At 70.4% G+C, this 114749-nt stretch carries 105 protein-coding genes (1 of these 105 cut by a window edge); 54 read left to right on the forward strand and 51 right to left on the reverse strand.

Features of this window, described 5'->3' with window-relative positions; translation table 11 throughout:
• The 9 genes in view from OC490_RS17385 to OC490_RS17425 are tightly spaced (at most 52 nt apart) and all read left to right on the forward strand, a layout consistent with a single transcriptional unit that may run on beyond the window.
• Positions 1 to 737, forward strand: partial view of a CaiB/BaiF CoA transferase family protein gene (locus tag OC490_RS17385; RefSeq protein WP_262058855.1) — the 3' portion only. The gene continues 496 nt to the left of window position 1, outside the view; only the last 737 of its 1233 coding nucleotides appear in the window; the start codon falls outside the window, past its left edge; it ends in the stop codon at positions 735 to 737.
• Between the two features lie 40 nt (positions 738 to 777).
• A complete protein-coding gene (locus OC490_RS17390) occupies positions 778 to 1977 on the forward strand; it encodes a cytochrome P450 (RefSeq protein WP_262058856.1) in 1200 nt (399 codons plus the stop codon).
• A gap of 8 nt (positions 1978 to 1985) precedes the next feature.
• A complete protein-coding gene (locus OC490_RS17395; RefSeq protein ID WP_262058857.1) occupies positions 1986 to 2459 on the forward strand; it encodes a VOC family protein in 474 nt (157 codons plus the stop codon).
• Positions 2450 to 3589 carry an acyl-CoA dehydrogenase family protein gene (locus OC490_RS17400; protein ID WP_262058858.1) on the forward strand — a complete coding sequence of 380 codons (1140 nt, stop codon included), beginning with the start codon at positions 2450 to 2452 and terminating at the stop codon, positions 3587 to 3589. The genes OC490_RS17395 and OC490_RS17400 overlap by 10 nt, the downstream gene beginning before the upstream one ends.
• Before the next feature lie 29 nt (positions 3590 to 3618).
• A complete protein-coding gene (locus OC490_RS17405; RefSeq protein ID WP_262058859.1) occupies positions 3619 to 5163 on the forward strand; it encodes a class I adenylate-forming enzyme family protein in 1545 nt (514 codons plus the stop codon).
• Positions 5160 to 6410, forward strand: a complete 1251-nt coding sequence (locus tag OC490_RS17410) for a MaoC family dehydratase N-terminal domain-containing protein (protein WP_262058860.1) — start codon at positions 5160 to 5162, stop codon at positions 6408 to 6410. Before OC490_RS17405 ends, OC490_RS17410 begins: the two co-directional genes overlap by 4 nt.
• Before the next feature lie 33 nt (positions 6411 to 6443).
• Positions 6444 to 7208: a crotonase/enoyl-CoA hydratase family protein gene (locus tag OC490_RS17415; protein ID WP_262058861.1), complete on the forward strand. Its 765-nt coding sequence runs from the start codon at positions 6444 to 6446 to the stop codon at positions 7206 to 7208.
• Positions 7209 to 7260: 52 nt separating this feature from the next.
• Positions 7261 to 8409 carry a CaiB/BaiF CoA transferase family protein gene (locus tag OC490_RS17420; RefSeq protein WP_262058862.1) on the forward strand — a complete coding sequence of 383 codons (1149 nt, stop codon included), beginning with the start codon at positions 7261 to 7263 and terminating at the stop codon, positions 8407 to 8409.
• A 47-nt stretch (positions 8410 to 8456) separates the two neighbouring features.
• Positions 8457 to 9602 (forward strand): thiolase family protein, encoded by a 1146-nt coding sequence (locus OC490_RS17425; protein WP_262058863.1) that lies wholly within the window; start codon positions 8457 to 8459, stop codon positions 9600 to 9602.
• A 58-nt stretch (positions 9603 to 9660) separates the two neighbouring features.
• Here OC490_RS17425 and OC490_RS17430 read toward each other — a convergent pair whose 3' ends face one another.
• A complete protein-coding gene (locus tag OC490_RS17430; protein ID WP_262058864.1) occupies positions 9661 to 12762 on the reverse strand; it encodes a helix-turn-helix transcriptional regulator in 3102 nt (1033 codons plus the stop codon).
• A gap of 372 nt (positions 12763 to 13134) precedes the next feature.
• On the opposite strand from OC490_RS17430, the gene OC490_RS17435 reads away from it, so the two are divergent.
• The 3 genes from OC490_RS17435 (at position 13135) to OC490_RS17445 (ending at position 17613) form a co-directional block, all read left to right on the forward strand.
• On the forward strand, positions 13135 to 13245 hold the full coding sequence (locus tag OC490_RS17435; RefSeq protein ID WP_200709269.1) for a class III lanthipeptide: 111 nt from the start codon (positions 13135 to 13137) through the stop codon (positions 13243 to 13245).
• 169 nt (positions 13246 to 13414) lie between these two features.
• A complete protein-coding gene (gene lanKC / locus OC490_RS17440) occupies positions 13415 to 16096 on the forward strand; it encodes a class III lanthionine synthetase LanKC (protein WP_262058865.1) in 2682 nt (893 codons plus the stop codon).
• Entirely contained in the window at positions 16093 to 17613 is a 1521-nt protein-coding gene (locus tag OC490_RS17445) for an ATP-binding cassette domain-containing protein (protein ID WP_262058866.1), read from the forward strand. Before lanKC ends, OC490_RS17445 begins: the two co-directional genes overlap by 4 nt.
• 21 nt (positions 17614 to 17634) lie before the next feature.
• On the opposite strand, the gene OC490_RS17450 is transcribed toward OC490_RS17445, so the two are convergent.
• Together OC490_RS17450 and OC490_RS17455 are read right to left on the reverse strand one after the other, a co-directional pair.
• A complete protein-coding gene (locus OC490_RS17450; protein WP_262058867.1) occupies positions 17635 to 18876 on the reverse strand; it encodes a cytochrome P450 in 1242 nt (413 codons plus the stop codon).
• A 149-nt stretch (positions 18877 to 19025) separates the two neighbouring features.
• Entirely contained in the window at positions 19026 to 20225 is a 1200-nt protein-coding gene (locus OC490_RS17455; RefSeq protein ID WP_262058868.1) for an acyl-CoA dehydrogenase family protein, read from the reverse strand.
• A 192-nt stretch (positions 20226 to 20417) separates the two neighbouring features.
• On the opposite strand from OC490_RS17455, the gene OC490_RS17460 reads away from it, so the two are divergent.
• The 5 genes from OC490_RS17460 to OC490_RS17480 all read left to right on the forward strand — a co-directional run bounded on the left by OC490_RS17460 (position 20418) and on the right by OC490_RS17480 (position 26150).
• Entirely contained in the window at positions 20418 to 21890 is a 1473-nt protein-coding gene (locus OC490_RS17460; RefSeq protein ID WP_262058869.1) for a FadR/GntR family transcriptional regulator, read from the forward strand.
• Positions 21891 to 22016: 126 nt separating this feature from the next.
• A complete protein-coding gene (locus tag OC490_RS17465; RefSeq protein ID WP_262058870.1) occupies positions 22017 to 23165 on the forward strand; it encodes an acyl-CoA dehydrogenase family protein in 1149 nt (382 codons plus the stop codon).
• Between the two features lie 50 nt (positions 23166 to 23215).
• Positions 23216 to 23983 carry an SDR family NAD(P)-dependent oxidoreductase gene (locus OC490_RS17470; RefSeq protein WP_262058871.1) on the forward strand — a complete coding sequence of 256 codons (768 nt, stop codon included), beginning with the start codon at positions 23216 to 23218 and terminating at the stop codon, positions 23981 to 23983.
• Complete coding sequence (locus OC490_RS17475) at positions 23980 to 25176, forward strand: acyl-CoA dehydrogenase family protein (RefSeq protein WP_262058872.1); 1197 nt, start codon at positions 23980 to 23982, stop codon at positions 25174 to 25176. Before OC490_RS17470 ends, OC490_RS17475 begins: the two co-directional genes overlap by 4 nt.
• Positions 25173 to 26150, forward strand: coding sequence for an NADPH:quinone oxidoreductase family protein (locus OC490_RS17480; protein ID WP_262058873.1), 978 nt, complete (start codon positions 25173 to 25175; stop codon positions 26148 to 26150). Before OC490_RS17475 ends, OC490_RS17480 begins: the two co-directional genes overlap by 4 nt.
• Before the next feature lie 9 nt (positions 26151 to 26159).
• Here the strand turns inward: OC490_RS17480 and OC490_RS17485 are convergent, their stop codons facing one another.
• Positions 26160 to 27023 (reverse strand): mycofactocin-coupled SDR family oxidoreductase, encoded by an 864-nt coding sequence (locus tag OC490_RS17485; protein ID WP_262058874.1) that lies wholly within the window; start codon positions 27021 to 27023, stop codon positions 26160 to 26162.
• 181 nt (positions 27024 to 27204) lie between these two features.
• On the opposite strand from OC490_RS17485, the gene OC490_RS17490 reads away from it, so the two are divergent.
• From OC490_RS17490 to OC490_RS17505, 4 genes are read left to right on the forward strand one after another with little or no spacing between them, the layout of a single operon-like run.
• Positions 27205 to 28350: an amidohydrolase family protein gene (locus OC490_RS17490; protein WP_262058875.1), complete on the forward strand. Its 1146-nt coding sequence runs from the start codon at positions 27205 to 27207 to the stop codon at positions 28348 to 28350.
• Positions 28347 to 28556: a hypothetical protein gene (locus OC490_RS17495; protein ID WP_262058876.1), complete on the forward strand. Its 210-nt coding sequence runs from the start codon at positions 28347 to 28349 to the stop codon at positions 28554 to 28556. The genes OC490_RS17490 and OC490_RS17495 overlap by 4 nt, the downstream gene beginning before the upstream one ends.
• A 16-nt stretch (positions 28557 to 28572) precedes the next feature.
• Complete coding sequence (locus OC490_RS17500) at positions 28573 to 29385, forward strand: mycofactocin-coupled SDR family oxidoreductase (protein WP_262058877.1); 813 nt, start codon at positions 28573 to 28575, stop codon at positions 29383 to 29385.
• Positions 29386 to 29402: 17 nt separating this feature from the next.
• Entirely contained in the window at positions 29403 to 29594 is a 192-nt protein-coding gene (locus OC490_RS17505) for a ferredoxin (protein WP_262058878.1), read from the forward strand.
• Between the two features lie 53 nt (positions 29595 to 29647).
• On the opposite strand, the gene OC490_RS17510 is transcribed toward OC490_RS17505, so the two are convergent.
• The gene (locus OC490_RS17510) at positions 29648 to 30520 is read right to left on the reverse strand and encodes a VOC family protein (RefSeq protein WP_262058879.1); all 873 of its coding nucleotides are present in this window, start codon (positions 30518 to 30520) and stop codon (positions 29648 to 29650) included.
• A 169-nt stretch (positions 30521 to 30689) separates the two neighbouring features.
• Here OC490_RS17510 and OC490_RS17515 point away from each other — a divergent pair, with 169 nt between their 5' ends.
• A complete protein-coding gene (locus OC490_RS17515) occupies positions 30690 to 31550 on the forward strand; it encodes an alpha/beta fold hydrolase (protein WP_262058880.1) in 861 nt (286 codons plus the stop codon).
• 37 nt (positions 31551 to 31587) lie between these two features.
• Positions 31588 to 32202: a TetR/AcrR family transcriptional regulator gene (locus OC490_RS17520; RefSeq protein ID WP_262058881.1), complete on the forward strand. Its 615-nt coding sequence runs from the start codon at positions 31588 to 31590 to the stop codon at positions 32200 to 32202.
• A gap of 54 nt (positions 32203 to 32256) precedes the next feature.
• Here the strand turns inward: OC490_RS17520 and OC490_RS17525 are convergent, their stop codons facing one another.
• Positions 32257 to 33864 (reverse strand): FAD-binding protein, encoded by a 1608-nt coding sequence (locus OC490_RS17525; RefSeq protein ID WP_262058882.1) that lies wholly within the window; start codon positions 33862 to 33864, stop codon positions 32257 to 32259.
• Between the two features lie 231 nt (positions 33865 to 34095).
• Here OC490_RS17525 and OC490_RS17530 point away from each other — a divergent pair, with 231 nt between their 5' ends.
• From OC490_RS17530 to OC490_RS17545, 4 genes are all read left to right on the forward strand, one after another.
• Entirely contained in the window at positions 34096 to 34953 is an 858-nt protein-coding gene (locus OC490_RS17530) for a 2-keto-4-pentenoate hydratase (RefSeq protein WP_262058883.1), read from the forward strand.
• Positions 34950 to 35900 (forward strand): acetaldehyde dehydrogenase (acetylating), encoded by a 951-nt coding sequence (locus OC490_RS17535; RefSeq protein ID WP_262058884.1) that lies wholly within the window; start codon positions 34950 to 34952, stop codon positions 35898 to 35900. The genes OC490_RS17530 and OC490_RS17535 overlap by 4 nt, the downstream gene beginning before the upstream one ends.
• The gene (dmpG, locus tag OC490_RS17540; RefSeq protein ID WP_262058885.1) at positions 35897 to 36907 is read left to right on the forward strand and encodes a 4-hydroxy-2-oxovalerate aldolase; all 1011 of its coding nucleotides are present in this window, start codon (positions 35897 to 35899) and stop codon (positions 36905 to 36907) included. The genes OC490_RS17535 and dmpG overlap by 4 nt, the downstream gene beginning before the upstream one ends.
• A gap of 245 nt (positions 36908 to 37152) precedes the next feature.
• Positions 37153 to 37914: an IclR family transcriptional regulator gene (locus OC490_RS17545; RefSeq protein WP_262058992.1), complete on the forward strand. Its 762-nt coding sequence runs from the start codon at positions 37153 to 37155 to the stop codon at positions 37912 to 37914.
• An 11-nt stretch (positions 37915 to 37925) separates the two neighbouring features.
• Here OC490_RS17545 and OC490_RS17550 read toward each other — a convergent pair whose 3' ends face one another.
• From OC490_RS17550 to OC490_RS17575, 6 genes are all read right to left on the reverse strand, one after another.
• Complete coding sequence (locus OC490_RS17550) at positions 37926 to 38825, reverse strand: SDR family oxidoreductase (RefSeq protein ID WP_262058886.1); 900 nt, start codon at positions 38823 to 38825, stop codon at positions 37926 to 37928.
• Positions 38826 to 38853: 28 nt separating this feature from the next.
• Positions 38854 to 39597, reverse strand: a complete 744-nt coding sequence (locus tag OC490_RS17555) for an SDR family oxidoreductase (protein ID WP_262058887.1) — start codon at positions 39595 to 39597, stop codon at positions 38854 to 38856.
• Positions 39590 to 40297, reverse strand: a complete 708-nt coding sequence (locus tag OC490_RS17560) for a TetR/AcrR family transcriptional regulator (RefSeq protein ID WP_262058888.1) — start codon at positions 40295 to 40297, stop codon at positions 39590 to 39592. The genes OC490_RS17555 and OC490_RS17560 overlap by 8 nt, the downstream gene beginning before the upstream one ends.
• A gap of 120 nt (positions 40298 to 40417) precedes the next feature.
• Positions 40418 to 41716 (reverse strand): ThuA domain-containing protein, encoded by a 1299-nt coding sequence (locus OC490_RS17565; protein WP_262058889.1) that lies wholly within the window; start codon positions 41714 to 41716, stop codon positions 40418 to 40420.
• A gap of 27 nt (positions 41717 to 41743) precedes the next feature.
• Positions 41744 to 43966, reverse strand: a complete 2223-nt coding sequence (locus OC490_RS17570; protein ID WP_410098656.1) for an RICIN domain-containing protein — start codon at positions 43964 to 43966, stop codon at positions 41744 to 41746.
• Positions 43967 to 44019: 53 nt separating this feature from the next.
• Positions 44020 to 45390: a ricin-type beta-trefoil lectin domain protein gene (locus tag OC490_RS17575; protein WP_262058890.1), complete on the reverse strand. Its 1371-nt coding sequence runs from the start codon at positions 45388 to 45390 to the stop codon at positions 44020 to 44022.
• 307 nt (positions 45391 to 45697) lie between these two features.
• Here OC490_RS17575 and OC490_RS17580 point away from each other — a divergent pair, with 307 nt between their 5' ends.
• The 3 genes from OC490_RS17580 to OC490_RS17590 all read left to right on the forward strand — a co-directional run bounded on the left by OC490_RS17580 (position 45698) and on the right by OC490_RS17590 (position 50398).
• A complete protein-coding gene (locus OC490_RS17580; RefSeq protein ID WP_262058891.1) occupies positions 45698 to 46216 on the forward strand; it encodes a hypothetical protein in 519 nt (172 codons plus the stop codon).
• A gap of 62 nt (positions 46217 to 46278) precedes the next feature.
• Positions 46279 to 48879, forward strand: a complete 2601-nt coding sequence (locus OC490_RS17585) for a helix-turn-helix transcriptional regulator (RefSeq protein WP_262058892.1) — start codon at positions 46279 to 46281, stop codon at positions 48877 to 48879.
• Between the two features lie 103 nt (positions 48880 to 48982).
• Positions 48983 to 50398, forward strand: coding sequence for an FAD-binding oxidoreductase (locus tag OC490_RS17590; protein WP_262058893.1), 1416 nt, complete (start codon positions 48983 to 48985; stop codon positions 50396 to 50398).
• A 25-nt stretch (positions 50399 to 50423) separates the two neighbouring features.
• On the opposite strand, the gene OC490_RS17595 is transcribed toward OC490_RS17590, so the two are convergent.
• On the reverse strand, positions 50424 to 51176 hold the full coding sequence (locus OC490_RS17595) for an NPP1 family protein (RefSeq protein WP_410098682.1): 753 nt from the start codon (positions 51174 to 51176) through the stop codon (positions 50424 to 50426).
• Positions 51177 to 51487: 311 nt separating this feature from the next.
• Here OC490_RS17595 and OC490_RS17600 point away from each other — a divergent pair, with 311 nt between their 5' ends.
• A complete protein-coding gene (locus OC490_RS17600) occupies positions 51488 to 52453 on the forward strand; it encodes a LysR family transcriptional regulator (protein WP_262058894.1) in 966 nt (321 codons plus the stop codon).
• A 96-nt stretch (positions 52454 to 52549) separates the two neighbouring features.
• Here OC490_RS17600 and OC490_RS17605 read toward each other — a convergent pair whose 3' ends face one another.
• The 9 genes from OC490_RS17605 to mgrA all read right to left on the reverse strand — a co-directional run bounded on the left by OC490_RS17605 (position 52550) and on the right by mgrA (position 62157).
• The gene (locus OC490_RS17605) at positions 52550 to 53764 is read right to left on the reverse strand and encodes a vWA domain-containing protein (protein ID WP_262058895.1); all 1215 of its coding nucleotides are present in this window, start codon (positions 53762 to 53764) and stop codon (positions 52550 to 52552) included.
• Positions 53761 to 54387, reverse strand: coding sequence for an SRPBCC family protein (locus OC490_RS17610; protein WP_262058896.1), 627 nt, complete (start codon positions 54385 to 54387; stop codon positions 53761 to 53763). Before OC490_RS17610 ends, OC490_RS17605 begins: the two co-directional genes overlap by 4 nt.
• Positions 54384 to 55277 carry an AAA family ATPase gene (locus tag OC490_RS17615; protein ID WP_262058897.1) on the reverse strand — a complete coding sequence of 298 codons (894 nt, stop codon included), beginning with the start codon at positions 55275 to 55277 and terminating at the stop codon, positions 54384 to 54386. The genes OC490_RS17610 and OC490_RS17615 overlap by 4 nt, the downstream gene beginning before the upstream one ends.
• A complete protein-coding gene (locus tag OC490_RS17620; RefSeq protein ID WP_262058898.1) occupies positions 55274 to 56155 on the reverse strand; it encodes an XdhC family protein in 882 nt (293 codons plus the stop codon). The genes OC490_RS17615 and OC490_RS17620 overlap by 4 nt, the downstream gene beginning before the upstream one ends.
• An 11-nt stretch (positions 56156 to 56166) precedes the next feature.
• Positions 56167 to 58563 (reverse strand): aerobic carbon-monoxide dehydrogenase large subunit, encoded by a 2397-nt coding sequence (locus OC490_RS17625; RefSeq protein WP_262058899.1) that lies wholly within the window; start codon positions 58561 to 58563, stop codon positions 56167 to 56169.
• Complete coding sequence (locus OC490_RS17630; RefSeq protein WP_410098659.1) at positions 58560 to 59075, reverse strand: (2Fe-2S)-binding protein; 516 nt, start codon at positions 59073 to 59075, stop codon at positions 58560 to 58562. The genes OC490_RS17625 and OC490_RS17630 overlap by 4 nt, the downstream gene beginning before the upstream one ends.
• Positions 59072 to 59953: an FAD binding domain-containing protein gene (locus tag OC490_RS17635; protein WP_262058900.1), complete on the reverse strand. Its 882-nt coding sequence runs from the start codon at positions 59951 to 59953 to the stop codon at positions 59072 to 59074. The genes OC490_RS17630 and OC490_RS17635 overlap by 4 nt, the downstream gene beginning before the upstream one ends.
• A 110-nt stretch (positions 59954 to 60063) precedes the next feature.
• A complete protein-coding gene (locus tag OC490_RS17640) occupies positions 60064 to 61062 on the reverse strand; it encodes a Dyp-type peroxidase (RefSeq protein WP_262058901.1) in 999 nt (332 codons plus the stop codon).
• Positions 61063 to 61113: 51 nt separating this feature from the next.
• Positions 61114 to 62157 carry an L-glyceraldehyde 3-phosphate reductase gene (mgrA, locus tag OC490_RS17645; RefSeq protein WP_262058902.1) on the reverse strand — a complete coding sequence of 348 codons (1044 nt, stop codon included), beginning with the start codon at positions 62155 to 62157 and terminating at the stop codon, positions 61114 to 61116.
• 145 nt (positions 62158 to 62302) lie between these two features.
• Here mgrA and OC490_RS17650 point away from each other — a divergent pair, with 145 nt between their 5' ends.
• Positions 62303 to 63373: an LLM class flavin-dependent oxidoreductase gene (locus OC490_RS17650; protein WP_262058903.1), complete on the forward strand. Its 1071-nt coding sequence runs from the start codon at positions 62303 to 62305 to the stop codon at positions 63371 to 63373.
• Between the two features lie 5 nt (positions 63374 to 63378).
• Here OC490_RS17650 and OC490_RS17655 read toward each other — a convergent pair whose 3' ends face one another.
• Positions 63379 to 64659: an amidohydrolase family protein gene (locus OC490_RS17655; protein WP_410098662.1), complete on the reverse strand. Its 1281-nt coding sequence runs from the start codon at positions 64657 to 64659 to the stop codon at positions 63379 to 63381.
• Between the two features lie 83 nt (positions 64660 to 64742).
• Between OC490_RS17655 and OC490_RS17660 the strand changes: the two genes are divergently transcribed.
• Positions 64743 to 65906 carry an Lrp/AsnC family transcriptional regulator gene (locus OC490_RS17660; RefSeq protein WP_262058905.1) on the forward strand — a complete coding sequence of 388 codons (1164 nt, stop codon included), beginning with the start codon at positions 64743 to 64745 and terminating at the stop codon, positions 65904 to 65906.
• Positions 65907 to 65947: 41 nt separating this feature from the next.
• Positions 65948 to 66754, forward strand: coding sequence for an alpha/beta fold hydrolase (locus tag OC490_RS17665; RefSeq protein WP_262058906.1), 807 nt, complete (start codon positions 65948 to 65950; stop codon positions 66752 to 66754).
• On the opposite strand, the gene OC490_RS17670 is transcribed toward OC490_RS17665, so the two are convergent.
• The 17 genes from OC490_RS17670 to OC490_RS17750 form a co-directional block, all read right to left on the reverse strand.
• A complete protein-coding gene (locus tag OC490_RS17670; protein ID WP_262058907.1) occupies positions 66708 to 67496 on the reverse strand; it encodes an IclR family transcriptional regulator in 789 nt (262 codons plus the stop codon). The genes OC490_RS17665 and OC490_RS17670 overlap by 47 nt on opposite strands.
• The gene (locus tag OC490_RS17675) at positions 67493 to 68284 is read right to left on the reverse strand and encodes an alpha/beta fold hydrolase (RefSeq protein WP_262058908.1); all 792 of its coding nucleotides are present in this window, start codon (positions 68282 to 68284) and stop codon (positions 67493 to 67495) included. The genes OC490_RS17670 and OC490_RS17675 overlap by 4 nt, the downstream gene beginning before the upstream one ends.
• Positions 68284 to 69270: an ABC transporter ATP-binding protein gene (locus OC490_RS17680; RefSeq protein ID WP_262058909.1), complete on the reverse strand. Its 987-nt coding sequence runs from the start codon at positions 69268 to 69270 to the stop codon at positions 68284 to 68286. Before OC490_RS17680 ends, OC490_RS17675 begins: the two co-directional genes overlap by 1 nt.
• Positions 69263 to 70300, reverse strand: a complete 1038-nt coding sequence (locus tag OC490_RS17685; RefSeq protein ID WP_262058910.1) for an ABC transporter ATP-binding protein — start codon at positions 70298 to 70300, stop codon at positions 69263 to 69265. Before OC490_RS17685 ends, OC490_RS17680 begins: the two co-directional genes overlap by 8 nt.
• On the reverse strand, positions 70297 to 71880 hold the full coding sequence (locus tag OC490_RS17690; protein ID WP_262058911.1) for an ABC transporter substrate-binding protein: 1584 nt from the start codon (positions 71878 to 71880) through the stop codon (positions 70297 to 70299). The genes OC490_RS17685 and OC490_RS17690 overlap by 4 nt, the downstream gene beginning before the upstream one ends.
• A 54-nt stretch (positions 71881 to 71934) precedes the next feature.
• Entirely contained in the window at positions 71935 to 72813 is an 879-nt protein-coding gene (locus tag OC490_RS17695) for an ABC transporter permease (RefSeq protein ID WP_262058912.1), read from the reverse strand.
• Positions 72803 to 73765: an ABC transporter permease gene (locus OC490_RS17700; RefSeq protein WP_262058913.1), complete on the reverse strand. Its 963-nt coding sequence runs from the start codon at positions 73763 to 73765 to the stop codon at positions 72803 to 72805. The genes OC490_RS17695 and OC490_RS17700 overlap by 11 nt, the downstream gene beginning before the upstream one ends.
• Positions 73766 to 73776: 11 nt before the next feature.
• Positions 73777 to 75117, reverse strand: coding sequence for a metal-dependent hydrolase family protein (locus tag OC490_RS17705; protein WP_262058914.1), 1341 nt, complete (start codon positions 75115 to 75117; stop codon positions 73777 to 73779).
• Positions 75118 to 75273: 156 nt separating this feature from the next.
• Positions 75274 to 75594, reverse strand: a complete 321-nt coding sequence (gene fdxA, locus OC490_RS17710; RefSeq protein ID WP_262058915.1) for a ferredoxin — start codon at positions 75592 to 75594, stop codon at positions 75274 to 75276.
• A gap of 2 nt (positions 75595 to 75596) precedes the next feature.
• Positions 75597 to 76610, reverse strand: a complete 1014-nt coding sequence (locus OC490_RS17715; protein WP_262058916.1) for an NAD(P)/FAD-dependent oxidoreductase — start codon at positions 76608 to 76610, stop codon at positions 75597 to 75599.
• A 68-nt stretch (positions 76611 to 76678) separates the two neighbouring features.
• Positions 76679 to 77071 (reverse strand): MaoC/PaaZ C-terminal domain-containing protein, encoded by a 393-nt coding sequence (locus OC490_RS17720; protein ID WP_262058917.1) that lies wholly within the window; start codon positions 77069 to 77071, stop codon positions 76679 to 76681.
• Complete coding sequence (locus OC490_RS17725; RefSeq protein WP_262058918.1) at positions 77068 to 77589, reverse strand: MaoC family dehydratase N-terminal domain-containing protein; 522 nt, start codon at positions 77587 to 77589, stop codon at positions 77068 to 77070. Before OC490_RS17725 ends, OC490_RS17720 begins: the two co-directional genes overlap by 4 nt.
• Complete coding sequence (locus OC490_RS17730; RefSeq protein ID WP_262058919.1) at positions 77586 to 78401, reverse strand: IclR family transcriptional regulator; 816 nt, start codon at positions 78399 to 78401, stop codon at positions 77586 to 77588. Before OC490_RS17730 ends, OC490_RS17725 begins: the two co-directional genes overlap by 4 nt.
• A 43-nt stretch (positions 78402 to 78444) precedes the next feature.
• On the reverse strand, positions 78445 to 79314 hold the full coding sequence (locus OC490_RS17735) for an alpha/beta fold hydrolase (protein WP_262058920.1): 870 nt from the start codon (positions 79312 to 79314) through the stop codon (positions 78445 to 78447).
• A gap of 7 nt (positions 79315 to 79321) precedes the next feature.
• The gene (locus OC490_RS17740) at positions 79322 to 80278 is read right to left on the reverse strand and encodes a catechol 1,2-dioxygenase (protein WP_262058921.1); all 957 of its coding nucleotides are present in this window, start codon (positions 80276 to 80278) and stop codon (positions 79322 to 79324) included.
• Entirely contained in the window at positions 80275 to 81609 is a 1335-nt protein-coding gene (locus tag OC490_RS17745) for a M20 family metallopeptidase (protein WP_262058922.1), read from the reverse strand. The genes OC490_RS17740 and OC490_RS17745 overlap by 4 nt, the downstream gene beginning before the upstream one ends.
• A gap of 115 nt (positions 81610 to 81724) precedes the next feature.
• Positions 81725 to 82933 (reverse strand): Rieske 2Fe-2S domain-containing protein, encoded by a 1209-nt coding sequence (locus OC490_RS17750; protein WP_262058923.1) that lies wholly within the window; start codon positions 82931 to 82933, stop codon positions 81725 to 81727.
• 223 nt (positions 82934 to 83156) lie between these two features.
• Here OC490_RS17750 and OC490_RS17755 point away from each other — a divergent pair, with 223 nt between their 5' ends.
• Complete coding sequence (locus OC490_RS17755; protein WP_262058924.1) at positions 83157 to 84110, forward strand: zinc-binding alcohol dehydrogenase family protein; 954 nt, start codon at positions 83157 to 83159, stop codon at positions 84108 to 84110.
• 39 nt (positions 84111 to 84149) lie between these two features.
• Here the strand turns inward: OC490_RS17755 and OC490_RS17760 are convergent, their stop codons facing one another.
• A complete protein-coding gene (locus OC490_RS17760) occupies positions 84150 to 84911 on the reverse strand; it encodes a DeoR/GlpR family DNA-binding transcription regulator (RefSeq protein ID WP_262058925.1) in 762 nt (253 codons plus the stop codon).
• 89 nt (positions 84912 to 85000) lie between these two features.
• Here OC490_RS17760 and OC490_RS17765 point away from each other — a divergent pair, with 89 nt between their 5' ends.
• Both OC490_RS17765 and OC490_RS17770 read left to right on the forward strand, forming a co-directional pair.
• A complete protein-coding gene (locus OC490_RS17765; protein ID WP_262058926.1) occupies positions 85001 to 86191 on the forward strand; it encodes an MFS transporter in 1191 nt (396 codons plus the stop codon).
• A 32-nt stretch (positions 86192 to 86223) separates the two neighbouring features.
• A complete protein-coding gene (locus OC490_RS17770) occupies positions 86224 to 86925 on the forward strand; it encodes an HAD family hydrolase (protein ID WP_262058927.1) in 702 nt (233 codons plus the stop codon).
• Here the strand turns inward: OC490_RS17770 and OC490_RS17775 are convergent.
• Positions 86846 to 87253 carry an acyl dehydratase gene (locus OC490_RS17775; protein ID WP_262058928.1) on the reverse strand — a complete coding sequence of 136 codons (408 nt, stop codon included), beginning with the start codon at positions 87251 to 87253 and terminating at the stop codon, positions 86846 to 86848. The two genes, OC490_RS17770 and OC490_RS17775, sit on opposite strands and share 80 nt — an antisense overlap.
• Positions 87250 to 87735 (reverse strand): MaoC family dehydratase N-terminal domain-containing protein, encoded by a 486-nt coding sequence (locus tag OC490_RS17780; protein ID WP_262058929.1) that lies wholly within the window; start codon positions 87733 to 87735, stop codon positions 87250 to 87252. Before OC490_RS17780 ends, OC490_RS17775 begins: the two co-directional genes overlap by 4 nt.
• Positions 87736 to 87861: 126 nt before the next feature.
• Here OC490_RS17780 and OC490_RS17785 point away from each other — a divergent pair, with 126 nt between their 5' ends.
• The 8 genes from OC490_RS17785 to OC490_RS17820 all read left to right on the forward strand — a co-directional run bounded on the left by OC490_RS17785 (position 87862) and on the right by OC490_RS17820 (position 97878).
• Positions 87862 to 88740: an alpha/beta fold hydrolase gene (locus OC490_RS17785; RefSeq protein WP_262058930.1), complete on the forward strand. Its 879-nt coding sequence runs from the start codon at positions 87862 to 87864 to the stop codon at positions 88738 to 88740.
• 31 nt (positions 88741 to 88771) lie between these two features.
• Positions 88772 to 91084, forward strand: a complete 2313-nt coding sequence (locus OC490_RS17790) for a CaiB/BaiF CoA-transferase family protein (protein WP_262058931.1) — start codon at positions 88772 to 88774, stop codon at positions 91082 to 91084.
• Positions 91081 to 92598, forward strand: coding sequence for an AMP-binding protein (locus OC490_RS17795; protein WP_262058932.1), 1518 nt, complete (start codon positions 91081 to 91083; stop codon positions 92596 to 92598). Before OC490_RS17790 ends, OC490_RS17795 begins: the two co-directional genes overlap by 4 nt.
• A 50-nt stretch (positions 92599 to 92648) precedes the next feature.
• Positions 92649 to 93086, forward strand: coding sequence for a Fur family transcriptional regulator (locus tag OC490_RS17800; RefSeq protein ID WP_262058933.1), 438 nt, complete (start codon positions 92649 to 92651; stop codon positions 93084 to 93086).
• A 34-nt stretch (positions 93087 to 93120) separates the two neighbouring features.
• The gene (gene katG / locus OC490_RS17805) at positions 93121 to 95331 is read left to right on the forward strand and encodes a catalase/peroxidase HPI (RefSeq protein WP_262058934.1); all 2211 of its coding nucleotides are present in this window, start codon (positions 93121 to 93123) and stop codon (positions 95329 to 95331) included.
• 110 nt (positions 95332 to 95441) lie between these two features.
• Positions 95442 to 97046, forward strand: coding sequence for a serine/threonine-protein kinase (locus OC490_RS17810; RefSeq protein ID WP_262058935.1), 1605 nt, complete (start codon positions 95442 to 95444; stop codon positions 97044 to 97046).
• Positions 97047 to 97055: 9 nt separating this feature from the next.
• Positions 97056 to 97508 (forward strand): flavodoxin family protein, encoded by a 453-nt coding sequence (locus tag OC490_RS17815; RefSeq protein WP_262058936.1) that lies wholly within the window; start codon positions 97056 to 97058, stop codon positions 97506 to 97508.
• A 139-nt stretch (positions 97509 to 97647) separates the two neighbouring features.
• Positions 97648 to 97878 (forward strand): chaplin, encoded by a 231-nt coding sequence (locus tag OC490_RS17820; protein WP_262058937.1) that lies wholly within the window; start codon positions 97648 to 97650, stop codon positions 97876 to 97878.
• Positions 97879 to 97947: 69 nt separating this feature from the next.
• On the opposite strand, the gene OC490_RS17825 is transcribed toward OC490_RS17820, so the two are convergent.
• Positions 97948 to 98622, reverse strand: coding sequence for a hypothetical protein (locus OC490_RS17825; protein ID WP_262058938.1), 675 nt, complete (start codon positions 98620 to 98622; stop codon positions 97948 to 97950).
• Between the two features lie 263 nt (positions 98623 to 98885).
• On the opposite strand from OC490_RS17825, the gene OC490_RS17830 reads away from it, so the two are divergent.
• The 8 genes from OC490_RS17830 to OC490_RS17865 all read left to right on the forward strand — a co-directional run bounded on the left by OC490_RS17830 (position 98886) and on the right by OC490_RS17865 (position 106235).
• Positions 98886 to 99806, forward strand: a complete 921-nt coding sequence (locus tag OC490_RS17830; protein WP_262058939.1) for an SGNH/GDSL hydrolase family protein — start codon at positions 98886 to 98888, stop codon at positions 99804 to 99806.
• A gap of 129 nt (positions 99807 to 99935) precedes the next feature.
• The gene (pgm, locus tag OC490_RS17835; RefSeq protein WP_262058940.1) at positions 99936 to 101576 is read left to right on the forward strand and encodes a phosphoglucomutase (alpha-D-glucose-1,6-bisphosphate-dependent); all 1641 of its coding nucleotides are present in this window, start codon (positions 99936 to 99938) and stop codon (positions 101574 to 101576) included.
• A gap of 103 nt (positions 101577 to 101679) precedes the next feature.
• A complete protein-coding gene (gene nhaA, locus OC490_RS17840) occupies positions 101680 to 103563 on the forward strand; it encodes a Na+/H+ antiporter NhaA (RefSeq protein ID WP_262058941.1) in 1884 nt (627 codons plus the stop codon).
• 95 nt (positions 103564 to 103658) lie between these two features.
• On the forward strand, positions 103659 to 103823 hold the full coding sequence (gene rpmG / locus OC490_RS17845; RefSeq protein WP_093623241.1) for a 50S ribosomal protein L33: 165 nt from the start codon (positions 103659 to 103661) through the stop codon (positions 103821 to 103823).
• 50 nt (positions 103824 to 103873) lie between these two features.
• Positions 103874 to 104122 carry a type B 50S ribosomal protein L31 gene (locus tag OC490_RS17850; protein WP_262058942.1) on the forward strand — a complete coding sequence of 83 codons (249 nt, stop codon included), beginning with the start codon at positions 103874 to 103876 and terminating at the stop codon, positions 104120 to 104122.
• Entirely contained in the window at positions 104119 to 104241 is a 123-nt protein-coding gene (gene ykgO / locus OC490_RS17855; protein ID WP_014669332.1) for a type B 50S ribosomal protein L36, read from the forward strand. Before OC490_RS17850 ends, ykgO begins: the two co-directional genes overlap by 4 nt.
• 140 nt (positions 104242 to 104381) lie before the next feature.
• A complete protein-coding gene (locus tag OC490_RS17860) occupies positions 104382 to 105212 on the forward strand; it encodes a PP2C family protein-serine/threonine phosphatase (RefSeq protein ID WP_262058943.1) in 831 nt (276 codons plus the stop codon).
• Positions 105213 to 105260: 48 nt separating this feature from the next.
• Positions 105261 to 106235, forward strand: a complete 975-nt coding sequence (locus OC490_RS17865; RefSeq protein WP_262058944.1) for an MASE1 domain-containing protein — start codon at positions 105261 to 105263, stop codon at positions 106233 to 106235.
• A gap of 13 nt (positions 106236 to 106248) precedes the next feature.
• Here the strand turns inward: OC490_RS17865 and OC490_RS17870 are convergent, their stop codons facing one another.
• Positions 106249 to 107385, reverse strand: coding sequence for a PP2C family protein-serine/threonine phosphatase (locus tag OC490_RS17870; RefSeq protein WP_262058945.1), 1137 nt, complete (start codon positions 107383 to 107385; stop codon positions 106249 to 106251).
• Between the two features lie 187 nt (positions 107386 to 107572).
• Between OC490_RS17870 and OC490_RS17875 the strand changes: the two genes are divergently transcribed.
• The gene (locus OC490_RS17875; RefSeq protein ID WP_262058946.1) at positions 107573 to 108301 is read left to right on the forward strand and encodes a hypothetical protein; all 729 of its coding nucleotides are present in this window, start codon (positions 107573 to 107575) and stop codon (positions 108299 to 108301) included.
• Here OC490_RS17875 and OC490_RS17880 read toward each other — a convergent pair.
• The 6 genes from OC490_RS17880 to OC490_RS17905 all read right to left on the reverse strand — a co-directional run bounded on the left by OC490_RS17880 (position 108267) and on the right by OC490_RS17905 (position 114604).
• A complete protein-coding gene (locus OC490_RS17880) occupies positions 108267 to 108800 on the reverse strand; it encodes a TerD family protein (RefSeq protein ID WP_262058947.1) in 534 nt (177 codons plus the stop codon). The two genes, OC490_RS17875 and OC490_RS17880, sit on opposite strands and share 35 nt — an antisense overlap.
• Before the next feature lie 107 nt (positions 108801 to 108907).
• The gene (locus OC490_RS17885; RefSeq protein ID WP_315986683.1) at positions 108908 to 109969 is read right to left on the reverse strand and encodes a M20/M25/M40 family metallo-hydrolase; all 1062 of its coding nucleotides are present in this window, start codon (positions 109967 to 109969) and stop codon (positions 108908 to 108910) included.
• A gap of 145 nt (positions 109970 to 110114) precedes the next feature.
• Positions 110115 to 111560: an argininosuccinate synthase gene (gene argG, locus OC490_RS17890; protein WP_262058949.1), complete on the reverse strand. Its 1446-nt coding sequence runs from the start codon at positions 111558 to 111560 to the stop codon at positions 110115 to 110117.
• A gap of 113 nt (positions 111561 to 111673) precedes the next feature.
• Positions 111674 to 112675 (reverse strand): ABC transporter substrate-binding protein, encoded by a 1002-nt coding sequence (locus OC490_RS17895; RefSeq protein ID WP_262058950.1) that lies wholly within the window; start codon positions 112673 to 112675, stop codon positions 111674 to 111676.
• Positions 112676 to 112727: 52 nt separating this feature from the next.
• Complete coding sequence (locus OC490_RS17900) at positions 112728 to 113789, reverse strand: ABC transporter permease (protein WP_262058951.1); 1062 nt, start codon at positions 113787 to 113789, stop codon at positions 112728 to 112730.
• Positions 113786 to 114604 (reverse strand): ATP-binding cassette domain-containing protein, encoded by an 819-nt coding sequence (locus OC490_RS17905; RefSeq protein WP_262058952.1) that lies wholly within the window; start codon positions 114602 to 114604, stop codon positions 113786 to 113788. Before OC490_RS17905 ends, OC490_RS17900 begins: the two co-directional genes overlap by 4 nt.
• Positions 114605 to 114749 lie beyond the last annotated feature (145 nt).

A 114749-nucleotide genomic window follows, 5' to 3' on the forward strand; every position in this document is an offset into this window, starting at 1 on the left:
CGGACCGGATGATCCGGATGCCCGCGGGCGCCTACGGCGACGCGATGGGCGGCATGACGATCGCCGGCGGCATCGCCGCCGCCCTCTACTCCCGCGCCACGACCGGCGAACCGTCCGTGGTGGACGTGTCGCTGCTGGGCGTCGGTGCCTGGGCGACCCAGTTCACGGTCAACATGGCGCTGATGAACGGCGGCCCGCTGCCGGTGAACGTCCAGCCCCGACACGGATCACGCACCAACCCCCTCATCGGGGCGTACATGACCTCGGACGGACGCTGGATCGAACTGTCGATGCTTCAACCCGGCCGCTACTGGGCCGAGTTCTGCAAGCTCGCCGGACGCGGCGAACTCGGCACCGACGAACGCTTCGACAGCACCGAGAAGTTGATGGCCAACGCGGCTCAGGCGGCCGGCATCGTCGCCGAGCTCATCGCGTCCCGCCCCTTCGAGGAGTGGGTGGAGATCCTCTCCCGTGGCGAGGGCCAGTGGTCGGTGGTGCAGAACGCCTGGGAGGTCGGCCAGGACCCCTCGCTGCGCGCCAACGGACTCATCGCCCCCGTCGTGGACGCGGACGGAGTCGACCGCGAACTCGTCGCCAGCCCCGTCCAGTTCGACGAGACCCCGGTCGACATCACCAGGGCACCGCAGTTCGCGGAACACACCGACGAGGTCCTGCGCTCACTAGGTCTCTCCGACGAGGAACTGATCGCGCTGAAGATCGACGGCGCGGCGACATGACCGCCGTCCACGACGCGAACACCGTACGAAAGGAGCCGTGATGAGCGCGACACTCGAACCCGACGGGACCCACCAGGGCGTCCCCGCCTACCACTTCGACAACCGGCTCGGCGGCCCGGTCCTGAGCCATCAGGAACGCTGGGACGAGATCGCCCGAACCCACTCCGGATTCCGCAGCACCATCGCACGCGGATACTGGGTCGTCACCGAGGGCGAGGCCGTCCAGCAGGCGCTGCAGGACTGGCGGACCTTCTCCAACCAGTCCGTGACAGCGCTCGATCCGGACCCGAGGTTCCTGTGGATCCCGGAGATGCTCGACCCGCCCCAACACACCGCGTGGCGACGCCTGTTGGGCAGTGCCTTCTCGCCCAAGACCGTCGCGGCCCGGGAACCGGAGGTCCGCGAGGTCGCGTCCGGCCTGATCGACGAGGTGAAGGACAGCGGCTCTGCCGACGTCCTCGACTCGTTCGCCCGCCGCTTCCCGACCCTGATCTTCATGCGCCTGATGGGCCTGCCCGAGCAGGACCTCCCGCAGTTCCTCGACTGGATCCACGACCTGCTGCACCTGTCCCATGGCGAAGACCCGCACGGCGAACGGCAGTTGAGCGCCATGAACGCCGTGTCGGAGTACTTCGAGCAGCAGATCGCGATCCGCCGCGAGGCACCCCGCGACGACCTGTTGTCCCGTGCGATGACCTGGACGATCGACGACGAGCCGATCAGCGACCGGGACATGCACGCGTTCTGCATCCTGCTGTTCCAGGCCGGCTTCGACACGGTCCCCATCTCCATCGGCTGGGCCCTCTACCACTTCGCCACGCATCCGGAACAGCGCAGGGCGATCGTCGACGACCCCTCGCTGATCCCGACGGCGGTCGAGGAGATCCTCCGCGTCTACTCGTTCGTCGTGCCCGCCCGCAAGGCGACACGGGACGTGGAGATCGGCGGCTGCCCGGTCGGCGCGGGCGAGATGGTGATGCTCCCGCTCGCGGTCAGCAACCGCGACCCCGAGCGCTTCGACCGGCCCCTCGAAGTGGACCTCCGGCGCAAGACCACCAACCACATAGCGTTCGGCTCGGGACCGCACCGCTGCCTCGGCTCCCACCTCGCCCGCCTCGAACTCAACGTCGCCGTCGAGGAATGGCACCGGCGCATTCCCGACTACGAGATCACCCCCGGCCAGGACCTCGAACAGCACGGCAACATGTACGGCATCAAGCAGCTCCGGCTGGAGTGGTGACCGACGCCATGACCTCACCTCTCAGCCCAACAGACCTGTACCACACGGGAATTGTGGTCCCGGACGTCGAGGCGGGGAAGGCCTGGTTCACCCGGATCGCGGGTCACCGCTGGACCGAGACCCAGGCCTTCGACCTCACCGTGCGCCTGGTCGACGGCGAACGCGTGCTCCCGCTGCGCTTCGCGTACTCGCTGGATGCCCCGCACCTCGAACTCGTGCAGGAGATCCCGGGTACGCCGTGGACCCCGTCCGGGCACCTGGCCACCCATCATCTCGGCTACTTCTGCGACGACCTGCCGACGACCTCCAAACGCCTGGAGGAAGCGGGCTTCCCGCTGGAGGCCTGCGCGATCGTCGACGGCTCCCCGTCGATCTTCGCCTACCACTTCGACCCGCACGGCGTCCGCATCGAGATCGTCGACCGCACCCGCATGCCGGACTTCGACGACTACCTCCGCTCCAAGGCGCCGACGTGGCACTGACGTTCACCGAGGAGCAGGAGGAACTCCGTACGACACTACGGCGCTTCCTCACCGAGAAGGCGCCGAGCGCGGCCGTGCGCCGCGCGATGGACTCCGCCGAAGGGTACGATCCCCGGCTCTGGCGGCAGATGGCCGACCAACTCGGCCTGCACGGGGTCGCGTTGCCCGAGGAGTACGGCGGATCCGGTGGCGGGCCGGTCGAGTTGGGGATCGTGCTGGAGGAGACCGGACGGGTGCTGCTGCCGTCGCCGTACTTCGCGACCGTGGCGCTGGCCGGCCAGGCCCTCACGGCCTCCGGCGACGAGCCGGCGAAGGCGCGCTGGCTGCCCGCGATCGCCGACGGAACGCTGACGGCGACCCTGGCCCTCGCGGAGGAACCCGGCTCCTGGCGGCTGGAGGACATCGAGACCTCGGCCGGGAACGGGACGCTCTCCGGCACCAAGATGTTCGTCGTCGACGGCCACACCGCCGACCTCATCCTCGTAATGGCCCGCACCGGCACGGGACTTGGGCTCTTCGCCGTCGACGGTGACGCACCCGGAGTGACCCGCACCCGGCTGGAGACCCTCGACCCGACCCGGCGGCTGGCCCGCGTCGACCTCGACGGCGCACCCGCGCGGCGGGTCGGACCGAGCGGGGACGCCACGGCGTATCTGCGCACCGTGCTCGACCTCGTGGCGGTGGCGCTCGCCGCCGAACAGGTCGGCGGAGCACAGGCCTGCCTCGACGCGGCCGTGGCATACGCGAAGGTCCGGGTCCAGTTCGGGCGTCCCATCGGCTCGTTCCAGGCAATCAAGCACAAGTGCGCCGACCTGCTGGTCGACGTGGAGGGCGCCCGGTCGGCGGCCTACCACGCGACGGCCGTCGCCGCCGACGCCTCACCCGAACTACCGCCGTCCGCCGCACAGTTGGTGCCCGCCGAACTGCCGGTGTCCGCCGCCCTGGCCGCCGCCTGCTGCGCGCAGGCCTTCACCCACGCGGCCAAGGAGAACATCCAGATCCACGGCGGCATCGGCTACACGTGGGAGCACGACGCACACCTCCATCTGAAGCGGGCCAAGTCGTCGGAGCAGCTGTTCGGAGGCCCGGCGACGCACCGGAGCCGGTTGGCCGACCTGGTCGGAATCTGAGACCGACGTCCTGTCGAAAGGTTCATCACGTGGGAATTCGCGACCGCCTGTCCCGCCTGTTGGCGGAAGCGCCCGCGGCTGCCGAGGCGATCGAGTACGACCGGAACTGGTGGACCTGGGGACAGGTCCAGCGCACCGCGCGGGGCCTCGGCGACGCGCTCGACGCGCTCGGCCTGCCCGCCGGCGCCCGCGTCGGAGTCGTCCTGGAGAACCGGCCCGAGCATGTCGCCGTGGTCGCCGGGGTGATCGCCTCCGGGCGCTGCCTGGTCATGCTCAGCCCGCTCCAGCCCGCCGCCCGGCTCGCCGCCGACATCGCCCGCTGCACCCCACCCGTCGTGGTGTCCGGAGCCGAAGTCCTCGCCCGCGAGGGCGTGTTGGACGCCGTGACCGCACATGGCGCGGCCCTCGAACTGGGCACCGACGGGTCGCTACGGCCGGCGGGCGGCACGGCGCCCGTCGAGGCACCGACCCGCCCGGGCATCGCCGTGGAGATGCTCACCTCCGGTACCACCGGCCCCCCGAAACGCGTCCACCTGCGCATCGGCCAGCTCGACCAGGCCCTCGTCTCTGGCGGCCAGACGCGGAAGGACGACCGGCTCCTGTCGGAGTCGGCGTCCCTCGTGGCCACCCCGCTCGTGCACATCGGCGGACTGTGGCGGGCTCTCGCCTGCCTCGCCACCGGCCGCCGTATGCTCCTGATGCCCAAGTTCGGCGTCGAACCCTGGGTGAGCGCCGTCGAACGCCACCGACTGCGCGCGGCGAGCCTGGTCCCGGCCGCGATTCGCGCCGTACTCGACGCGCGGGTCCCGAAGGAACGCCTCGCCACCCTCCAGGTCGTCACCTCAGGCACGGCCCCCTGCCCGCCGGAACTCGCCGACGCCTTCTTCCGCACGTACGGCATCCCCGTCCTCATGACCTACGGCGCAACGGAGTTCGCCGGAGCCGTCGCCGGCTGGACCCTCCCGCTGCACGAACACTGGTGGCAGCGCAAGGCGGGCAGCGCCGGACGGGCCTTCGCCGGAGTCGAGTTGAGGGTGACCGGCGAGGACGGCACCGAACTGCCGCCCGGCCGGACCGGCCGCCTGGAGGTTCGCACCGAGCAGAGCACCCACGGCGGCCGGACCTGGATGAAGACCAGCGACCTGGCCAGGATCGACGCCGACCGGTTCGTGTGGATCGAAGGCCGCGCCGACGACGCCATCATCCGCGGCGGCTTCAAAGTGCAGCCGGAGACCGTCAAACGCGTCCTGGAGACCCACCCGGCCGTACGCGAGGCGGCCGTCGCCGGACTGCCCGACCCGCGGCTCGGTGAAGTACCGGTCGCGGCGGTCGAGTTGGAGCCTGGGGAGCCCGCACCGGACGCGGCCGAACTCGTCGCACTGTGCCGCACTCACCTCACCCCGTACGAGGTGCCGGCCCACATCGTCGTCCTCGACGAACTGCCCCGCACCCCGTCCAGCAAGGTGAGCCGCGTCGAACTCCTCGACCTCGTAAGGGCCCGGCTCGCCGAGTACACCGGAGCGTCAGCGCCCGAAGGAGTAACTGCGGTGTCCAGCAAGGAGGTTGACCGGTGAGCGAAACCGAGCAGAAGCCCGCCGAGCACTTCGGCATGCTCACGGACGAGGCGGTCGACCGCTCCCGGCTGCGCCTGGGCGTCCCCCAGCCGCAGCGCAACCCGCCGCACAACTACGAGGTGACGTGGGACGGTGCACGCCACTTCGCCTACGGTTACGGCGACGCCAACCCCCTGTACTGCGACCCGGAGTACGCGGCGAAGACCCGCTGGGGCTCGCTCGTGGCACCGCCGACGTTTCTCTACACGATGGGGGAGGACGCGGCCCCGGCACCGGACCCGGAGACCAAGGCGCTGCTCAAGGGCGACCCCTTCGCGGGCCTCGGTTCCTACCAGGCGGTGATGGAGTTCGAGTGGTGGCGGCCCCTCCAACTGGGCGACCGCTGCCGGGTGTTGCAGACCCAGGTCGGCGTCGGGCTCAAGCGCAGCAGCTTCGGCGGACGCACCGCACACGTCGTCCGCGACTACCTCTACGCCAACGGACGCGGCGAGATGCACGCCCTGCGACGCGGCACCTGGATCAACGCCGAGCGGCACACGTCGAAGAAGCGGGCCAAGGAAGCGCTCGAACAACAGCCGTACCCGCCCGAGCAGTTGGCGGAGATCGACGCCGCGTACGCCGCCGAGACCCGGCGTGGCGCCGAACCCCGCTACTGGGAGGACGTCGAGGTCGGCGAGGCACTGCAACCCCGAGTGAAGGGCCCGTTGACCACGACGGACGTGGTCGTCTGGCACCTGGGCTGGGGCATGCAGCTCACCCCGCCCGGCGCCTTCGGTATCGCCGCTGCCGTACGACGCAAGGCCCCCGGTCTCTACCCGCCCAACCGCCTGGGCGTCCCCGACACCGTGCAGCGCCTGCACTGGGAGCCCGAGCGAGCCCGCGAACTCGGCCTCCCCAACCCCTACGACTACGGCGGCATGCGCGAGACCTGGCTCTGCCACCTCCTCACCGACTGGATCGGCGACGACGGCTGGCTGTGGCAACTGCGCTGCGAACACCGCAAGTTCAACTACCTCGGCGACACCACCTGGGTGCACGGCACGGTCGTCGACAAACGGCAGGTGGACGGACGCAGCGAGGTGCACATCGACGTGCGCTGCGAGAACCAGCGCGGCGAAGTCACCACACCCGGCAGGGCAGTTGTGCTGCTGCCGACCAGGGAGCGGGCCGTCGAACTGCCCGAGCCGCCCGCCCGGGACCTGGACGGCATGGTCGCCCACGAACTGGAGCGGTTCGCGGTCAAGTGAACCGCAATCGGGAACGAGAACTCAGGAGGCAAGGTGTCGGACGAGGTGCTGGTGGAGCGCCGGGGCGCGGTCCAGGTCATCACGATCAACCGTCCCAAGGTCAAGAACGCGCTGGACGCCGGGGTTGGCGCCGGAATCGCCGCCGCGGTCGACGAGTTGGACGAGGCGGACGAGCTGCGGGTCGGCGTACTCACGGGAGCGGGGGGCACGTTCTCGGCGGGCATGGACCTCAAGGCGTGGCTGCGCGGTGAGAGCCCCGCGATCGAGGGCCGGGGGCTGTGCGGCATCACCATCACGCCACCGCGCAAGCCGCTGATCGCCGCGGTCGAGGGCTGGGCGCTGGCCGGCGGCTTCGAGCTGCTGCTCGCCTGCGATCTCGTCGTGGCGTCCCGGGCGGCGCGGGTCGGGGTACCGGAGGTGACGCGGTCCCTGGTCGCCCGGGCCGGTGCGGCCCTGCGCCTGCCCGGGCGGGTCCCGTACGCCATCGCGTTGGAGCTGCTGCTGACCGGCGAACCCATCACCGCCGAACGCGCGGCCGAGGTCGGACTGGTCAACCGGCTCACCGACGAGGGCGGTGCGCTCGCGGGCGCGCTGGAACTTGCCGCGACCATCGCGGCGAACGGCCCCCTCGCCGTCGCCGCCACCAAACAGATCGCGCAGTCCGCCGCCGACTGGACGCTGGAGGAGGGCTGGATCCGGCAGGCCGAGATCGCCTCGCCGGTGTTCTCGTCCGAGGACGCTCGGGAAGGGGCCGCGGCCTTCGCCGAGAAACGGCCGCCGGTCTGGAAGGGACGCTGACCGCGTCGTAGAGGCATCGGGATCCCCAAATCAGGCTGCCAGGGAGGGTGTTGTGACCGCAGGACCGTTGTCCGGCTGCCGCGTGGTCGAACTCGGTGGTATCGGGCCGGGCCCGTTCGCCGGCATGCTGCTCGCCGATCTCGGCGCGGAGGTCGTCCGGGTGGACCGGCCCGAGCGGGCGGCCGAACCCGACGCGGGCGGACCCGCGGACGTCCTCAACCGGGGGAAGCGCTCGGTGGTCCTCGACCTGAAACACCCGGCAGGGCCCGCCGCCCTCCTCCAACTCGCCGAGCGCGCCGATGTGTTGATCGAGGGATTCCGCCCCGGCGTCACCGAACGCCTGGGCATCGGCCCCCACGAGTGCCTCGCCCGCAACCCCCGCCTGGTCTACGGCAGGATGACCGGCTGGGGCCAGACAGGACCCCTCGCCGCAGCCGCCGGACACGACCTCACCTACATCGCCCTCACCGGCGCGCTCGGCGCGATCGGCGACGCGGCGGGCCCGCCACAGATACCGCTCAACCTGGTCGGCGACTTCGGAGGCGGCGGCTGCTACCTCGTGATCGGCGTACTCGCCGCGCTGCATGCCGTAGGGCGCACGGGAGTTGGCCAGGTGGTCGACGCGGCCATCGTCGACGGGACGGCCCATCTCCTCGCGAGCACCTTCGGCAAACTCGGGCGCGGGGCCTGGACCGACGAGCGGGGCATCAACCAACTCGACGGCGGCTGGCCGTTCTACGCCGTCTACGAGACCAAGGGTGGCGGACATGTGGCGGTCGGCGCCCTCGAAGCCAAGTTCTACCGGAGCCTGATCGAGCTGCTGAAACTCGACGTCGATCCCGGACTTCAGCACGACCGGTCGACCTGGCCGGAGCTGCGCCGCCGGCTGGCCGAACGCTTCGCCGAGCGCACCCGCGACGAATGGGCGGGCCTGTTCGAGGGCACCGACGCCTGTGTCGCACCTGTCCTCAGTCTCACCGAGGCAGCGGCACACCCCCAACTGGCTGCGCGCGGCAGCCTGTTCGCGCGCGACGGCGTCGTCCAGCCCGCCGCGGCACCCCGCTTCTCGGCGACACCGTCGAGCCCCGGCCCGGCCGCACCACCGGTAGGGGCCGACACCCGCGCCGTCTTCCGGGACTGGGAGATCCCCGACGCCGACGAACTCGTCGACAGCGGGGCCGCCGTCCAGCTGCCCCACTGATACCCACTGATTCCCTCTGACCCCTTTAGTGACCGAGAGGACCTGCCATGCCCGAGGCCGTCATCGTCGACGCCGTACGCACGCCCATCGGCAAGCGCAACGGCTCCCTGGCCGCCGTGCACGCGGCCGACCTGTCGGCACACGTACTGACCGCACTGGTGGAACGAACCGGCGTGGACCCCGGCACCGTGGACGACGTGATGTGGGGCTGCGTCACCCAGATCGGCGACCAGTCGAGCAACATCGCCCGCTTCGCCGCACTGGCCGCCGGCTGGCCCGAGCACGTCCCCGGGGTGACCATCAACCGGGCCTGCGGCTCCAGCCAACAGGCCGTCGACTCCGCCGCGCACGCCGTCATGGCCGGGCAGTACGACCTCGTGGTGGCCGGCGGTGTGGAGACCATGACCAGGGTCCCACTGGGTTCGCACCGGACCGTCGGTCAGCCTTACGGGCCCGCCGTGCTCGCCCGCTACGACGGGTTCCAGTTCAGCCAAGGAGTCGGCGCCGAGCTGATTTCCGAACGGTGGGGCCTCAGCCGCACCCGACTCGACGAGTTCGCCTCCGAGTCGCACGCCAAAGCCGCCGCGGCGATCGACTCGGGTGTGTTCGACGACCACATCGTGCCCATCGAGGTCGACGGCACCAAGTTCACCGTCGACGAGGGCCTGCGACGCGGCACCTCGGTCGAGACCCTCGCCAAACTCAAGCCGTCGTTCAAGGACGACGGTGTGATCCACGCCGGAAACGCCTCCCAGATCTCGGACGGCGCCGCCGCGCTGCTCATCACAACTCCCGAACGGGCAAGGGAGTTGGGCCTCAAGCCGATCGCCCGCTACCACTCCGGCGCGGTCAGCGGCGCCGACCCGATCATGATGCTGACGGGGCCGATCCCGGCGACGGAGAAGGTCCTGCGCAGGTCCGGTCTGTCGATCGAGGAGATCGGTGCTTTCGAGGTCAACGAGGCTTTCGCACCGGTCCCGTTGGCGTGGCTGGCCGAGACGGGGGCCGACCCCGATCGTCTGAACCCGCTGGGCGGAGCGATCGCGGTCGGCCATCCGCTCGGCGGCTCCGGGGCCATCCTGATGACCCGCCTGCTCGCCCGGATGCGGCAACGGAACCTGCGCTACGGCCTCCAGACGATGTGCGAGGGCGGCGGCACCGCCAACGCCACGATCATCGAACTGCTTCCGTGACATCTGTCCTGCGACCGCAGGCTGTCGGTCCTCCGGCTTGACGGAGTCCGGGCCCTCTTCACTCGACCTCGGTACTCCCTTGCCAGTGGCCGAAGACCGGCATCGCCGGATGCGGGCCTGCGACGCGCCGTAGCCCGTACGCGCGCTCGGCCACCGGGCCGCGGGCGGCAGCCGCGAAAGCGGCCCGGTCGGGGTGACCGGTCTTCCGGAGCAGGCTCGCCACATGTTTCTCCACGGTCCGCGGCGAGATGTGCAGCCAGTCGGCGATGTCCTTGTTGCCGATCCGCTCGACGAGCAGCCGGGCCACCTCGAACTCCCGGACGGTGACCCCGCACCGGCGCAGATCGGGCGGTACGTGCTCGGTGCCGGTGCGCCGCTGCCGTACCGGCGCGCCCATGCCGCGCAACAGGCTCCGGCAGGCGGCGGCGACCGCCGGAACGCCGAGGCCGTGGAAGTACTCCTCCGCCTCACGTACCCAGTCGACGGGCTCGCCCCAACCGTCCTCGTACGCCGATCGCGAGACCAGGCGCAGGCACAGGTTGCGTGCCGGCGGGTACGGTGCCGCGGCCTCGAGCGCCGCTGTCGCGGCGGCGGTCGCCTCGGCGGGCCTGCCCTCGCGGCCCAGCAGTACCGCGTGCGCCGCTCCGATGAACTGCCGGTTCCAGCGCGTGCCACCACCGGCTCTGGTGACGTCGGCGTAGTGCCGTCGGCCCGCGCGCCCGGCGAGCACACCCCGGAGCAGCATGACGCCATACATGTCGTGCGCCCCGTACTCGCCGACTCCGGGGTTCTCCTTGTCGTACACGAGAGCCTGCGCGAACTCCCGCTCGGCGGCGTCGTGGTTCTCCTCGAGCAGCGAGCAGAACGCCCGCGCCAGCCCGTACGACATCGGCCGCACACCGGGAGCGTCGTCGACGCCGGGGGCCAGCCGGTCCAGCGCCTCCTCCATTTCGGCGCGCCGCCCCTGGTGTGCGAACCGCACGGCCTCGGCCAACCGCATCATCGACACGGTCGGCCGCAGCCGTAGTCGCGTCGCGGCGATCAGCCCTTCGCGGATTCGCCGGCCGGCCGCCTCGAACTCGCCCCGTCTGACCTGGTCCAGCGCGAGGACGCAGCCGGTCTCGTGGGCGAGCGGGAGCACACTGATCCGCAGGGCCCGCTGCTGGGCCTCTTCGAGCCCGGCCGGCTGTCCGTCGCGCCGCAGCGCGCTCCGGGCCAGGTGCACTTCGGCGGACACCCGCAGGTCGGGGAGCCGGTGCAGATCGGCGATCGCACCGGCGCGCGCGAAGTGTGCCGCGGCAGCCTCCTCGTCGTGTTCCGGGGCCAGGCGCCCGAGCATCAGCAGCGCGCCGCCGAGCACATCCGGGAGATCGGCCTGCTCGGCCGCGTCCGCCGCCCGGCGGGCGTAACCGGCGGCCGTGCGCAGCCGGTCGGGTGCGGGCCGACTCAGCTCCACGCGGGCCGAGGCCAGATCGACGGGCGCGGTGTGCGCGGCGGTCGGGGAGGGGCCGAGCAGCCGACGGGCGACATCGAGATGCCGGAGGGCGTCGGTGGGCCGACCCGCCGACGCGGTGACATCGGCCAGCCGTGCGTAGAGGCCGGCCCGGCGCGCGGCGGGAATCTCGTGGCCGCCCAGTGCTTCGAGGTCGGCGGTCAGCCCGGGTACGGCGTCGAACCGGGCCGCACGCGAGACGGTCTGCAGGAGCAACTCCAGCACCGTGGCACGTAGTTCGGGCGCGGGCCCGGCATCGGCCGACCGCTGTGCCCGGGTGAGCAGGGTCACCGCGCGTTCCACCGCGCCCTCGGTCATCGCTCGTCGCGCCGCCTCGCAGTACAGAGGGACGGCTTCGCGGGTGTCGCCGGCCTGCTCGAACAGGTCGGCGGCGTGGACGCACCATTCGCCGGGCAGCCCCGGATGGAGGTCGACCAGGGTGTTCGCCGCGAGCCGGGCGTATCCGGTGCGCTCCGTCGGCCCGAGATCCTCCAGCAGCACCTGTGCGGCGAGCCGGGGCCGGAACGCGTACCAGTCCGGACTCGACCTGTCCGGTTCGAGGAGGTACGAGGCGACTCCCGCCTGCAGGACCGTGAGGAGTTCGCGATCGTCGCACTCGGCCGCGCGCTGCAGCGCGGAGAGCGGGAAGCGCTGCCCGAAGAGGGCCGCGATCCCGAGGATCGTGCGTCCGCGGGGGTCGAGCCGGCCGGTCCGGCACCTGACACTGCGGGCTACCGCGGCGGGGACGGGGATTCTCCGGGAGCCGTCCGGGGAGTGCAGGGTCACGTCATGGAGGAGTTCCTCGACGACCAGCGGGTTCCCGGTGCTGTCGGCCACCACGGTGTCGACCAGTTCGGCGCTGGCTGCGCCCGGGGCGGATCCCAACCCGGCCACGACCAGGGTGCGCACGTCCGGGCGCCCCAGTGGACGCAGTTCGAGGATCGACGCGGCACCCCGCTGAGACGCCCGGGCGGCCAGCTCGGTCGCCACACAGGGCTCACGACCGGCGATGAGCAGCATCACGGCGGGCTGCTCCGCGAGGTTGTCGAGGACGTACTCGAGGACCGCCAGCGTCTCCGTGTCCGCATCGTGCAGATCGTCGAGCACGAGCAGGAATCCGTGCTCTCGTCCGGCCGCGGCGAGCACGCGCAGAAGGGTCTCGGCGACCATGAGGTGCGACACGACGGCGGTGCCGGGGGCGAAGTCTCCCGGCAGCAGGTGAGCGAGCACCGGCCCGTAGAGGCCCAGTTCGTCCGGGTCCGGCAGCAGGCCGGCCCGGGACAGGGAGAGCAGGGCCTCGACCAGCGGCCGGTACGGCACGACCGACCCGACCGTACCGGCCCGGCCCCGCGCGGTGATCATGCCCGCCGCGGCAGCCGCGCGGAGAGCCTCCACAGCGAGCCGTGTCTTGCCGATACCGGGTTCGCCGGTGACGAAGACCGTGCCGCCACGCCCCGAGCGCGCGGCGGCCAGGGCTGTCATGACCTGCTGCATCTCGGCCTGTCGACCGACGAATTCGCCGCGGGACCCGGCCCCGCCTCCGGACGGACGGATCTGGCCGGCGGTCTGCGTGCCGCTCCCGTGCGACGACGTGTGCCGTGAGTCCAGGGAGCCGGTGGCCGACTGCCCCGTCATGTACCGGACCTGCTGACATTCGCGTGTGCGCATCAACATTCCCCCGATGCCGAGTCGTCCGCGGTCAGCGTGATTCACCGTCATCCGGCTGTCGCGTCGGGTTCCGTTCAGCGGACCGGATCCGGCGCTTCCCGCCCGGGCGATGACGACCTGGTGCACGGGAACACGACCAGGCCAAACAGCTCACGTTACCGGCTCCGGCGACCCCAGGACACGGGGCAGGACCACCACCATTCGCGCCGGCCGGGAGCGCGTGTTCCTGGGGGTGGCGCACCCGGAATACGGGGTGTTTTCCCTGATGTACGCGTCCGGCGCGCGCCGTTGACTGGCTCAGCCGACCGGTCGGTACCTGTTCCATCCCCGGAGCGCGGCAAAGCGCTCTCGACCACCGAGGAAGTGACCCGCATGAGCGTTCTGAAGCTGCAGACGATCGAACCGCGGACGGAGAACAGCAGCGCTCTGGTGCTGAGCATCACCAGCAGCCTGAGCAGCACCTGCTGCAGGAACCCCGCCTGAGCGGCATCTGCTGCAGGACACCCGCCTGAGCGGTGCCTGCAGCCGGTGATCTGACGGCGTGAACCATGCGGGCAGCGCACGCACCGCGCGCCCCGCATGGTTCGCGCCGCCCCGGCGCGCCCTCGTCGACCGCCCGCCAGGTTCCTCGGACAAACTCACAGAGGCAGACATGATCAACGAACGATGGGTCTACCGATTCCCCTTCTGCTGGAACGACAGCCTGTTCTTCGACCCGCTCGACGTCTCCTACGAGCCGCATCCCGACCACTTCCTCGCCTCCCTCGACGACCGGGTGCGGTCACGATTCGTCCGCAAGGGCATTTGGTGGAGCTACCGGCACAACGAGAACCTGCCCGCGCAGGGGTGGAAGATCCACGTGTCGGCGAACCAGCGCAACGTGCGCGAGGTCGCCGCCTCGGTGATCGGGTATCTGACCGAGCACGACATCGACTTCAAGATCGCTCTCGATCTCACCGTCTTCGAGATGCTGAGTTCGAAGGCCATATCGCGGGGCAGCGGCGGGAAACTCGTGACCGTCTACCCGCGGGACGACGACGAGTTCCGGTCGTGTCTGGCCGACCTCGCCAAAGTCCTGGACGGCGCCGAGGGCCCGTACGTCCTGTCGGACCTTCGGTACCGCGACTGCAAGGCGCTCTACTTCCGGTACGGGCAGTTCCTGGACACCCACTCCGTCGACGTCCTGGGCCGGCCGGTGCCCCACATCACGGGGCCGGACGGGCCGGTCGCCGACGACCGACGCCCCGGATACGCCCAACCGTGGTGGGTGGCCTGGCCGTTCACCGACTGGAAGCCCCCGGCCGACCCCGATGAGGACGGCCTGCTCGCGGGCCGCTTCCGGGTGACCGGGGCGCTGCAGTTCTCCAACAGCGGTGGGGTGTACACCGCCGAGGACACGGCGAACGACGACCGTGTGGTGGTCCTCAAGGAAGCCCGCCCGCACACCAACGTCGACCCGCGGCAGGACCACGACGCCGTGGACATCCTCAACCGCGAGTGGGTGTTCCTGAACCGGTTGGCCGACGTCGGCTCGTTCCCCGTCCCGATCACCACGTTCCGCCACTGGGAACACCACTTCATCGCGGAGGAGTTCGTCGACGGCACCGACATCCGCTCCATGCTGCTCGAACGCAACCCGCTCGCCCGGCTCGGACCCGGTGGCGTCACGCAGTCGCGGGAGTTCCTGCGGATCTTCCTCGCCGTCTTCCGAGGACTCGCGCGTGCGCTCCGGGCCGCCCACGACCGCAACGTGATCCTCGGCGACTTCACCGCCGCGAACGTGCTCATCGACCCGGACACCCTCCAGGTCACCATCGTCGACCTGGAAACGTGCCGACTGACCGAGGCCGACCCCGAGCACGCGCACCTGGAGGCACCGGTCGAGCTGTACACACCCGGGTTCAGCAACTTCCGGCGCCGCTTCGCCGCATCCGCGGTCGAGGACGACCAGTTCGGCCTGGCCATGACCATGGCCTACTTCATCTTCCCGGTCGCGGCCCTGTCGTACCTGCGCGAGGACATCCTGGACCGCTACCGGGTCTTCACCGACAGCCTCGGCTGGCCGTCGCGGATCCACGAGATGCTCACGGACCTGGCGCGGGCGCGGGTCACGCTCACGGACGTACTGAGCGAACTGGAGCACGAGGACGACCTGATCGACCAGGTCCGTGCCGTGCCGGTGCGGCCGGTCGTCGAGGAACGACTCGGCCTGGCGGAGACCGAGGCGGGACTGGCGGCCTTCATCGACGCCGTCGCCGACACCGACCGGCCCACGCTCTTCCCCGTCGACCCGTTCGCCCACGTCACCAACCCCCTGAGCCTCGGCTTCGGTGCGAGCGGCGTCCTGTGGGCGCTGAACGCCTCGGGCGTCCCGCTCCGGCCGGAATGGCTGGGGCGACTGCGCGACGACCTGGCCGACATCGACCTGGCCCAGTACCCGGCCGGCCTCATGAACGGGTTGGCCGGCATCGCCTGGGCGACCGACACACTCGGATTCCGTACGCAGGCCACGCAGTTGCTGGCGCAGGCCAACCGGCGCGCACACGAGTCCGGCGACCCCACCTTCTACTACGGCCTGGCCGGCGTGGGAATGACGAACCTGCGCTTCTACCTCCATGACCGCGACGAACGTCACCTCGCCGCGGCGCGGGACTGCGCGCGGGCTCTGCGCGAGGCAGCCCAGCACGACGGCGAACGGGCCCACTGGCGCAACGAGTTCACGAGTGAGAAACCGTTCACCGGCCTGGGCTTCGGCCAGGCGGGCGTCGCGATGTTCCTGCTGCGCATGCACCAGATCACCGGGGACGAGTGGTGTCTGAACCTTGGCCGCAGCGCACTGGCCTGGGAGATGGCACACGCCGAGCGGCAAGACGACGGCAATGTCACGTTCGACCACTACGGCACCGCGGAGCCCTATGTCGAGGTGGGTTCCGCCGGTGTCGCCCGAGTGCTCCTGCGCTACGGCGACCTGGATTCCGCTCGGACCGTCCTGCGCGCACTGGACGTCCGGCAAGCCGTGCTGCCGGGGTTCTCGTTCGGTATGTCCGGGATCGCCGACACGCTTCTCGACGCGGTCTCGATCACCGGCGATACCGCCTACCGGAACATCGCAGTGCGGCAACTCGACTTCGTGAGGCGGCTGTTCCTGTTCGAGCCGGACAAGCGGTTCGGGGTGGCGCGACACGGCGAGGCGGTGCCCCTGGGCTCGCCCGGCGACGGACTGCTGCGCTGCTCCACCGACTACCTCACCGGCTCGGCCGGCATCCTGCGGGTGCTCCACCGCGTGAACCACGGCGGCACCGCCGACTTCCTGCTGGACGAGGTGTCGGGGTGAAGGAACTGTGGCTCACCCTCAGGGGCCACCGGACCCAGTTCTTGATGATCGTGCTCATCGAGGCGGCCCTCGGCGGGACCGAGGCCCTGGTGCATCCCCTGCTGCTCAAGGCCCTGTTCGACCAGGCGATCCTGACCGGCCGCTTCCGCAGGTTCGTCGTACTCGCCGCCTGCTACCTCCTGCTCGGCCTCACCCTGAGCCTCGGGGGCTACTGGGTGGCGCGATGGCGCAAGGGGTTCGAGAACACGTTCACGCTGGACCTGGAGATGGAGCTGCTGGACCGCGCACTCGACCAGGACGGACGGCGGATGGCACAGGCCGGCAACGCCTCCTTCGTCAGCCGGGTCCACAACGACGTCAAGGAAGGGGTCCTGCCGGCCGTCGACGTCTGTATCCGCATCGCGAAGCAGGGCGTCTCGTCCGTCGTGTTCATCGGCGTGCTGCTGTACCTGTCCTGGCAGGCCAGTCTCATCCTGCTCGTCATCGTGCCGCCGCTGGTGTACGTCAGCAACCGCATCGCCAAGCGCATCCAGGACAACACGGAACCGGAGCGCGAGGCGGAGGCGCAGTACGTCAACACGCTGTCCCGGACCCTGGAGTCCTTCCACGCACTGCGCGGCCTGCCGGCGCTGCTGTCCGGCACCCGGGCCGCCAACAGGAAGGCGCTGCGCGGCTTTCTCGGCATCACCTTCACCAACTTCCGGCTCACCCAGAAGCAGAGCACGCTGAGCGACCTCGTCATGAACCTCTCCGACACCACCTCGATGATCACCGGGGCGTACTTCGTGTTCGCCGGCCGGATGACGTTCGGCAGCTTCCTCGCCTACGTGAACTCGCTGTGGCGGGCCGTCACCGGAATCTTCGAGCTCGTCAACATGATTCCGCAGGCCCGCCGGAACACCGCCGTGCTCAGGCGGATCACCGCCCTGCGCGCCTCCGCCATGTCGCCGTACCACGACGAGGGACACGCGGTACTGGTTCACGCGGCCCGCGTCGCATACGACGACGGCGCGGACGTGACGATCGACGACTTCGAACTGGGCGCCGGCGAGCACGTCCTGCTCCGGGGCCCCAATGGCTGCGGCAAGACGACGCTCCTGCACATCATCGCCGGAACGCTCTCCCCCGACCGCGGGATGGTCATGCTGCCGACCCGGGTGGCCGCTCTGACCGCTCCGGTCAACCTGCCCCCGTTGCCGGTTCGCGAGCTGGTCGCCGATGTACGGGTGCGCACGGCCATGGGGCTCGACGGGGTGGCTGACCAGCTCCCCTCGGAGCTGTCGTCCGGCCAACGACAGCGGGCCGGGGTCGCGGCGCTCCTCTGCGAGGAAGCGGACGTGTACCTCGTCGACGAGCCGTTCGCCAACCTCGACGAGACCGGCAGGGACCTGGTGCTGCGGGCGCTGAAACAGCACACCCACGGGCGCGGCCTGCTCGTGGTGCACCACGGCGACGAGCATCTCGACAGCCGGTTCGACCGCGTGGTCACCTTGTCCGCGACCGCCGCTCACCCCTGAGCCGTCACACACCGTCAGGTGTCACCAGGCGACGGGCAACTCGTAGATGCCGTAGGCCTGCGAGTCCTCCTTGAACTTCAACTCCGAGACGTCGACGGCGAGTCGGAGCGTCGGTATCCGGCGGAACAGCGTGCTGAACACGACGTGGAGTTCGATGCGGGCGAGTTGCTGGCCCACGCACTGGTGCGGGCCCCAGCCGAACGCGTGGTGGTGGGCGGCGCTGCGGGTGAGGTCGAGCTTCTCGGGGTCGGGGAACGCCTGCGGGTCCCAGTTGGCGGCCGGCAGCGACGCGACGACCCCCTCGCCCGCGCGGATGATCTCACCGTCGATCTCGATGTCCTCGACGACGGCCCGGCGTGCCAGGAGATGCGGGATGGTGAGGTAGCGCAGCAGCTCCTCGACCGTGCTCGTCACGTACTTCGCGTCGTCCGAGTGCTCGCGCAGGCCCGCGAGTTGGTCCGGGTTCTCCAGCAGCAGCGCGGTGCCCAGCGTGATCATGTTGGCGCTGGTGTCGTGCCCGGCGACGAGCAGGATGTGCCCCAGGGGCGCGGCCTCCTCCATGGACAGCTCGCCCGCCTTGATGCGCGCGCCGAGGTCGGAGAGGACGTCCTCGCCAGGGGTGTCCATCTTGGCCTCGATGAGCCCGGCGATGTAGCGGCGCACGGTCGCCGTGCTCTTCGCCGCCTTCTCCGGCGTCTTGAAGCGCGCGTTGGTGACTCCCGCGTGCTCCTGGAAGAAGTCGTGGTCCTCGTACGGCACCCCGAGCAGCGCGCAGATCATCAGCGACGGCAGCGGGAGCGACAGCGCCTCGTTCAGCTCGGTCGGGTTGGGACCCGCCAGCATCTTGTCGATGAGGTCGTCAGTGATCCGCTGGATCTCCGGGCGGATCTTCTCCATCCGGTGCCGGGTGAACGAACTGGTGAGCATCCGACGCCACCGCGTGTGCTCCGTCCCGTCGGTGTTGTTGATCGACGGCTGGATATGTGCCGCGTGCGCCTTCATCGCCTCGGTCGTGTGCGGATATCCGGGCGCACCGATATTCGCGCTGAGCCGGGGATCGGTCAGCAACTGCCGCTGGGCCGCGTGGGTCGTGACGACCCAGGGGGTCGTGCCGTCCCACGTCCTGGCCCGCACCAGCGCCTTGCCCGAGTCGTGCAGTTCCAGCAGGCCCGGCGGCGGCGCGAACGGGCACTCGCCCGATCGGGGCGACGGGTACTCCGGGAGGTCCTCGGAGATGTCGGTTCCGGCCACGCTCTCGGTCATGGTTCAGTCGTCCTCTCGTCGGCCCCGCACCTGACGGAACCATACGTCGACCGATCGGTACAATCAATCTCCTGGAAACCTTTAAGGGGCCGGTGAAGAAATGTTAGGCATGCGTATTGACCGAGTGGTCCATTTATCGGCCGGGTGAGTCAGCGGGGCTCCCGCGGCAGCCCGAGCCCCCGCTCGGCCACCTGTGTGCGCAGCACCTCGTTCGCCCCGCCGGCGATCGTGTACGCCCGCGAGTACAGATGCGCGTCCTGCCACCAGCCATCCGCTACGACGTCCTCGTCGCCCTCGACCAGCAGCCCGTCCGTGCCTTGCAGGCTCAGGCCGAAGTCGACCAGGTCGTGGTTCAGCTCGCTGAAGAAGATCTTGCCGAGGAGGGAGTCGGTGGGCCCTTCCGTGCCGTGCAGCATCCGTGACTGGGCGAGCCCGATCAACGCGGCGTTCACCTGTACCCGCGTGGCCAGTTCGCCGATCGCCTGCCGGGTCGCGGAGTCGTCCAGCGCGGGCCCGCCGTTGACAGAGGTGTGTGCGGCTAGACGCAGCAAGTCGTCGAGTACGGCGACCAGTTCGACACCGCGCGCGGCCACACCGGAACGCTCATGGCCGAGGCTGCTCATCGCCACCCGCCAGCCGTCGTCGACCCGGCCGATCACGTTCGCGGCCGGGATGCGGACGCCGTCCAGGAACACCTCGTTGAAGTCGGTGGTCCCGGTGATCTCCCGCAGCGGCCGGATCTCGACGCCCGGGCTGCGCAGGTCGAGGGCGAACGCCGTGATGCCCTTGTGTTTCGGGGCCTCGCGGTCGGTGCGCGCGAGCAGGTAACCCATGTCGGCGTGCTGGCCGTTGGTCGTCCACACCTTCTGGCCGTCCACGACGAACACCTCGTCGTCGCCCTCACCTTCGCGGACCGCCCGTGTCCGCAGTGCCGCCAGGTCGCTGCCCGCCTCCGGTTCGCTGAACAGCTGGCACCACACGTCCTCGCAGGAGCGGATACGGGGCAGGAAGCGCGCCCGCTGGTCGTCGGTGCCGAACTCCAGCAGTGCGGCCGAGGCCAGCGAGGCGGCGCCGATCGGCTGCCAGGTGCGGGCGCGGGCGATCTCCTCCGCCACGACCGAGGATTCGAGAGGGTGGGCGTCGGGCCGGCCGCCGTACTCGGCCGGCCAGTCGATGCCGAGGAGACCCGCCTCGTACAGTTTCGCCGTCCACTGCCGGATCGCCGGCATCAGTTCGGGCTCGGGTGCGCGCACCCCCGTGTGGGTCTTGATGCCGGGGGAGTGTTCGGCGACGAAGGCGCGCACCTTCCGCCGGAACGCTTCGAGCTCTGGCGTGGACTCAAGTCGCATCGCTGTCGGCTCCCTGTTCTCGTGCCGCGGCCCAGAAATGAGGTTACTCTAACTGGGCCGATCACCCGGTTGCCAGTGCCCGAGACCATAAAAAGTGGCCTCAACTTGGTTCGAGGTGCCCGAACGGCACGCCTCCGGCCCAGGTGACGAATAGACTGGGGATCCGCAATATCCGCCCCAGAGGAGTTGGCCATGGCGACTGCCGTCGACCGCGAGCCCGCCGACGGTGAGGCCGGCGTCCCGGTCGGCAAGCTGGCCGCGCAGACCGCCCGCCGTATCGAGGCGACCGTGATCCGTCAGGGCTGGCCGGTGGGCGAGTCGTTGGGGTCCGAGGTGGATCTGCGGGAGCGGCTGGGGGTGAGCCGGGCGGTGCTGCGCGAGGCGGTACGGCTCGTCGAGCACCACCAGGTGGCCAGGATGCGGCGCGGCCCGAACGGTGGCCTGATCGTCTGCGCACCCGACGCGGGACCGGCCACCCGCGCCATGGTGATCTACCTCGAATACGTCGGCACCAGCGTCACCGATCTGCTCCAGGCCCGCCTCCTGCTGGAACCGATCGCCGCCGGACTGGCCGCCGACCGCATCACCGAGCAGGGCATCGACACCCTTCGCACCACGCTCGACGCCGAACTCGACCACTGGGACGAACCCGGCGTCCACTCGCAGGACCCCCTCCACCCCGTGCTCGCCCAGTTGTCGGGCAACCCGGTGCTGCACCTGTTCGTCGACGTGCTCACCCGGCTCACCGCCCGCTACGCGCACACCTCCCGCCGTATCTCCAAGACCGAGATGCACGCGGCGAAGGACACCTCGCACCGCGCGCACAAGGCCGTCGTCGACGCGGTGATCGCCGACGACGGAGCCCGCGCCCAGACGGAGTTGACCGCGCATCTGGAGTCGGTGGCCGGCTGGATCGAGAAGCACCGGGTGCGGCGGGGGCAGCGGATCGCGGGCAATGTCGTCGAGCCCGAACTGGTCGAGGGCCCGCGGGCCAAGCTCGCCGAAGTCGTCGCGGCCCGGATCCACGACGACATCGCCGCGCGCGGCTGGCAGACCGGCATGGTGCTCGGTTCGGAGGCCGACCTGCTGGCTCGCTACTCGATCAGCCGAGCCGTACTCCGGGAAGCCGTACGGCTGTTGGAGTACCACTCGGTCGCCCGGATGCGCCGCGGCCCCGGCGGCGGACTGGTCGTCACCGAGCCCGAGCCGCAGGCCAGCATCGACACCATGGCGCTGTTCCTGGAGTACCAGGGCGTCACCGCCGACGACCTGCGGATCGTGCGCAACGCCATCGAACTCGGCATCGTCGCCCGGGTCACCGCGAGAGTGGCAGAAGGCGACAAAGAGGTGACCGAACGGCTCGGCAAGGCCGTTCGCTGGAGCACGGAGGGCCCCGCCGACGATCCGCGCAAGGCCGACCTCTTCCACACCGAACTGGCCGCACTCTCCGACAATCCGGTGCTGTCGCTGTTCCTGTCGATCATCACCGAACTGTTCCGCCGCCACGCCTCCGGCCACGACCGTCCGCTGCCCGGAGACACGGCGGCCGACGAGGTCCAGCACGTCCACCAGCGGATTCTCGACGCCATCGTCGAGGGTGACGCAGGTGTGGCGCGGCACCGGATGCGTCGCCACCTGGACGCGCTGATCCCCTGGTGGCACTGATCCCCTGACGCTCAACCGGCAACGCCCCTGTGCGGCCTTCGGGCCCACGGGGGCGTTCTGCTGAACCGGGCTGTGTCGGGCGAGGCTAATTAGGTATACTGAATAGGTCGAGCCGAAGGAGATCCGATGCGCCGGACCCTGTTCGAAGAGACCCATGAGGACTTCCGTCTGCTGGTCCGTGACTTCATCGCCCGCGAGGTGCTCCCGTCGTACGAGGACTGGCGGCGTGCCGGACTCGTCCCCCGGGACCTGTTCACCGCACTGGGCAAGCTCGGCATCATCGGTACGTCGATCCCGGAGGAGTACGGCGGGGGCGGCCAGGACGACTACCGCTACAACGCCGTGATCCAGGAGGAGTGCGCCCGCGCCTGCGTCACGCTCGGCGGCCTGCGCACCCACCTCGACATCGTCGTCCCGTACTTCACCGGCCTGGCCAATGCCGAGCAACGGGCGCGCTGGCTACCGGGGTTGGCCTCCGGCGAGCTGTACACCGCAATCGCGATGAGCGAACCGGCCACCGGGTCCGACCTCGCCGGCATCACCACCCGCGCGGTCCGCGACGGCGACCACTTCGTTCTCAACGGGGCCAAGACCTTCATCACCGGCGGCCACCACGCCGACCTGGTGATCGTGGTCGCCCGCACCACCGTGGACCCGGACAACCGGCGCGCCGGTCTCTCCCTCCTCGTGGTGGAGAAAGGCACGCCCGGCTTCACCGTCGGGCGCAAGCTGGAGAAGATCGGCCTGGCCGTCCAGGACACCGTGGAACTCGCCTTCGACGACGTCCGCGTGCCCGGCGCCAACCTCCTCGGCGAGGAAGGCGCCGCCTTCACCCTCCTCGGCCGCAACCTCGCCCAGGAACGCCTGGCCATCGCCGTCGGCGCGGTCGCCCAGGCCCGCACCGCGATCGACCTGACCGTCACCTACGTCCGCGACCGGAACGTGTTCGGAAAGCCACTGGCCCAGTTCCAGAACACGAAGTTCGAACTCGCTGCCCTGGACGCCGAGTTGACCGCCGCGCAGGCCCTGCTCGACGCGGCGATCACCGCGCTCGTCGCGGGCGAACTGGACCCCGTGGACGCGGCGCGCACCAAGCTGTTCTGCACCGAGACACAGGGCCGCGTGGTCGACCGCTGTCTCCAACTGCACGGCGGCTACGGCTACATCCTCGAATCCCCGATCGCCCGCCTGTATGCGGACGCCCGAGTGACCCGTATCTACGGCGGCACCAGCGAGGTCATGAAGCTCATCATCAGCAAGTCCCTGGGCCTTTGAGGCCCTGCAGAACTCGCCTTCAAAACCCCGCAGTCCATGAGGAGTTGGGTGTGAACATCGACGGTTCAGCGGCACTCGTCACCGGCGGCGCCTCCGGGCTCGGCCTCGCCACCGCGCGACGCATCATCGAACGCGGCGGACGTGTCGTCCTCGCCGACATCTCCGAGGAACAGGGCGTCAAGGCCGTCGCCGACCTCGGCGAGGCCGCTCGCTTCGTCCGTACCGACGTCACCGACGCGACCGAGGTCACCGCCGCCCTCGACGCCGCGGAGCAACTCGGCACCCTGCGCGTCGTCGTGCACTGCGCCGGACGCGGCGGCGACCGCACCCGGATCATCGACCGCGACCGCAACCCCGGCGAACTCGACACCTTCGCCGAGGTCATACGCGTCAACCTGATCGGCACCTACAACGTCCTGCGCCTCTCCGCCGCCCGCCTCGCCGGCAACGAGGCGGTCGACGGCGACCGGGGCGCCGTAGTGCTCACCGCGTCGGTCGCGGCCTTCGACGGCCAGATCGGGCAGACCTCCTACACCGCCGCCAAAGCCGGAGTCCACGGCATCACCCTCGTCGCCGCCCGCGACCTGGCCAGTTGGCAGATCCGCGTGAACACCATCGCCCCCGGCATCATGGACACCCCGATGCTCGGCCGCCTCCGCGCCGACATCCGCGACGGCCTGGCCGCCTCCGTGCCGCACCCCAAGCGCCTCGGCGACCCGGACGACTTCGCCCGCCTCGCCGTGGAGATGCTGGAGAACCCGTACCTCAACGGCCAGACCGTCCGCCTCGACGGCGCCATCCGCATGGCCCCGCGATGACGATGACGGCGGACGGCGAGACCGATGAGACCGACGAGCAGTTCCGCGCCCGTCTGCGCGCCTTCCTCACGGAGCATCACCCCGGGCGCCGCCCCAAGGACCCCGTCGAGCGCGTCGCCTGGCAGAAGAAGTGGCTCGCCACGCTCTACGACGCCGGTTACGCAGGCCCGAGTTGGCCGCGCGAGTACGGCGGCATGGACCTGTCCTTCGCACGCCAGGTCAGCTACCAGGAGGAGTACGCCCGCGCCCGCGTCCCCGGCCCCCTGGGCACCGGACTGGGAATCGCCGCTCCCACCCTCATCAAGTACGGCACGCCCGAGCAGAAGGAGCGCCACCTGCGCCCCATGCTGCGCGGCGACCTGGTGTGGGCCCAGGGCTACTCCGAACCGGAGGCGGGCTCGGACCTCCCCGCGCTGCGCACGACGGCACGGCGCGAGGGCGCGGAGTACGTCGTCAACGGGCAGAAGGTGTGGAACAGTTCGGCCGACATCGCCGACATCGTCTTCACCCTCGTCCGCACCGGTCCGCCCGACTCCCGCCAGGACGGCATCAGTTACCTCCTGATTGATGCCCACGCCCCGGGAGTGACCGTACGGCCGCTGCGCGACCTGACCGGCGACGCCCACTTCTGCGAGATCTTCCTCGACGACGTCCGTGTACCGGTCGACAACCGCATCGGCGAGGAGAACGGCGGCTGGCCCCTGGTGCGGACGAGCCTGGGGCATGAGAGAGCAGCAGGGGCGATGAACCAAGCGGCCCTGTACCGACGGGTGTTGGACGAGTTGATCGAACTCGCCCACGAGCGCGGGGCCACGGCCGACCCGATCGTCCGCGACCGGCTCGCCGACTTCGAGATCCGGGTGCGTGTCATGCGGCTCACCGGCATGCGCACCATCGCCGACATCATGGCCAAGGGCGAGCCAGGGCCCGCCTCTTCGACGGCACGGCTGTCCATCGTGACCTTCGAGCAGGAACTGCACGAGTTCGCGCTCGACCTGCTCGGACCGTACGGCATCCTCGACCGCCGCGACCCGCACGCGGTCCAACGCGGGCGCTGGGTATGGGGGTTCCTGCGCACCCGCGCCTCGTCGATCGGTGCGGGCACGGCCGAGATCCAGCGCAACACGATCGCCGAGCAGGTGCTCGGCCTGCCCCGCGACCCGGCGATGCCGACCGTGGAGAGGACCCGATGAAGGCCGCACGCTGCACGGAGTACGGGCCGCCCGGCGGTCTCTCGGTCGTCGAGCTCGACGACCTCCGGCCCGGACCGGGCGAGGTGCTGGTCCGGGTGCACGCGGCGGCGGTGAACTTCCCGGATGTGCTGATCGTGGCGAACCGCTACCAGGTGCCCGCGCCGCTGCCGTTCACTCCGGGCAGTGAATTCGCCGGTGTGGTAGCGGAGTTGGGGCCGGGCGTGTCCGGCCCGACCGTCGGTTCACCCGTCGCCGGGGCGGTGCTCACCGGCGCGTTCGCCGAACAGGTCGTGGTGCCCGTCGCGAGCCTGCGCCAGGTGCCCGAGGGCCTCGACATGGTGCACGCCGCCGCGTTCCACGTCACGTACGCCACCGCGTACCACTCCCTGGTCACGGTCGGACAGGGCAGCGCGGGGGAGTGGGTGGCGGTGCTCGGCGCGGCCGGCGGGGTCGGTTCGGCGGCGGTCGACATCGCGACGCGGCTCGGTATGCGGGTGGTCGCAGCCGCGTCGAGCCAGGAGCGGCTGACGGTCGCCCGCAAGCTCGGAGCCGAGGCCGGCGTCGACTACGTGCACGAGGATCTCAAGCTCCGCACAAGGGAGTTGACCGGCGGAGAGGGCGCCCACCTCGTGATCGACCCGGTGGGCGGCGACCACGCGGAGGCCGCGCTGCGCGCACTGCGCCGGGGCGGCCGGTTCGTCACGGTCGGGTACGCGGACGGCAAGATCCCACGCATCCCCTTGAACCTGGTGCTGCTCAAGGACCTGGTCGTGCGGGGCTTCGAGATCCGTACTGTGCGGCAGTACTCCCCGGACGCCGTGGCCGCCGCCGACCGTGCCCTCGCCGCGATGGTCCGGGACGGGATGCGCCCGTTGGTCTCCCGGGTTCACCCGCTGGGCGATGTCGCTTCCGCCCTGACCGATGTCGCCGAGCGCAGGACCACCGGCAAGGTGGTCCTGGATCTCATGTCGTAGCAAAGGCCTTCAGAACGTGGGGAGTTGAGGGCGCTTGCGAACATAGCCGCCGGCGTCGACCCGCATCTGCATCCCGGTGACGTAACGGGACTCGTCGGAGATGAGGAAGAGCACCATGTCGGAGACGTCCTCCGGCTCGACGTAGGGAATGTCCATACCGGTCGTCGCCGGGAAGGACACCAGCGCGTCCTCGCGGGTCGGGTTTTCGAGGTCCGGCCGGAACGACCGGTACATGATGTCGCTGTTGAGCATGTCCGTGTTGACGTTGGTGGGGTGCAGGCCGTTGACCCGGATCCTCCGCGACAGCAGCACCGTCGCCAAGTCATGCACGAACGCGGCCACTTGGCGCTTCGCGAAGGAGTAGCCCAGACCGCCGGGGCCGTTGGACGGGCTGTCGACGGTCGCCGGGGTCAGAGCCGCGATGGAACCGGTCGCCACGATCGAGGCGCCGTCCGGCAGATGCGGCAGGGCGGCCTCGACGGCGTGCACGACACCGTTGAAGTCGACGGTTACGGCGTCGATGAACGCCTGGACACCCTGCTGCGGACCCAGCGGGGCGATACCGGCCTGCGCCACCACGGCGTCCAGCCGCCCGAGTTCGGCCACCCCGTCGGCCACGGCCGCCTTGAGAGCAGCCGGATCCCGTACGTCCGCCTTGCGCGCCACGATGCGCCGGCCGAGCTTCTCGACCTGGCGCACGGTCTCGTCCAGGTCGTCCTGAGTGGCCAGCGCATACGCGTTGGTGGCGATGTCCTCGCACAGGTCGACGGCGATGATGTCGGCGCCCTCCGCGGCCAGCCGGAGCGCGTGGGCGCGGCCCTGTCCACGCGCCGCCCCGGTGATGAACACGACCTTGTCCTGTACTCGGCCCATCCTGGGGCTCCTTCCGCCGGAGATAAAAGAGTAGCCTGAATACTGTTCGATGGTGCTGTTCGTGATCCATGATCGGTATCAAGTCCGCTGACTGCTGGCCGGTTTCCGTTCAGTGGGACCTGAACAGTGCACACAATTCGGCCGGTGCTAGAGAGTCCATGAGATTCGAGGGAGCACATCGATGCCATTGCAGCCGTGGATGAAGTTGCTGTCGACCGACGACCACCTGATCGAGCCGCCACGCCTGTGGACGGACCGCCTGCCGGCGAAGTACCGCGACGTCGGACCGCGGATCGTGGAACAGGCGCGCGGAGAGGGCCAGGCCCCGGCCGAGGTGTGGAACTACGAGGGCCGCATCTACCCCTACATCGGCCTGAACGCCGTAGCGGGCAAGTCGCCCGAGGAGTTCGGCCTCGAACCCACCCGCTACGACGAGATGATCCCGGGCTGCTACGACCCGAAGGCCCGGCTGCGCGACATGGACCTGGACGGCGTGTGGGGCGCGCTGTGCTTCCCGTCGTTCCCGCGCTTCGCCGGCACGATCTTCCTGGACGGCGAGGACCGCCAACTCGCCCTGCTCTGCGTCCAGGCGTGGAACGACTTCGTGCTCGACGAGTGGTGCGCCACCGCCCCCGGCCGGCTCATCCCGCTGGTCATCCTGCCGCTGTGGGACGTCGACGCCTGCGCGGCCGAGATCCGGCGTACGGCGGCCAAGGGCGCCAAGGCCATCTCGTTCCCGGAGAACCCGGTCCCGCTGGGCCTGCCGTCGTTCCACACCGACCACTGGGACCCGGTGTTCACGGCGGCCGTGGAGACCGACATGCCGCTGTGCCTGCACTTCGGCACCTCGGGCGCGGCCCCCAAGACCGCCCCGGAGGCACCCTTCGCGGTGACCATCTCCCTGTTCGGCTGCAACTCCATGTACGCCACCGCCGACCTGCTGTTCTCCCCGGTGTTCCACAACCACCCCGGCCTCAAGGTGGGGCTGTCCGAGGGCGGCATCGGCTGGATCCCGTATCTGCTGGAGCGGATGGACGGCACCTGGGAGCGGCACCGCTTCTACCAGAACGTCAACCAGACCGTGCGGCCCTCCGAGCTGTTCCACCAGCACATCCACGGCTGCTTCATCGACGACCGGTTCGGCGTGGACGTACGCCACCACATCGGCGTCGACAAGATCACCTGGGAGTGCGACTATCCGCACTCCGACTCGTACTGGCCCAAGAGCCGCGCCTACGCGGCCGAGGTCCTCGCCGACGTACCGGACGACGAGGTCCACAAGATCGTGGAGCTGAACACCCGCCGCCTCTACAACCTCCCCGCATGAGCAGGCGCCCGGAGTCCGAGCGCTCCGACTGGACCGACCTCGACCTGCTGACCCGCGACGAGGCGTACGGCCGTCTCCAGGACGAGATCGCCCTCACCGACCGCCGTCTGGCCGAACTCGGCGCCGGCGACGAAGCTGAGCGCGAACTCCTCGACACGCGGCTGCGCGCTCTTCGCGAGGCCGCCGAGGATCTGAATGTCCGCTGAGCGAAAGGGAGTTGGCGTGGGGCGTGTGGAGGGCAAGGTTGCGCTCGTCACGGGAGCGGCCCGCGGTCAGGGCCGCTCGCATGCGGTGCGGCTGGCGGAGGAGGGCGCCGACGTCGTCGTCACCGACGTGTGCCATGACATCAGCGATGAGTTGCCGTATCCGCTGGCGTCGAAGGAACAGCTCGAAGAGACCGCGGAGTTGGTGCGGGCCACCGGCCGCCGGTGTGTCGCCGTCCAGGCCGATGTGCGCTCGGTCGCGGAACTGCGGGCCGCCGTCGACGCGGCGCGGGAGGAGTTCGGGCGGCTCGACACGGTCGTGGCGAACGCGGGCGTGATGAGTATCGGCGCCGCCTGGGAACTCTCCGAGGAGGCCTGGGACGTCGTCATGGACGTCAACCTCAAGGGCCCCTGGAACACGGTGCGGGCCGCGATCCCCGGGATGATCGAGGCCGGACAGGGCGGTTCCGTCGTCATCACCAGTTCGGCCGCCGGCATCCGTGGCCATGTGCCGTACGCCCATTACGTGGCCAGCAAGCACGGTGTGGTCGGCCTGATGAAGGCGCTGTCCAACGAACTCGCCCCGCACCGCATCCGGGTGAACACCGTGCACCCGACCGGCGTCAGCGACACCGGCATCACCGTCGGCGTCCCGATCGAGGAACTCGCCGCGCGGGAACCGTTGTTCGCGCTGGCCGCGATGAACCCCCTCGCCCCGTACGTCGAGCCGCGCGACGTGTCGAACGCCGTCCTGTTCCTGGCGTCGGACGAGTCGCGCTTTGTCACCGGCCTCCAGTTCACCGTCGACGCCGGCTCGACGAACAAGCCGTAGAACGAACGGAGTTGTGCATGAAGATCACGATCGACTCCTCGCTGTGCTCCGGGCACGCGAGGTGTGCGGCGGCGGCGCCGGAGGTGTTCCGGCTCGACGACGACGGCTATGCGCTGCCCTACGACGGCGAGGTGCCACCGGAACTCGAACAGGCCGCCAGGGACGGGGAGTTGGCCTGCCCTGAGCGGGCCGTCACCATCGAGCGCTGACACGGAGGAGCCCCACAGCCGTAGACCGTGGGGCTCCTGTCTTGCTGCTCGGGTCAGCCGGCGGGCTGCGGCGGCGGGGTGAAGTGGTGGCCCCAGAACGCGCCGTCGGTGATCTCGTAGACGGGCACCGGCTCCGGCACCTTCAGGCCGTTCCAGCCGAACTCGACGGCGTAGTTCTCCGGCGACCACACATAGAACGACACCATGTGGTCGTTGGTGTGCTTGCCGAGCGAGTGCATCATCGGGACTTCGAGCTTCGCGGCCCGGTCCAGGGCGCGGCCCACGTCGTCCAGGGTCCTGCCCTCGACCATGAAGTGCAGCAGCCGCCCGGGCCCGGGCGCCGGGGTGACACCCAGGGTGTGGTGGCGGGGGTTGCACCCCATGAACCAGGTCGTGCCGCCCGGTGAGCGCATCGTGTTGCGCTCGATGAAGCCGAGGGTGTTGACGTAGAAGTCGAAGGTGCCCCGAGCGTCCTCGGCGGAGACGATCGCGTGCCCGAAGCCCATGTCACCGGTCAGGAAGCCCGAGACCAGCGGCGTGTGCACCGGAACGTGGTCGAGGATCGCGCCGTAGAACAGCTCGACCGGGTTGCCGCCCGGGTCGTTGAACTTGACGAAGCCGGTGACCCGGCGTTCCGCGGCCTCGTCCTCGGTGCCGGCGGTCACCTTGATGCCGGTCTTCTCGACGTCGGCGACCAGCCTCGCCAGCTCCCGCTCGTCGATGACCTCGAAGCCGAGGGCGGTCATCCCGCTCTGCGAGCCGGGGGAGACCACGATGCGGGCCGGATAGTCGTCCATCCGGTAATAGAGGGATTCCGGGTCGCCGCCCGCAACAGGCATCAGGCCGAGGAAATCCGCCCCGAACACCTTCCATTTCTCGATGTCACTGGATTCCAGCCGTACATACCCGAGTGAGCGCACACCCATCAGGGCTCTCCCATCACCGTCGTCAAGTCCTTGCGGTCCGACGCTAATCAGGCGGGCGGACCAGGAGTCGTGGACGTCCCACTGATCGGGAGGAGTACGACACCCGGCAGGGACGCGGTGGCACGGTGACTGTCGCCTGTCACCCCGCGACCGGAGGCCACGCACCGCCATGACACTCACCGCTGAGGACACCCTGCGCGAACTGCACACCGACGAGGGCACGTTGCGCTACCACGAGGCGGGCGACGGGCCGCCCCTGCTCCTGCTGCACGGCTCCGGTCCGGGCGTGACCGGCTGGCGCAACTACCGGGGAAATCTCCCTGTGTTCGCGAAGCACTTCCGTTGTCTCGCCCTGGAATTCCCCGGGTTCGGGGTCAGCGACCCCACTGACGAGAATCCGATGATGGCGGCCCCGAAGGCCGTCCTGCGTTTCCTCGACGGCCTCGGCCTCGAACGCGTCGACGTCATCGGGAACTCCATGGGCGGCTTCGTCGCCGCCGGGCTCGCCGTCGCCCACAAGGACCTCTTCCGCAGGGTCGTCACCATCGGCGGCGTGGGCCGCAACATCCTCTCGCCGGGCCCCAGCGAAGGCCTCAACCTGCTCGTCGAGTTCGCCGAGAACCCGACCCGCGAGAACCTCGTCCAGTGGCTGCGGTCGATGGTCCACGACCCGTCCCTCCTCACCGAGGAACTCATCGAGGAGCGCTGGGTGACCGCGACCGAGCCCGCGACCCTGGATGCCTCCCGGCGGATCTACGGCCGGCAGGCCATGGCAGCCATGCAGGCCGCGCAGGCCCACTCCGACCAGCCCATCTGGGCCGCGCTGCACAAGATCACCGTGCCCACGCTGCTGACCTGGGGCCGTGACGACCGGGTCACACCGTTGGAGAGCGCGCTGATCCCGATGCGTACGATTCCCAAAGCGGAACTGCATGTGCTGCCCGACTGCGGCCACTGGGCCATGATCGAGCAGAAGGAGGCGTGGGAGAGCACGGTCCTGGCCTTCCTGACCCGCCCCGAGGCGTCCTGAGCGTCGGCGGGAGCACCCAACGACCTGAGGGGACGACGTGGCGAGACCCGCTGAGGCACGGCAACCGGCGGCCCCGATGTCGAGCGGCCAGGTCGCCCGCCGGGTCGGCATCCTCCGCGCCGCCTCCGAACTCGGCGCCCGCGAAGGACTGGCCAGCGTCCAGATGCACGACGTGGCCAAGGAGGCCGGCGTCGCCATCGCCACCCTGTACCGCTACTTCCCGTCCAAGCCGTACCTGTTCATGGCGGTCCTGGAGTGGCACATCGAGCAGTTCGTCGGCGGCCACGAGAACACGTCGTGCGCCGACGGGGGCACGGACCCCGCCGCCGAGATCGCCGATCTCCTCATCTCGCTCAGCGTCAAACTGCTGGACAGCCCCTTGCTCGCGTCGGCGGTGGCCCTGTCGTCGTTCACCGAGTACACGAGCATCGTTCCGGCCCGCATGGACCTCGTGGACAGCGCCCTCGGCCAGGCCATCCTGCGCCTGCTCGGCATCGGCGTCCGCGAGGCCTCGGCAACCGAGCGCAGCCGGGCGAGACTGCTCATCTACGGCTGGTGGGGCCTGTTCGTGGCCGTGCTCACCGAGGAGCTCTCCACCGAGGAGGCGGAGACCAACATGCGCCTGGCGGCACGGCTGCTCCTCACGCCGTAGGACATCATGACAGTGCCCGGAACACCCTAGGTGCTCCGGGCACTTGACGTTGCGTCAGTCCTCGGCGCCCGCGATGTCGAGCACGGCCAGATACGAGAAGGCGACACTCGAACCGATGGGAGCACCCGCACCGGGATACACACGGCCCGTCATCGCGGCGGCGGTGTTGCCGGCCGCGTAGAGGCCCTCGATCGGGGCGCCGTCCGGGCGCAGCACCCGCGCGTGTTCGTCGATCCTCAGGCCTCCCTTGGTGCCGATGTCGGCGGGGACGATGGTCGCGACGTAGTACGGCGGGGTGTCGAGCGGAGGCAGCAGTGGGTTGGGCCAGTCCGAAGTGGGCGGCGGCGCCGGGTAGTTGAGCTGGGGCAGGGCAGGGAAGCCCAGGACGTACTGGGCCATCCGGTCCCAGGGTGTCTCGCCGCGGTGGAACTTCTCGTCGACCCCGGTGTGCGCGTAGCCGTTGAACTCCTCGATGGTCCGGCGCAGGGCTTCCAGGGGTACGTCGATCAGCTGCGCCAACTCCTCCAGCGTGTCCGCCTTCTTGAGCGCGCCCGACTCGAACCACTCGGGGCGGACCGGCTCGTCGTACGGGCCGCCGAAGCCGTCCCGGTCGAGCTGGCGCTGGTCGATGATCCAGTGGGCGGGGATGTGCGAGACACCCGAAGTGGCGTGCAGGCGGACTATCTCGCGGCCCGCCTGGTCGTAGGGGCGGGTCTCGTTGACGAAACGTTCGCCGGCGGCGTTGACCCAGATTCCGCCACGGGTGCCCGTGTGGAAGAGCGGAAGGCCGTCCGGCCACACGAGTCCGGGCGTGAACCAGGCAGCGTCGAGCAGATCGGTGGCGGCGCCGACCGCGATGCCGGCCTGGAGCGCGTCGCCCGTGTTGCCCGGGGCGCCGTGCGTCCACTCGCTGCCGCGCTCCGGCACCGGCTGGTACTTCTCGCGCAGCTCGCGGTTGCGCTCGAAACCGCCGGCCGCGAGGATCACCCCGCCCGTCGCACGGAACGTGACCCGCTCGCCGTCGCTCACTGCCTCCACGCCGACGACCCGGCCGTCCTCGACGACGAGGCTCTCCAACGCCGTGTCGAGGCGCAGTGAACCGTGGCCCGTCTCCAGGAACGCGGCCAGCGTCCGGCCGATCAGCGCGCGGCCCCCGCTGAGGACCGGGCCCTCGTCCTGCCCCCAGCGCTGGGTGGGCAGGCAGGCGCGGACCAGCCGGGCGTGTTCGCCGAGCTCGGCGACGGTGACCTTGGGCGGGAAAATGGTGTGCCCCGTGGGGGACGAGCCGGGGACCGACGGATAGTAGTCCGGCACCGGGAGGTGTTCGAACGACTGGAACCACGGGTTCTGCTCCAGCTCGTCGACCAGCTGTACGCCGGCCCGCAGATAGGCCTCCTGGAGCGGTTCGCGCGACTCGTCGTCGACGCTGTCGCGCAGATACGTCCGCGCGTCCTCGATGCTGTCGTCCAGCCCGGCCCGCCGCATGGGCGCCGAGCCGGGGTACCACAGACCGGAACCGGAGTAGGCGGTGGTGCCGCCGACCCGGTCGGTCTTCTCGATGACGAGGGTGCGCAGGCCGCGCGACGCGGCGGCATAGGCACCGACCAGACCTCCTCCCGACCCGACCACGATCACGTCGTAGACGTCCTCGTTGCTGGCCAAGATGACCTCCTCAGGTGTGCTGACGTTCTCGACGGCCGAGCGCGGCTCAACGCCACAACCTCTCGCGATGTGCGGGCGACGGTATCGAGCCAACTCCCCGGCTCCGGCCGGTCATCTCGCTCAGCGAGACCATTTGTCCACACCCGGATCGAGTCCCGGTGAGCGGAACGCGCGGGCCCGTGAAGGGGCACGGATGCCCAGGCTGGAGGCCATCACGAGTTGAGGATGCGAATGACAGACGTTTGGGAACCGGGGGCCGTGGCGGACCGTGCGGCGGCGGTGGCCGAGGCGGTCGTACGACTGACGCGCGCGGCCCGTGACCGTCAACCGTGCGCGCCCGTACGGGACTTGCTCGGCGCGACCGACATCAGCCTCGCCTATGCCGTCCAACAGCGCGTCGTGGCCGACCGGATCGCGGCCGGAGCACGCGTCGTCGGCCGCAAGATAGGACTGACCTCCGAGTCGGTGCAGCGCCAAGTCGGCGTAGACCGGCCCGACTTCGGGGTGCTCCTCGCCGACATGGACGTCAGCGCGCTGCCGGCCGTGCCGAGCGAACGGCTGCTGCAGCCCAGGGTGGAGGCGGAGATCGCCTTCGTCCTCGCCGCCGACCTCGACGACGACGATCTCGACATCGAGCGGGTCCGGTCCGCCGTCGCGTACGGCGTCGCCGCGCTGGAGATCGTGGACAGCCGGGTGGCCGACTGGGACATCGCGATCACCGACACCGTCGCCGACAACGCGTCCAGCGGACTGTTCGTACTCGGCGGCGAGCGGGTCGAGTTGAAGGCGTTCGAACCCCGGGACGTGACCATGCGGCTGTACGCCGACGGGGAGCCGGCGTCCGAGGGCGACGGCACCGCCTGCCTCGGCGATCCACTCGCCGCGCTGCTGTGGCTGGCGCGCACCGCGCGGGAGTTCGGCGATCCGCTGCGCGCCGGTCAGGTCGTGCTCTCCGGGGCGCTGGGGCCGCTCGTCCCCACCCCGCCCGGAGTCACCGTACGGGCCGAGATGTCGGGCCTCGGCACCGTGACCGCGACGTTCTCGGCCAACGAACCGGACTCATCGGACTCTTCGAAGGAACAGGGATGACGAAGACCAAGGTGGCCATCATCGGTTCCGGCAACATCGGGACCGACCTGATGATCAAGGTGCTGCGGCTGTCCGACACCCTGGAGATGGCCGCGATGGTGGGCATCGACCCGGACTCGGACGGCCTCGCCCGTGCCGCGCGACTGAAGGTGCCCACCACCCACGAGGGCGTGGACGGGCTGATCCGGATGGACGGCTTCGACGACATCGGGATCGTCTTCGACGCCACGTCCGCGAAGGCGCACGTCGAGAACGCCAAGCGGCTCGCCCCGTACGGCAAACGGCTGGTCGACCTCACGCCCGCGGCCATCGGCCCGTACGTCGTGCCGCCGGTGAACCTCGACGAGCACCTTGCCAACGATGTCGACAACCTCAACCTGGTCACCTGCGGCGGCCAGGCCACCATCCCGATTGTGCACGCGGTCAGCCGGATCACACCGGTGCCCTACGCCGAGATCGTCGCCTCGATCGCCTCGAAGTCGGCCGGACCCGGAACCCGCGCCAACATCGACGAGTTCACCGAGACCATCTCCGCCGCGATCGAGAAGGTGGGCGGCGCGCAGCGCGGCAAGGCGATCATCGTGCTGAATCCGGCCGAGCCGCCGCTGATCATGCGGGACACCGTGTACTGCCTGATCGGCGACGCGGACCAGGAGCAGGTGCGGGCGTCCGTGGAGGGCATGGTGGACGCGGTCGCCGAGTACGTGCCCGGCTACCGGCTCAAGCAGCAGGTGCAGTTCACCCCGATCCCGGCCGGTGATCCGGTCCACACCCTCTTCACCGGCGATGCCTCCGAGGTCACCACCAAGGTGTCGGTGTTCCTCGAAGTCGAGGGCGCCGCCCACTACTTGCCCGCCTACGCGGGCAACCTCGACATCATGACCTCGGCCGCCCTGCGGGTCGCCGAGCGCATCGCCCAGCGCTTCTTCACGGAGGTGACCCGATGACCCCCAGGCTCTATGTGCAGGACGTCACCCTCCGGGACGGCATGCACGCCATCCGGCACCGGATCACGCCCGCGAACGTGGCCGCGATCAGCGCGGCCCTGGACCAGGCCGGCGTGGACGCCATCGAGGTCGCCCACGGCGACGGACTGTCGGGCGGCAGCCTCAACTACGGCCCCGGCAGCAACACCGACTGGGAGTGGATCGAGGCCGCCGCCGGCGCCATCCACCGGGCGACGCTGACGTCCCTGCTGCTGCCCGGCATCGGCACCATCGCCGAACTCAAGCAGGCGTACTCCCTCGGTGTCCGCTCGGTCCGGATCGCCACCCACTGCACCGAGGCCGACGTGGCCGCGCAGCACATCGCCACCGCCCGCGAACTCGGCATGGACGTCTCCGGCTTCCTGATGATGGCCCATATGACCGACCCCGCCGAACTCGCCCGCCAGGCACGGCTGATGGAGTCCTACGGCGCGCACTGCGTGTACGTCACCGACTCCGGCGGCCGGCTGACCATGGACGGCGTCCGCGACCGCATCCGCGCCTACCGGGACGTCCTCGACCCGGACACCCAGATCGGCATCCACGCGCACGAGAACCTGTCCCTGTCGGTCGCCAACTCCGTCACGGCGGTGGAGGAAGGGGTGACCAGGGTGGACGCGTCCCTCGCCGGACAGGGCGCGGGTGCCGGGAACTGCCCGATCGAGCCGTTCGTCGCCGTCGCCAACCTCCTTGGCTGGAAGCACGGTTGCGACCTGTTCGCCCTCCAGGACGCCGCCGACGACCTGGTACGGCCACTGCAGGACCGCCCCGTGCGTGTCGACCGGGAGACCCTGACCCTCGGCTATGCGGGCGCCTACTCCAGCTTCCTGCGGCATGCCGAGACGGCGGCCGGACAGTACGGCCTCGACGCGCGCACCATCCTCCAGGAGGTCGGCAGGCGGGGACTTGTCGGCGGGCAGGAGGACATGATCGTGGACATCGCGCTCGACCTCACGCGCGGCTGCTGATCGCGCGTTCCGGTAGCGCCGCTTCCCGGTCCACAGGCCGGGGGCGGCGCTTTCGCGCGTTGATTGGACCGGGCGTACCAATAAACTCGTGCACGCCTCTTGGCCTGTGTCCGAGGCCGTTGATACGTTGACGAAGGCGCCGAACTAGAATTGATTTCAGTTTGAGCAGAGAGGCATTGACGATGACGTCTGCCCTTCGACTGGAGCCGCGGTACGAGGACGACCGGCATGCGCTGCCACCGTCGATGATGGAGCGCGTGACGTTGATCATGGACCTCTTCGAGCGGCCCCAGACACACCTCACCCTCGAAGTGGTCTCCCGCCGGACCCAATTGCCCCGTTCGACCACGCACCGGATCCTCGACCAACTGGTGCGCCTGGACTGGCTGCGCCACACGGTCGCCGGGTACGCACTCGGACCGCGCGCGCTCGGTCTGGGCGGACGGGAGATCGGACACAGCACGCTGCGCGCGGCAGCCGCGCCCCAACTCCTCGACCTGGCCGTCCGGACGAAGATGGTCGTCCATCTCGCCGTGCTCGACGGCCCCGAGATCTACTACCTCGACAAGGTCGGCGGCCGGGCCGCGGTCGACATCCCCTCACGGGTCGGCGGGCGGGCGGTTGCGCACTGCACCGGCCTCGGCAAGGCGATGCTCGCCTGGCTGAGCCCGGAGGAGATCGACGCCCGCTACCAGCAGTCGATGGAGTGCCGCACCTCCCACAGCATCGGCCGACTCGACCTCCTCCACCGGGAGTTGAGCACCGTACGCCGACGCAACGGCCTCGCGATCGACCGGGGCGAGTGCTTCCCCGACCTCGGTTGCGTCGGCCTCGCCCTGCGCGGCCCGGACGGCCCGGTCGGCGCGATCTCGGTCGTCGGCGACGGCCGCGCACCACTGGAGTTGGTGGCTCCGCTGGTCGTGAACGCCGTACGGGCCGTGTCCGAGGAGTTGTTCGGGGGCGGGGAGTCGTATCGGCGGGACGTGACTGAGGCGGTGACCTTGTAAGCGGGTGTCGGTCAGGCCGCCGCGGGGTGCACGGAGAGCAGGTCCGCGAGGTCGACGCGGGTCAGGAAGTCGCGGCGGACGCGGTCGGCCACGACGGAGACCGCCGCGGATCCGTCGTCGGCCGGGTCGATGTGCACCCGGTACGGGCGTTGCCCGACGGGTAGTGCGACGATGCGGGCGATCTCCTCGGACACCAGCGAGGCGTCCGCGCCCTCCGGGGCCAACGCGGCGAGTTTCTCCGCGACTTGGGTCATCAGGCCCGCGTACCGTGTCTCGTATTCCGCCTCGACCCGGCCGTCCGCCGGGCGCCCGGAGTGGGCGAAGTGGTTCGTGCCGCTGGTGAACGAACCGGGCACCACGATGGAGGTCTCCACGCCCCAACGGGCCAGCTCGGCCGCGTAACTGACGGCGAGTGAGTCCATCGCGGCCTTGGCGGCGAAGTACGGCGCCAGATACGGCGGGGTACCGCCTTTGACACTCGAACTCGACACCCAGATCACCAGACCCCGGCCGGCCTTGCGCAGGTGGGGCAGCGCAGCGCGGTTGACACGCTGGGTGGAGAGGACGTTCACGTCGTACAGCTCGGCGAGCTGCTCGGCTGTGAAGGCCTCGGCCGGTCCGGTGACCATGTGGCCGGCGTTGTGGATCAGGACGTCGATGCGACCGTGCTCGGCGATGACGCGGTCGATCGCCGCGTCGACGGAGTCCTGCGCGTTCACGTCGAGTTCTATGGAGCGCAGGTCGACGCCGTGTTCCTTGCCGTAGTCGGCGGCGGCCTGGACCTGGGGCGCGTTGCGGGTGGCGGTGTTGCGCATCCCGGCGTAGACGGTGTCGCCCTTGTCCGCGAGGGCGCGGGCGGTGAGGGCGCCGAAACCGCTGGAGGCGCCGGTGATCACGACGACGTTGTTCATGGGGATCTCCTTGAGTGGGCGGGACGGCTCAGGCCAACCCGCCGTTGGCGAACAGCACTTGGCCGTTGATCCAGCGGGCGGGGCCGGCCAGGAACGCGACGGACTCGGCGATGTCGTCCGGGGTGCCCAGGCGTTCCAGCGGGGCGGCCTTGGCGAGGTTCTCGATCGTGGTCTCGTCCTTGCCGTCCAGGAAGAGCGAGGTGGCGGTGGGGCCGGGGGCCACGGCGTTGACGGTGATGTCCTTGCCGCGCAACTCGCGGGCCAGGACCAGGGTCATGGCCTCGACCGCGGCCTTGCTCGCCACATAGGCGCCGTAGGTCGGGAACTTGGTGCGGGTGACGGTGGTGGAGAAGTTGATGATCGCGCCGCCGCCGCGCACGCGCCGGGCCGCCTGCTGGGAGACGACGAACGTGCCGCGGATGTTGGTGCGGTGCATGCGGTCGAGGTCGTCCAGGTTCATGGTGGCGATGGGGGACAGGGCCATGATCCCGGCGGTGTTCACCACCACGTCGATGCCGCCGAACTCCGCCTCGACCGCGTCGAACGCGGCGGACATCGCGTCCTCGTCGGCGACGTCACCGCCGACGGGGATCGCCCTGCCGCCGGCCGCGACGATCGCGGCGACCGTCTCGTCGGCCTTGGCCTTGTTGCCGGCGTAGTGCACGCCGACCGCGATGCCGTCCTTGGCCAGCCGCTCGGCGACCGCGCGGCCGATGCCGCCGGAACCGCCGGTGACCAGGGCGACGCGGGTGGTGGTCTCGGTGTCAGTCATTGTGGGGGTCCTTCCGTGAAGTGGGGATCTGCGTGAGCCACTGCCCGAGAAGGGCCGACTCCGCGGGGGTGAACGGTTCGGGGGTGAGGTCGTCCAGGGACGAGAGCAGCGTGGTCGCGGCTGCGGCGCGGGCGTCTGCGGCCGTGGTGTCCGCCGCCGGGTCGAGCAGGATCGCCTGATGGATCGCGTCCCGGACCAGCCTCGACAGGCCGGAGTCCGGATACTGCGTGGGACGGGTGATCAGAGCCAGGGACACACCGGTGTTGGCCGACATGACCATGCGTGCCGCGATCTCCGGTGCGACACGGAGACGGCCCTGCGCGGCGAGCCGCTCCAGGTCCCCGCGGAGGATGCGCATCGCCTCCTCCGCGGCCTCGGGCACGGAGCGCAGCGCCGGGGCGAACATCAGCTTGTAGGCGTTGGGGTGCGCCAGTGCGAACGCCGTGTGGCTGTCCCAGCCGGCCCGGAGGTCCCGCAACGGGTCCGCCGACTTCTCGGCGGCGCGCTTGGTCTCCAGGTACTGGTCCCAGACGTGGTCGACCGTCGCCGCCAGCAGTCCGTCCTTGTCGCCGAACAGGCGGTACAGCACGGGCTGTTGGACACCGGCGGCCTCGCACACCGCGCGCGTCGACACATCGCCGCTCGGCGACTGGGCGATCAGCTCCGCCGCCGCCTCGATAATCAGCGATCTCGTGTTCATGTAATCGACGATAACACCGATGCGTATCGATGACAACAGCTTGCTGTTATCGGTGAAAACAAGGGTGCCTCCCACCGCGTCCTTGCGGTGGGAGGCACCCTTGTTCTGCCGTGCGGTGGCTCAGGACTGCACGGCGAGTTGGAAGGACTGCGCCGCCGAGCCGTCGCAGGCCCGCTGGGTGAGCTGGACACTGTTGGTCGCCGCCGTGGCGGCGCTCAGGCACTTGCCGCTGTGCCGGGCGACGAAGTGATAGCGCCCGCTCGTCTCACGCACCGGCTGCCACTGCTGGTTCGTGCCACCGGAGTAGGCCCACAGCTGCAACGGCGCGTTGTCCGCCGTCGAGCGGTCGGTCACGTCGATGACCTGCGCGGGGTTTCCGCGCGCGGTGACCTCCATGTATCCGCTGTCGGTGGAGCGGAACTGGTACTGCTGTGCCGTCGTGCCGTTGCAGGCGTACTGCTGGATCGCCGTGCCGTTGGCCGTGGCCGCCGAACGGGCGTCCACGCAGGTGCCGTTGCCGCCGTTCTGCACGGAGTACCAGGAGGTCTCGGAGATCGGGGTGTCCGTCGGCGGCGTCGAAGTGTCGCCCCCGCCGAGCCACTTGAGCCCGTTGAGCAGGAACTGGTTCTGGGTGGCGCTCGCGAAGGTCGACGACAGACGCGTGTTGGTCGTGTAGTTCATCGCGTTGTGGCCGAAGTTCGCGTACAGCATCTTGTACTTCGTGTTGGTCCAGATGATCGGGTAGTACCCGCTGTACCAGGACTGGTTGGGGTCGGTGCCGACCGGGAAGCTGCTCGGGTCGATCGACGCCAGGATCTTGATGTCCGGGTTCTGTCGCAGGTCGTTGGACCAGCTGTACCACTCGCTGACCGACGAGGTGAACGTGGCCGGCAGGGCGGCGGTGGGCGGGATCGAATGGTCCTCCACCTTCAGGGTCACGGCGGTCGGCCCCCAGGTGTTGGACACGAAGTTCCCTGAACCCAGGAACGTGTTGTGGTACCAGGACCAGCTCGCCGCGTCCGTCGTGAAGGCGGAGACGTGGAAGCCCATGAAGCCGCCGCCACCCCTCATGTACGCCTCGAATCCGCTGCGTTGGGCGGCGGTCTGCGGCAAGTCGTCGAGGAACAGGACGACTTGGTACGCGTTCACCCCGCCGTTGGCCAGCAGGTCCCAGTTGGTGCTGGACGTGTAGGTGTAGCCGTTCGCCGCCGCCTGCTGCGGGAACCAGACGTTCGCCTCCTTGTCGAAGTCGATGTGCGCCGCGTCGTACGTCCCGCTGTAGAGCGCGAGGATCTTGAACGGGGTGGCCGCCGTGCTCGCCTGGGCGGCGGGCGGTACGGACGCGAGGCCCAGCAGCGTCGCCAACAGGAGGAGGACTCGCAGGAGCGCGCGGGTGGAAGCGGATCTGTTGGTGTTCATGTAGGTGATCGATCCTTTCCGTGCGGTCTACGGGTAGTTGGTCAGGTAGGCGACGTTGGTGCTGGAGTTGGACGGCCCGCCGGTGCTGTTGATGATGTGGCTGATCGTGCCGACACCGCCCAGCGAGACGGTCACCATGTCGTGGAACTTGACCCCGGACACGCTCGGCACCTCGAAGGCGTGATCGGCGACCACGGCGGAGTTGGAGCTGAAGTAGCAGTAGCTGCCAAGTCCCCATGCCTCATGGGTGGTTACGCCGGCGGCGACCTTGTAGGCGGGGTAGCCCTTGCCGGTGCCGTTCATCCAGGAGGCCTGGTTCGGCGGGTCGTAGGGCATCTCGTTCTGGAAGAAGTACGTCCGGCCGCCGTTGCCGTTCCAGAGGACCTGAGTCTTCTGGAAGTGCTCGACGAAGAGGCCGTACGCCGTCACGTTGGCGCCGTTGACGATCAGCCCGGTGTCCGCCGTGTTGGTGGTCCAGCCGACCGTGCCCGAGTTGCCGTGGTCGGCCCGCCAGATCCAGGTGTGGTCGATGATCGTGTTGGCGCTGTTGATGACAACGGAGTTGGTGGCCTTGCCAATGGTGGCGCCACCGATGCGGACGAAGACATCGGACAACTGCGTCGGGTCCGAGGCGTGCGTGGCGGTCGAGCCGGACGGGCCGATCTGCACCAGCGTCGCGGAGTTGGTGGTGCCCGCGTCGATCAGCAGACCCGCCAGCTCGATGCCGTCCACGTCGGCCGTGGAGATCGCGGTGATCCCGCCGTCCGGCACGAAGGTGGCCAGACCCATGCCCAGGACGACCGTGTCGGGCCGGGTGATGTTGATCGTCTGGTTGAGGTGGTAGACGCCCGGGGTGACCAGCAGGTTCTTGCCGGCCGCGAGGGCGGTGTTCATGTCGGCCGCGGTGGCGCCGGGCTTGACGATGTAGAACTGGTCGATCGGCAGGGACTTGCCCGCCGGGGTCTTCCCGCTCCACGTCGTGCCCACGGCGTTGGACTGCAGTCCGGGCACGAACACCTGGTAGGCGCCCGCGCTGTCGACGTAGAGGAAGGGCTTCTCGCGGATCGTCGGGGAGCTGGCGACGTTGGTGTACGTCGGGAAGGACTGGGCGGGTGCGCCCTGGTCGCCGACGAAGACCATGTTCCAGTTGGAGCCGGACCAACTGCCCATCGTGGAGTTCCTGGTGAGGAACTGCTGCTGGGTCCCGGACTGGATCTGGCCGTCGACCTTGGTGTCGGAGATGAAACCGCCGCTGGACCAACCGCCGTCGTCCAGCGCCAGGTTGCCGCGCACGTGCATGCGCCGGTACGGCGCGGCCTGCGAGACGGCCCAACGGTCGGTGCCGCCGGTGGGGTTGACCGACAGGTTCTCGGCGTCGCGCCAGAAGTTCTGCGTCGCGTTGCCCTGGAACCAGTCGGCCTCCGCGTGCACCGCGCCGTTGATCGTCACGTCGTCCGGCGAGAAGCCGAGGCCCGCGACCTGGGTGTAGAAGCCGACGTTGGCGTTGGCGCTGTACGTGCCCGGCTTGAACAGCAGGGCCTGGCGGGCCGAGCCGAACTGGTTGGTCTGCTGCTGGGAGAAGACCGAGTCCAGCTTGGACTGGATGCTGGACGCCGACATCGACGGGTCGAACACCGTCACGTTGGGGCCGAAGTCGGGCGTGCCCGGCGGGTTGGTCGTGGCGCCGCCCAGGGTGAAGGACTGCGCGGCCGTGCCGTTGCAGGTGTACTGCGCCAACTGCACGCTGTCGGCGGTCGAAGCGCTCGGCACGTCGAGGCACTTGCCGCTGTTGCGGTTGACGAAGTGGTAGGCGCCGTCGGACTCGACGACCGGCAGCCACTGCTGGTTGTTGCCGCCGGAGTACGTCCACAGCTGGATCGGCGCGGAGTCTGCGGTCGAGACGTTGGTGACGTCCCAGGCCTCGGCGCCGTTCAGGTTGCTGTTCACCCGGTAGTAGCCGCTGTCGGTGGCGACCAACTGCCAGTTCTGCGCGGTGCTTCCGTTGCACGCGTACTGCTGCACGGCGGTGCCGTCGGCACTCGCGGCCGAGCGGGCGTCGACGCACTTGCCGCTGCCCTTGTTGACCACGGTGGTGTAGCCGGTCGGTATCGCGGCGGCGGCCGAGTTCGCGGCGCTCGCCGAGCCCTGCGCGGCGAACTCGATGCCGGTCACGGTGGTGGCCACGAGCGCGACCGCCGTGAGCGCTCTCGGGATGGCGTGGCGACCGGACAGTCTCTTCCGTCTGAGCACGGATTCTCCTGTGGTGATGGGGGGTTGGGGAGGAAGGTCGGAGGGGGCGTCCGTCAGCCGGTGTACTGGGCGAAGATGCTGGTGAACTGCCAGTTGCTCTGGCTCACGCCCGAGCAGGTGTCGTCGTTCGGGTAGGCGCCGGGGCAGGGCCGGTCACGGTTGGCCGACCAGAACGTCAGCCGCGCCAGGTGGTGCGCCTGCGCGTAGCCGAGGATGGTCTGGAAGTCGGTGGTGGTGACGGTCTCGTTGTTGTCGGTGATGCCGTTCATGGACGAGATGCCCATGTCCCGGTAGGCCGCGTCGTCGCTGTAGCCGTACGCGTTCTTCAGCGCGGTCTTCAGGCCCTCGGCCGCCCGCTGGGTGAGCGTGCCCATGTTCTGGCCCGCGCCGCCGAAGTCGAACGGCATGATCGTCCAGGCGTCCACGGTCAGCCCCGACGAGGCGGCCCGGTTGATGAGGCTGGTGTCGGGGCCGCTCTGCCCGGTGCCGATGGTGACGTACACCTTGATGCCCGGGTTGTTGGCCTTGACGGTCTTGAGCGCGTCCACGGTCCGCTGCTGCACGGTCCCGTTGCTGTAGGCGTCGGCCTCGATGTCGATGTCGATGGCCTTCAGGGAGTAGGCGCTGATGACCTTCTGGTAGGCCGCCGCCAGTTCGCCCGCGCTGGAGCAGGAGCTCTCCAGCTTGTTGCCGCTGTAGCCGCCGAAGGACGGAACGACATCGCCGCCGTTCGCCCGCACGGTGTTGATGGTCGACTGGTCGACCCCGCCGGTCAGCGCCCGGCCGCCGTCCCACTGCGGGTTGCAGTACCCGTTGCTCAGGACGAACGCGAGCGTGAACCACTTCACGCCGGTTGCGTTCATGACAGTCGTGGGGCTGGGCGGGTTGCCCCACCCGTTGTAGAGGTACGGCGCGACGGCCATCGGAGCGGTCGTGGGCGGCGTCGTACCGCCGGCGGCGGGTGCCGTCCACTTCTGGTTGGCGGCGCCGGAGCAGGTCCAGATCTGGGTGCGGGTGCCGTTGGCCGAGGAACTCCCGGTGACGTCAAGGCACTTGTTGGCCGCCGGGTTGACGATGTCGCGCGCGGCGGTGACGGTCCACTGCTGGTTGGCGCTGCCGGCGCACGTCCACAGCTGGAGCTGGGCGCCGTTGGCCGTCGAATTGCCGGTGATGTCGAGGCACTTGCCGAGGGCTCTGATGGTGCCGTCGGAGCCGACCGTCCACTGTTGGGCGGCGGTGCCGTTGCAGTCGTAGATCTGTACGGCCGTACCGTCGGCCGAGCCGGCGCCGGCGACGTCGAGACACTTGCCGGCCAGGCCGGTGATGGTGCCGGTCGCTGCCGAGGCGGAGGGGGCTCCGAGGGTGCCGACGGCGGTGAGGCCGAGGGACAGCGCGAGGGCGCAGCGCAGGGCGAGGCGTTGCATGAGGAGGGGCCTTTCGTCCTGGGGTGGGGGGTGGACGCCGCCGGCTGGAGGGCGGTGAGACGTGAACACGCGTGTTCACATATATGAGCGGGGAATGCATTCATGGGAGGTCTGTTGGCTGGTGAACCTAAAGGTCTGCACCAAAGCCGTCAAGAGGTGCGACCGGAGAAGTCCCGTAGGTCGTGCCTGAGTTGAGAAGTTGTAGGCGAAGGAAAAGAAATCACCAGGACCATTGAGTGGCCGGTTCTCACAGGTGACACTGTGCAGGCTTCGTGATGATCGTCAGCGTGCGCATGCCGGAGGAACCATGAATACAACGGGGACCGCGGAGGTCGCGGTGCGGCACATCCTCAGTGACAAGGTCACGGGCGGAATCCTGAAACCGAAGACGCGCACGATCACCTGGACCGACGCGCACTACGTGGTCAAGCGGCCCCCGTCGGGCAAGCACACGGTGGAGCTGACCTGCACCGAGTGCTCGGCGTCCCTGCTGGCCGAGGTCCGCGACCAGTCCACTACGCGCACGCTCGCGACCATCATGCGCATCGTCGGGGCACTGTGTCTGATCGCCTTCGTCACCGCGTTCGCCTACGCCATCCACGAGGGCGGCAAGACCCTCCCCGAGGGGCAGTCGCTGCCGGTTCTCTTCTCCGTCAGCGTCGTCGCCATCTTCGTCACCTTCGTGGCCGCGCCCGTGTTCTACGTCCGCGGCCGCAACTACAACGGCGTCAGCATGCTCGACGCCCCCAAGCCGCGCCGCGGACACCGGATCGTGCCGGTGCGGGTGGTGAAAAAGGTCCCGCGAACTCCCCGACAGCCCGGGTGAGTTCGGCGGTCCGGAGTGCGATACCCGGACGGGATGTCCCGGCGGGTGGCAGAATCGACGGCGTGGATCGGGGGATCCTGGAGCGCGAGTCGGAACTGGTACGGCTGGCTGCGGCCGCGCGTGAGGCGGCGGACGGGGCCGGATCCGTGGCGCTCGTCTTCGGCGAGGCCGGCATCGGCAAGTCGAGCCTGGTGAAGGCCATGCCGGACCGGCTGCCCCCTCGCTCGCGCATCCTCCTGGGGCAGTGCGACGACCTCGCCACCCGCCGCCCCCTCGGCCCGTTCCGCGACCTCGTCGGCAGCGTCGGCGCCGAACTCGCCCACGCCGTCGTCGAAGGCGGTGACCGCCAGCGCGTCTACGAAGCGCTCCAGAAAGAGCTGGCCGGGATACCGCGTCCGACGGTACTCGTCGTGGAGGACGTCCACTGGGCCGACGAGGCCTCACTGGACGCCCTACGCTTCCTGGTGCGGCGGATGGAACAGCTCCCCGCCGTACTCGTCCTCACCTACCGGGACGACGAACTCAGCCGTGAACATCCGCTGCGGCACCTGTTGGGCCAGGCGTCCCGCGCCGACCGCGTGCACCGGCTGCCGCTGGCCCGCCTCTCCAAGTCGGCGGTACGCACGCTCAGTTCGGCCAGCAGACTCGACCCGGCGCGGGTGTACGAGGTGACCTCGGGCAACCCCTTCTTCGTCACCGAGGTCCTGGCGGCCGGCGGCACCGGGGGCGTGCCCCCGACCGTCGTCGACGCGGTGCTCGCCCGGCTGCGCGGACTCGACGGCCGGAGTGTGGACGCGCTGGAGCAGCTCGCCGTCCTGCCCTCGGCCGTCGAACGGCCCCTGGTCGACGCCCTGTTGCCGGACGGCGTCGCCGGACTGGCCGCGGCCGAACAGCGCGGACTGCTCACCGTGACCCCCGAACGGGTCGCGTTCCGGCACGAGTTGATCCGCCGCGCCATTGCCGACTCCCTGCCCGCGGCCCGCCGTATCGACCTCAACCGTGGCGCCCTCACCGCGCTCGTGGCCCGGCCGGGCTCCGACCCGGCCCGTATCGTCCACCACGCCGCGCAGGCCGGTGACCAGGACGCCATCGCCCGCTACGGCCCGCACGCGGCCCGGGACGCCACAGAGGCGGGTTCCCATCGTGAGGCCGCCGCCCATCTGCGACTCGTGCTGCGGCAACGCCACCGCTACACCCCCGCCGAACTCGCCGACCTCCTCGAACGCTACGCGGTCGAGTGCTACACCATCGCCGACTCCGTCGAGGCCGTCGCCGCCCAGCGGGACGCCGTGGCCCTGCGTCGCGCGCTGGGCGACACCCTCGCGCTCGGCGCCGACCTGCGCTGGCTGTCCCGCATCCACTGGTGGGCGGGCCACGCCGAGGAGGCCCAGGACGCGGCACGGGAAGCCATCGCCGTCCTCGAACACGCCGGAGACGACCGGCTGTTGGCGCTCGCGCTCAGCAACACCGCCCAACTGCGCATGCTGTCCGACCGGTACGACGAGGCCGTCGCGCACGGCGAGCGCGCCATCGCCCTGGCCCGCCGCACGGACGACGCCGCGATCCTCGCCCACGCCCTCAACAACGTGGGCGCCGCCCGCTGGCGCAGCGGAGACCCGGACGGGCGACGGCAGTTGGAGGAGAGCCTCACCGTCGCGCTTGCCGCGGGCGAGGTCGAACACGCCTGCCGGTCCTACGCCAACATCATCTGGTCCCTCCTCGACAGCCTCCGGTACACCGAGGCCGACCGGTACCTGCCCCCGGCCATGGAACTCGCCGACCGGGCCGAGCACTTGGGGTTCTTCAACTACCTCCACGTCGAGCAGGCCATGCGCCGGCTCGCCGCCGCCGACTGGGAGGGCGCCGAGCGGCACGCCGAGTACGGGATGCACGACTTCATACCGGCCCGCTGTCCCGCGCTGACCGTTCTGGCCCGCGTGCGCATCCGGTGCGGCAGGCCCGGCGCCGACGAACTCCTCACGCAGGCCTGGGAGATCGCCGTACAGGCAGGGGAGTTGCAGCGCACAGGCCCGGTCGCGGCCGTACGGGCGGAGGCGGCCTGGCTGCGGGGCGATCACTTGGCGGCAGCCGAAGCGGCGGGGCCGGTCCACGCGCAGGCGCTGCGGCTGGGCCACGGGCCCTATCGGGCCGAACTCGGCTACTGGCTCAGCAAGGTCGGGCACCCTGTCGCCGTCGACGACAGCGATCACCCGTACGCGTTGCAGGCCGCCGGCGACTGGAAACGGGCCGCGGACCTGTGGCAGCAGGCCGGCTGCCCCTACGAACACGCCGCAGCGCTCGCGGAGAGCCCCGACCCGGCCGACAAACTCGCCGCGCTCGCCCGGCTCGACGCACTCGGCGCCGAACCTCTCGCCCACCTGGTCCGCGCCGAGCTGCGCGACCTCGGCGTCCGCCGTATCCCGCGTGGCCCGCACGCGGCGACCCGGGGCAATCCGGCCGGTCTCACGGAACGCCAACTCCAGGTCGTACGGCTGCTGGTGGACGGTCTGACCAACCCGGAGATCGCGAACCGCCTTGTCGTGTCCGTGCGGACCGTCGACAACCACGTACGGGCCGTACTGGAGAAGCTGGACGCACCCACCAGGCGCCAGGCCGCCGCCCGCGCCACAGAACTCGGGCTGCTGCCGGACGGCGAAACGTAGGTACCCGACGGCCCCGAGCTGGGTGACGCGCACGGATGACCGTGCGCTTCCGGGCGAAATAGAACAAGCAGGTCATCCAGAGCACCACGAAACGGGGGACCGCATGTCCAGCACACCCGCACAGGACGCCCGTCGTGAACTGACCGACTTCACCGGGCAGTTGATCGGCCCGGACGACGCCGCCTATCCCGAGGCCCGCGCCGTCTACAACGCGATGATCGACAAACGGCCCGCGCTCATAGCGCGCTGCGCCGACGCGGACGCCGTGGCCCGCACGATCGCCTTCGCACGAGCCCACGACCTGCCCCTCGCGGTACGCGGCGGCGGCCACCACGGCGCCGGACTCGGCACCGTCGACGGGGGAGTGGTCGCCGACCTCGCCCCGCTCAAGGACATCCACGTGGACCCCGAGGCCCGCACGGTCCGGGTCGGCGGCGGCTGTGTGTGGGGCGAGGTGGACCGCGCCACCAACGCGCACGGACTCGCCACCCCCAGCGGCATCATCTCCACCACCGGCGTCGGCGGCATCGCCACCGGCGGCGGGCTCGGCCACCTCACCCGCAAGTGCGGGCTGACCATCGACAACCTGCTGGAGGCCGACCTCGTGCTGGCCGACGGCAGCCGGGTGCGGGCGAGCGCCGACGAGAACAGCGACCTGTTCTGGGCGGTCCGGGGCGGCGGCGGCAACTTCGGCGTCGTCACCTCGTTCCTGTTCCGCCTGCACGAGATCAGCACGGTCGTCGCCGGGCCCACCTTCTGGCCGGTCGAGATCAGCGCCGAAGTCCTCACCGCCTACCGGGACTTCCTGCCCAACGCGCCCCGCGAACTGAACGCCTTCTTCCTGCACGGCAGCGTCCCGCCCGCCCCGCCGTTCCCCGAGGAGATCCAACTGCGCAAGACGGCAGGCGTGGTGTGGTGCTACACCGGCGGCGACACCGAGGCCGCCGCCCGCGAGATGGCCCCGCTGCTCGACGCCCTGCCCGCACCGCTGCTGCACGCGGCCGGACCCATGCAACACCCTGACATGCAGGGCATGTTCGACGGGCTCTACCCGCCCGGCGACCAGTGGTACTGGCGCGCCGACTTCGTCAACGACATCCCCGACGAGGCCGTGGAGCTCCACGCCAAGTTCGGCGCCGAGGTCCCCACCCCGCAGTCGACGATGCACCTCTACCCGATCGACGGCGCCGCCCACGACGTCGGCAACGACGAGACCCCGTGGGCCTACCGCGACGCACGCTGGGCGTCCGTCTTCGCGGGCGTCGACAGGGACCCCGCCAACGCCGAACTCATCAAGACGTGGGCCATCGACTACCAAGAGGCCCTGCACCCGTACTCGGCGGGCGGCGCCTACGTGAACATGATGATGGACGAGGGACAGGAACGTGTCCGGGCCAGCTACCGGGGCCACTACGACCGGCTGGCCCGCATCAAGGCCGACCGCGACCCGGACAACGTCTTCCGCCTCAACCAGAACATCCACCCGACCCCGAAACCGCGCTACGAGACCCGCCCGTGACACCGACTCCGAGGCCGGGCCGGCATCACGCGTTCGGGTCGAACGAGATGCCGGACGGCTTGGCGATGGACAGGGCGTAGTTGAAGTCGCTGTCCCTGATCTTCAGCGTGGCCGAACCGAAGTCGGCGGCCAGGAACTTGTCCTTCAGGCCCGCCGGGTAGCCGTTCCAGCCCACCAGACGCGGGTAGAACCAGCCACCGGTGGCGTTCTCCGGGGGCTCGTCGTTCGTGTTGGCGAAGCGGAAGTCGTGCGAGCCGATGCCGTCCTTGTGGTAGACGATCTTGGGGTGTGTGCCGTCGAAGCGCACCCCCGAGGCCGCCGACACCTGGTAGGCGGAATGCTGCGACACCGACACGTACTGGACCGTGTTGTCCTTGATCCACACCACGACGTGCTCCCAGTCGTGGGTGTGACCGATCGCCGCCGGACCCAGGGTGACCTGGTCCTTCTCGAAGTAGCTTGCGTACATCACCGCGCACCAGTCGTTGTTGCACTTCTCGCGCGAGTACGTGTTGGCGTTGTTCAGCTGGGCCATGTCGTGGCAGTGCCCGTTGACGTCGCCGCCGAGCTTCAGCCCGGGGTTGATGGTGCCGTCCAGACCGATGGCGGCCGTGGCGTAGCAGCCGTCCCCGTCGTAGTCGTAGGCCGGGGAGAAGGTCTGCTCCAGGCCGTCGGCGTTCTGCGGGAGCAGGGTGAGGACATTGGCCTGGGCGGCGGTCGCCTGGCCGACCACGAGTGCCAGCGCGCCGAGGACGGTGACGACGGCGGAGCGGCGCAGGCGCCGGCCGCGGGACTTCGGGGCTCTCGCCGGGCTGTCGGTGGGGGGTGTCAGTTCGGGCACGCCGACTCCAGTTCTGGGCTGTGGGGGCGCTACTGGATGCGCCAGGTCCAGACCATCGCAGTCGGGTGTGCGCACGTCAACACTCTTGCGGTGTACGGGCTTTGGCGCACCGCTGAACTCTCCCGCCTGTGCCTTTCCTGTGTCCCCGCGGCTCCAGGCGCGACCATGGCTCTCGGCGAACAGGTGCGCTAATTTGAGGTCCACGGCACAGGTGAATGGGCACCCGTGGTGAGTGCGGGAGGTTCCGGTTGACCCCGGCACAGTTGCGGGCCTTCGCAGCGACCGTCCGCCTCGGTTCCGTGAAGGCAGCCGCGGCCGACCTCGCCGTGACCGAGTCGGCCGTGTCGATCCACATCGCGCACCTGCGCAGGGAACTCGGCGACAAGCTCTTCGCCCGCACGGCCAACGGGCTCGCGTTCACCCCCGGCGGGCTGCGGCTGGCCAGCCGGGCCGCCGAGCTGTTGGGACTCCAGGACCGGACGATCCTTGAGGTGAAGCAGGCCGCCTCCGGTCGGCGACTGCTGCGCGTCGCCGCGTCGAGCCTGTTCGCGGAGCATGCCGCGCCCGGCCTGATCGAACTGTTCGCGGGGCGCGCCGACGACCTCGACGTCGAACTGAGCGTGCACAGCCCGCAGAAGTTCGCCCCCCTGCTGCTCAACCGCTCCGTCGACGTGGCGATCGGGCCCCGCCCCGCCACCCTCGACTCCACGATGACCTGCACGCACTTCCTCAACTACCAGGTCATCGCCGTCGTAGGGCCCGATCATCCGCTCGCGACCGGGGCCGGGGCGAGTGCGGGAGCGGCTGAACTGCGGGGGCAGACCTGGCTGTTGGGGCCCTCGGCGGTCGGGCGGACGGGGATGGTGCCGTCGGTGTTGCGGCGGCTGGGTATCCCGGAACACAACCAGCGGATCTTTCAGAGTCATGCCGCGTCCGTCGACGAGGCCAAGCGGGGCAAGGGAGTTGCTCTCGCGGTTGCCTTCGCCGTGACGAAGGATCTTGCCGAGGGCGACCTCCGTCGGTTGAACGGCCCCCAACTCCCCGCTCGCGGTTCGTGGAACCTGCTCACGCTTCCCGACCGTGAAGCACCGGCCGCTGCCGCGGAGCTGCGGCGGTTCGTCACTACGCCGCGGGCGACGCAGGCGATGTTGCGTGGGGCCGGGGTTACGGCGGGGCGGTTTCGGCCTGCGATTCATGTGACGTTGTGGAGTTGAATGCTCCGATGGGTCTGTAGTCGTTTTTCTGCGGGCCGGTGGGGGCTGGTCGCGCAGTTCCCCGCGCCCCCATGGGGCACGTCGGTGCGCCGGAATCTATCGTGCCCGTCGCCTACCGAGCCGCGCGATTTCCCCCGGCACTCGCAGCAGTGCGCCGAAGCTGTCCGCCGGTAGTAGCAGGTCTATGTGCGGCAGAGCCGCCGTCATCGTCGTCGTGCGAGGGGCGAAACCGGGGGCCGCGGCCCGGGGGTTGAGCCAGATCACCGTGTGGGCGCGGCGGCGCAGTCTGGCCATGACCGTGGCCAGGTGGCGCGGGGGATCGCCGTCCCAGCCGTCCGAGGCGATCAGTACGACCGCGCCACGCAGGGTGCCGCCGTGGTGCGAGGTGAGGAGGGTGCCCAGGGAGTGGGCGATGCGGGTGCCGCCGAAACGGTCGGTGACCCGGTCGGTCGCCTCGTCGAAGGCCTCCTGCGCCGAGTGGTGGGCGAGTACCGGTGTGAGCCGGGTCAACGACGTGGCGAACGCGAAGACCTCGGCACGGGTCGTCACCGCGAGGGCCCGCATCAGGTACAGATACGCCACCGCCTGCGCCTGCATCGACCGGCTCACGTCACACAGCACCACGACCCGGCGCGGCCGGTCCACCGGCCCCGCCCGGACCAGCCGTACCGGCTCCCAACCGGTGCGCCGGGCCTGCGCCACCGTCTCCCGGACCGCCACCCGGTGACCGCCCGTCCGCACGGCGAGGCGCCGGGTGCGGCGCACAGGCCACTCCCGCAGTCGCGCCTCCAGCCAGCGACCCAGCAACTCGGCCTGTTCAGGGCCCAGTTCACCGAACGGTGTGTCCACCGCTGCCGCCAGATCGCTCGGCAGGCGCTCGGGCACGGTGAGGACGTTGTCCGCACTGTGGTCGGCGGTGTCCACGGCGGGTGGCAGGGTCACCCACGGCAGACCGGAACCCCTGGCGGGGTCACGGTCGTGAGAGTTGGCGCCGCCGGGGTCCTGGCGGTCGGCCCCCGCGTCGTGCCCATTGCGGCGGGCGTTCGGGTCGAGGGCGAGCACGGACTGCCCGAACACCGCGTCGAAGACCTCGTCGAAGAGGGACAGTTGGGGATGGTCGCGTACGAGGGTGACGCGGGCCGTCCAGTACAGCGAGGTCCGCGTCCTGGGCGGGGCCGCGGCGAGCGCCAGCACGAAGTCCCGGATGGCGGTCGGGCCCACCGGCACACCGTGTTCCCTGAGCCGGGTGGCCAGAGCGGTGGCGAAGGCGGCTCGGTCGACGGCGGGCAGCAGCGGGCCGGTCGGTGTCATCGGACCAGTAGGTAGACCACCACGGCGATGACGACGGCCGCGACAACGACGGGGATCAGCCGCTTGTACACGGACGTGCCGGCCACCCGCATCAGGTCCAGCGGCTCGGCCGGCACGGGCGGCGGCGCCACGGAGACCGGTTCCGCCTCCGCCGTTGATACCTCCTCCGGCTGGTCCTGCGTCGCCAGCAGCTGCGTCTCCACGTTCGCCACGAACTGCGCGAACAGCTTCTCCGAGATCTCCTTGATCATGCCGCTGCCGAACTGGGCCAGCCTGCCGCTGATGTTGAGGTCCGTGCTGACCGTCACGACCGTGCCCGTGCCCTCTCCGCGCAGTCGGGCGTCGACCGTGGCGGACGCGTTGCCGCCCCCGCGCATGTCCTTGCCGGCCGCGCTGATCACGGCGTGGTGGGCGGCCTCGTCCCGCTCCACGAAGCGTGCCGTCCCCGCGAACTGGCTGACCATGGGCCCGACTTTGACCCTGACCTTGCCCCGGTGGACGTCGCCGTCGACGCCGGTGAGTTCGGCGCCGGGCATGCACGGGGCGAGGGCCTCCAGATCGGTGAGCGCCTGCCATGCCCGCTCGACCGGCACACCGACGCTGAACTCGTTGTCGATCTTCATGGTCTCCTCGCTTCTTCGGGATAGCCGAGTGCGTCGAGGGCCCCGACGACGGCGATCCGGTCGTCGGGACTCTTGGCGACCGTGCTGAGCGTGCGGACGATGTCGTCGCGCGCCAGCCGCGCGACCCGCAGCGCCGCCAGGGCGGAGACCCAGTCGATGGCCTCCGCCATACCGGGCGCCTTGTCGAGGTCCAACTCGCGTACCCGGCCGATGAATTCGGTGGTGGACGCGATCAGCGGCTCGTTCGCGGCCGGTACCGTGCGGCGCAGGATCTCCGCCGTGCGTTCGGGCGTCGGGAAGTCGATCCAGTGGTAGAGGCAGCGCCTGCGCAGCGCGTCATGGAGTTCCCGGCTGCGGTTGGAGGTGAGCACCACTACGGGCGGCCGTACGGCGGTGAAGGTGCCCAACTCCGGGACACTGATGGACCGTTCGCCCAGGAACTCGAAGAGCAGCGCCTCGAACTCGTCGTCGGCGCGGTCGATCTCGTCGATCAACAGCACGGGCGGCAGTGGGCCTTGATGGCGCACCGCCCGCAACAGGGGCCGGTCGAGCAGGAATTCCTCGCTGAACAGGTCGGCGTCGGACAGCTCCCGCCCGGGTGCCTCGGTGAGCCGGACGGCGAGCAGTTGGCGCTGGTAGTTCCACTCGTACAGCGCCTCGCCCGCTGTCAGCCCCTCGTAGCACTGGAGTCGGATCAGCGGGGTGCCGAGGGCTTTGGCGAGGGCCTTTGCCGCGCTGGTCTTGCCCACGCCCGGCTCGCCCTCCAGCAGCAGTGGCCGGTCGAGCAGGGTGGCGAGGAGGAGGGCGGTCGCCGTGCCGTCGTCGACGAGGTGGCCGACCTCGTCGAGCCGCCGCCGTACGTCGTCGGCGTCCGTGAAGAGTTCGCTCACCCGGTGGCCCGCCCACCCGCGGACCAGCGGTCCCGGCAGCCCGTCCCGCAGAACCAGAACTCGCCCTCCCCGGTGGCGAGATGAGGTGTGTCGGCGTGCACGGTGACGGTCATCCCGCACACCGGGTCGACGGCCTGGGCAGGACGCTCGGGCACGGCGGACTTCGCCGCATGGACGACCCGCACCACGTCCGCGAGGATCGACAGCGCGATCTCGGGTGGCGTACGGGCGCCGATGTCCAGCCCGGCCGGAGCCTGGACGCGGGCCCGTTCCGCCTCGGTCAGTCCGAGTTCGTCGAGCAGGGCGGCGGCGCGGCGGTGGCTGGCGACCAGCGCGATGTGACCGACGCCCGCGTCGAGGGCGGCGCGCAGGGACTCCGCGTCGCCCCGGCCCTGCCCGGCCACGATCACGGCGGCGGTGTGGGCACTGGGCGGTCCTTCGGGCAGCGAGCGGGCCGTGGCGTAGCCGAGGAGGGCGGCGAAGGCTACGCAGGCCTCCGCGACGGGCGTGGTCCCGACGATCTCGATCAGCGGTGGCGGCAGCACCGGCTCCAGGAAGATCTCCAACGCGCCGCCGGACAGGCAGGGGTTGATCACGACCCGTGCTCCCGGTGTCTCGGGGAACTCGGCGTCCCCCTGCGGCAGGACGCGCAGCAGCAGCGGTCCGCCGTCGTGCAGGGCGCCCAGCGCGGCCGTACGCACGGAGCCCTCGGCGCACTGGCCGCCGACGAAGCCGTCGATGGTGCCGTCGCCGTGGACGATGGCCTCGTCGCCCGGGTGTGCCGAGGCGGGCGCCTGGGCGCGGACCACGCGCGCGTGGACGAACGGCACTCGCCGCTCGGTGAGTTCGAGGGCCCGCGCACTCAACTTGCCGGTCATCACAGTCACCTTCAGATCGGCGGAGTCGGTCGGCCCTGCATCGCCTCCCACACCCGCGAGGGTGTGAGCGGCATGTCCGCGTGCCGGATGCCGTACGGCTTCAGGGCGTCGACCACCGCGTTGACGATCGCGGGCGGCGAGCCGACCGTCGCGGACTCACCGACCCCCTTGGCGCCGATGGGGTGGTGCGGGGAGGGGGTGACGGTGAACCCGGTCTCCCAGTCCGGGACTTCGAGCGAGGTGGGGATCAGATAGTCCATCAGCGAGCCGCTGAGGCAGTTGCCGTCCTCGTCGAACGAGATCATCTCCATCAGCGCCATGCCGACGCCGTCGGTGAGGCCGCCGTGCACCTGCCCCTCGATGATCATCGGGTTGATGCGGGTGCCGCAGTCGTCGACCGCGACGAAGCGGCGGACGGTGACCTTCGCCGTGCCCGGGTCGATGTCGACGACGCAGATGTAGGCGCCGTGCGGGTAGGTGAGGTTCTCCGGGTTGTAGCAGATCTGCGCCTCCAACCCGCCTTCCACGCCCTCGGGCAGGTCGCCCGCGCCGTGCGCCCGCATCGCGATGGCCTGGATGGTGACCGAGGCCTCGGGGTCGCCCGCGACATGGAAGGAGCCCTTCTCCCACTCCAGGTCGGCGACCGACACCTCCAGCATCCCGGAGGCGATCAGCCGGGCCTTGTCCCGCACCTTGCGGGCGACCAGCGCGGCGGCGGCGCCGGAGACGGGGGTGGAACGGCTGCCGTAGGTGCCCAGGCCGAACGGTGTCTGGTCGGTGTCGCCGTGCACCACGTCGATGTCCTGCGGTGGGATGCCGAGTTCCTCGGCGACGATCTGCGCGAACGTCGTCTCGTGCCCCTGCCCCTGCGACTGCACCGAGAGCCGTACGACCGCCTTTCCCGTCGGATGCACCCTCAGTTCGCAGCCGTCGGCCATGCCGAGGCCGAGGATGTCCATGTCCTTGCGGGGGCCCGCTCCGACCGCCTCGGTGAAGAACGACACGCCGATGCCCATGAGTTCACCGCGGGCCCGCTTCTCGGCCTGCTCGACGCGCAGGGCGTCGTAGTCGGCGAGTTCCTTGGCCAGTTCCATGGTGGGCGCGTAGTTGCCGGAGTCGTAGACCCAGCCCGTCTTGGTGCGGAAGGGGAACTGCTCGGGGCGGATGAAGTTCTTCATCCTCAACTCGACCGGGTCCATGGCCAGTTCGTAGGCGAGACAGTCGACGATGCGCTCGATCAGGTAGACGGCCTCGGTGATGCGGAACGAGCAGGCGTAAGCGACCCCGCCCGGCGCCTTGTTGGTGTAGACGGCCGTCATTTTGCAGTGGGCGGCCTCGATGTCGTAGCTGCCGGTGAAGACGCCGAAGAAGCCGGCCGGGTACTTCACGGGGGCGGCCGTGCCGTTGAACGCGCCGTGGTCGGCGAGGACTTGGGTGCGGACGGCGAGGATGCGTCCGTCGCGGGTGGCGGCGATCTCGCCGCGCATCACGTAGTCGCGGGCGAAGCCGGTGCTGATGAGGTTCTCCGCACGGTCCTCCATCCACTTCACCGGCTTGCCGGTGAGGAGTGAACCGACGATCGCGCATACGTAACCCGGGTAGATCGGCACCTTGTTGCCGAAGCCGCCGCCGATGTCGGGGGAGACGACCCGGATCTTGTGCTCCGGGAGTCCGGCGACGATCGCGTAGAGGGTGCGGTGGGCGTGCGGGGCCTGGGTGGTGGACCAGAGGGTGAGGCGGCCGTCGACCTGGTCGAAGTCCGCGACCGCACCGCACGTCTCCATGGGGGCCGGGTGCACGCGCGGGTAGGCGATGTCCTCGGTGACCACGACATCCGCGCGGGCGAAGACCGCCTCGGTCTCGGCCTCGTCGCCGGTCTCCCAGTCGAAGCAGTGGTTGTCGGCCTTGCCCTCCAGGTCGTCGCGGATGACGGGCGCGTCGGGGGAGAGGGCGGTGCGGACGTCGATCACCGGGTCGAGTGGCTCGTACTCGACGTCGATCAACTCCAGTGCGTCCCGGGCCGCGTAGCGGTCCTCGGCCACGACGAAGGCGACCTCCTGGCCCTGGAAGCGGACCTTGTCGGTGGCGAGGACGGCCTGCACGTCGTTCGAGAGGGTCGGCATCCACGCCAGGCCCTTCTCGGCGAGCATCGCGCCGGTGACGACGAGACGGACCTTCGGGTGGGCCTCGGCGAGGGTGGTGTCGACGGAGAGGACGCGGGCGTGCGCGAACGGCGAGCGCAGGATCGCCAGGTGCAGCATGCCGGGGAGGTCGAGGTCGTCGACGTAGCGGCCCTTGCCGCGGACGAAGCGCGGGTCCTCCTTGCGCAGCATCCGGCCGTGGCCGCAGGGCTTCTTGTCGTTGTCGACGAACGCGGTGCGGTGGCCGTTCTCGGAGACGGCGGTCACGACGAACTCCCTGAAGTGGCCTGCGGTTCCAGGGAAGTTCGGGTGCCCGCCTCTTCGGCCGCCGCCCAGCGGATCGAGCGGACGATGGTGGCGTAGCCGGTGCAGCGGCAGATCTGCCCGGAGATCGCCTCCCGGATCTCCGTGTCGGAGGGGTCGGGGTTGCGGTCCAGCAGCGCACGCGCGGTCATCATCATGCCGGGGGTGCAGAAGCCGCACTGGAGACCGTGGCACTCGACGAACCCGCGCTGTACCGGGTCGAGTTCACCGTTCTGTTCGAGCCCCTCGACGGTCCGCACCTCGTGTCCGCCCGCCATCGCGGCAAGGACGGTGCAGGACTTGACCGGTTCGCCGTCCAACCACACCACGCACGTACCGCAGTTGCTGGTGTCGCACCCCCAGTGGGTGCCGGTCAGCCGGAGGTGGTCGCGCAGGAAGTGGACCAGCAGCAGCCGCCCCTCTATCTCCCGGGTGACCTCTTCGCCGTTCACGGTCATGCTGACCTGCACGATCACACCTCCTGTCCGTCGATGCGGGCAACCGACCGGCGCAGCACGCGCACGGTCAACTCCCGTGCCAGATGGCGCTTGTACTCGGCGCTGCCGCGCCGGTCGGTCACGGGGGAGCAGGCCTCGGCGGCGATGTCCCCGGCCTGTCCGTACAGTTCCTCGGTCGGGCGCCGGCCGCGGAGGGCGTCGGCGATGCCGGGGATGCCCGCGGTGTTAGGACCCACGGCGGCGAGCCCCACCCGGGCGTCGGCGATCAGTCCGTCGCCGTCGAGCCATACCGCCGCGCCGGCGGACACCACCGCCCAGTCACCGGCCCGCCGTTCGACCTTCTCGTACGCGCTGGACCCGTTCGGGCGGACCGGGAAGCGGACCTCGGTGAGGATCTCGGCGTCGCCGACGGCGGTCTCGTACGGGCCCTGGTGGAAGTCCTCCATGGATACGACCCGTTGGCCGTCCATGCCCTGGATCACACAGCTGGCGTCGAGGGTCGTGCACACCGCGGACAGATCCTCGGACGGGTCGGCCTGGCAGAGGGAGCCGCCGAGCGTGCCCCGGTTGCGCACCACGGGGTCGGCGATGACACGCTCGGCGTCACGGAACACCGGGAAGGCGGCGGCGAGTTCGTCCGACTCCAGCAGCTCGCGGTGCCGGGTCATCGCGCCGATGCGGATGAGCCCGGGTTCGACCCGGACGTAACCCAGCTCGTCGTGCAGGTCGTTGATGTCGATCAGGTACTCGAAGTTGGCCAGCCGCAACTTCATCATCGGGATCAGACTGTGCCCGCCGGCCACCAGCCGTGCCGTGTTGCCCAGCCGGTCGAGCAGCGCGACCGCCTCGCCCACGCTGCCGACCCGCTGGTACTCGAACGGAGCGGGAACCTGCATACCGCAATCCCCCTGTCCTGCACGGCAGTTGGCCGGTCGGCCGAGCGCCGTGTCCGGGCCTCATTGGGCGCCCGGCGGACGGGGGTGTCAACGGCTGGTTAACCGTTCACTTAAGTTGCTCGTCCTGGAGAGACGGGCAGGTCGTCCAGGAAGTCCGCCGAGGGGACGAAGAAGAGGCTTCCGGTGACGGCCGTGGAGAAGTCCAGGATGCGGTCGTGGGACGCGGAGTCCGTGCCCAGGAACATGTTGCGCAGCATCTGTTCGGTGACCGAGGGCGTACGGGCGTACCCGATGAAGTAGGTGCCGAACTCGCCCTGTGCCGCGCTGCCGAACGGCATGTTGTCGCGCAGGATCTTCCGCTCGGTGCCGTCCGGGCCCGTGATGACGTTGAGCGCGATGTGCGAGTCGGCCGGCTTGACGTCGTCGTCCATCTCCATGTTGGTCAACTTCGAGCGTCCGACGACCCGTTCCTGCTGCTCGACCGTCAACGCGTTCCAGGCCGCCATGTCGTGGACGTACTTCTGCACGATCACATAGCTGCCGCCCGCGAACTCCGGGTCCTCGCCGCCGATCACCACCGCCTGGCGGGCCGTCTCCCCGACGGGGTTCTCGGTGCCGTCGACGAAGCCCAGCAGATCGCGTACGTCGAAGTACTGGAACCCGGACACCTCGTCACGCACGGCGACCGCGCCGCCCAGCCGGCCCATGATCTCGGTGACCAACTCGAAGCAGAGATCGGCGCGTACGGCCTTGATGTGGAACAGGAGGTCACCGGGGGTGGAGACGGCGGTGTGGCGGTCGCCGGTGAGTTCGCGGAACGGATGCAGCTCGGCGGGGCGCGGGCCGTCGAACAGCCGGTCCCACGCCTCCGACCCGATGCCGGTCACACAGCTGAGCCGGCCGTCCGGCGCGCGGAACCCGATGGACCGGATCAACCCGCCCAGATCGGAGAGGAGTTGGCGTGTGGCCTCCTCGCCGCCGGGCTCCACGGTGACGACGAGAAAGGTCGCGCTGGGAGTCAGGGACTCCAGCACCGCCTGCGTGGTCGGGACGGCCCCCTCGCCACCGGCGGTGCCGTCCGTGCTCTCGACCGAGCCGTCAACTGTCATGTACTCCACGCCTCCGCTGTGTCCTGGGAGGTGCAGCCGGCACCTCGCAACTCAGCCGAGTTTCCCAGTCCGCGCGTCCCGCCACAGATCCACCCCGCCGTCGACGGCGTACGAGTCGATCTCGGTCAGCTCCTCGTCGCTGAAGTCGAGGTTGTCCAGCGCGGCCACGTTCTGTTCCAGTTGTTCCGTGCGCGAGGCGCCGATCACCAGCGAGGTGACCCGCTCGTCGCGCAGCGCCCAGGCGAGCGCCATCTGCGCCAGCGTCTGACCGCGCTTGGCCGCGATGTCGTTGAGCGCGCGCAGCCGGCGCACCATGTCCTCGGTCAGCCAGCCCGCGTCGAACGACGTGCCCTGCGCTGCCCGCGACCCCTCCGGGATCCCGTCCAGGTACCGCCCGGTCAGCAGCCCCTGCGCCAGCGCCGTGAAACCGATGACCCCGAAGCCCTCGTCCCGCGCCGCGTCGAGCAGTCCGTCGTGCTCGATCCACCGGTTGAGCATGCTGTACGACGGCTGGTGGATGAGCAGTGGAGTGCCCAGTTCGCGGAGGATCGCGGCGGCCTGACGGGACCGCTCGGCGTCGTAGGACGAGATGCCGACGTAGAGGGCCTTGCCCTGGCGGACGGCGGTGTCCAGCGCGCCCATGGTCTCTTCGAGCGGAGTGCCGGCGTCGAGGCGGTGGGAGTAGAAGATGTCCACGTAGTCGAGGCCGGTGCGCTTGAGGGACTGGTCGAGCGAGGCCAGCACGTACTTGCGGGAGCCGCCGCCCTGGCCGTAGGGGCCGGGCCACATGTCCCAGCCGGCCTTGGTGGAGACGACCAGCTCGTCCCGGTACGGCGCGAGGTCCTGCTTCAGCAGCCGGCCGAAGTTGGCCTCGGCGGCGCCGTAGGGCGGACCGTAGTTGTTGGCCAGGTCGTGGTGGGTGATGCCGAGGTCGAAGGCGCGCAGCGCGATCTCGCGCTGGGTCTCGAACGGCCGGTCGTCACCGAAGTTGTGCCAGTAGCCCAGCGAGAGCAGGGGCAGGTCGAGCCCCGAGCGGCCCGTGCGTCGGTAGCGCATCGTGCTGTCGTAGCGCCCCGGATCTGCGATGTGGTTCACCGCGCCCACTCTGCCCGCGCCCGTCGCGCGCGTCCAACCGATCCCGGTCATCGCATTCAGCAGCGCCGACGCATAATCCGGCAGCGGATCGCTGAGCGGACCGCTGCTGTTCGGCGGCCCCTCGTTCGTCCCTAGGGTCCTTTTCATGAACTGCGACATATCGGTGGGCGTCGACCCGGTGGACGTCGACGAGGAACCACTGCGGATCGGCGTGCGCATCCCGCCCTGCGACCGGGCGGACCGGGTGGCCCGGACCGCGCGCCGGGCCGAGGACCTCGGCTTCGACCAAGTGTGGTTCCCCGACTCGCAGTTGCTGTGGCGGGACGTGTTCACCACCCTCACCGCCGCGGCCTTCGCCACCGAGCGGATCGGCCTCGGCACCGCCGTCACCAACCTGGCCACCCGGCACCCGTCCGTCGTCGCGTCGGCCGCGCGCAGCGTCGCCGAACTCGCGCCCGGCAGGTTCACCCTCGGCCTCGGCGTGGGCAACAGCTCCGTGGGACCCGTAGGCCTGCCGCAGACCGGCTCGGCGGCACTGCGCGAGGGGCTGACCATGCTGCGCGCCCTGCTGGACGGGCGGGAGTGGGACTTCGAGGGCAAGATCCGCTCCCGGCTCCGCGATCCCCAGCCGTCCGTGCCGCTGCACCTGGCGGCCAGCGGCCCCCGGAATCTGCGGCTCGCCGGGGAGATCGCCGACGGGTTCATCCTGCTCAGCGGAGTCTCGCCGCGCACCCTGGCCGCCGCCACGGCCCGGGTCCGGGAGGGCGCCGAGGCGGAAGGCCGGTCCGCCGGGAAACTGCCGGTGACCGTGTCCGCGTTCTGCGAGGTGACCGACGACATCGAGGCCGACGCACGCCTGATCAAACCGATCTGCGCCTCGATCGCCCAGAACGGCGGCGCGTCCTTCCTCGCCCTCGCCGGCATCGAAGCCGACGTCCCCGCGACGGTCGAGGGCGTCTACCCGGACCTCGTGCACGCCGAGGACTGGGATGCGGCCGTGGAGATCTGCTCGGCCTGGATCAGCGACGAGACGGCCGTCCGGTTCGCCGAGGAGTTCTGCCTCTTCGGCACGCCCACCCAGATCACCGAACGGCTCCGCACCCTGCGCGCCTCGGGAGTGACCGACGTGTTCCTCCAGCACGTCGGCTCCTACGACCCGCCCACCGACCTGATCGAGACCGTCGGCGCCTCGGTCCTGCCGGCCCTCCGACGGTGAGACGGTCAGCGCGCCCCGGCCGGGGGCAGCAGATCCTTGCGTACGACGCCGTCCTGGACGACGCACACGATGTTGCCGGGATCGCCCAGCACGCCGATGTCCTTGAGCGGGTCGCCCTCGCACAGAACCAGGTCGGCGGTCTTGCCGGCGGCCAGGGTGCCGAGCCGGTCGGACAGGCCCAGGAGCTCGGCGGAGACACGGGTGCCGGCCACGATCGCGGCCATGGGGTCCATGCCGAGGTCCACGAGGAAGCGGAGTTCCAGCAGGTTCTGGCCGTGCGGGCAGACGGCGGCGTCGGTGCCGAGCGCGATTCGGGCGCCCCGGTCGATGGCGCGGGCGATGTTCTCCTTGGTGATGCCCGACCAGCGGACCTTCTTCCGGTAGTGGTGCTCCGGCATCAGGTCCTTGTCGATGCCCGCGAACACGGTGGACAGGGTCGGCACGACGTAGGTCCCGCGCTCGCCCGCCAGGTCCAGCGCCTCCTCGTCCAGGCCGTAGCCGTGCTCGATGCTGGTGACACCGCCGCGGATCGCGTTGAGGATGCCCGCGGTGCCCTGCGCGTGCGCGGCGACCGGCTTCCCGCCGTGGCGCCGACACTCGTCCACCACGGCCCGGATCTCCTCCTCCATCAGCCCCTCGTCCTCGGGCTGGTCGTAGGGGCTGGCCATGCCGCCGCTCGCACAGATCTTGATCACGTCGGCACCCGCGCGCAGCATCCTGCGGACGGCGAGCCGGGACTCGTCCACGGTGTCGGCCAGTTCGGCCATCTCGCCGCCGCTGAGGTCGGTGCCGTCCAGGAGACGGAAGTCGGCGTGGCCGCCGGTGTGGCTGATGATCCGTACGGCGGTGTGCAGCCGGGGGCCGACGATCCGGCCGGTCTCGACGGCGGTACGGAACCCGGTGGACAGTCCGCCCAGGTCACGGGCGGTGGTGATGCCCGCGTCCAGGGTCTGCCGCAGCCGGGTCGCGGTGTCGTAGGTGACGAGCACCGGGTCGAGTTCGCCGCGCCGCCCGGGCGGCGAGCCCTGCGCGTACGCGAGGTGGGTGTGGCAGTCGAAGAACCCGGGGAGCACGGTCCGGCCGCCGGCGTCGATGATCCGGACCGCCGAGCCGTCACCGGGCACGGGTGGGGCCGTAGCCGCTGGTCCGGCGTACGTGAGCGTGCCCTCGGCGTCCGCGAGGACGACGGCGTCGGCCACCGGGACGGCACCGGTACCGTCGATGAGGCGGGTGTTCTCGACGCGCAAAGCGGTCCGAAAGGTGTCTTGCGTCATGGCATCCGTCATGGTGGGGCCGAATCACTCCTCGGTATCAGGAACCTCGGGGGTGGGGAACCTCGGTATCAGGAACAGGCGAAAGGGAGTCTGCAATGGACGAGACAACGCCGGGTCACGGTGCAGCTTCCGATCCCGATTTCAGTCGGGCACGCAGGAATGCGCCGTCCCAGGAGGCGCAGGATTTCACTGCCGCTGATCTCGACGAACTGGACCGCGGAGTCGTGCACGCGCTGCAGATCCACCCCCGGGCCCCGTGGACCCTGGTGGGCGACGTCCTCGGCGTGAACCCGGTGACGGTCGCCCGGCGCTGGCAGCGGCTGGAGGAAGCGGGGCTCGCGTGGGTCACCGCCTATCCACGGCTGTCGGACTCCCGCATCGTGGTGACCGGCGTCGTCGAGGTCGACACCGAACCGGGCGTCGCCGAGGAGGTGGCCCGCGCCCTCGCCGCCGAGCACGTCGTGGCCAACGTCAAGATCACCGCGGGTGGCCGGGACATCGTGACCGCCGTACAGACCAGGGACCTCGACGAACTCGCCCACCTCACCACCCGGCTCTTCCAACAGACCCCGGGCGTACGGGCGACCCGCACCCACGTCTCCACCGGTGTCCCCACCGAGGGCAGCCGCTGGCGGCTGCGCAGTCTCGACGCGGCCCAGTGCGCCCGTATCGAGGCGAGCCAGGCCTCGGACATACCGCCCGACACGGGCACCGGCCCCGCCGCGCCCTGGGACTCCCTGGACGCGCAGCTCCTCGAACTGCTCAGCTCCGACGGCCGGATGTCGATCCGCGCCCTGGCGACCGCCACCGAAGTCGGCCTCACCACGGTGCGCCGCCGCCTCCAGTCGCTGCTGGCCTCACGGGTCAGCCTGCGCTGCGACCTGGCCCGGCCGCTGTCCGGCTGGCCACTGTCGGCGGTGTACTTCGCGTCGGTGCCCGCCCAGTACCTGGAGGAGACCAGCCGCGTCCTGTCCAGTGTCCGCGAGGTCCGCTCCTGCGCGATCACCGCGGGACCGCACAACCTGGTGATCGACGTGTGGCTGCGCGCCCTGGCCGACGTGCACACCTTCGAAGCACATCTGTCGCGCCGGCTGCCACGGCTGGTGATCGACGACCGCTCGGTGGTCCTGCGCACGGTCAAGCACATGGGCCGCCTGCTGGACCGCGACGGCCGCTGCGTCGGTGTCGTGCCCCTGCGCGAACCCCAGGGCACCCACCAGCTCCTCGCGGTACCGGACGACGAACGCCTCTCGCGATGAAGGCCAACGTCACTACTACTGAAGGCTGTTGAGGACCACAGATGCGCTCCATGAACCTGCCCGAGGCCGGCGGCCACCTGCGCTGGATCGACCTCCCCGGCGAGGGCACCGCCCGGGTGTACCTCCACGGGCTGGGCTCCGCGGGCTCCGCCGACTTCGCGGGGGTCGCCGCTCACCCCGACCTGCGGGGCGGACGCGCGATCGTCGTCGACCTGCTCGGCCACGGCTACAGCGACCACCCGAAGGACTTCCCGGGCACCCTGGAGGCCCATGCGGGGACGGTCGCCGCCGTCCTCGACCACTGCGGTATCGCCGACGCCGTGCTCATCGGGCACTCGATGGGCGGCGCCGTCGCGATCGTCCTCGCCGCGACCCGCCCCGACCTGGTCTCCCGCCTCGTCGTCGCCGAACCCAACCTGCGCGCGGGCGGCGGCCTCGGCAGCAGGGCCATCGCCGCATACGGCGAGGCGGACTTCGTCAGCCACGGATTCCGCACGGTCCTGGCCGGCCTTGAGCCCGGCAACGCGGCACGCATGCGCGTGGCCGACCCCGCGATCCTGCACCGCAGCGCCGTCGCCCTGGTGACCGGGACCACCCCGGGAACGGCGGAACTCCTCTACGGCCTTCCCCAGCCGCGCGTGATGTTGATCGGCACCCGCAACCGCCCCTACGCCGACGAGCCCGCCGTCCGGCAGGCCGGCATCCCGGTCGTGGACGTCCCCGACGCGGGCCACAACATGGTGGGGGACAACTTCGAGGGGTTCGTGGCGGCCCTGGTCGCGAGCGGTGCGGGGCCCGTTCCTAGAGGGGAACGTGGAGGGAGTCGTAGCGAGCGAGTCGGGTCGTGATGATGGTCGATGCCTGGGTCAGGGCCGAGAGCAGCCGGGTGATCCTGCTGCCGGCCGTGGGCGCGATGACCGACAGGGCGCCCAGGTAGGTTGCGTCCCGCCCGCGTACGGGCACCGCGACGGCGAGGTAGCCGAGGCGCTTCTCCTCGACCTCGACCGCGTAGCCCTGTTCCCGGATACGGCGGAGTTCGCCGGGCAGTTGGGCGGGGCCGAGCGTGTGCGGGGTGCGGCGGACCATCGAGTGCATGACCTCCCCGAGCGGGTACTGCTCGGGAAGCAGCGCGAGGGTGAGCTTGCCCGCAGCGCTGCTGTGCAGCTCCAGACGTCTGCCGTCGGCGGTGGAGCGGGCCCGGTTGCGGTGGGTGCCGAGGTTCTCGACGCAGAGCAGCTCGGAGTCGTGCGGGATCGCCAGGATGACCGCGTTGTCGAGGCTCTGCGCGAGGCTCTCGATGACGGGCCTGGCCGCCGCGCGCAGGGTGCGCTGCAGCGGGGAGCGCAGGCCCATCGCGTAGAGCCGCACGCCCAGGCGATAGTTGCAGCCGTCCCGTTCCAGGAAGTCGGTGGCGACGAGCTCCTGGCAGAGCCGGTGAACCGTGGCCTTGGCGATGCCGGTACGGTTCCGCAGCTCGGCCAGACCCAGCGAGAAGTCGTCGTCGCCGAAGGCCGACAGGATGAGACTCACCTTGCCGAGCACCGAGTTGGGCCGCTCGTCGCCCTCCCGGACCGTGCCGGCGGTGGTCATCCCGCCGCCACCCAGTCGAGGATGTGCCGGGAGAACTCCTCCGGCAGCTGCTCCGGCACGGGGACATGTCCGCCGGGGATGACCAGCGTCTCGCAGCCGGCGTCCGCGAACTTCTCCAGGCCCGGCATCGAGAAGTGGTCCTCGGAGGCGCAGACGGCGAGGGTCCGGGCGGTGACGAGGGGCAGCCGCTGGTCCAGCATCGAGCCCCGGACCGCCACATGCCCTTCCTCCACCCGGTCCAGCACGGTCAGCGCGTCGACCATGAACCGGTTGAGGGCGGCCTCCTCGCCCTTCTTGTAGAAGGGGCGCCGGAGGTTCCACAGTTCGAGCAGATGCGAGCCGTCGGGGCTGGAGACGACATGGTCGACGGGCTTGCGCCCGTCCACCGTGCTCCGCTTCTCCTCGTCGATGAAGGGCGTGGCGGACAGGAACAGGCTGGAGACCCGTTTGCCGTGGCGCGCGGCGAGCTCCACCGCGATCACCCCGCCGGTGTGGTGGCCCACGAGATGGAATTCCTCCAGGCCCAGTTCCTCGATCAGGTCGTCGGCCGCGTCCGCCCACCGCTCGACGGAGTGGGGTTCGTCGGGTTTCGCGGAGGCGCCGAAGCCCAGGGTGTCCATGGCGATCGCCCGGTGCACGGCGCCGACGCGGGGGAGCACGTCCAGGTACTCGGTCCAGGACCGGGGCGTCTGATGGAGCATCAGTACGGGCTCGCCCGTACCGCACTCGACATAGTGCAACTGACCGAAACGGCTGGGTGCGTAGCCGCGACGCAGTGTGTCCGTCATCAGTGACTCCCTGGTTTGTGACATGCCGTCAGATGGCCCGGTGTCCGTTCGACGAGCGCGGGGCGTTCGCTGCGGCAGCGGTCGTCGGCCAGCCAGCAGCGGGAGGAGAAGGGGCAGCCCGCCGGAATGTCCGAGGGGGAGGGCAGTTCGCCCTTGAGGACGATCTGCTCGCCCGGCCCGTCGTCCCCCGGCTCCAGGACGGACGAGAGCAGCGCCATGGAGTACGGGTGCTGCGGATCCCCGAACAACTCCTTCGCCGGGGCGAGTTCGACGATCGACCCGAGGTACATCACCGCGACCCGCTCGCTGAGGTGGCGGACCACACCGAGGTTGTGCGAGATGAACAAGTAGGCGATGCGGTCGCGCTGTTGGATCTCCTGGAGCAGATTGAGGATCTGCGCCTGGATGGAGACGTCCAGCGCCGACGTCGGCTCGTCGAGCACGATCACGGACGGCTGCGGGGCCAACGCCCGTGCCAGCGCGAGGCGTTGGCGCTGACCGCCGGAGAACTCGTGCGGATAGCGGGCGGCGGCCGACGCGTCGAGGCCGACCTCCTCCAGGACCTCCGCCAGCCGGGTACGGCGTTCCGCGCGCGCCACCCCTCGGGCGCGCAGCGGTTCCTCGATGCTGGCACCGACCGGCAGCCGGGGGTTCAGTGAGCCGTTGGGATCCTGGAACACCATCTGCACCGCACGCCGGAACGCCTTCAGGTCGGCGCTCTTGGGCTTGTGGGTCATGTCCTTGCCCTCGAAGCGCACCGCGCCCCGCGTGGGCCGGTACAACCGGGTCGCGATCCGGCCCAGCGTGCTTTTGCCGCACCCGGACTCGCCGACCAGGCCGACCGTCTCGCCGGGGTTCAGGGCGAGTGTGATGTCGTCGACCGCCCGGACACCGGAGCGGCCCGGGCGACCGCCGAACTCGTGCCCGATGCCGGAGAGTTCGAGCAGCGGCTCGCTCCCGGCCAGGTCGGGCTGCGTCTCAGTCATCGTTTCCTCCGGCTGCGGTCGGGGTGTCGTCCAGGTCACGCCAGCAGCGCGACACCCACCCGTCGCCGACGGGCCGCAACGGCTGGGGCGCGGTACAGGCGTCGGCGGCCAGCGGGCAGCGGGGTGCGAAGCGGCAACCGGGCAACCGGCGGGCGTCGTCGGTGAGTTGGCCGCGGATCGCGGTCAGCGGGGTGCCGTCGCTCTCCCGCATCCGGGGCACCGCCGCGAGCAGCGCCCGGGTGTAGGGATGCCGGGGCGCGTTCAGCACCTGGTCGACGGTGCCGGACTCCACCGCCTGACCGGCGTACATCACCTGTACCCGGCTGCACATGGCGGTGATGACACCGAGGTCGTGCGAGATGAGCAGCATGCCCATGCCGTGCTCCTGCTGGAGCGAGCGCAGCAGGCGCAGGATCTCGGCCTGCACGGTGACGTCGAGGGCGGTCGTCGGCTCATCGGCCAGCAGCAGGCGCGGGTTGCCCGCCATCGCGATGGCGATGACGACGCGCTGCCGCATACCGCCGGACAGTTCGTGCGGGAACTGCCGGGCCCTGCGCTCGGGGGAGGGGATCTCCACCAGCCGCAGCAGGTCGACCGCCCGCTCCTGTGCCTCCTTCCGGCCGGCCTTCCCGTGGATCCGGAGCACCTCGGCGACCTGCGTGCCGACCCGCATGCACGGGTTCAGTGAGGTCATCGGCTCCTGGAAGACCATCGCGACCCGGTCGCCGCGCAGCCGCTCCAGCTCCGCGTCGCCGCTGCCCAGCAGATCCGTACCGCAGGCCACCAGCCGGTCGGCCCGGACGTCGGCGCCCGGGCCCAGCAGCCCCATGGCGGCGAGCGCGACGCTGGACTTGCCGCAGCCGCTCTCGCCGATCAGGCCCACCACTTCGCCCTGTTCGACGCGGAGATCCACACCGGAGACGACGTCCGAGCCGCCGAAGCCGATGCGCAGTCCCGAGACGTCGAGGACCGGGTCGGTGCCGTCGGTCCCGGCACCGACCAGAGAGGGAATCAGGGTGTCCGCTTTCACGACGTCAGCCAGGCGTTCTTGAGGTTGAGGCGGGTCCCCGTGGCGTCCGGCTGGTAGCCGTGCAACTGGTTGCGCCAGGCCTCGCCTCCCCCGGCCTTGGCGTAGGGCACCAGCAGGTAGGCCTCGTCGGCGATGTACTGGGCGAGCTGGTGGTAGAGCGTGATCCGCTTGGCGTTGTCCTGCTCGCTCTTCGCGGCGGCCATCAGGTCCCACAGGTGCTGGTCCTTCACCTTGGTCGCCGGGCTGCCCTTGGCGAACCACAGGTCGAGGTACTGGCTCGGGTCGGCGTTCAGCACGCTGGTCAGCATGATCATGTCGCTGTAGTCGCCGGACAGTACCTTCGGCACGAGACTCGCGAACGGCACGAGCTTGAGGTTGAGGGTGATGCCGACCTTGGACAGCTGGGCCTTCATCAGCTCCATGGCGGAGATGTCGGGACCGTAGGAGGAATCACTCGGGGCGGTCAGTTCGATGCTGACATTGCTCTTGCCGGCGGCCTTGAGCAGGGCCACGGCTTTCGCCTGGTCGTGCTGGTACATCGGGTCGGCGGTGGTGGGCGTGATGCCGTACGGGTCCTGGGGCGGGATGGCGTAGCCGAAGCTGGCGGAGCCGCTGCCCAGCGTCTTGATGAGGGTCTCGCGGTCGATGGCGAGGTTGAACGCCTGCCGCACCCTCTTGTCGGCGAGCGGCCCGCTGAGGGTGTTCATGTTGAGCCACAGACTGGAGACGATGGGCCTGTTGGCCTCGGTGACACCGCTGGTGCTCTTGATGTCGCTCACCGTGCGCAGGTCGCGGAAGGACATCAGCTGCACCGAGTTGGAGCGCAGGGAGGCCACCCGGGAGGTCTCGTCGGGGATGAGCCGGTAGATCACCGTGTCGAGGTACGGCTTCGGCTTGTCCCAGTAGCCCTTGTAGCCGGAGAGCGTGATGGAGATGCCCTTCGACCACTTCTTCAGCGAGAAGGGTCCGGTGCCGTTCTCCGACGTCTTGAGCTGGTCCGCGGTCCGGGACGTCGTCCACTTCTTGCTCATGATGGCCCCGCTCCACGGGCGGGCCAGGAAGTTGTACAGCGACGGCTGAGGCGAGCTGAGCTTGACCTCGACGGTACTGGCGTCCACGGCTGTGACCGTCTTGATCCGGTACTGCTGGGTGTACGGCGACTTCGTCGCAGGATTCACCAGCCGCTCCAGGCTGAAGATCACGTCGTCGGTGGTGAGCTTGGTGCCGTCGTGGAAGGTGACGCCGTCGCGGAGTGTGAAGCGGTGGGTGGTCGCATCCACCTGCTGGTAGCTCTTGGCAAGACCGGGTTTGATCTGGCCCTTGCTGTCCAGGCTCAGCAGGCCCTCGTAGAACTCCGAGACGATCTGCTGGTCGAAGAACGCCTGGGCCACCTGCGGGTCGAAGCCGACCGTGGGCTCCGCGTCGAGCCCGATGGTGAGGGTTCCTCCCTTGACCGGCTTCCCGGAGGTGCTGCCGGCCGTGGTGGCCGTACCGCCGCAGGCGGCCAGCAGCAGACCGGCGAATGTGCTGCCGCCGAGTGCCAGCGCGTTTCTGCGCGTGAAGGTGTGGTTCGTCATCATGACCGCCTGTTTCTCAAGAACGTGAGGGTGAAGTGACGTGGTGCGGGCGCCTGTTCAGGGCGTGCGGCGCTTGCCGCGCGGGTTCAGCTGTTCCTGCAGGCCGTCGGAGATGAGACCGAAGGCCGCCGTGGCGATGGCCAGGGTGATGCCGGGGACGATCACCAGCAGCGGGTCGTCCTTCATATAGCGCTGGCCCTCGAAGATCATCCGGCCCCAACTGGGCGTCGGCGGCTGGATGCCGAGGCCCAGATAGCTCAGGGACGCCTCGACGAGGACGCAGGTCGCCGCCGTGTTCGCGTACTGGACGAGCGCGGAGGACAGCACGTTCGGCAGCACATGGCGGACGATGATCACCGGGGTCGGCACCCCGGCGATCCGGGCCGCCGACACGAAGTCGCGCTCGCGGACGGTGAGCGCCGGGGCCCGCACGATCCGCGAGAAGTACGGGACGAAGATCAGGCCCATGCCCCCGATGAGGACCCACATGCTAGGGGTGAAGACCGACACCAGCACAAGTGCCAGCAGCACCGCGGGAATGGACATCGCGGTGTCCATCGCCGCCATCAGGACCGCGTCCAGCCGGCGGGCGTTGTAGCCGGCGACGAGCCCGATGGGGATGCCGATCAGCGCGGCGAGCGTGGTCGCGCCGAAGGCCACCAGAAGGGACTGGCGGGCCGCGCCGAAGGTCCGGGTGAACAGGTCACGGCCGAGGTTGTCGGTGCCCAGCCAGTGGCTGCCCGAGGGGCCGGTGAGCAGCGAGTCGCTGACGTCCGTCGTCGCGTAGCGGCCGAAGACGCCGATGACCAGGGACAGCAGCACCATCCCGCCGAGGACGCAGACACCCGTGGTCAGCGTCGCGTTCCAGCCGAGGCGCGGCCTGCGCCGGCGCGCCGCGGGGACGGTGACGGCGGGCGCGGTGGATTCAACCGTCACGGCGTGCTCCTGTCGTCCGGATACGGGGGTCGATGAGGGGATAGACCAGGTCGGTCAGCAGGTTGATCAGCACGTAGGAGGCACCGAGGGCGAGGATCGCGCCCTGGATCACCGTGAAGTCGTGCTGGGTGATGGAGTTGACGATCAGCGAACCGAGGCCGGGGAGCGCGAAGACCTGCTCGATGATCACGGTGCCGCCGACGAGCACTCCGAGCTGGAGCCCGCCGGCGGTGACCACCGGTACCAGCGCGTTGCGCAGCGCGTGCCGCAGCATCAGCCGCCGTCGCCCCGCGCCCTTCGCCGCCGCCGTCCGCATGAAGTCCTGGCCCTCGACGTCGAGGACGGCGGCCCGCATGTACCGGCAGAGGGTCGCGCCGAACGGGATGCCCAGGGCGACGGCGGGGAGCAGCAGCACCTGGAGGTTGAGCAGCGGATCCTGCGAGAACGGCACGAAGGAGAACAGCGGCCAGGTCGGTGCCAGGGTGCTGAACAGGAGGACCATGACCGTACCGACCACGAAGGGCGGGACGGAGAGCCCGAGGAACGCGGCGCTGTTGACCGCGCGGTCCCTGGCGCGCCCCTGGTGCATGGCCGACCAGATGCCCGCCGGAATGCCCCACAGGACCGCGATCACCGCCGCGTAGACGGCGAGTTCCAGGCTCACCGGGAGGCGGGCGGCGACCTGTGCGCCGACGCTCTGTCCGTCCAGCAGGGACGAACCGAGGTCGCCCCGGACGGCGTGCCCGATCCAGGTCAGGTACTGCGACCACACGGGCTGGTCGAGCCCCAGTTGGTGGGTGATCTGGGCGCGCAGCTGGGGAGTCGAGTCCTGGCCGGCGATCAGGGTCGCCGGGTCACCGGGGACCAGGTGCGCCAGGGCGAACACGATGGCGCTGAGGCAGAGGACCACCGCGAGCGAGCGGACCAGACGGATCGAGAGGTAGCGCAGCACTGGATCTCTCCCTAGATCGCGACGGCGGGTGCCGACGCCCGGGCCGTCGTCGGGCGGTCCGGATCGGAGGAAGTACGGTGTCGCGAGGCCAGCGCGCCGGGCACGGCCTCGGCCGCGTTCGGGTCGAACGCCCGGCCCTCGCGGAACACCGCGCGCAGCCGGCGCCGGTCGGCGAGCACACTCAGGTCGGCGAGCGGGTCGCCGTCCACCAGCAGCAGGTCCGCCCACTTGCCCGGCGCGACCGTCCCCGTCCGGGCACCGAGCCCGAGGGCCTCGGCGGCGGCCGAGGTCGCCGCGACCAGGACCTCGGCCGGAGTCATGCCGATCTGCTCGTGCAGCAGTTGCAGTTCGCGGGCGTGGTTCCCGAAACGCATCGTGTTGGAGGAGTCGCTGCCCGCGATGATCCGCACTCCGGCCCGATGGGCCCGGCGCACCGACGCCAGCCGGCGCTCGCGCAGCAGCTCCGCCTTGTCCAACTGCTCGGCGACCAGCCCGCGTTCGGCCCCGTGCTCCGTCATGAACTCGCTGATCGACAGGGTCGGGCACAGGAACGTGCCTTGCCCGAGCATCAGCTCCACGAGATCCTCGTCGAGGTCGGAGCCGTGCTCCAGGGTGTCCACCCCGGCGACCAGCGCCGCCGTGATCCCGGCCCGCGTGTGTGCGTGGGCCGCCACCCGCAGGTCCAGGGCGTGTGCCTCGTCGACGATCGCGTCGATCTCGGCGTCCGTGTAGTTGCGCCACCCGGTCTTGTCGCCGACGGAGAGCGTGCCACCGCTGGTGCAGATCTTGATCAGGTCCACGCCCATCCGGGCGTACTCCCGGACCCGCTTGCGGCACTCGTCCGCGCCGTCCGCCGGCGGCCACATGCGCTTCTCGTCGAGGGTGGCCGGACAGAACATGTCGCCGTGCCCCGCCGTCATGCCCACGAGCCCCGAGGCGACGACCCGCGCCCCGTCGAGGACGTGCTCGTCCATCACATGCTTGACGGCCACCTCGGGCAGCGAGCCCGCGGTGTCCCGGACCGTGGTGAAACCCGACCGCAGCGCCTCACGGGCGTTGGCCGCGGCATGCAGGGTCTGTTCCTCCGTCGAGGTCAGCATGTTCCACAGCCGCACGTCCTGCGGCCGGGTGCCCGCGTTGGACCGCAGATGCACATGGCAGTCGATGAGTCCGGGCAGCAGGGTCGTCCCCCGCAGGTCGTACACCGTGTCCGACGGGTGTGTCGCCACCGTGTCCGTGGCACCCACCTCGGCGATCACGGCGCCGTCGATCACCACGGCCATGTCGGTCCGTGCGGCACCTCCGGTGCCGTCGACCAACGTCATTCCCGCCAGGACTGTTCGCTCCGTCATAAGACCGTGTTCACTCCTCTCCGTGGGACTGGTACAGAGGAGTGTGGGGCGGTGGTGATGTCACCGTGTTCCGGTGCAGCTTTCGCTTGGAATTCACAAGGGACGCGCAGGATTGCGCCACCCCTGGAAGCGCAGATTTGCGCCACCCGCACCGGCTCACAGACCGCTCACGAACGCCGTGTCGGCGCCCACCGGACCCAGGGCGGTAGCCCCGCCGGGAGTGCCCAGCGGGGCCGTACGGCCGGACAGGGGCTCCTCGAAGAAGCGGCGGTTGTCGGCGCGGTGCTCCGGGTCGGCGAGCCGGTCGACGGTGATCGCCTGCTCGGGGCAGGCCGTCTCGCAGGCGCCGCAGTCGATGCACTCCACCGGGTTGATGTAGAGCTTGCGCTCGCCCTCGTAGATGCAGTCGACCGGGCACTCCTCCATGCAGGACCGGTCCATGATGTCGACGCAGGCCGATCCGATGACGTAGGCCATGACTAGCTCTCCTTCTCGGTGGAATGCCCGGGGAACAGCGCTGCCTCCGGGTCGATGACGGTGGCCGCGTTGTTCACGGCTGTGGCGGCCTCGCCGAAGCCGACCGAGATCAGCCGGACCTTGCCCGGGTAGTCGGTGATGTCGCCGGCGGCGAACACGCGGGGGAGGTTGGTGGACATACGGGTGTCCACGGCGATCCGCCGGGCCTGGAGTTCCAGTCCCCAGGTCTGGAGCGGACCCAGATCGGCGAGGAAACCGAGGGCGGCGACGACGGTCCGGGCGGGCAGCACCCGGGTCGTCTTCTCGACCCGGTGCCGCACCTCGACCCGCTCGACCCCCGACTCGCCGTGCAGGGCGCTCACTTCGGAGTCGGTGACGACCTCGACGCCGAGCGCGCGCACCTTCTCCACGCTCGCCGCGTGCGCCCGGAAACGGGCGTTGCGGTGGACGAGGGTGACGGACCGGGCGATCGGGGCGAGCAGCGCCGCCCAGTCGAAGGCGCTGTCACCGCCGCCGACGACGACCACGTCGTGGTCGGTGTGCTCGGCCGGGTTCGGTACGAAGTACACCTGCCCGCGCCCGAGATAGGCCTCCCCCGCAGGCAGCGGCCTGGGCGTGAACGTCCCCACCCCGCCCGTGATCACAACCGCCCCCGCCCGTACGACGGTTCCCCGGTCGGTGCGGACGAGGGGGTGACCGTCGCGGTCGTGGGCCAGTTCCTCGGCCCGTTCTCCCAGGAGGTAGCGGACGTCGTACGGCGCGGCCTGCGCGACGAGGTTGTCGACCAGGTCGCGACCGCGCACCGAGGGGAACCCGGCGATGTCGAAGATGGGCTTCTCCGGGTACATGGCGCTGATCTGGCCGCCGCACTGGGGCAGTACGTCCATGACCGTGACGCGCAGTCCGCGGAAGCCCGCATAGTAGGCGCCGTAGAGGCCGGAAGGGCCGGCGCCGATGATCAGGATGTCGGTCTCGATCACCGGTGACTCGACCGGCTCGTGAAGATGAACGCTCATGGTTCAGGAGCGTAGGAACGGGTGACCCTCCGCCCAATGGAACCGGTCCGGCTGCCGGGACGCCCAGGTCAGACGAGGGCGAGTTCGACCGTTCCCGTCACACACGGGGTGCCGTCGTCCTTGACGACGGCCACGTCCAGGGACACCCGGGCACCCTCCACCGCGCGCACGGTCGCGGTCCAGGTGAGTGGTTCACCGGCCACGGCGGTCGTACGGTTGCGCCAACTCACCGTCTCAAGACGGGAGTTCGGCCCGGCCCACGCCAACGCGTACCGGGTGAGGGTCTCGCTGTGCAGGGTGGACTGTACGACGACGTCCGGGAAGCCCTCCGAGGCGGCGAAGCCGGCGTCGTAGTGGATGCGGTGGGAGTTCCAGGACACGGCGCTGAAGCGGAAGAGCTGGACCGTGCTGTGCTGGTACCGCTGTGGCGGGCAACTGTCGCCGGCGACCGGCGTGCTCATGCGGCTCCAGCGGGGTCGAGGGCCTCCTGGACGACGATCGTCTCGTCCACGGCGGTCAGTTCGGTACCGTCCGCCGTCGTGAAGCGGGTGGTGAGGCCCAGCAGGACGAACGGGCCGGAGCGGCCCTGCTTGCGTTCGGCGGAGGTGACCGCGCGGGAGGCGGTGACCCGGCTGCCCGCGACCGGGGCCCGCAGCAGCCGTACCCTCTGCCCGCCGTGCACCTGGCGGACCGGCAGGCCCTCGGTGCACGGTGACTCGCGGGCGGCCAGTCCGTCCGGCCTCAACTCCCCTTCGGGCGGCCCGTCTTCCCAGCTCATGGTGGCCGCGAGGAACAGCGCGGGAGCCTCCACGGGCGCGCCCGCCGCGTCCTGTTCGCGGGCGCGGCGGATGTAGCCGGCGTCGTTGAGCGCGGCGGCGTACCGGCAGAAGTCCTTGACGGTCATCGTGCCGCAGTCCTCGTCCTCCCAGTGGCCGACCAAGCTCCGGGCCCGGGCCAGCACCTCGTCCAGGGCGCTCACAGGGCCGACCGCAGCGCCCGGCCGATGCCAAGGCCCGCGGTGCGCAGCGCGCTCGCGTGCGCGGCGGCGTCCACCCGGTAGGTCGGCGCGGTGATCGACAGGGCGCCGGCGAGCGTGTTCTGCCGCCCGAAGACCGGCACCGCCATGCTCATGTAACCGAGTCTGACCTCCTCCGCCTCGGTCGCGAGGCGCTCCTCCCGGATCCGCTCCACCTGGGCGCGCAGCCGTCCGGGCGAGGTGATGGTGTGCCGGGTGAACGGTTTCAGCCCGTTCCTGACCACCTCACCGAACAGGGCGGCCGGGGAGAAGGCCAGGATCGCCTTGCCCGTGGCGGTGCAGTAGAGCGGGAGCCGCCCCGCCACCCGGGACTCCTCGCTCAGGCCCCGGTGCGGCAGGATCTTCTCCAGATAGACGACGTCGAGACCGTCGTGGATCGCGAAGTGGATCGTCTCCTGCGTGGCCAGCAGCAGATCCTCCATGTACGGCTGGGCCACCTCGCGCAGGATCCGCTGCCGGTGCACCCGCTGCCCGATCTCGAAGAGCCTGAGGCCGAGCCGGTAGTCGCACCCCGCCCGCTCCAACAGCCCCCAGACGACCAGCTCTTGGCACAGCCGGTGCACGGTGGCCTTCGCGACTCCCGTACGGCGCACCAGATCCGCGAGGGAGAGCGACTCGTCGTCGACGGTGAACGCCTCCAGGATTGGTCGCACCTTGCCCAGGACGGAGTTCATCGAGTCCGGCCCCAGGGACGGTCCGGTCGCGGGAGGCGGGGGAGCGGGGGCCACGGCGCGGGCGATCGGGACGACGGTCATGGCAGACACCTCACGATCAGGGGTTACGGCTGGAATCTCACGATCAGTGACCGGACGACGACTCGGCGAGGAACGCGAGACTCAGCGGGTTGTACAGCGTGGCCTTCTCATGTTGCGGCCAATGTCCGCATTCGGTGAAGACCTCAAGCCTCGCTCCCGGAATCGCGCCGGCGATCGCCTCGGCCTCCGGAACGTCCCCGAGCGGGTTCTTGTTGCCCCACACCACCAGCGTCGGGGCCTTGATCCGCGCCATGCGGTCGGGGCGCAGCAGATTCCGCTCACGGGCCTCGACCTCCTGGAGGGCGAGCAGGTTGTGCAGGTTCCGCTGGAAGTCGGGGTGGTGGTAGATCTCGTAGCGCACCTGGGTCAGCTCCTCGCCCAGGTCCTCGTCCCAGTGGGCCCACAGCAGGGCCAGCCGGTCGCGGGTGTAGGAGATCTCGGGCTCCATGGCCGCGGCGCGGGTGGAGGTCTTCAGCCGCTCCATCACCGCCGGGTTGATCTTCGTGCCGCCCATGCACAGGAGCTGGAGGGAGGCGACCCGGTCCGGGTACTCGCTCGCGGCCCACGATCCGACCCAGCCGCCCAGCGACTCGCCGACCAGGTGCGCGCGCTCGGCGCCCACCGCGTCGAGGTAGGCCATCAGGTGGTCGACGTACGCGGGGATCTCACCCGGGCGATCCGGCTTGCCGGTGTAGCCGTGGCCGAGCATGTCGATGGCGTGGCAGCGGTAGCCCGCCTCGGCGTGCGCCGGGATGTTGCGGACGAAGGCCTCCAGGTGGCCCGTCGTGCCGTGCAGGAACACCACGTGCTCGCCGTCCTCGGGGCCGGCCTGGAGCGCGCGGGTGGTGATATCGCCGGTCTCGACGTACGCGTGGCGGTAGTCGATGCCCGAGAGTTCGGTCCAGATGCTCATGACTGCCTTACTGCCTTTCGGTGGGGGCCTGTTGGGGGTCGAGGACGGCTACGCCCATCCCGGTGAGCCACTCGGGCATCGGTTCGTACGCCAGCCGGCGGCCGGGCACGTGGTCGAGCACGGCCGACATCAGCAGCCAGGTGCGCAGCTCCTGCGCCCCGTTGCCGGCGACCTTCTCCAACTCCTCGGTGCTGTATGCGGTGATGCGGCTGATCTCGCCCCGTTCGACCAGGGACAGAAACTCGTTGTCGAACTCCGGGTTGAGGGCGGCCTCGGCGGCGCGGATGATCTCGCGGCGCCGGACGTCGTAGTCCTGCCAGTTCTCCCGGCCGTTGAGCCAGGCGCCGACCATGAACTCCTCGTCGTCGCCGTGCGGTTCGCGCCAGTCCGGCCAGGGCAGCCGGTGCGAGAGCCCGCCCGAGCCGACCACCGCGACCCGCCGGTCGCCGGGGAAGGAGAGGACGGCTTCCCGGATCGCGCGGCCCAGGTCCTCGCAGCGGGTGAGGGTGGGCAGGGGCGGGGCGAAGACGTTCACGACGATCGGCACGATCTCCACGTCCATGCCCTCGAAGAGGTACTGGATCGCGTGCGACTGACCGTGGTCGATCTGGAGTCTGGCGGAGAACGCCGGGTCGAAACTCCCGCTCTCCACAAGGGAGTTGGCGAGGTGCCGGGCCAGCGGAATATCGACCGGCTGGGGCCCCTTCGGAGTCCCCGACTCACCGCTCGCGACGCACTCGCCGACGCCGATGGTGAAGCTCGGGATCAGGTCCAGCCAGAAACCCCGGAAGTGGTTCGAGCCGATGAGGATCACCGTGTCCGGGCGGGCCGCCAGCAGCGCGTCCCGGGCCTCGGACAGCGCGTCGCGGAACCGCTCCGCCCGGTCCTTGTGGAAGGTCTGCTCCCAATGGGTGTTCATCAGCGTGCTGTGCGAGGCGCCCACGCCCAGGACGATCTCCGTCATGCCGCTCTCCCTTCCATCTCGGCGCGGGACCGGGTCACCGTGTCGACCGCCGTACGGATCAGATGGCGCGTCAGTTTCTCCATGGCCCGCACGGAGACCGTGTTCATGCCCCGCGCGAAGTCGATGTCGAAGAGGGAGTCGGTGACCTTCGGCATGCCGACCCGTACGGTCGGGATGCCGCGCCCGCGAAGGATGTTGGCGTCGGTGGCACCGCTGTTGCCCCGGATCACCTCGTGCTCGCGCCCCTCGAAGGCGGCCCAACTCGCCGTCGCACTGCGGCAGATCCAGCTCTCGGGGTCCGTGCTGGTGCCGGGGATGGCCAGCACCATCTCGGCGCCGACGTCGATGTTCTTGTCACGCAGGGCGCCGATGGCCGCCATGAACTCCCGCTTCGCCTGCATCGGCGTCGTGTCCGGGCCGATCCGCAGGTCCACCATGAGGGTGCAGGAGGCCGGTGTCACCGCCGCCATCCGGGGCCAACCCCCTTGTATCGAGGAGACGATGCCCTGCGGTGCGACCGTGCCGGAGGTGTGCCGTTCGGCGTACTCGACGAACCACTCCTCCAGATGCCGGGCGACCTCTCCGGCGCGCGCTACGGCGTTGTCGTAGGGGAGGCGGTGGCGGGAGCCGACGTAGGTGTGGGTGCCGTGGACCGTCACCTCGAACCAGACGAGGCCGACCTCGTCCCAGGAGACCGTCCAGCCGGGTTTGGCGATGAGCGCGTAGTCGGTCCACATGCCCTGCTCCAACAGGAACGAACAGCCCACGCCCTGGCCGGTGTTGAGGCGGCTGGAGCCGGGGCGGGCGTTGGTGGGCATGCCGCCCGCGCCGAAGGCCGCGACCAGGTCGCCGGTGAGCGGGACGCCGGCCAGCGCGATCGCCTCGGCGGCCATCATCACGCAGGCGGCGTGGCCCTTCGGGTTGGAGGCGCCGAGGCCGACGACGAGATCGTCGTGGACGGTGGCACGCGGACGCATGTCGTCCCGCAACTCCGGCCCGATCCACGGGAGATCCTCGCTCTCCTCGCCCACCGTCAGGGTGTCGATCGGCGCGTAGAGCATCAGGTCGGGGCCGCTGCCGTCGCCGGAGAGCCGGGCCCAGGCGTTGGCCTGCCGGTCGTCCAGCCGCTGAACGCGGGCCGGACAGCCGGCCGTTGTGAGGGTGTCGGCGATGTGCGCGGCGAGCGGGCCCTCGTCGCCGGTCGGGGACGGGACCTCGACGAGCCCGGTGATCAGGTCGCGCAGCCGGTCGGCGGTGACGTGCCGCCAGGCGTCGGCGGTCCAGGCCGCACGTCTGTCGTCCAGACCGGCCAACTCGCCCTCGGCGCTCACTGGTTGATCCTGTGTACCTGAGTCATCGTCGTACGCTCGAAGCGCTTTTTCGCGAGCGGGAGCCCGATCGCGATGCCGACTCCGACGAGCAGGGTGAGCAGTGTGCGGCCCATGGTCAGGCTTCCTTCCCTTCGGTGCCTGTACCGGCGAGCTTCTTGCCGTACTCCTCCTCGCTGAGATTCCGCCAGGCGGTCAGCGAGATGTCGGGGCGGTAGAGCTTCTCCGGGGGAGCGTCGGTGATGTCGACCATCCAGGCGTCCTGGCCGGAGAACTGGCCGTGGAACAACCACCTGATCGCACCGAGGTACTTGGCGTAGAAACGCAGGGTGTCCCAGCCCTCGGTGAAGTTGACCATCACGCCGACGTAGCGGTGGTTGTCCTGGTCGACGGGGACGTAGAACTCGTAGTGGATGAAGTTCGGGTACGCGATGCGCAGCACGCCCGGCATCGACAGGGACGCGAAGCCGGGGAACTCCTGGGCCTCGATCGTCGGGTTGACCTGGTCGGGCTGGCCCGTGTTGCCGATGTTGAAGGTCCCCTTCGGCGGCTGGGCCTTCCACCAGCGTTTGTTGGTCCAGCGGCCGACACCGGGGAAGTCCGCCTCCCAGTAGACCTCGTCCTGGACCCGGAAGATCCAGCGGCCCTTGGGCACGATCCGGGTGATGTTCCACGTCGGCATGGGCTTGAACAGGCGCCAAAGTGCCGTGCGGTGCAGGTACTTGGCGTGTCCCTCGTCGAAGCCGTTCTCGCACGCGAAGCGCCAGTTGCCGCTGCGCGGGTCGATCCGGCCGCCCATCACGAAGGCGTTGGAGACCAACTCCTCGGGCAACTGCGAGTCGAGGGAGTGCGGTTCCTCGTCGGTCAGGGGGATGTACACCCACACCATGCCGAGCCGCTCCTCGACCGGGTACGTCCGCACCGAGACCTTGCCGGTCAGCCGGCAGCCGGGCCCGTCGGTGATGACCGCGGCGAGCTTGCCGGTGGGCAGGTCGAAGGTCCAGCCGTGGTACGGGCAGCTGACCGTGCCGGGGAACTGCTGGTTGCCCTCGGAGAGCGGGACGCCGCGGTGCGGGCAGCGGTTGTGCAGCGCGTACGCCGTGCCGTTGTCCCGGATCAGGGTGATCTTCTCGCCGCAGATCGTGAACGGGAGCGGATCGCCGGTGATCTGGCTGGACCAGGTCACCGGGTACCAGTAGCCGCGGAAGCCCGCGCCCGCCGCGTCGTAGTGGGGCCACGACTTCCAGTCCTGGCGGCCGGGCTCACCTGCTGGTATGCGGCGGCTCCGGACCGGTGGCTGAGTGTCGGGAGTGTCGTCGACCGTCATCGTGGGCGTCCTCCTGCTGCCGGGTGAGCTGTACGCCGAGCATGCGGCGGGCGGGGGGATCCGCCCAAGAGACCCGTCCCGCTGAGCAGACCGCTCCGCCGCGTCCCGTTCAGCGGACCCTCGTCGCTGCGCCGGGGCCGCCTGCCGTTCTACGGTGCGTCGACTGCCGCACCGGACCCGGCCGCGTCGCGTCCCGTGTCCCGCATCGATACGGAGTGACGTTGTGACGACCGCCCTGTCCCGCGCCCTGGTCCTGGAGAGCTTCGGCTCGCTGCCCCGCCTGGTGGAGCGCCCGGTGCCGGAGCCCCGCCCCGGCCACACCCTCGTACGGATGCGGGCGGCCCAGGTGGGCCACCTCGATCTCAACGTCGTGGACGGCAAGTTCGGCATCCTCCCGGACCTGCCCGCGGTACCGGGCACCACGGGATGCGGGGTCGTCCTCGCCTCCGACACCCACCCGGAGGGCACCCTCGTCCGGCTCGGCGGCAAGGGCCTGGGCCTGCGCCGCGACGGCTGCTGGGCGGATCACGCACTCGTGCCGGACGCTGCCGTGGAGGCGGTGGCGGAGGGTACGGACCCTGCCCTGGCGTGCAGTTGGTTCTCACCGGCGGGCACGGCGTGGGCGGCAGTGCACGCGGTCGCGCACGTGCGGCCCGGGGAACGGGTGCTCGTGACCGGCGCGGCGGGCGCGGTCGGGGCGCTGACCGTGCAGGTCGCCGCGCGGGCCGGGGCCGAGGTGGTCGGCGTGGTCGGACGTCCGGCCAAGCTCGCCCACGTCCCCGCACCCGCCAAGTCCCTGCTGGCCTCCGACCTGTCCGCGGAGGCGGTGGGCGGCCCGGTCGACGTCGTCATCGACACGGTCGGCGGCCCGGTACTCCGCGACGCCCTCCCGCTGGTCCGCCCGCGCGGCCGGGTGGCGCTGGTCGGCTACACCGCCGGACGCGAATTCACCGTCGACCTCGCGGACTTCCTGCTGGCCGACGTGTCCCTGCTGCCGGTGAACCTGATGACCCGGGGCAAGGAGGTCGCGGCGGACGCGGAGGCACTGCTGGCGGATCTGCGGACGGGGGCGCTGACCCTGGAGATCGAGCGCCATGGACTGGACGGGCTCGCGGAGGCCGCCGATCGGCTGCGGAGCGGGGAGGCGGTCGGCAAGGTGGTTCTCGAACTGGGCTGAGATCTCCTCGACTTGAGCCCTGGGAGCTGGGCGGTCCCGTCACACGACCTTGACGACGACGCCGGTCCCTTCGAGTGCCGTCACTTCGTCGGCGGGTGCGGTGGTGTCGGTGACGAGGGTGTGCAGCAGTGTGGCGGGGCCGACGTGGGCGAAGGCGGTGTGGCCGAGTTTGCCGCCGTCTGCGGCGATGACGATGCGGCGCGAGGAGGAGATGCCCGCCTTCTTCACGGCCGCGTCGTCGAGGTCGTAGGCGGTCAGGCCCTCGGTCGCGCTCAGACCGCAACAACCCATGACGGCGGTGTCGAAGCGCAGCGCCGCCAGGGACGTGAGGGTGAGGGGGCCGGTGAGCGCTCCCTCGGCGGCCCGGGGCTGCCCGCCGGGCACCATCAGGGTGGCCGGGCCAGGGCTCTCGCCGAGGACGTGGACGGCCTGCAGGGACAGGGGCATCACCGTGACCGGCCGGCGGCGCAGCAGGTGGGCGACCTCCAGGCAGGTGGTGCCGCTGTCGAGGAGGACGGTCTCGCCGTCGGCGATCAGCGAGGACACCTCGGCCGCGATCCGCCGCTTGGCCTCGACGGACTCGTGCGCCCGCAGCGCGAACGGCGGCTCCTCGCCCCGGAGCAGCAGGGTGCGCGCCCCGCCCCGGACGCGTTCGAGGACGCCCTGCGCGGCCAGCGCGTCGAGGTCGCGCCGGATGGTCATCTCGGAGGCGCCGGTCAGTTCGACGAGCTCCTGGACCGTGATCCTGCCGGTCTCCCTGACGGCCTGCGCGATCGTCCCGTGCCGGTCTGCGTTGCTCATACCGCGATTGAACACCAGCCGAAACGAACATTCAATATGTGCGAAGTGCCAGTATTCAATCGCGCGTCATGTTCGTTACGGTGGATCTCATGGATGATTCGCTTCGAGGTGCCCGCATCGCGACCTTTGTCTACTTCAGTCTGTGCGGCACGCTGATGGGCACCTGGGTGGTGAACATCCCCGCCGTCGAGGAGCGCGTGGGCATCACGCACGCGACGCTCGGGGGACTGCTGGTGCTGCTCGGGCTCGGAGCCTTCCTCGGCATGCAGGTGGCCGGACCGCTGACCGACCGGCTCGGGGCGCGCGTCGTCGTCCCCGCCACCGGTGTGCTGTGCAGCGCGGCCCTGGTCCTGCCCGGCCTGCCCCGGGACCCGTGGACACTGGCCGGCGCCCTGCTGCTCTTCGGCTTCTGCAACGGCTGCCTGGACGTGAGCATGAATGCCCACGCCGTGCACGTGGAGAAGGCGTACGGCAGGCCCGTCATGTCGGCCTTCCACGCCACGTTCTCGGTCGGTGGCGTCCTGGCCGCACTTGTCGGAGCGGCCACGGCGAGCGCCGGTCTGAGCCCGGCCGCGGGCATGGCAGCCATGGGAACCCTGGGCATCGCGACCGCCCTGATATCGGCCCGCGCCCTGTTGCCGACCGCGCCGATCGCCCCCAAGGCGCAGACCGAGCCGGTCCCGGCCCCCGAGCGGCGCGGCACCGGCAGGCGCATCTGGATCCTCGCCGCCCTGGCCCTGATGGTCATGCTGTGCGAGGGAGCCGCCAACGACTGGAGCGCCCTGCACCTGAAGGACGTCCTCGGCGCCCCCGCGAGCACCGCCGCCTTCGCCTACGGCACCTTCGCGGCGACCATGACCATCGGCCGACTGCTCGCCGACCGCCTCGCCGCCCGGTTCGGTTCCATGGCGATCCTGCGTTACGGCGCGACGACGGCCGCCGTCGGCATCACGATCGTGACCGTCTCCCCGTGGATCTGGGCCGCGTTCGTGGGGTGGGCGCTGTTCGGTCTGGGGCTGTCCGGCTGTGTCCCGCAGCTGTTCAGCGCGGCCGGGCACGCCGACCCCTCCGCCGCCGGGGCCAATGTCTCCCGCGTCGCCGGGCTCGGCTACGTCGGCATGCTCGCGGGCCCCGCCGTCATCGGCTGGCTCACCCACCTCGTCGCCCTGAACCACGCCTTCGTCCTGCTGATCCTGTTGTGCGCGATCACCGCCGTGGCCGCCGGAATCCTGCGCACCGGATCCGACCGCACGCCCGAGCCGGCGGCGAGCGGCCGGTGAACACCCCTCGGAATCCGGAGGAACCCACGACCATGTCCACCGACCGCAGCATCGTGCTCTTCGACCTCTTCGGAGTCATCGCCCGCCATCAACGCCCGGGCGCCCTGCGGCAGATGGCCGCCCGCTGCCGCACCCCGACCGACGCCTTCACCACCGCCTACTGGTCCTGCCGCCCGCCTTACGACGCCGGTCACCACTCCGCACCCGAGTACTGGACCGCCGTACTGCGCATGCTGTCCAGGCCCGTCGACGCCGACACGATCGAGGAACTGCGCCGCACCGACATCGACAGCTGGTCACGCGTCGACGAATCGATGGTCGCCTACGTCCAGTCCCTGCGCGCCGTCGCCGAGGTCGCCCTCCTGTCCAACATCCCCTCGGACCACGCGGACGCCTTCCTCGCCGCGCAGCCCTGGCTGAACCGGCTGGACCACGTCGCCTTCTCCGGGAAGATCAAGGCGGCGAAACCGGACCCGGCGGCCTTCCAGCACTGTGTCGTCGCCCTGCGGGCCGCCCCGGCCGACTTCCTCTTCGTCGACGACCGGGAGGAGAACGTACGAGCCGCGCGGGCCGTGGGCATGGACGGACACGTCTTCACCGACCACGCCGAACTCGCAGCCGTCATCGACGCCTGGCTGCCCGCTGGAGCGGTTCTCACCCCAGGACGACCACGGCCCGCCCCCGGCAGCACACCACGTCACCGGAACCGCAGCGCTCGACCAGATCGAGAGTGATCTCACCGTCAACTCCGCCCACCGCACGCACAGTTCCGGTCACCACCAGCCGCTCTCCCACGTGGGCCGGTGCCCGGTTCTGCCACTCCACCTCCCGCACCTCCCCGCCCTCGCCCGCGAACTCCGCGGCGGCGCGATAGAACAGACAGCCGTGCAGCTGAGCCATCACGACCGGTCCGGCCAGCCCCTCCGAGCGGGCGAAGTCGGTGTCGTAGTGGATGCGATGGGCATTGCGGGTGACCGCGCCGAACCGCAGCAGGGTGATCGCGTCGGGAGTCATGCCGACCGGCAACAGGGCTTGCCCGACGCTGATATGACGGTCCGTCATCGGACGATGAACCTCTCCGTGACCTCGACCAGCGTCCCCCGCACCGAGCCGTACACCTTCTCCACCGTGAGCAGTACGAACCCCTCACCGCTGCCCTTGCGCTCCACGGCGGTCAGCGTGCGCCGCAGTTCGATCCGGTCGCCGGCCCGGGCCGCCGCGATCCAGCGCACCGCCTGGCCGCCCGCCATCAGCCGGACCCCGAGCCCGTCCGTGCCGGGCACCTCGTCGCGGTACATGCCGTCCGGCCGGAACTCCGACGCGTCGGCCCCGGGCGCCCCGCGCAGCAGGCTCACCACATACATCGGATGCACGGCGAAGTCGGCGTGACCGGGATCGACGAGACGCGGCGCGCTCTCCCCGGCCGCCCGCACGAACTCCGCCGCGTCCTCGGCCCGTACCACCCCCAGCGACCGCCGCTCCCACCTCCCGACCGACGCCCGGGCCCGCTCCTCGACCAACTCCAAATCGGCGTTCCGGAACATGGCTGCCTCCTGTCCTCATCCCGTCCCCGGACGCTAAGGAGGCCCGTCCCCCGGCCGCCACGGAACCGGCCCGTTCAGCGGACCGTTCCGCTTGGGCGGAGATCGCCGCCGTCCCACCATCGGGACATGGACCTCATGGACATCCAGCCGCCGCCGGAGGGCGCCTACGCGGAAGCGGACGGCGTCAAATACCACTACGTCGAACTGGGGGAGGGCGGCCCCACCGTCAGCCCCACGGTCTTCCTGCACGGCGGCGGCCCCGGCTGCACCGGCTGGTCGGACTTCGGCCAGGTGGCCCCCCTGTTCGCGAAGGACCGCCGCTGTCTGCTCGTCGACATCCTCCAGTACGGCAAGTCCGCCAAGCCCGTCATCGAGGGCCCCATGTGGGACTACCACGCGGCCAAGACCGTGGCCCTCCTCGACGAACTCGCCATCGACCGCGCCGACTTCGTCTGCAACTCCTGGGGCGGCACCATCGCCCTCGACCTGGCCGCCAAGTACCCCGACCGCGTACGGTCGTTGGTCATCACCGGCAGCATGCCCGTCTTCTACGGCCCCCTCGCCCCGCTGCCGGAAGGCGGCCGACGCGGCCGTAACGCCCGGGACGTCTACTACGGTGGCACCGGTCCTTCGTGGCAGAAGATGCGCGAACTCATCGCCCGCCTGGAGTGGTTCGACCCGGACGCCATCCCCGACGGCACCGTGACCCTGCGCTACGAGCAGAGCCTCGACCCCGAGGAGACCGCCCTCGCCGGCGCCTCCGACAACCCGCGCGGCGACTGGCAGGACCTCACCGCCGAACTCGGTCTGATCGCCGCGCCGACGCTCTTCGTGTGGGGCATGCAGGACGCGTTCCTGACCCCCGACTACCCGCTGATGCTGGCCCGCATGATCCCCAAGGGCAACCTGCACGTGATGAGCGAGGCCTCCCACCACCCGCAGGAGGAACGGCCGTACGACTACCACAGCGTCGTCACCGGCTTCCTGAACCAGCAGCATCACTGACCCCGTACGACCGACTCTTCGGGGAGGAGACGTGAGCGAGACCGTGCCGCGCGTCGTTGAACTGCCCAGCCCCTTCACCCGGTTCGCCGGCCGGCTGCTGGTCGGACTCGGGTACGAGGTCGTGCTCGTCGAACCGCCGGAAGGCGACGGGACCCGGCGGGAACAGGGCGGCGACGCGTTCGTCCACTGGCACGCCGGCAAACGGTCGGTCGTCCCCGCCTCGCCCGAGGACCTGCGCGCCCTGCTGACCGCCGCCGATGTGCTGCTCGACGGGAGTCCGGGCGGCGCGGAGGCGCTCGCCGCCGGGCTCGACGACCTCGTGCACGTCCGCGTCACCCCCTTCGGGCTGCTCGGCCCCCGCAGCGACTGGCAGGGCACCGACCTCGTCGTGGCCGCGCTCGGCGGGATGCTCGCCCAGGTCGGTGACCCCGACGGCCCGCCGCTACGGCTGCCGGAGCAGCAGGCCGAACAGCTCGCCGGCGTCAACGCGGCGATCGCCGCCCTGCTCGGCCTGCGCGCCCGCCGTACCGGCCCGGGACAGCTCGTCGACGTCTCCGCACAGGCCTGCGTGGCCGCCGCCCTGGAGGCCGGCGCCCTCGCCTATCTGCACGAGGACCGGGTGCCGCCACGCCCGGGCCGCGTCCACCCCCTCGTCCCGCACGGCCTGTTCCGGGCCGCCGACGGCTACCTGGGCGGCGGGCTCGGCGGCAGCCCCCGCATGTGGGACGCACTGCTGGAATGGCTGCGCGAGGAGGACGCGGCGGCCGATCTCACGGAACCGCGCTGGCAGGACCCGGTCGAGCGCAAGAAGCACCAGGAGCATGTGTTCAAGGTCGTCCAGGACTTCGTGGGCACCTGGCCCAAGGCCGAGTTCGCGGAGCGCGCCCAGGCCAGAAAACTCCCCTGGGCAGCCGTCGACCTGCCCCACGAACTCCCCGACAACCCCCAGCTCACGGCCCGCGAGTTCTTCACCCGGGTACGGACACCGGAGGGCGAACGCACCGATCTGGGCTTCCCGTTCGCGTTCCCGGAGGGCCACCGGATACGGGAGTTGGACGTCCGGAGCGTGGGCGCTGACCAGGAACTGCTGAACGCCGAACCGCCCGCCGAACGCCCGGTGCGGCCCGCCTCCGTACAGCCCGCCCTGCACGGCATCCGTGTCCTCGACCTGACCTGGGTCCTGGCCGGCCCCTACTGCACGAAGGTCCTCGCCGACCACGGCGCCGACGTCATCAAGGTCGAGTCCGCGGGCCGCCCCGACCCCACCCGCTTCGCTCCCTTCATGCACCTCTCCCGAGGCCCCCACACGGACCCGAACACCAACGGCTACTTCAACGAGGTCAACCGCAACAAACGCAGCATCGCCCTCGACACCCGCACCGACGACGGCGTCACGGTGCTGCGCGAACTCATCGCCCACTGCGACGTCCTCGTGGAGAACTTCAGCTCCACGGTCATGCGCAAACTCGGCCTGGGCTACGAGGAGTTGCGCCGGATCAACCCCGGACTCGTCTACGTCAGCATGTCGGGCATGGGCCACACCGGACCGCGCAACGGCTGGGTGTCGTACGCCGACACGGTCTCGGCGAGCGGGGGCCTGACCGCGTTCACCGGTTGGGGGCCGGACGACGTGGTCGGGGTGATCTACGGCCACGGCGACATCGTCGCCGGACTGCAGGCCGCACTCGCCACGGTCGCCGCACTGGAGCACCGCGCCGGCACCGGACGCGGACAGCACATCGACCTGTCCCAACTGGAGGCGACAGCAGCCCACATGGGCACCAGCCTTCTCGGCGGCCCGAAGGTGACACCGGCCGGCAACACCCACCCGAGCTGGAGCCCGCAGGGCGTCTACCGCTGCCTCGGCGCCGACCGCTGGCTCGCCGTCAGCGTGCGCGAAGACACGGAGTGGGCCGCGCTGTGCGAGGTCATCGGCCGACCCGAACTCGCCACCGACGAACGGACCTTGACGGCCGAGGCGCGCAGACAGGCCACGGACCTGGTCGACGCCGTACTGGGGGAGTGGACCCGCACGCTCCCCGCAGATGTCGCCGCCGAGGCGCTCCAGGCGCGCGGTGTCCCGGCCGGAGCGGTCCAGGACGGCCGTGAACTCGTCGAACACGACCCGCAGTTGAGGGCCCGCGGCTTCTACGTGCGCAAGGAGCACCCGGTCGCGGGCGCCTTCCTCCACGAGGGCGTCCCGATCCGCCTGACCCGCACACCCGGCGCGGTCCGCGAGGCCGCGCCCGTGCTCGGCGCCGACACCGACGCCGTGCTGAGGGAGGTGGCCGGGTTCCCGGCGGAGCGTGTGCAGCGCCTTCGGGAGGCGGGAGTCCTGCGGTGATCGACACCGTCCCCGGCCTCCTCGACGCGGCGGCCGGGGAGTTCGGCGAACGGACCTTCCTGAGGATGGGGGAGGTGACCCGGACGTACACGCAGACCCGGACGGCCGCCGCCACGATGGCGGGCGCGCTCGCGGCACGCGGCTGCCGGCCCGGGGACCGTGTCGCCGCCATGGCCGGCAACCGGATCGAGTTCGTCGACCTCGTCCTCGGCTGCGCCTGGCTGGGCGCGGTACTGATCCCGCTCAACACCGGGCTGCGGGGCGGTGGACTCCGGCAGGTGCTGCGCGCGGCAGAGCCCCGATTCCTGCTGGTGGAAGAGGAGTTGGCGGAACGTGTCGTAACGGCCGGATTCCAGGGGGAGTTGTGGGTCGTCGGCGGGGCCGACGTACCGGCACCGGACCTGGCCCCCGCCGTGCCGGCGGCCCAAGTGCGCCCGGACGACACCGCGTTCGTGCTGTTCACCTCCGGCACCACGGGGACCGCGCGCGGGGTGCGGTGCCCGCACGCGCAGTCCGTCTGGTGGGGCCGTAACGTCTCCGACTCGCTCCGCCTCACCGCCGACGACGTGCTGTACACCTGCCTCCCGCTGTTCCACACCAACGCGCTGAACACCCTCGCGCAGGCCATGGCGGTGGGCGCGAGCTGTGTGATCGACGAGCGGTTCTCGGCGTCGCGGTACTGGCAGCGGGTGGCCGAGACCGGGGCGACCGCCGTCTATCTGCTGGGCGCGATGGCGCCGATGCTGCTGGCGCAGCCGCCGGGGCCCGCCGACCGTGCGCACCGGGCCTGGCGCGGGCTCTCCCCGGCTACTCCGGGGTCCGCGTGGGAGCCGTTCCGCGAGCGGTTCGGGGTCACGCTCGTCGACGGGTTCGGGTCCACGGAGACGAACCTCGTCATCGGGTCGACGCCCGAGGAGCAGCGGCCCGGTTACGTCGGCACCGTGCGCGAGGGTTTCTCCGCGCGTGTGGTCGACGAACTGCTCGACCCTGTCCCGGACGGAGTCCCCGGCGAGCTGCTGGTCCGCAGCGCACACCAATTCGCCTTCTGCACCGGCTACTTGGGGGAGGCGGAGCCCGGACCGACCGTGTGGCGGCGTACCGGCGACCGGGTGGTGCGCGAGCCGGACGGCTGGTTCCGGTTCGTCGACCGGATCAAGGACGTCATCCGGCGGCGCGGCGAGAACGTCTCCTCGCACGAGGTGGAGTCCGTCGTCCGCGCGCATCCGGCGGTCGCCGACGCGGCGGCCTTCCCCGTGCCCTCGGAGCTGGCCGAGGACGAGGTCATGGTCGCGGTCGTTCCCGCGCCCGGGCAGGCACTGGACCTCCGGGACCTCGTACGGCACTGCGCGCGGGAGCTGCCCGCCTTCGCGGTGCCCCGCTACCTCGACACCGTCCGCGAGCTCCCGCTCACCGAGACCGGCAAAGTTCGCAAGGCGGCATTGCGGGAACGTGGGGTCACCGCCACGACGTGGGACCGCTCCACATCGCCCACCCCGGCACGACATCAAACTTGAACCATTTGTTTTCTTGAATCACTCGTGTTTATGGCTGTAGGTTGAGCGCCATGACCGCATCCCCGCCTCCGACCACCGCCGAGGAGCTGCGCGGTGCCGGCCTGCGGGTGACGGCAGCCCGCGTCGCACTGCTGGAGACCGTTCGGCACGGTGACCACCTCGATGTCGAGGCCGTCGCCTCCGGGGTCCGTGGCCGCGTAGGACACATATCGCTCCAGGCCGTCTACGACGCCCTCCACGCGCTGACCTCGGCCGGACTCATACGCCGTATCGAACCGGCGGGCAGTCCCGCCCGCTTCGAAGGACGCGTCGGCGACAATCACCACCACCTCATGTGCAGGTCGTGCGGTGCCGTCGCCGACGTCGACTGCGCGGTCGGTGAGGCCCCCTGCCTGACCGCCTCCGACGACCACGGCTTCTCGATCGACGAGGCCGAGGTCATCTACTGGGGTCTGTGCCCCACCTGTACCACCGCCCCCAGTTCCTGAAGTCACGTGATCCACCCCGTTTGGAAGGATTCCCATGTCTGAGAACCACGACGCAATCGTCACGGACGCGAAGTCGGAGGATGCCGGGGGCTGCCCCGTCGCGCACGGGCGCGCCGCGCACCCCACCCAGGGCGGCGGTAACCGTCAGTGGTGGCCAGAGCGCCTCAACCTGAAGATCCTTGCCAAGGACCCGGTGGTCGCGAACCCGCTCGGCGCGGACTTCGACTACGCCGAGGCGTTCCAGGGTCTCGACCTCGCGGCCGTCAAACAGGACATCGCCGAGGTACTGACCACCTCGCAGGACTGGTGGCCGGCGGACTTCGGCAACTACGGCCCGCTGATGATCCGGATGGCCTGGCACAGCGCCGGCACCTACCGCATCAGCGACGGCCGTGGCGGTGGCGGCCGGGGCCAGCAGCGCTTCGCGCCGCTGAACAGCTGGCCGGACAACGTCAACCTCGACAAGGCCCGCCGACTGCTGTGGCCGGTCAAGAAGAAGTACGGCCAGTCCATCTCCTGGGCCGACCTCCTGATCCTCACCGGCAACGTGGCGCTGGAGACGATGGGCTTCGAGACCTTCGGCTTCGGCGGCGGACGCGCCGACGTCTGGGAGGCCGACGAGGACGTGTACTGGGGTCCCGAGACCACCTGGCTCGACGACCAGCGCTACACCGGCGACCGCGAGCTGGAGAACCCGCTCGGCGCCGTCCAGATGGGCCTCATCTACGTCAACCCCGAGGGCCCCAACGGCAACCCGGACCCGCTGGCCGCGGCCCGCGACATCCGCGAGACCTTCCGCCGGATGGCGATGAACGACGAGGAGACCGTCGCCCTCATCGCCGGTGGCCACACCTTCGGCAAGACCCACGGCGCGGGCCCGTCCGAGTCGGTCGGCGACGACCCCGAGGCCGCCCCGCTCGACGCGCAGGGCCTGGGCTGGAAGTCCACCTACGGCACCGGAAAGGGCGGCGACGCGATCACGTCCGGCCTTGAGGTCACCTGGACCACCAAGCCCACCCAGTGGAGCAACGACTTCTTCGACATCCTCTTCGGCTACGAGTGGGAGCTGACCCAGAGCCCCGCCGGCGCCAACCAGTGGGTGGCCAAGGACGCCGAGGCGATCATCCCGGACGCCCACAGTGACGCCAAGAAGCTCCCCACGATGCTCACCACCGACCTCTCGCTGCGCTTCGACCCGATCTACGGTGAGATCTCCAAGCGCTTCCACGAGAACCCGGCGCAGTTCGCGGACGCCTTCGCCCGCGCCTGGTACAAGCTGACCCACCGTGACCTGGGCCCGAAGTCCCTCTACCTCGGCCCGGAGGTCCCCTCCGAGACCCTGCTGTGGCAGGACCCGCTGCCGCAGGCCGAGGGCGAGACCGTCGACGCCGCCGACATCACGGCCCTCAAGGCGAAGATCCTCGCCTCGGACCTGACCGTCTCGCAGCTCGTGTCCACCGCGTGGGCGTCCGCCTCCACCCACCGGGGCAGCGACAAGCGCGGCGGCGCCAACGGAGCCCGCATCCGCCTGGAGCCCCAGCGCGGCTGGGAGGCCAACGACCCCGACCAGCTCGCTCAGGTGCTGCGGGTCCTCGAAGGCATCCAGCAGGAGTTCAACTCGGGTGCCAAGAAGGTCTCCCTGGCCGACCTGATCGTCCTCGGCGGCGCCGCCGCGGTCGAGAAGGCCGCCAAGGACGGTGGCGTCGACGTGGAGGTCCCCTTCACGCCGGGCCGTGTCGACGCGACCGAGGAGCACACCGACGTCGAGTCGTTCGCCGCACTGGAGCCGACCTCCGACGGCTTCCGCAACTACCTCGGCAAGGGCAACCGCCTTCCCGCCGAGTTCCTGCTGCTCGACCGGGCCAACCTGCTCACGCTGACCGCCCCCGAGCTGACCGTCCTCGTCGGCGGCCTGCGCGTCCTGGGCGCCAACCAGGGCCAGTCCACGCACGGTGTCCTCACCGACAAGGTCGGCACGTTGACGAACGACTTCTTCGTCAACCTGCTCGACCTGGGCACCACGTGGTCCTCGACCTCCTCGGACCAGCAGACCTTCGAGGCCCGTGACGCCTCCGGCGCGGTCAAGTGGACCGGCACCCGTGCCGACCTGGTCTTCGGCTCGAACTCCGAACTCCGTGCGCTCGCCGAGGTGTACGCGAGTGACGACGCGAAGGTGAAGTTCGTGAACGACTTCGTCGCCGCCTGGGCCAAGGTCTCCGACCTGGACCGCTTCGACCTGGTCTGAGCACTCCGCACCACCTGACGTCCGGGTCGGCCCTTGGGGTCGGCCCGGACGTTTCTCACCTTCTGAACTCGCGGCACAGGCGTGCACGTTCGTCACATAAGCTCCTCCGCATGAACGAGGGGGAACCCGACAGACGAGTCGTCGACGGCCGCTTCGAGCTGGAGTCACGGCTCGGCGGCGGTGGCATGGGCACGGTGTGGCGCGCCCAGGATCTGCTGCTGCACCGCTATGTCGCGGTCAAGGAGGTCCGGCCGCCGGACATCGACCTCGCCGAGTACGACCCCGACGCGGCGGAGATGCTGCGCCAGCGGGTCCTGCGCGAGGCGCGCGCCCTGGCCAGGGTCGAGCACCCGAACGTGGTGACCATCCATCACATCGTCGACGGCGGACCGGGCACCTACCCCTGGCTCGTCATGGAACTCGTCCAAGGCGGCTCGCTCGCCGACCGGTTGGCCCGCGGGCCGATGGCACCCGCGGAGGCCGCACAGCTCGGCCGCGGAGTGCTCGACGCCCTGAACGCGGCGCACGAAGCCGGTGTCCAGCACCGCGACGTGAAACCCGCCAACGTCCTGCTGCGCACTGACGGCCGCCCCGTCCTCACCGACTTCGGCATCGCCGCGATCCGCGACGCCACCGCCCTCACCGCCACCGGCTCGATCATCGGCACGCCCGACTACATGGCCCCGGAGCGGGTCTCCGGCCAGAGCGGCGGTCCCGCCGCCGACCTGTGGTCGCTGGCGATGATGCTGTACGTCGCCGTCGAGGGCTACCACCCGCTCCAGCGCGGTACGACCCTGGCCACGCTGGCCGCCGTACTCCAGGAGGACGTCCCGCCACCGGTACGGGCCGGATCGCTGACGCCGGTGCTGTCGTGTGTGCTGGTGCGTGATCCCGAGGCACGGCCGGACGCGGGGACGGTGGGGCGGATGCTGGCCACCGCGGCGGCCGGGCCCGAGGACAGTCGCCCGGAGACCACTTCGTACCGGCTCGCGCCCCCGGCGCCTCCGTCGCTGCCGCCGACCAGTGGCATGCAGACGACAAGTCGGCGGCGGCGTCCGGAGAAGCGGTCGCGAGGGGTCGCGGTCGCGTCCAGCGTCATAGGGGTACTGCTGATCGGTACGCTCGCGTGGAAGGTGCTGCCAGGGGGGAACGAGGACAAGGGCTCGACTGCGTCGCCGGGCGCCGGCGGGCATACACAGCAGCAGACCACGCCCACCGTTTCGGCGAGCGAGAGCAATGCCGCGGTGAAGACCCAGGACATGCTGACTCCGTCCGGGATCCGGACCGCGATCAAGGCCTTCAAGGAGAAGACGGGCAGCGACCGCTTCTCCGACTTCTCCGTCTACCCGGGATACGTCATCGCGGATGTGATGGTGAAAGGCAGCAATACCAAGTACGTCAGCTACACCTACCGCTCCGGTACCGGTTTCGACGAGGGGTTCGACACCAAGGGCACGGTGATAGACGGAGACCAGCCGGTGAAGCTGGACGACTTCAACTGGGACGCCGTTCCTGCGTTGCTGAAGCGCGCGAACAAGGACCTGAAGGTCGAGAAACCGACGAGCCGTTACCTGCTGATCCGGGTGCCGAGCACCAACGGCGGCGACACCCCGGCGGGCATGTCGATCTACCTGAGCGACGACTACGGCTCCGGCGGCTTCCTGCAAGCCGACACCCAGGGCACCGTTACCAGGGTGGAGCCGGCCGACGGGTAGGTTCAGCGCGTGCCCACCCTCCTGATCGTCCATCACACCCCATCGCCCAACTGCCAGGCGATGTTCGAGGCTGTCCTCGCCGGGGCGACAACCCCGGAGATCGAGGACGTACGCGTCGTACGCCGTGCCGCCCTCTCCGCGACCGTGTCGGACGTGCTGGCCGCCGACGGAGTTCTGCTGGGTACGCCCGCGAACCTCGGCTACATGTCGGGCGCCCTCAAGCACTTCTTCGACCAGATCTACTACCCGTGCCTGGACGAGACCCGGGGCCGGCCCTTCGGGTACTACGTGCACGGCGGGAACGACGTGACGGGAGCCGTGCGCGGTATCGAGTCGATCACGACCGGGCTGGGCTGGCGGCGCGCGGCGGACCCGGTGACGCTGACCGGCGAGCCGGAGAAGGCCGGTGTCGAAGCCTGCTGGGAACTCGGGGCGACGGTCGCCGCCGGACTGACGGCCTGAGCGGACGGCCTGAGCGGACGGCCTGAGCGGACGGCCTGAGCGGGACGCCGCCACCCGTTCGGACGCCGAAGAGTGTCGTCACCCCCCGGAGCACCCTCAGCGTGGAGGGACATGCCCCTCCGAGTGACAGGAGTTCTTCATGAGGAAGCGTCTGACGGCCGCGGTGGGTCTGGCGGGTGTGGCGTTGCTGCTGTGCGCGGGTACGGCGAGCGCGGACCCCGACCCCGTCGGTGTCGCCGTCGACAGCCCGGGCGTGCTCTCCGGAAACGTCGTCCAGATCCCCATCGACCTGGACCTCAACGTGTGCGGCAACTCGATCAACGTGATCGGTCTGCTGAACCCGGCATCGGGCAACCACTGCTCGGGCTGAGCGGCCGTACCGTGAACGAGCCGTGGGCCGCGTGCCCACGGCTCGTTCCGTGTGCAAGGGAGACGACGGTCAGGGCACGTCGGTCAGCCGGTGCAGGGGAGTGCCGTGGGCCCAGCGCCGTAGCCTTGTGCCGTCGATGAGCTGGACGCCGCCCTGACGGCGCGCCCACCGCACATCACGTCCGCTGAAGGTCCCCCGGTGGACGACGAGCCGGAGATGCGGCCCTGAGCCGGCCGTGCGTCCCGAGCGCGTCGGCGTCTCCTCGTCGGGCAGCGGTTCGGCGACCGGCCTGAAGGCCACCTCCAGACGCCGACCGCGCCGGTCGCGGGCCCGGACCCGCGGCTGACCCAGCGCGTCGGGCCGGGCGAGCGCCCGCCAGCCGTCGCGGCGCAGCATCCGGGACACGGCCAGTGCGAGCCCCTCCACATCCAGGTCGGCGATCTCCTCGGGCGTGTAGAAACCCAGACGGCGACGGGCCAGCGGCCGGTGGTGCACGACCGTGGCCACGGCGATCACGCCGAGCAGCGCCAGGCCGCCGACGAGCGCGCCGGTGCCGAGGGTGCGGTACGCCACGGCGAGGCCGGCCACGATCCCGCACACGACGACGGCCACGGCCACGAGCGCGGGCAACACCTCGTGCAGCCCGGGGCCGTAGCGTCCCTGGGCGCGCAGCGCACGGATCGTCTCGCGCCGCCGCGAACGGCGCGACGCGCGCTTCTCCTGCCTCCACAACCTCTGCGTCAACAGGGCCAACTCCCCCCACCCCCAAGCGCGTTGGTGCTTGCCGTAGAGATACCCGGCGGAGACGGTCCATGTGCGTGGCGCCGGGAACCGGCCACCGAACCGGCCGAACCATTTCGGCGCGACTTGCCCCTGGGGGCAGCGAACTCCTCCCTCCCGACCTCTGGCCCCCGGGACTTACCGCCCGGTATACAAGGCCAGTTGGACGAGAGACGACCACGTCGGGGTGTCCTGTCGCGCCGTCTCCTACCTGGGGGAGGAACTCCATGAACCGTGAGACGCATCCGGCCGCGTCGGCGCACCACCGCGGCAGGGCTGTTGCGGTCGCGGCGGCGGTCAGCGGCTGTGCCCTCGTCGTCGCGTCGGCCGCACCGGCGACGGCACACGACGCGGGCCACGGCCACGACCGCACCACGCAGTACGTGGCGCTCGGGGACTCCTACACGTCGGGCCCGTACATACCGACCCAGGTGGACGCCAACTGCGCCCGCTCCGACCACAATTACCCCTCGGTGGTGACGGCGGACCAAAGAGGGACCGTCCTCAAGGACGTGAGCTGCAGCGGGGCGACGACCGCGGAGATGTGGCAGGCGCAGGGCACCAACCCGCCCCAACTGGACGCCGTACAACGGAACACGGACCTGGTGACCGTCCAGATCGGCGGCAACGACATCGGGTTCAGCACCATCATCGGCACCTGCGTCAAGCTCAGCGCCACGGACCTGGCGGGCAACCCGTGTCAGCGCTACTACAACTCTTCGGGCGCCGACCAGTTGGCGCTCGCCGTCCTCAACACCGCGCCCAAGGTGGCCAAGGTGCTGCGCGCGGTCCACAAGCAGGCACCGCACGCGCGCGTGCTCGTCGTCGGCTACCCGGACCTCCTGCCCGACGACGGCAGTGGCTGCTACCCCTCGGTGCCGTTCGCCGCCAAGGACTTCCCCTACCTCCGCGACACGGGCAAGCGCCTCAATCTGATGCTGCGTCTGGTGGCCGCGCTCAACGGCGCGGAGTACGTCGACACCTACGGCCCGACCGTCGGCCACGACATGTGCAAGGCGCCCGCGGACCGCTGGATAGAGCCGCTGCAGCCGGCCTCCCCGGCGGCTCCGGCGCACCCCAACGCCAAGGGCGAGGCGGCCATGGCGGGCGCGGTCCTGAAGCAACTGGACAGGCACCACCGGTACTGAGCCACCGGTACAGGCGGACAGCGGCGGCCCGGGTTTTCCACAGGCGGAGGTGGTGTACTCGCGAAATCCGGCCCTGACGAGCAAAGATGGGGCCGTACGCGAAGTCGGTCGATGCGGAGGAGCGGGCAGATGCCACACGAGCGAGCGGGCGAACAGGCCCGCGCCGAGGATCTCGTAGACGTAGCCCGACTGGTCACCGCGTACTACGCGCTGCACCCGGACCCCGCCGAGCCGGGGCAGCGCGTCGCGTTCGGCACCTCCGGGCACCGCGGGTCGTCCCTGAACACGGCGTTCAACGAGGACCACATCGCCGCCACCAGCCAGGCCATCTGCGAGTACCGGGCCGGTCAGGGGACCGACGGCCCGCTCTTCCTCGGCGCCGACACGCACGCGCTGTCCGAGCCCGCGACGGTCACCGCGCTGGAGGTGTTCGCCGCCAACGAGGTGACCGTCCTCATCGACAGCGCGGACGGCTACACGCCCACCCCGGCGGTGTCCCACGCCATCCTCACCCACAACCGCGGCCGGACCTCGGGCCTCGCGGACGGCGTCGTGGTCACCCCCTCGCACAACCCGCCCGCGGACGGGGGCTTCAAGTACAACCCGCCCAACGGCGGCCCGGCCGGCTCCGAGATCACCTCCTGGATCCAGGACCGCGCCAACGAGATCATCGCGAGCGGCATGAAGGACGTGCGCCGCGTCCCGTACACGCGGGCGCTCGCCGCCCCCGGCACGGGCCGCTACGACTTCCTCGGCACGTATGTCGCCGACCTGCCGAGCGTGCTCGACCTGGACGCGATCCGCTCGGCCGGGGTGCGGATCGGCGCCGACCCGCTGGGCGGGGCGTCCGTCGCCTACTGGGGCCGGATCGCCGAGGAGCACCGGCTCGACCTGACCGTGGTCAATCCGCTCACGGACCCGACCTGGCGGTTCATGACGCTGGACTGGGACGGCAGGATCCGCATGGACTGCTCGTCGCCGTACGCGATGGCCTCGCTGATCGCACAGCGCGACCGTTTCGACATCGCCACCGGCAACGACGCCGACTCCGACCGGCACGGCATTGTCACGCCGGACGCGGGCCTGATGAACCCCAACCACTATCTGACCGTGGCCATTTCGTACCTCTACGCCCACCGCGAGCGCTGGCCCGCCGATGCGGGCGTCGGCAAGACGCTGGTGTCCTCCTCGATGATCGACCGGGTCGCCGCAGATCTCGGGCGCCGGCTCGTCGAGGTGCCCGTCGGCTTCAAGTGGTTCGTGGACGGACTGGTCGACGGCTCGCTCGGCTTCGGCGGCGAGGAGTCGGCCGGCGCCTCCTTCCTACGCAGGGACGGCTCCGTGTGGACCACCGACAAGGACGGCATCATCCTGGCGCTGCTCGCCAGCGAGATCACCGCAGTCACCGGGAAGACGCCGTCGCAGCACTACGCCGGCCTCACCGACCGCTTCGGCACCCCGGCCTACGCCCGGATCGACGCGCCCGCGTCACGCGAGGAGAAGGCGCTGCTCGCCAAGCTCTCGCCCGCGCAGGTCACCGCCGACACGCTGGCCGGTGAGCCGGTCACCGGTGTGCTCACCGAGGCGCCCGGCAACGGAGCGGCCCTGGGCGGCATCAAGGTGACCACGGCCAACGCCTGGTTCGCGGCGCGGCCCTCCGGGACCGAGGATGTGTACAAGATCTACGCCGAGTCCTTCCTCGGCCCGGACCACCTCGGCCAGGTGCAGGAGGAGGCCAGGGCCGTGGTCGGGGCGGCGCTGGGCGGCTGACCGTACGGTCGGCCGTGGTGCTGCCCGTGGCCGGAATGAACGGTGGGGCGGCCGGTGTTGGGCCGACACGTGAGTCATGACGCCAGGTGGAGTTGAACCCCGTATGTCCCTCGAAGCCACCGACTACACGGGGCAGACGTCGTGCGGCGACGAAGCCCGCACCCCGCTGCGCGATTTCCTGCGGACCGAGACCGGAAGCGCCGCCGTCCTGGTGGCGGCGGCGCTGGTCGCGCTCGTCTGGGCCAATGTCACACCGTCGGCGTACGACTCGTTCTGGCAGACCCACCTCTCCGTCCGGCTCGGCTCGCACGGGGTCTCCCTCGATCTGCGCGAGTGGGTCAACAGCGGGCTGATGACGCTGTTCTTCCTCGTCGTCGGTCTGGAGGCGCGCCGCGAGTTCGACATGGGCGAGCTCCGGGAACGCAAGCGACTGGCGCTGCCGCTCGTCGCGGGCCTGAGCGGCATGCTCGTGCCGATCGGCATCTACCTGGCGATCAACGCCGGCCACGGAACGGCGGACGGCTGGGGCGCGGCGATGTCCACCGACACGGCGTTCGCGCTCGGCATGCTGGCCGTCGTGGGCCGGGGCATGCCGCCCGGGCTGCGTGTCTTCCTCCTCACGATCACCGTCGTCGACGACTTCCTGGCGCTAATCGTGATCGCCGTCTTCTACAGCGACCACATCGCCGTACCGGCGCTCCTGGTAGCCGTGGGCACCTTCGCCGTGGTCCTGCTGCTGCGGCGGTTCAGGGTGCGCCGGGGCCCGGTGTACGCGCTGCTCGGGATCGTCGCCTGGGTCGCGCTGCTCGAATCGGGCGTGGACCCCGTCGTCATCGGGCTCGCCATGGGGCTGATCACCTTCGCCTACCCGGCGGGACGCGACGACCTGGAGCGCGCCACCGGACTGTTCCGGCTCTTCCGCGAGCAGCCCACCCCCGAACTGGAACGTGACGTACGGGCCGGTATCGCCGCCTCCATCTCCCCGAACGACCGTCTCCAGCGCATCTACCACCCTTGGGCGAGCTACGTCGTGGTCCCGCTGTTCGCGCTGGCCAACGCCGGACTGCAGATCAGCGGGGAGCAGTTGGAGAGAGCCTTCACCTCGCCCGTCGGGCTGGGCATTCTCATCGGGTACGTCCTCGGAAAGCCGCTCGGCATCGTCTCGTCTACGGCGCTGACCAGTGTCCTGTCCCGGGGCCGGGTCCGGCCGCCGGTCGGCTGGGGCGCCGTGACCGCGGGCGGCACCCTGGCGGGCGTCGGCTTCACCGTCTCCCTGCTGATCGCGACGCTCGCCTTCGACGGGACCACCCTGGAGGACGCGAAGACGGGCATCCTCAGCGCCGTCGTCGGCTCGTTCCTGGTCTCCCGGCTGGTCACCGGGGTGATCGGACTGCTGCCTCCGCAGATCAGGCCCCGGGTGCTGTTCGGCAGGGCGGAGACCATCGTCGACCTGTCCGTCCCCGTCGACCCCGACCGCGACCACCTGCGCGGCCCGCGGCACGCTCCGGTGACGGTCGTGGAGTACGGCGACTACGAGTGCCCGTACTGCGGCCAGGCCGAGCCGGTCGTGCGTGAACTGCTCGGCGACTTCGGGGACGAGGTGCGGTACGTGTGGCGGCACCTCCCGCTCACCGACGTCCACCTGCACGCCCAGCTCGCCGCCGAGGCGGCGGAGGCCGCCGCACTGCAGGGCGGCTACTGGGACATGCACGACCTGCTCCTCAGCCACCAGGGCGCTTTGCGCCTCAAGGACCTGCGGGGCTATGCCGAACAGATCGGCCTCGACACCGCCCGCTTCGAACGGGACATGCGGGCCCATGCCGGGGCGGGCCATGTCGCCGAGGACGTGGAGTCGGCCGACCTCAGCGGGGTGGCGGGCACGCCCACCTTCTTCGTGAACGGCCGCCGGCACTACGGCGCCTACGACATCGAGGGCCTCTCCCAGGCCGTACGGGCGGCTCGGGAGCGGGCCGCGGTACGGGTCTAGGCGGCGGGAATGCGCCGAGGGGTGGCGGTGTTGGAACGCATGTAGCTGACATGCTCGGGACAAGATCCCCGGGATGTGGGCGGAAGGAGGTCCTCATGGCACGCACCACGAACCGTCCCGTCGTCACCCTGAAGTCGACGGCCGGGACCGGCGTCACCTACGTGACGCGCAAGAACCGTCGCAACGACCCCGACCGGCTGGTCCTGCGCAAGTACGACCCGGTCGCCGGCGAGCACGTCGAATTCCGCGAACAGCGTTGAACCCCGCAGAGCGGCCGTCCCTCCGGGGACGGCCTGAGGAAGGAAACACCATGAGGTCTGGCATCCACCCCGTGTCCCGCCCGGTCGTCTTCCGCGACCGCGCCGCGGACACCGCGTTCCTCACCACCTCGACCGCGCCCTCCGCGCGCACGATCGAGTGGGCGGACGGGAACACCTATCCGCTGATCGACGTCGAGATCTCGTCGGCCAGCCACCCCTTCTACACCGGCAACACACGGGTCGTGGACACCGCCGGCCGTGTGGAGCGCTTCGAGCGCCGCTACGGGAGGCAGTCATGAAGGTCCGCAATTCCCTGCGCTCGCTGAAGGCCAAGCCCGGCGCACAGGTGGTCCGCCGTCGCGGTGTGACGTTCGTCATCAACAAGAAGGATCCGCGCTTCAAGGCCCGTCAAGGCTGATCCAGCGCGTACGACCGGTCGGCCCGGCCCCGCTACGGCGGTGGCCGGGCCGTTGTCGTGCCGTCCCCGTTCGCACGCTCCGGGAGGAGAGAAATCCGTTCTTTATGCTTATAGCGGTACCAACCCCATTGGAGTGGTCGATGTCCCGGATGCGCCCCACGGACGACGGCGACGAGCTGCTGGCCCGGCTCGGGACGCTGACCGCCCAGGCACGCGAGCGGGCGGAGCTGCAGCGCTCCCTGCTGCAACTGGCCGTCGCCCTGCAACGCGGCATGCTGCCCGGGGACATGCCCGTCACCCCCCGGTTCCACCTGGCGGTCAAGTACTCGCCCGCCAACCACGGACTCAACGTGGGCGGCGACTGGTACGACGCCTTCACCATGCCCGACGGCCGCATAGGCCTGTCCATCGGCGACGTCCAGGGCCACAACATCGAGGCCGCCGCGTTCATGGGCCAGGTCCGGGTCGGCCTGCGCGCCCTCGCCTCCGTCACCAGTGAGCCCGGCGAACTCCTCGCCCTGACCAACGACCTGCTCCTCTCCCTCGGCACCGAACTCTTCGCGACCTGCACCTTCGTAAGGCTCGACCCGGCCACCGGAGTGCTGGAGAGCGCGCGGGCCGGACACATACCCTCCGTCTGGGCCACCGCCGACGGCCGGTGCGGCATCGCCGACGACGAGGGCGGACCGCCACTGGGCATCGTCGCCGGACAGCGGTACCCGGTGACCGAGCACCGGCTCACCACCGGCGGGGTCTTCGTCCTGGTGACCGACGGCGTGGTGGAGGGCCCCTCGATGAGCGTCGACGAAGGACTCGACCAGGTGATGCGCCTCGCGGGGATCGCCGCCGTGGCGGGCATGGACGCGGGCTCGCTCGCAGCCGCAGTGATCAAGGGAGCCGAGCGTGTGGGGCACGAGGACGACGCGGCCGTACTGGTCGTGGGACACGACGCGCCCGAGACCGGACCATAGGTTCGCCCCGCGTCGCTCGCCTCGCCGACACGGCGGGGTCGGTGTCTGATGGCAGCTGTGGTGGGTTTCGATGATCTGCGGCGACCGGCCGGGTACGCCCTCCTGACGCTGGCCGTCGCCGGCTGCTACTTCGCGGCGGGACGGCTCGGCCTGCTGCGCGAGCTAGTGGTCGAGGGCGCCGTGTTCACCCCGATCTACCCTCCCACCGGCGTGGCGGTGGCCGCCCTGCTGATCTTCGGGCTACGGGTCTGGCCCGGCATCGCCCTCGGCATCCTCTTCGTGATCATGTCCCTCACCTCGCTCCAGCCGACCGCGCTCGTCGTCATCGCAGGCAACACCCTGGCCCCCGTCTGCGCCTGCCTCATGCTGCGCCGGGTGGGCTTCCGCACCGACCTCGGCAGACTCCGCGACGGCCTCGCCCTGGTGTTCCTGGGTGCCCTGACCGCCATGCTGATCAGCGCGAGCTGCGGGGTCGTCCTGCTTCTCGTCACCGACGAGCTGGCCTCGCACTCCTTCTGGCCGGTCTGGCTGGGCTGGTGGGTGGGCGACGCGATGGGCGTGCTCATCGTCACCCCGCTCCTGCTCATGCTGCGCACGGTGCGTCTCCCGCTGGACCTGCACCGCTGGAAGGAGGCCCTGTTGCTGGCGGCCACCATCGCCGTCATCGTCCCCCTGGTCACCCACAGCCACGTCAGCCTGCTGTTCCTGGTCTACCCGCTGCTGATCTGGGCCGCGCTGCGGTTCCGGTTCGCGGGCAGCATGCTCTGCGCCCTGTTCGCCTCCGTCATGGCCACCATCGCGGCGACGCGGGAGTCGGGTCCCTTCGCCGACCTGACGCATGTCGAGGTGATGATGAAACTCCAGGCCTTCAACGGCACGATGACCCTCACCGCCCTGCTGCTCTCCTCCGTCATCACCGAACAGCGCAACACCAGAATCTCGGTGGAACAGGCCTGCCAGGAACTGGCCGAGGTCCTGGAACACCTCACCGCGGGCGACCCCCGCCAGGGCGGCCGGCCCTGACCGGCCCGTTCCGTCAGCGAAGGCCCGCGTCGCCCCTGCGGCGCAGCACCAGCAGCGCGGTGTCGTCGCGGGGCATGCCCGCCGTATGGCGGCGCAGATCGCCGTAGACGGTGGCCGGTACGTCCTTCGGGAGGACATCGCCCCAGGCCGCGGCCCGCTCCTCAAGGGGGTAGAAGACCCCGGACGGATCGCGTGCCTCGGTGACGCCGTCCGTGCAGAGCAGGAGCGTGCCGTCGGCGGGGAAGGCGAACCACTCGACGGTACGGGGCTCGGGGGCCAGCGAGTCGAGGCCCAACGGCACGCAGGGCTCCTGCCGCAGCACCGGATCGGCCCGTTCCTCGCGCAGCAGCAGCGGCGCCACATGACCGCAGTTGATCGCCTGGACCTCCTGCTCGCCGTCGACGCCCAGGACGATCGCCGTCACGAACCGCTCCCGCTCACCGGTCTGTGCCGCGAAGGAGTTGTGCCGGAGCACCGCCTCCTCCAGGGCGTCCACCACGGCGGTGAGCGTGGGCTCGGCCACGGCCGCCTCGCGGAAGGCGCTCAGTACGGCGAAGGCCGCGCTGATGGCCTGGAGGCCCTTGCCCTGGACGTCGGCGATGAAGACCCGGGTGCCGTACGGGGAGGCGACGACCTCGTAGACGTCACCGCCGACCCGGCTGTCCTCCTCCACCGGCCGGTACAGACCGTGGACCAGCAACTGGTCGGTCATCAGGGGGAACGGGCGCAGGATCTGCCGCTGGAGAGCGGCAGCGGCGGAGCGCAGCCGGGCGATCTCGCCCTCCCAGCGGATCCGCTGCGCCGCCCGCGCCACGCTGAGGCCGTTGAACACCAGGGCGAAGGCGATGACCGCCGCGTCCGCCCCCACCGTGTGCAGCGGGCTGTCGAAGAGCGAGCCGACGATGACGATCGTCACCCACACGGACGCCACTGTGGTCTGCCGCACGGTCCCGCGCCCCGCGATCAGCGCGGGCAGCACCACCAGAAAGGGGGCCGGCCGGGTGTCGCGGCCCAGCACGATACCGGTCAGCGCGACCAGCGCGGTGACGCTGACCAGCCAGAACACCACCGCGGCCCAGCTGAGCGGAGGCGTGGACCGCTGTCCGGCGTCGGCCGTGGTGGAACCGGCCGGATCTCCAGAGATACGCACCGGCCCTCCCACTGCCTGCGGTCGTCGGCCAACCGTCGGGAACAGTTCCCACTCTTCAATATCAGCCTCATGTGTACCGTCCGCGAGCCGCAACACCACTCCGGCCCGGCCCGGGACGCACCTGACCCGTCAGGGGGGCTAGATTCCGATATGTGTGTTCGTCCAAGGGTGGGGGAGTGGGGAGAGCGTGTTCATCTGGCGCACACTGCGGGGTGAATGGCAGGGCATCGTCGTCGATCCCGTACGACAACTGCTGCGGCGCGGACTGCCGGGTATGTCCCTGGCGTTCGTCGCCGCCTTCGGCGTCATCTTCTTCCACGCGCTGGCGCAGCGTCCGGGCGGCGCGGCGATCGTCCGGGACCTCGGCGGCGTCCAGGGCGACCTGCCGCTGTGGCTCGCACTGCTGCGCACCCCCATATCGCTGTACGTGCCGGCCCTCGACCTGCCCGTGTGGGCCGGCATCACCCAGCTGTTCCTGGCGTTCGCGCTGGCCGAACTGGCACTGGGCCGGGCCCGCACCCTGGTCGTCGCCTACGCGACCACGCTGGCCGGCACCCTCACCGTGCGGGTCATGCTCCTGATCGGGCCCGGCTGCGGAGGCATCGGGCTGCGGCCCGAGATCGGGCACGTCCTCGACACCGGGCCGTCCGCAGCGGTCGTAGGACTCTTCACCTATCTCGCCGTCGTCCGCCGCGCCCCCGTCGTGTTCGTCCTCACCGGCGGGTCCATGGTGTGGGAGTCGATCGTGAAGCCCAACCTGGCGGGTCGCGAGCACCTGGTGGCGGTGGGCACCGCCATCGTCCTCGGCCTGGTCCACGAACTGCGCCACAGGCGCCCGACCGCCGCCACCCTGCTCCCGCACTTCAAAGCGGACCGGCCGGTCAGGCCTGAGGCACGCTGCCCATCTCCGCACTGAAGCCGAGCGGCTCGCTGTCGAACCCGCGCACCATCGGGCGGAACTCCCAGTCTCCGGAGGCGTCCTTGGTGAACTCCCCGACGGTCGCCGCGGTGGACCCGCCCACCCCGGCGAAGTCGTCCGACAGCAGCTCCTTGTACCCCTCCACGACCAGGGCCCTGGCGTGCGACAGATCGCCGAAGGTCCGCGTCCCGCCGTTCTGGTGGATCGCCACCCCCACGACCACCCGCCCGAAGGACGTGGCGAGCCGGTCGAGTTCGAGGACCATCACCTCCATGTAGCCGTACCCCTGGCCGCTCTCGCTGTGCCGGCTCATGTTGATCGTGCCGTCCGGCGAACGGCTCTCGGAGTTGACGACGTACACCGGGCGTCCGTGCGGTGCGTCGGCAGAGTAGGTCGCCGCGACGATGTCCAGGTGGCGCGGCTGCTCTCCCCAGGGACTCGGATCCCAGCGGAGTCGTACTTCGACCTTCCCCACGATCTTGCTGACACTGCTCACTGATTGCCGCTCCCGAATCGGGCCATCACGGGACGTTTCCCGCATGGTCAAGTATCGCTCTTCGACGGCCTGTTGATGCCCACCGAACGGACCTGTCATGCCCGGGGTCAGGCGCTCCGGATCGCGTCCACCAGTCCGGCGACGAGGTGCGCCCGTTCGGCCATCGACGCGACGAGCAGATACTCGTGGTCGGCGTGCGCCCCGCCGCCGACCGCGCCCAGGCCGTCGAGCGTCGGTACCCCCAGCGCGGCCGTGAAGTTGCCGTCGCTGCCACCGCCGACCGCCCTGCCTTGGAGACCGGGGAGCAGCCGTTGTGCCACCGCGAGCAGCCCGGCCGCCGCCGACTCGGGCATCGGCGGCCGGCCGACACTTCCTCGTACGGTGATCACGGCCTCGTCGAGATTCGGGGCGAGGGCGGCGAACGCGGACTCGATCCGCTGCGTCTCCTCGGCCGACTCGACGCGGACGTCCACGACGACGGTCGCCGCCGCCGGTACGACATTGTCCAGCGTGCCCGCCGACGCCACGGTCGGGGTGACCGTCGTGCCGACCTCGGGCCGCCCCAACGCCGCGATGGCCAGCACCTGGTGGGCCGCCTCGACCAGCGCGTTCACCCCGGCGGCGGGCTCAAGACCCGCGTGCGAGGCCCGGCCCGCGACGGAGACCTCGAACGTGCCACAGCCCTTGCGGCCGGTCTTCACACCGCCACCGTCGGCGGCCCCCTCGACCACCAGTACGGCACCGCAGGCGAGGGCGCGTTCCTCGATGAGGGCCCGGGAGGAGTGGGAGCCGACCTCTTCGTCGGCGGTCACCAGGATCTCGACGCCCGACCGGTCGTCGAGCGAGGCCAGCCCGTGGATCGCCTGCACCAGACCGCCGAGCATGTCGAAGACACCGGGGCCGGTCGCCCGGCCGTCCTCGACCAGGAAGGGGCGGCGCGCGAGGGTGCCCAGCGGGAACACCGTGTCGTGGTGACCGAGGATCAGCACGCGGGGTGTACCGCCACCGGTCCAGTGGACGTGCGGTCCGCCTTCACTGTCGACGAGTACGGCCCGGCCACCGAGCCGCGCCTCGACGACGGCGGCCACGGTCTCGGCCGATTTCCGCAGGGCGTCCAGGTCACGGGAGGGGGACTCGACCTCGACGAGGGTCCGGAGGTCTTCGATCATCGCGTCGACACTCACGCCGACCGTCTCGCTTGTGGTCACAGGGGGAAGCGTACGTGGGCCCCGTCTCCCACCCGAGCGACGAAGGGCCGGCCCGACGGCGAACGCGTCGAACCGGCCCAACGGCGGTGCTGATCCAAGGAGTTGGTCAGTCCGTGCCGGACTCCATCGCGGCGCGGTCCAGGAGTGCTTCGTCCTCGGAGACCTCACCACGGGAGGCGATGGCCTCGGCGCCGCCCTCCGGCATGCTGCCGATGAGGCCGGTCGCGGCGGCCTGCGCGGCGCCGATCGCCGTGTTGCCGCTGCCGATCAGACCGAGCACGGCGTACTGCTCCAGCTTGGCGCGGGAGTCGGCGATGTCCAGGTTGCGCATGGTGAGCTGGCCGATCCGGTCCACCGGGCCGAACGCCGAGTCCTCGGTGCGCTCCATGGACAGCTTGTCCGGGTGGTAGCTGAACGCCGGGCCCGCGGTGTCGAGCAGCGAGTAGTCCTCGCCGCGCCGCAGCCGCAGGGTGACCTCGCCGGTGATCGCCGAGCCGACCCAGCGCTGCAGGGACTCCCGGACCATCAGGGCCTGCGGGTCCAGCCAGCGGCCCTCGTACATCAGCCGGCCCAGCCGCCGGCCCTCGTTGTGGTACTGGGCGACGGTGTCCTCGTTGTGGATCGCGTTCACGAGCCGCTCGTAGGCCGCGTGCAGCAGGGCCATGCCGGGCGCCTCGTAGATACCGCGGCTCTTCGCCTCGATGATCCGGTTCTCGATCTGGTCGGACATGCCCAGGCCGTGCCGGCCGCCGATGGCGTTGGCCTCCATCACCAGGTCGACGGGGGAGGAGAACTCCTTGCCGTTGATCGTCACCGGGCGGCCCTGGTCGAAGCCGATCGTCACGTCCTCGGTGACGATCTCGACCGACGGGTCCCAGAAGCGGACGCCCATGATCGGCTCCACGGTCTCCACGCCCGTGTCCAGGTGCTCCAGCGTCTTGGCCTCGTGGGTGGCACCCCAGATGTTGGCGTCGGTGGAGTACGCCTTCTCCGTGCTGTCGCGGTAGGGCAGCTCGTGCGCGAGCAGCCACTCCGACATCTCCTTGCGACCGCCGAGCTCGGTCACGAAGTCCGCGTCCAGCCAGGGCTTGTAGATCCGCAGATGCGGGTTGGCGAGCAGGCCGTAGCGGTAGAACCGCTCGATGTCGTTGCCCTTGAAGGTCGAGCCGTCGCCCCAGATCTGGACGTCGTCCTCCAGCATCGCCCGGACCAGCAGCGTGCCGGTGACGGCACGGCCCAGCGGGGTGGTGTTGAAATAGGCACGCCCGCCGGAGCGGATGTGGAACGCCCCGCAGGTCAGCGCGGCCAGGCCTTCCTCGACCAGCGCCGCACGGCAGTCGACGAGACGCGCGATCTCGGCGCCGTAGGCCTGTGCGCGGCCGGGCACCGAGGCGATGTCGGGCTCGTCGTACTGGCCGATGTCGGCGGTGTAGGTGCAGGGGACGGCACCCTTGTCGCGCATCCAGGCGACCGCGACCGAGGTGTCGAGTCCGCCCGAGAAGGCGATGCCGACGCGCTCGCCGGTGGGGAGGGAGGTGAGGACCTTAGACATAGGAAGATTATGCACGCTCGCGCATGGTCATGCAAAGTCCCTCTCCTGGAGCAGTTCTGCCGGGCACCCCGGAAGAGGTGGGGTGCCCGGCGGAACCTGTGGTCGCGGACCGGTCAGCAGCCCGCCTTGTAGAAGTACTTGCTGATCTCGGGCTGGTCCATGTTCGCCTTGGTGATGGCGACCATGTTGGTGCCGATCGACTTCTGGACCGACTTGCCCTCGAAGGCCGCGGCGAGCTGGTCGACGGCCTCCTTGCCGATCGCCGCCGGGTCCTGCGCGACGAGTACCTGGAGGGTCCCCGCCTTGAGGGAGGCGACCTCGTCCGGCTCGGCGTCGAACGCGGCGACCTTCACCGTGCCCTCCTTGCCCGCCTGCTTGAGACCGGTGGCTATGCCGGTACCGGTGTTGGTGTTGCCCGCGAAGACACCGCCGAGGTCGGGGTGGGCCGCCAGCGTCGACTGGATCTGGGAGGCCGCGGTGGCCGGCAGGTCGTTGTCGTAGAGCGTGGGCAGCATCTTGATGTTCGGGTACTTCTTCATCTCCTCGGTGAAGCCCTTGATGCGGGCGTCGGTGGTGGAGACACCGGGCTTGACGCTGATGACGATCGCCGAGCCCTTCTCGTTCATCAGCTTGGCGAGCGCGTCGGCCGCCACCCGGCCGCCCTTCTCGTTGTCGGACGAGATCCGGGTGATGCCGATGGAGGAGTCGGTGACCGTGGTGTCGACGAGGGCGACCTTCGTCCCGGCCGACTGGATCTGCTTGAGCGACGGGGTGAGCGCGCTGACGTCGACCGGCGAGATCAGCAGCCCGTCGGGGCGGGACGCCGCCACCGAGTCGAGGAGGGGCCGCTGCACCGACACGTCCCACTGCGCGGAACCGTCCGCCGAGAAGTCCATGCCCTTGGCCTTGGCCTCGGTCTGTGCCGCGCAGGTCATGGTGATGTAGAAGGGGTCGCTCTTCACGCCGGTGATCAGCCGGACCTTCTTGCCGGAGGCGCCTCCCTTCGACCCCGAACCACCACTGTCGCTCGACGAACTGCAGGCGGCGGCGCCGGTCAGGACCAGCACGGTGCCCGCGGCGACCAGTGCTTTGCGCGTGATGCGAATGCTCGACATAAGGCTGTCCTCCAGGGTCATACGAGGGTGGGGGCGAAGGTCGGGGAGGGGGTCATGCGCGCTCTCGGGTCTTCCTGCGCATCTGGTCGATGTAGACGGCCGCGACCAGGACGACACCGACGGCGACGTCCTGCCAGTACTGCTGCACGCCGATGACGATCAGCCCGGTCGTCAGCACGGCGGGGATGAACACACCGATCACCGTGCCGAGCACGGAGCCCCGCCCGCCGAACAGGCTGGTCCCGCCCAGGACCACCGCGGTGATCACCTTCAGGTTGTCGGTGGAGTGCCCGGCGATGGACGTCGTCCCGTACGAGGCCAGCCACATCACCGCGCCCAGACCGGCCAGCAGCCCCATCAGGCCGTACACCATGATCAGATGGCGGCCCACCGGGATGCCCGCGCGCCGGACGGCGGTCGGGTTGGAGCCGATCGCCAGGGTGTGGCTGCCGAACCTCGTGGCGCCGAGCACCGCGCCGAACAGGGCGGTGACCACCGCGGCCAGGATCACCATCCAGGGGATGCCGGCCAACTTGCCGAAACCCAGGCTGTTCTGGAGGTGGGTGGCGGCGGCACCCGCCGGGTCCTGGCCGCCGGTGGCGAGTTCGGCGATGCCCAGCGCCGCACCGAGTCCGCCCAGTGTCACGATCAGCGGCGGCACCTTCCCGGTCGCCACCACCGCTCCCTGCAACGCGCCCCAACCGGCGCCCACCGCAAGGGCGATGACGACACAGACGGCGACCGTGCCCCAACTGGAGGCGGGTCCGCCGTGATGGATGTTGTACTCGCCCGCCGCGACCGCCGCCAGCACCAGCACCGAGCCGATCGACAGGTCGATGCCCGCGGTGATGATCACGAACGTCATACCGACACCGAGCACCAGATAGATGGCCGCGTTCACGGCGATCTGCGTGAGGTCGTACTGGGTGAAGAACTTGCCCGGCGCCGCGATGGTGAAGAACGCGACCAGCGCGACGAGGATCACGAAGGTCCACAACTCGCTGATGCCGGCGGCCCGTCGCAGCCACGGGGGTATCGCGAGGCGTCCGCCGCCGGCCGGCGCCGGGTCCTGCACCGGGGCGGCCGGTTTGATGTCCTGGCTGTTGGCGCTCATTGCCCCTCCTCCGCTTCGGTCGCGCCGACCGGGTCGGCGTCGCCGTTGTGGACGGGCTCGTCCAGTGATCCGGTCATGGCGCCGACGAGTTTCTCGATCGTGGCGTCGGCCGCGGTGAACGAGGCGACCCGGCGGCCCAGCCGCAGCACCTCGACCCGGTCCGCGACCGACAGCACCTCGGGCATGTTGTGACTGATGAGAACGACGCAGATGCCCCGGTCGGCGACCCTGCGCACGGTCTCCAGGACCCGGGCGCGCTGGACGACACCCAGGGCGGCGGTCGGCTCGTCCATGAAGATGACCTTGTTGGCGAAGGCGACCGCGCGGGCGACGGCCACGGACTGCCGCTGCCCTCCCGACAACGTTGTCACAGGAGCCGTCACATCTTTCAGTTCGACTCCCAGTTCACCGAACGCCGCGATCGCCTCCCGCCGCATCGTGGGCCGGTCGAGCACGCCCAGGCGGCCGAGCAGACCCCCGCGCACGAGTTCCCTGCCGAGATAGAGATTGGCCGCCGCGTCCAGATCCGGCGCCAGTGAAAGATCCTGGTAGACGGTCTCGACTCCGTGCCGTTGCGCGTCCATCGGCCCCGTGAACCGGACCGGCACCCCGTCCAGGCGCACCTCGCCCTCGTCCGGGGTGAGCACACCGGAAAGTACGTTCACCAACGTCGACTTGCCGGCACCGTTGTCACCGATCAGTGCGACGACCTCACCGGCGTACGCCGTGAAGTCTGCGCCCTGGAGCGCCTGGACATGGCCGAAACGCTTGACCACACCATGCGCCGCGAGCAGTGGTTCCCTTGCAGAGGCCATGCTGTGCTTTCTGGTTGGTATCGTTAACAGTTCGTCGATTCTGGGAGGCCCATGAGTGGGCGTCAAGGGTCGGGACGGACACGGTTCGGGTGCGTGCCATCGGCCCGTCGGTCCGGTCGCGCTGGACGAGATCTGGAGGACGCGG

This window comes from Streptomyces sp. STR69, from assembly GCF_024519455.1.
GTDB lineage: Bacteria > Actinomycetota > Actinomycetes > Streptomycetales > Streptomycetaceae > Streptomyces.

What these genes read in the sequence shown, in the direction of transcription:
- OC490_RS17390 (WP_262058856.1), top strand. Translation starts at nt 778, where the DNA reads ATGAGCGCGACACTCGAACCCGACGGGACCCACCAGGGCGTCCCCGCC.
- OC490_RS17395 (WP_262058857.1), top strand. Translation starts at nt 1,986, where the DNA reads ATGACCTCACCTCTCAGCCCAACAGACCTGTACCACACGGGAATTGTG.
- OC490_RS17425 (WP_262058863.1), top strand. Translation starts at nt 8,457, where the DNA reads ATGCCCGAGGCCGTCATCGTCGACGCCGTACGCACGCCCATCGGCAAG.
- OC490_RS17430 (WP_262058864.1), bottom strand. Translation starts at nt 12,762, where the DNA reads ATGCGCACACGCGAATGTCAGCAGGTCCGGTACATGACGGGGCAGTCG.
- OC490_RS17435 (WP_200709269.1), top strand. Translation starts at nt 13,135, where the DNA reads ATGAGCGTTCTGAAGCTGCAGACGATCGAACCGCGGACGGAGAACAGC.
- lanKC (WP_262058865.1), top strand. Translation starts at nt 13,415, where the DNA reads ATGATCAACGAACGATGGGTCTACCGATTCCCCTTCTGCTGGAACGAC.
- OC490_RS17450 (WP_262058867.1), bottom strand. Translation starts at nt 18,876, where the DNA reads ATGACCGAGAGCGTGGCCGGAACCGACATCTCCGAGGACCTCCCGGAG.
- OC490_RS17455 (WP_262058868.1), bottom strand. Translation starts at nt 20,225, where the DNA reads ATGCGACTTGAGTCCACGCCAGAGCTCGAAGCGTTCCGGCGGAAGGTG.
- OC490_RS17460 (WP_262058869.1), top strand. Translation starts at nt 20,418, where the DNA reads ATGGCGACTGCCGTCGACCGCGAGCCCGCCGACGGTGAGGCCGGCGTC.
- OC490_RS17465 (WP_262058870.1), top strand. Translation starts at nt 22,017, where the DNA reads ATGCGCCGGACCCTGTTCGAAGAGACCCATGAGGACTTCCGTCTGCTG.
- OC490_RS17475 (WP_262058872.1), top strand. Translation starts at nt 23,980, where the DNA reads ATGACGATGACGGCGGACGGCGAGACCGATGAGACCGACGAGCAGTTC.
- OC490_RS17480 (WP_262058873.1), top strand. Translation starts at nt 25,173, where the DNA reads ATGAAGGCCGCACGCTGCACGGAGTACGGGCCGCCCGGCGGTCTCTCG.
- OC490_RS17485 (WP_262058874.1), bottom strand. Translation starts at nt 27,023, where the DNA reads ATGGGCCGAGTACAGGACAAGGTCGTGTTCATCACCGGGGCGGCGCGT.
- OC490_RS17490 (WP_262058875.1), top strand. Translation starts at nt 27,205, where the DNA reads ATGCCATTGCAGCCGTGGATGAAGTTGCTGTCGACCGACGACCACCTG.
- OC490_RS17495 (WP_262058876.1), top strand. Translation starts at nt 28,347, where the DNA reads ATGAGCAGGCGCCCGGAGTCCGAGCGCTCCGACTGGACCGACCTCGAC.
- OC490_RS17505 (WP_262058878.1), top strand. Translation starts at nt 29,403, where the DNA reads ATGAAGATCACGATCGACTCCTCGCTGTGCTCCGGGCACGCGAGGTGT.
- OC490_RS17510 (WP_262058879.1), bottom strand. Translation starts at nt 30,520, where the DNA reads ATGGGTGTGCGCTCACTCGGGTATGTACGGCTGGAATCCAGTGACATC.
- OC490_RS17515 (WP_262058880.1), top strand. Translation starts at nt 30,690, where the DNA reads ATGACACTCACCGCTGAGGACACCCTGCGCGAACTGCACACCGACGAG.
- OC490_RS17530 (WP_262058883.1), top strand. Translation starts at nt 34,096, where the DNA reads ATGACAGACGTTTGGGAACCGGGGGCCGTGGCGGACCGTGCGGCGGCG.
- OC490_RS17535 (WP_262058884.1), top strand. Translation starts at nt 34,950, where the DNA reads ATGACGAAGACCAAGGTGGCCATCATCGGTTCCGGCAACATCGGGACC.
- dmpG (WP_262058885.1), top strand. Translation starts at nt 35,897, where the DNA reads ATGACCCCCAGGCTCTATGTGCAGGACGTCACCCTCCGGGACGGCATG.
- OC490_RS17545 (WP_262058992.1), top strand. Translation starts at nt 37,153, where the DNA reads ATGATGGAGCGCGTGACGTTGATCATGGACCTCTTCGAGCGGCCCCAG.
- OC490_RS17550 (WP_262058886.1), bottom strand. Translation starts at nt 38,825, where the DNA reads ATGAACAACGTCGTCGTGATCACCGGCGCCTCCAGCGGTTTCGGCGCC.
- OC490_RS17555 (WP_262058887.1), bottom strand. Translation starts at nt 39,597, where the DNA reads ATGACTGACACCGAGACCACCACCCGCGTCGCCCTGGTCACCGGCGGT.
- OC490_RS17560 (WP_262058888.1), bottom strand. Translation starts at nt 40,297, where the DNA reads ATGAACACGAGATCGCTGATTATCGAGGCGGCGGCGGAGCTGATCGCC.
- OC490_RS17565 (WP_262058889.1), bottom strand. Translation starts at nt 41,716, where the DNA reads ATGAACACCAACAGATCCGCTTCCACCCGCGCGCTCCTGCGAGTCCTC.
- OC490_RS17575 (WP_262058890.1), bottom strand. Translation starts at nt 45,390, where the DNA reads ATGCAACGCCTCGCCCTGCGCTGCGCCCTCGCGCTGTCCCTCGGCCTC.
- OC490_RS17580 (WP_262058891.1), top strand. Translation starts at nt 45,698, where the DNA reads ATGAATACAACGGGGACCGCGGAGGTCGCGGTGCGGCACATCCTCAGT.
- OC490_RS17590 (WP_262058893.1), top strand. Translation starts at nt 48,983, where the DNA reads ATGTCCAGCACACCCGCACAGGACGCCCGTCGTGAACTGACCGACTTC.
- OC490_RS17605 (WP_262058895.1), bottom strand. Translation starts at nt 53,764, where the DNA reads ATGACACCGACCGGCCCGCTGCTGCCCGCCGTCGACCGAGCCGCCTTC.
- OC490_RS17610 (WP_262058896.1), bottom strand. Translation starts at nt 54,387, where the DNA reads ATGAAGATCGACAACGAGTTCAGCGTCGGTGTGCCGGTCGAGCGGGCA.
- OC490_RS17620 (WP_262058898.1), bottom strand. Translation starts at nt 56,155, where the DNA reads ATGACCGGCAAGTTGAGTGCGCGGGCCCTCGAACTCACCGAGCGGCGA.
- OC490_RS17635 (WP_262058900.1), bottom strand. Translation starts at nt 59,953, where the DNA reads ATGCAGGTTCCCGCTCCGTTCGAGTACCAGCGGGTCGGCAGCGTGGGC.
- OC490_RS17640 (WP_262058901.1), bottom strand. Translation starts at nt 61,062, where the DNA reads ATGACAGTTGACGGCTCGGTCGAGAGCACGGACGGCACCGCCGGTGGC.
- OC490_RS17650 (WP_262058903.1), top strand. Translation starts at nt 62,303, where the DNA reads ATGAACTGCGACATATCGGTGGGCGTCGACCCGGTGGACGTCGACGAG.
- OC490_RS17655 (WP_410098662.1), bottom strand. Translation starts at nt 64,659, where the DNA reads ATGACGGATGCCATGACGCAAGACACCTTTCGGACCGCTTTGCGCGTC.
- OC490_RS17660 (WP_262058905.1), top strand. Translation starts at nt 64,743, where the DNA reads ATGGACGAGACAACGCCGGGTCACGGTGCAGCTTCCGATCCCGATTTC.
- OC490_RS17665 (WP_262058906.1), top strand. Translation starts at nt 65,948, where the DNA reads ATGCGCTCCATGAACCTGCCCGAGGCCGGCGGCCACCTGCGCTGGATC.
- OC490_RS17670 (WP_262058907.1), bottom strand. Translation starts at nt 67,496, where the DNA reads ATGACCACCGCCGGCACGGTCCGGGAGGGCGACGAGCGGCCCAACTCG.
- OC490_RS17675 (WP_262058908.1), bottom strand. Translation starts at nt 68,284, where the DNA reads ATGACGGACACACTGCGTCGCGGCTACGCACCCAGCCGTTTCGGTCAG.
- OC490_RS17680 (WP_262058909.1), bottom strand. Translation starts at nt 69,270, where the DNA reads ATGACTGAGACGCAGCCCGACCTGGCCGGGAGCGAGCCGCTGCTCGAA.
- OC490_RS17690 (WP_262058911.1), bottom strand. Translation starts at nt 71,880, where the DNA reads ATGATGACGAACCACACCTTCACGCGCAGAAACGCGCTGGCACTCGGC.
- OC490_RS17705 (WP_262058914.1), bottom strand. Translation starts at nt 75,117, where the DNA reads ATGACGGAGCGAACAGTCCTGGCGGGAATGACGTTGGTCGACGGCACC.
- fdxA (WP_262058915.1), bottom strand. Translation starts at nt 75,594, where the DNA reads ATGGCCTACGTCATCGGATCGGCCTGCGTCGACATCATGGACCGGTCC.
- OC490_RS17715 (WP_262058916.1), bottom strand. Translation starts at nt 76,610, where the DNA reads ATGAGCGTTCATCTTCACGAGCCGGTCGAGTCACCGGTGATCGAGACC.
- OC490_RS17720 (WP_262058917.1), bottom strand. Translation starts at nt 77,071, where the DNA reads ATGAGCACGCCGGTCGCCGGCGACAGTTGCCCGCCACAGCGGTACCAG.
- OC490_RS17730 (WP_262058919.1), bottom strand. Translation starts at nt 78,401, where the DNA reads ATGACCGTCGTCCCGATCGCCCGCGCCGTGGCCCCCGCTCCCCCGCCT.
- OC490_RS17735 (WP_262058920.1), bottom strand. Translation starts at nt 79,314, where the DNA reads ATGAGCATCTGGACCGAACTCTCGGGCATCGACTACCGCCACGCGTAC.
- OC490_RS17740 (WP_262058921.1), bottom strand. Translation starts at nt 80,278, where the DNA reads ATGACGGAGATCGTCCTGGGCGTGGGCGCCTCGCACAGCACGCTGATG.
- OC490_RS17750 (WP_262058923.1), bottom strand. Translation starts at nt 82,933, where the DNA reads ATGACGGTCGACGACACTCCCGACACTCAGCCACCGGTCCGGAGCCGC.
- OC490_RS17760 (WP_262058925.1), bottom strand. Translation starts at nt 84,911, where the DNA reads ATGAGCAACGCAGACCGGCACGGGACGATCGCGCAGGCCGTCAGGGAG.
- OC490_RS17765 (WP_262058926.1), top strand. Translation starts at nt 85,001, where the DNA reads ATGGATGATTCGCTTCGAGGTGCCCGCATCGCGACCTTTGTCTACTTC.
- OC490_RS17770 (WP_262058927.1), top strand. Translation starts at nt 86,224, where the DNA reads ATGTCCACCGACCGCAGCATCGTGCTCTTCGACCTCTTCGGAGTCATC.
- OC490_RS17775 (WP_262058928.1), bottom strand. Translation starts at nt 87,253, where the DNA reads ATGACGGACCGTCATATCAGCGTCGGGCAAGCCCTGTTGCCGGTCGGC.
- OC490_RS17780 (WP_262058929.1), bottom strand. Translation starts at nt 87,735, where the DNA reads ATGTTCCGGAACGCCGATTTGGAGTTGGTCGAGGAGCGGGCCCGGGCG.
- OC490_RS17785 (WP_262058930.1), top strand. Translation starts at nt 87,862, where the DNA reads ATGGACCTCATGGACATCCAGCCGCCGCCGGAGGGCGCCTACGCGGAA.
- OC490_RS17800 (WP_262058933.1), top strand. Translation starts at nt 92,649, where the DNA reads ATGACCGCATCCCCGCCTCCGACCACCGCCGAGGAGCTGCGCGGTGCC.
- katG (WP_262058934.1), top strand. Translation starts at nt 93,121, where the DNA reads ATGTCTGAGAACCACGACGCAATCGTCACGGACGCGAAGTCGGAGGAT.
- OC490_RS17810 (WP_262058935.1), top strand. Translation starts at nt 95,442, where the DNA reads ATGAACGAGGGGGAACCCGACAGACGAGTCGTCGACGGCCGCTTCGAG.
- OC490_RS17820 (WP_262058937.1), top strand. Translation starts at nt 97,648, where the DNA reads ATGAGGAAGCGTCTGACGGCCGCGGTGGGTCTGGCGGGTGTGGCGTTG.
- OC490_RS17830 (WP_262058939.1), top strand. Translation starts at nt 98,886, where the DNA reads ATGAACCGTGAGACGCATCCGGCCGCGTCGGCGCACCACCGCGGCAGG.
- pgm (WP_262058940.1), top strand. Translation starts at nt 99,936, where the DNA reads ATGCCACACGAGCGAGCGGGCGAACAGGCCCGCGCCGAGGATCTCGTA.
- nhaA (WP_262058941.1), top strand. Translation starts at nt 101,680, where the DNA reads ATGTCCCTCGAAGCCACCGACTACACGGGGCAGACGTCGTGCGGCGAC.
- rpmG (WP_093623241.1), top strand. Translation starts at nt 103,659, where the DNA reads ATGGCACGCACCACGAACCGTCCCGTCGTCACCCTGAAGTCGACGGCC.
- OC490_RS17850 (WP_262058942.1), top strand. Translation starts at nt 103,874, where the DNA reads ATGAGGTCTGGCATCCACCCCGTGTCCCGCCCGGTCGTCTTCCGCGAC.
- ykgO (WP_014669332.1), top strand. Translation starts at nt 104,119, where the DNA reads ATGAAGGTCCGCAATTCCCTGCGCTCGCTGAAGGCCAAGCCCGGCGCA.
- OC490_RS17860 (WP_262058943.1), top strand. Translation starts at nt 104,382, where the DNA reads ATGTCCCGGATGCGCCCCACGGACGACGGCGACGAGCTGCTGGCCCGG.
- OC490_RS17865 (WP_262058944.1), top strand. Translation starts at nt 105,261, where the DNA reads ATGGCAGCTGTGGTGGGTTTCGATGATCTGCGGCGACCGGCCGGGTAC.
- OC490_RS17885 (WP_315986683.1), bottom strand. Translation starts at nt 109,969, where the DNA reads ATGATCGAAGACCTCCGGACCCTCGTCGAGGTCGAGTCCCCCTCCCGT.
- argG (WP_262058949.1), bottom strand. Translation starts at nt 111,560, where the DNA reads ATGTCTAAGGTCCTCACCTCCCTCCCCACCGGCGAGCGCGTCGGCATC.
- OC490_RS17895 (WP_262058950.1), bottom strand. Translation starts at nt 112,675, where the DNA reads ATGTCGAGCATTCGCATCACGCGCAAAGCACTGGTCGCCGCGGGCACC.
- OC490_RS17900 (WP_262058951.1), bottom strand. Translation starts at nt 113,789, where the DNA reads ATGAGCGCCAACAGCCAGGACATCAAACCGGCCGCCCCGGTGCAGGAC.
- OC490_RS17905 (WP_262058952.1), bottom strand. Translation starts at nt 114,604, where the DNA reads ATGGCCTCTGCAAGGGAACCACTGCTCGCGGCGCATGGTGTGGTCAAG.